Origin of the sequence: Dichelobacter nodosus (genome assembly GCF_001263335.1) — a bacterium.
GTDB classification, from domain to species: Bacteria; Pseudomonadota; Gammaproteobacteria; order Cardiobacteriales; family Cardiobacteriaceae; genus Dichelobacter; species Dichelobacter nodosus.
This window is the reverse complement of the sequence record NZ_LGVW01000028.1, coordinates 1-115343: the sequence shown is the minus strand read 5'-3', so window position 1 is coordinate 115343 and position 115343 is coordinate 1. Positions and strand designations below refer to the sequence as shown.

Here is a 115343-nt window from a genome sequence, read left to right as displayed (position 1 = left end):
GCGATAACTTTTTTCATCTGCGCTCTAATGAAACAAACTTTCATCTGCTCGATAAACCGCATCAAAACAGTCAACGCATTTTGTCGGTAAAAAAAAGTGTTTTTGTAACGCTGGCATTTTTACTGGTGATTATTTTGTCGGCATTTGAATTAGTGCCGCTGTTTAAAGGTTTGATTGTGTTATTGGGGGCATTGTTGGCAGGCGATTGTTTGCGTTTGTCGGATTTGCGCTGGCGGTTTCCGTTTGATTTGATTTTTGTGATTGGCTCGGCTTTGGTGTTGTCAATAGGACTGGAAAATAGCGGGGCGGCAGCGATGATTGGGCAGGCGATGATGCGCATTTTGCCAGAAAATAATGCTTATTTGTCTTTTGTGGTAATTTTTTTGATGACGGTGATGATGACCGAAATTATTACGAATAACGCGGCGGCGGCGTTAAGTATGCCTCTTGCTTTGCAAACTGCTGAGAGTTTACAGGTGAGTTATTTGCCGTTTGTAGTGGGGATATGTTTTGCGGCAAGTGCTTGTTTTATGATTCCTTTTGGTTATCAAACTCATTTAATGGTTTATACGCCGGGGCGTTATACCGTAAAAAATTATTTGCGCACGGGCTGGGCGGTGAGTTTAGCTTATATGCTTGCTGCGTTGGTTTTGATTCCAATTTTTTTCCCATTTCATTCTTAAAAAAATATCCTGATATGAAATCAGGATATTTTGAGATGAGGTTTTAATTTTCTTGAGTGTCGGATTTTGCAGGTTCTGATGTTTTTTCTTCAATTCCTGCAGATTTCGTGTTTTGATCTGCCAATTCTGGGTGTTCTGCTTCCCAGCGGTCAGCGGCGTGCAAAATCTTTTTAGTGAGAATTGATGAAGCAAAAGCAATCACCGTGAAAATAACCGCCCAAATGGTTAAGGTTAAATAATAACTACCATAACGCGCGATCACTAATTCTCGAGTCAATACTTCCCCTTTTTCCAGCGCAACGTTGGTGGAGAATACGGCGCCAATAATGCCGCTTAACGCAATTGAAATCATAAATAAACTAACGGCAAATGCTGAAATATTTTTGGGTGCTACTGACAAAATATAAGCAACAACCAAACTGGCAATAATCACTTCACCAAATGCTTGGAAAAAATGTACCACTAAAAATACTTCTGGACGGAGAACCAATTTATCGCCAATGGTGTAAATACAGAATGTAAAGAATCCGAAGGCGATTGATGTGCCGACAAATGCTAAACCGACTTTAGTTGCTGTTGATAAGAAGATTTTTTTTGATTCTAATTTACCAAAAAGAAGGGCGATCATTGGTCCGACGACAATACACCACGCTGAATTCATCACAGACGATCCTTCCGGACGAATGGGAATAAATCCTAATAAATCACCGCGCATGGTATTAATAGCAACGATGTTCATCGAAGTACTCATTTGTCCGTAATACACGAAGAAAGCGATGGTTAAAAAGATCATGAATAAAACGGTAAGCAAACGCAATTTAACGGCGTGATTAGACTTCATCATCAAATAAATAAAGTAGGCAATTGCTCCAAAGCTGATGGCATAGACGAGGTAAACCCCTGTATCTAAATCATTGAACATATAAAAGACAATGAGGATCATGGCTAAGCTGATCCAGCCAAATTTTTGCCAATTTTTCTTGGAAACCGTTTCCCGATCGATGGGTAAAGCGGTTGAACGTAAGGGTTTACGAATGATAAACAGCGATAAAACGCTCAAGCCACACAATGCCGCTGCTAAAGAAAAGTTTCCTTTATAACCAATTAATAACACTAAAAACGGAAAGCAATATTCACCTAAAAAAGACCCAACGTTGTTGATGGAGTAGTTGATGGGATAGCCTTTTTCAAAATCCTCAGGATTACTAAAAGTTGTTTTAAAAAGAGTTGGATAGTTCGGTGACATCAATCCGCGTCCGTAACATACGAGGGCGATGCCTAACAAGCTCAAAGAAACGGTGTTATTAACTGCGCTTAACAACAGCAAAAGATAACCGGTTGTAAAACAAACGTAACCAACGGTTAATGCACGAAATGATCCGAGTATTTTATCGCCGACCACGCCACCGGCAATGGCAAATAAAGTACCCACCGATGTAAATGCGCCGACAACCATCATTGTGCTGGCTTCATTGTAGTGTAATTCTTCCAAGAAAAACGGCATTAAAACGATAGCAACACCATAAAATGATAATCCATAGCTCATTTGACAAAACATCATTGTCAAATTTTTCTTATTAAATATGCTCCACATAAATATTTTCCTTTATCAAAATACTGATAGAAAGTTTTTTAAATTGATAAAAAATTATTTTAACAATATGATTTTTATAATTTTTGGGGGAGGTTAACCCTATAAAACCGATACCACCGCATTGATTTTGAACGGTTATCGCCGTTAATCCGTTTAACAGCAATATATCCGATTGATTTTACGATATCGAAAAAATCAATATCATCATCTTTTTGATAGAACTCAAAATAATTCCCTATTTTTTAGGAAAGTAGATGAGATTCTAAACCAACTTTAATAAAAAAGGGTTTTTTTCTTAAAAATTACGGAAAATAAAAAAGCCTGCTTGCGGCAGGCTTATCAAAAGTTTAAAAAATTATTCAATATAGTGAACGGCGATGATTTCCAAAGATTTTTGTCCACCGGGAACGTTAACGTCCACAATATCGCCTTCTTCTTTGCCAAACAAAGCGCGCGCAATCGGCGAACTATTGGAAATCATACCTTTTTTAATATCGGCCTCATCTTCGCCGACAATTTTATATTTCATGATTTCACCGCTGTTGGCATCTTCTAATTCGATAGTTGTGCCAAAAACTACTCTGCCATCTTGCGGAAGACGCGTCACATCAATGATATTGACGTTGCTCAATTTAAATTCGATTTCTTGGATACGACCTTCAATAAATCCTTGTTGCTCGCGCGCGGCGTGATACTCTGCGTTTTCTTTTAAATCACCATGTTCACGCGCTTCAGCAATCGCTTGAATAACGGCGGGACGGTCTTTTGATTTTAATTTTTCCAGCTCTGCTTGCAATGCTTCCGCGCCGGCTTTGGTCATGGGTATTTTTTGATTCATTCATGATTCCTTAAAAAATAAAATAGCGCCACGAATGGCAAAACAAATCATGGCAAGGAAATGCTTGCCATATTAGCCAAAAGATGAGGGTACATTTTATGGTTTTATTTTCCGAAATGGCGTTGATATTTCAGAATAAAAGAAGAAAGTCTTGTGCGCACAAGACTTTCGAGAATCGCCATTATAACGTATTTAAACGCGGCTTAGCCAAAACGACCAGTGATATAGTCTTCCGTTAAGCGGTGCTGCGGATTTTGGAAAATTTGATCAGTATCGCCAATTTCAACTAATTTTCCCAAATGAAAATACGCGGTACGTTGCGAAACGCGCGCGGCTTGTTGCATAGAATGCGTAACGATGGCAATGCAATAGTTTTCGCGCAATTCATCGATTAATTCTTCGATTTTGCCCGTTGCAATGGGATCGAGCGCCGAACATGGTTCGTCCATCAAAATTACTGACGGTTTAACGGCAATCGCGCGCGCAATGCATAAACGCTGCTGTTGTCCACCAGAAAGTCCCGTTCCAGATTTATCAAGACGATCTTTGACTTCATTCCAAATGCCAGATTTTCTTAAAGCCGTTTCAACGAGTTCATCTAATTCTGCTTTAGAATGCGTCAATCCGTGAATGCGCGGACCGTACGCCACATTATCGTAAACGGATTTAGGAAAGGGATTGGGACGTTGAAAAACCATGCCCACGCGCCGGCGCAAATTGACCACGTCTAATTTCGGGTCATACATATTGCAGCCGTCTAAAGAAATGGTGCCTTCCACGCGGCAGCCGTCAATCGTATCATTCATGCGGTTTAAACAGCGTAAAAAGGTAGATTTTCCGCAGCCTGAAGGTCCGATCATGGCTAAAACTTCATTACTGCCAATATCTAAATTGACATCAAAAATTGCCTGTTTATCACCATAAAAAACGTTGACATCGCGCGCGGTAATTTTGGGCGTATCGACAAAAGGCTGCCCCACTGTTTTTAATATAGAAAATTGAATTTCTTGAGGTTTTTTATTCACAACAGTTTCCTGATTTGAAAAATTTGTTTGACGAGTTTCAACGAACATAGTTTTCACCATTTGCGTTCAAATTTCTTACGTAAAATAACGGCTAACGCGTTCATTGCTATCAAAAAGAACAACAAAATAATAATGGCGAAAGAAGTGCGAGCAATAAAAGCGCGTTCCGGTAAATCAGACCATAAATAAATTTGTACGGGCATTACGGCAGCCGGATCGAGAATGCCGTTGGGCACATCGGAAATAAAAGCAACCATGCCAATCATCAAAAGCGGCGCGGTTTCTCCCAATGCTTGCGCCATGCCGATGATGGTTCCCGTTAACATTCCCGGCATTGCCAGCGGCAAAACGTGGTGAAAAGTAACTTGCATTTTCGATGCGCCCAATCCTAACGCGGCGGCGCGAATAGAAGGTGGAACGGCTTTCAGCGCGGCTCGTGAAGAAATAATAATGGTTGGTAACGTCATTAAGGTTAAAACCAGTCCGCCGACTAAAGGCGTTGACCGCGGCAGACCAAAAAAGTTAATAAAAACGGCTAATCCTAATAACCCGAAAATAATGGAAGGCACTGCCGCAAGATTATTGATATTGGCTTCTAAAAAATCCGTAAAACGGTTTTTGGGTGCGAATTCTTCCAAATAAATGGCAGCGAGCACGGCGATGGGAAACGACAAAGCCAAAGTAACGAGCAACGTATAAGCCGAACCAATAATTGCTCCGCGTACGCCCGCATCTTGAGGACTGCGTGAATCGGTGTGCGTGAAAATCGTGGTATTAAAACTGGTTCTTAGTAAACCTTGTTCGTGTAAACGTTGTGCCCATTTCACGGTTTGATCATCAACGGCGCGATTGGCTTCATCAATGCTGCTGTCAACGTATCCTTGATGGGCGCTGTCTATGCCGCCGCTTGCCGCTAACCAAAGCGTTTCTTGTTTACCAATCAAATCCGGATTCGCCCGCAGACGATTCATCAATTGATATTGCGCAGAACTGCTCAACAATTTTTGGCGCAATTGATTGGGATTTTCGCCTTGATAACCGGAAAGTTTCGCTAAAGCGCGTTCAATCAGTAAATTGTAATTGACTTTAAATAGCGCTTGCTCAACGGCATGTTCATCATTTTTATCAATATTTTTTAAATTGATAACATCAGTATCATAATTAACCGTCAGCTGGATTTCGGTTTGCGAAAAAGCAGGAGCGGCATCGTGCACAATGCTGATGATAAAAACGATTAAAAAAACCAAAGAAATCGTCAGCGAACAAATGCCCAATAAACGAAAGCGCCGCTCGGAGCGGTGACGTTTTTTTAAATGCTGTTCGGCGAAATGGGTTTCGGTTAAAAGAGAGGTATTTTTTTCTTCAGACATGATGCTTCCTAATCGTATTGTTCACGATATTTTTTCACGATGTGTAACGCGAAAAGATTCAAGGCAAAAGTGATCACAAATAAAGTGAGTCCGAGCGCAAACGCGGAAAGCGTTTTTTCCGAATCAAATTCCGTATCGCCCGTTAACAAAGTAACGATTTGCACGGTAACTGTGGTTACAGCTTCCAGCGGATTAAAGGTTAAATTTGCCGATTGTCCTGCTGCCATCACCACGATCATGGTTTCGCCAATCGCGCGCGAGGCGGCTAATAAAACTGCCGAAATAATGCCGGGTAACGCTGCCGGTAAAATAACTTTTTTAATGGTTTCCGATTTTGTGGCGCCTAAACCCAAAGAACCTTCGCGCAAACTTTGCGGTACGGCATTGATGACGTCGTCTGATAACGAGGAAATGAAGGGAATAATCATGATGCCCATCACCACGCCCGCAGCCAAAGCGCTTTCAGAAGAAACGCTTAAACCCATTTGTTCACCAATACGCCGAATAAAAGGCGCAACCGTCAACGCGGCAAAAAATCCGTATACCACGGTGGGGATACCTGCCAGCAGTTCTAGCATGGGTTTTGCCCAAGTGCGCACTTTGCTGTTGGCGTATTCAGAAAGGTAAATGGCAGAAAATAAACCGATGGGAACGGCAACCAATAACGCAATGATAGAAATTAACAAGGTTCCGAGTAATAGCGGAATTAAACCAAAAGAACCCGATGCACCGACTTGACCTTCGCGCAGGGCAATTTGTGGCGACCAATGCGTATTGAAAAAGAATTCTGTCCACGGAACTTTATTAAAAAAGCGCAGTGATTCCAAAAGCACGGAAAATAAAATGCCAAATGTTGTTAAAACAGCAATGCCGGCGCAAAAAATCATCAAAAAACGTAAATATTTTTCAACGTAATTGCGGGCGCGAAAATGCGGTTTGATGCGAAAAATGGCAATAAGACCCGTGGTAAAAAGAAGCAGCGTGACTAAAATGCTTCTTATGGTGAGCAGATTATTGCGTACGGCTAAATAGCCACTAGCAATGGGTTTCATTTTTTCCGGTAAAGTCGTGGTTAAGCCGTTGGTATAGTTTAAAACGGCGTTTGAAACCAGCGCGGTCATTTGCGGCGGATAATGTTCCTCTGCAACCAACACTTGGATTTTTTGACTCAAAATGGAAAGTGAAACCGGCGTCCACAATAGTAAAAATGCGAGCGCTGGTAAAAATACCCATAAAAAAACATAACCGCCGTGATAATACGGCAGTGAATGCATGTCAACGCGCTGGTGACGATAACGAGCAGCGATACGATATGCCCAAATATAAAATCCTATTCCAACGATTAAAGAAAGGAGAAATAGTTGTGATGTCGTAAGAGACATAATCATTCCTTAACAAAACTAAAATAGGTGTAAAAAGGTGCTTTGCGTAAAACGCTAATAGGGGAGCAATCCTTGCTCCCCTATTAATTATTATCTAAAACAAATAGATGCGGCAACCATCACAAGCTGTCAGCTTGAGCTTTAGCTTTTGCTAATTCGTCGCCAGAAAGTGGAATCAATCCGTTGTTTTTCAGATAACCATCTTGACCACTTGCTTCTTCAGATAAGAATGTTTGCACGAATTCTTTAATGCCAGGAATCACGCCAATGTGCATGTTTTTCACATAGATAAATAAAGGACGTGATAATGGATATTCGCCAGAAGCGATGTTATCAAAATTGGGTTGTTTACCGGCAATTGTTACTGCTTGGGCAATTGTTACTGCTTGGACTTTATCTGTATTTTCTTCTAAGAAACTGTAGCCGAAAATACCGACGGCAGCAGGGTTAGCGGTTAATTTATTGACAATTAAGTTGTCATTTTCGCCGGCTTCAATGTAAGCACCATCTTCACGAACGCCTTGGCAAGCTGCGGTTTTTTCTTCTTTTGATAACGCTTTGATTACTTCAAAATTTTTGCAACCGTTATCCAATGCCATTTCAGCAAATGCATCGCGGGTACCAGAAGTTGGAGGCGGTCCTAAAACTTCGATTTTGCTATCGGGCAAACTTTTATCGATGTCAGACCATTTTTTATAAGGGTTATCAACTAAAGATTTGCCATCTTTGCTGGGCACTTTTTTAGCCAAAGCTAAATAAATTTGTTCAGTGGTTAAACTCATTGGGGCAGCAGTTTTACTACTTGCCATAACGATGCCATCGTAACCGATTTTAAATTCGGTAAATTCTGCACCTTTTTCTTTACAATCTTTAACTTCGCTGTCTTTGATGGGACGAGAAGCGTTGGCAATATCGGCATGTTCTGGACCAACACCAGCGCAGAACAATTTAAAGCCACCGCCTGTGCCGGTAGATTCGATTTTCGGGGTTTTAAAGTTTGAAGTTTTTCCAAAATGTTCGGCAACTAAAGTCGAAAATGGATATACCGTCGATGAACCCACAATACTGATGTGATCGCGGCTACTTTGAGCAGCTACACTGCCGGTAGCAGCAACAATCATTGCGGCGAGAAGGTATTTTTGCATGAAGGTTTACTCCACTGGTTGTTGAATTTGGCGGTCAATCTATCAGTGAATTGTTTCCAATTTATGTCAGAACTTATTTTTATAAAGAGAAAAAATTATGTCGATTTATTTTATTATTCATCACGCCAAAATCATGCAAATTAATAACGGCGCGTTTTTCTAGCAAAGCTTTGCGGGCAGCGCGCTGCGGGCTTTGCATTGGGAAAAGCGGATTTTATAACGCAGTCTGATAAAATAGTGCCCCTTTTTTTGATAAGCAAGGTTTAGAAAAATTATGGCGGGTCATAGTAAATGGGCAAACATTAAACACAAAAAAGCCAAAGAAGATGCCAAACGCGGCAAAATTTTTACGCGTTTAATTCGTGAATTAACCGTTGCCGCGCGCCACGGCGGTTCTGATATTAACGCGAATCCGCGCCTGCGTTTAGCCGTTAGCAAAGCGCAAGCAGAAAATATGACAAAAGAAACCATGGAACGCGCAATTAAACGCGGCGCTGGTGAACTTGACGGCGTGCAAATGGAAGAAGTGCGTTTTGAAGGATACGGCCCTAGCGGCGTGGCAATTATTGTTGATTGTTTAACCGATAATAATAATCGCACGGTGGGCGAAGTGCGCCATGCATTTAGTAAATGCGGCGGTAATTTAGGCACTTCAGGATCAGTTGCTTTCCAATTTAAAGAACAAGGCGTTTTATTCTTTGAAAACGTTGACGATGAAGACGCTTTAATGGAAGCCGCATTAAATGCGGGCGCAGAAGATATTGAATTTGATGATAAAAGTGCCGAAATTTTAACCGCACCAGAAGAATATGCCAACGTTTATGAAGCGTTAGTTCAAGCGGGATTTACTGCTGACGAAAGCGAAGTAACATTGCGCGCGGAAAATTTATCCGCGGTTTCTTTGGAAGACGCCGAACAAGTAGCGCGTTTATTAGAAATGTTAGAAGAATTAGACGACGTGCAAAGCGTTGTAAGTAATGCGGATTTCCCAGAGGAATTCGAAGGCTAAAATGGCGATTTGTCGCATTTTAGGCATCGATCCGGGATCGCGCATTACGGGCTACGGCATTATTGATGTGCGTGGAACAGCGATCGATTATGTCGATTCGGGCTGCATTCGTTTGGCAACGCAATTAATGCCGCAAAGATTGATGACGATTCATCAAGGTATTTTCGAGTTGGTGCAACAATATCACCCACAACAATTTGCAATCGAGGCAATTTTTGTGCACAAAAACCCCAATTCTGCTTTGAAATTAGGACAAGCGCGCGGCGTTGCCATTTGTGCGGCGGTGCTTTCGGGATTATCGATAAATGAATATGCGGCAAAAAGCATTAAGCAGGCGGTTGTAGGCAAAGGCGGCGCCGATAAAATTCAGGTGCAACATATGGTTAAAATTTTACTTAATCGTCAGGGCGCCATTCAAAGCGATGCTGCCGATGCGTTAGCCGTTGCGATTACACATGCGCATCATCTGCAAACTTTGGCATGCCAGCGCCCGCGGCAAACTGATTATTGGGTCAACGGAAACGCGTCATGATCGGTTGGCTTCAGGGGCGCGTTTTATACAAACAAAACGATCAATTATTGATTAACGTTTGTGGTGTAGGTTATGAATTAACCGTACCGCAATCGGTGATGGCGTCTGCGCAAGTGGGCGAAGAATTAACGGTTTTTGTGCACCACGTTCAGCGAGAAGACGGTCAATTTCTCTATGGTTTTTCTTCTTTTTTGCAACGCCAACTATTCCGCGAATTAATTCGCGTGAGCGGTATTGGTCCGAAATTATCCATTGTGATTTTGTCGGGATTGACGCCAGAAGCTTTGATTGCCGCGGTGCGCGCGCAAGAAAGCGCGCCTTTTTTGCGTTTATCGGGCATCGGTAAAAAAACGGCAGAGCGCTTGTTAATCGAATTGCACGATCGCGTGGAAAAAAACGATTTATTTTTATGCGATGAAAGCGAATCGTCGCGCGCGCCCATAGCGCTTTCTGCTTCAGAAGAAGCCATTCAAGCGCTGATTGCTTTAGAACTCGCGCCGGCGGAAGCGGAATTGTGGGTTAAAAAAGCGCAAAAAACGCTCGCTGAAGATGCCGATAGTGCCGCGTTAATTAAAACGGCGTTTGCATTACGTTTACAGGGGGCAAAATGATTGAATCGGATCGTTTAGTCAGCGGAAAAGCGCGTTCAGAAGAACAAGTTATTGAGCGCGCCGTGCGCCCAAAGCGTTTAACCGATTACGTCGGGCAAGAATCGTTAAAAGCGCAATTAAGCATTTTTATTGAAGCCGCATTAAAACGACAAGAAGCGCTCGATCACGTTTTATTATTTGGTCCTCCCGGTTTGGGAAAAACTACGCTTGCCGCAATTATCGCGTTTGAATTAGGCGTGGGTTTGCGGCAAACGTCCGGCCCTATTTTGGATAAAGCTGGCGATTTAGCCGCGTTATTAACGAATTTGGAGCCGCACGATGTGTTATTTATTGATGAAATTCATCGATTGTCGCCGGCGGTAGAAGAAGTGCTTTATCCCGCGATGGAAGATTATCAAATCGATATTATGATCGGCGAAGGTCCTGCCGCGCGTTCGATTAAATTGGATTTACCGCCGTTTACTTTGATCGGCGCTACAACGCGTTCTGGATTATTAACGGCGCCTTTGCGCGATCGCTTTGGAATTAGTCATCATTTGCAGTATTACCATCATGATGAATTGACGCAAATCGTGATGCGGTCGGCGAAATTATTTGAGGTAGCAATTGATAAAGAGGGCGCCGAAGAAATTGGGCGGCGGTCACGCGGTACGCCGAGAATTGCTAATCGATTATTGCGCCGTGTGCGCGATTATGCGCAAGTGCGCGGCGATGGAATGATTACCAAAGCGCTGGCTGATGAAGCTTTAGAATTGTTGGCGGTGGATCATTTGGGTTTTGATGCTTTAGATAGACGTATGTTGCTGTGTTTGGTGGAATATTTTGGCGGCGGTCCAACAGGAATTGATACTTTAGCCGTGAGCGTGGGCGAGGAGCGCGGCACGTTAGAAGATGTGGTTGAGCCTTATCTCATTCAACAAGGATTTATTCAACGTACCCCACGCGGCAGAGTGGCAACCGAATTGGCTTATCAGTATTTGAACATAGAAGTTCCTGACGGCAGGAATAGTTAGGCATAAAATCGAGCGTTTTTTAAGGAGAATTTCTTTGCATACAGAACTTTCAGTTGGGCATTTAATTTTTAATGCGAGCGTGATCGTACAAGCAATTATGCTGATTTTATTTATTATGTTGACGATTACGATCAAAATTTCTGTTAATCGTTGGGTACATTTCAAGCGGATTGAATATAAAACCAAGCAGTTCAATCAAACTTTTTGGGATCACGCAACCGATTTACAAATGTTGTATGAATATTATAAAAACCGCAGCAGCGAAGGCATCGAGCGCATTTTTATGAAAGGTTTTGATGAATTTATTCATTCGCACGCCAGCGGTATCACCAACCCAGATGTGATTGTGCAAAATTGCCGCCGTGCCATCGAAGCCGAAATTATGTTGATAGGCGATGAACACGAAAAAAATTTGAGCGTTTTGGCAACTTTTGCTTCATCGGCGCCGTATATCGGTTTATTGGGAACGGTTTACGGCATTATGACTTCTTTCATCGCTTTAGGCGGCGTGCAACAATCCAGTATTGCCAGCGTCGCGCCGGGAATTGCCGAAGCGTTAATTGCTACAGCAATTGGATTGTGCGCCGCGATTCCGTCTGTATTGTCTTATAACTTTTTTATTGCTAAATCAGAGCGTTTACAAATGGAATACGAAGCTTTTATTGAAAAGTTTTCGAATTTACTCCATCGGCAATTGACTTCTTTTTACCGAAAATAAGGCGGGGCGGAAATGAAAAGACGTCATGGCAGACGCATGAAAGCGGAAATGAATGTGGTTCCGTATATTGACGTGATGCTGGTTTTGGTGGTGATTTTTATGATTGCGGCGCCGTTGATTCAACAATCGGTGGAAGTTGATTTACCGAAAACGGGCGATGTGGCGCCGGCGGTTTCGGAAAGCGATGAAACGGATTTAACTTTGCCGTTAGTGTTAACGGTTGATAAAACGGGGCAGCTTTTTCTCAATGTGGCATCGTTACCAACGCAAGCGTTGAATCGTGAAGAAGTTGTTTTTGAAAGTCGTCAATATTTGCAAGAACACCCGCAAATTGATGTTTATGTGCGCGGCGATGCGGCGGTTAATTATGAACGGGTGATGGCTGGTTTGCAGTTGTTAAAAGAAGCCGGCGCGGAAAAAGTAAATCTCTCCATTGAAGCGCGAGAGGAATCGGCTGGAGTAGAACATGATTGAGCGCTTGAGTAAGCGTTGGGAAGATATTTTTTCGATAGTTGCCGTGGGGATTTTTTACGCGGTTTTAGGCGTGGGGATTTTTTTAAATTATCAGTGGGCAAAATCCCAAAATGCCACGTTTGTTGCGCCGCGCGCAGGGCAACCAATGGCGCAGTCTATCGAAACCACGGCGGTTTCCAGTCACGTTTTAGAACAACGTTTGGAAGCAATCGCCGCTAAAAAAGAAGCAATTGAGCAGGCGCGTTTGGCAAAAATTCGTGCGGAAGAGGAAGAAAAAAGATTAGCCGCGGAACGCGAACGTTTAGCAAAGGAAAAAGCGGAACAGGAACGGCGCGCGCGCTTGGAAGCGGAACGTTTAGCGAAAGAACGGGCAGAGCAAGAAGAAAAAGCAGCAGCGGAACAAGCAGCAAAAGAAAAGGCAGAAAAAGCGGCGGCAGAAAAAGAGAAAGCAGCAAAAGCAGCGGCAGCGAAAAAGAAGGCGGAGAAAGCGGCAGCAGCGAAAGAGAAAGCAGCAAAAGCAGCGGCAGCGAAAAAGAAGGCGGAGAAAGCGGCAGCAGCGAAAGAGAAAGCAGCAAAAGCAGCGGCAGCGAAAAAGAAGGCGGAGAAAGCGGCAGCAGCGAAAGAGAAAGCAGCAAAAGCAGCGGCAGCAAAAGAAAAAGCGGCAAAAGCGGCGACAGCGAAAAAGAAAGCGGCAGCAGCGAAAGAGAAAGCAGCAAAAGCGGCGGCAGCGAAAGAAAAAGCAGCAAAAGCAAAAGCGGCACGAGAAGCGCGTGAATTAGAAGCTAAATTAGCAGCGTTGGGTGCGCCGGAAGGATTGGGAAACGGTCTTGCGAGTTTTGATGAACAGGCTTTTGCCGCGGCAAAAAGTGAAGCCGTTGAATTGTTTGGCGATGCCGTTAAAGCAAGAATGAAACGTTTTTGGCAATTGCCGCCCAATATTCCCACTAATTTGAGCGCGCAATTACTCTTGAGGATTGATCAACACGGCAAAGTTGTGCACGTTGAAGTCAATCGCAGCAGCGGTTATCCCTTATTTGATACCGCGGCGATGTCGGCAGCTAAAGCGGCATCTCCTTTGCCTTTGCCGAATTTTGATGACTTAACCGCGGAGTTGGTGCGTGATGGAGTTTTAATTAATTTTAGTCCTTAATGATTTGCTATAATTTTTCGGTTTTTGAAGATTCACTAGTTTGGTGAAAATTGATTTGAAAGGAAAAATTCCTTTTATTGACGGTAAAGCCACATGTGATATGTGGCAATCAACATAACGCAAAGGCGAGGTATTTATGAAAGAAACGGTTCGTGCATTGATGCTGACGTGTTGTTTATCAGCGATTTCTGTGTGTGCACAAGTCGTTGTCGATGTCAGCGGCGCTATGCGGGCAGCGCAACCGATTGCAGTATTGCCCATTCAAGGCGATCCCGGGGTAAAAATGGAATTTATTATTGCCAGCGATTTACATAAAACGGGTTTATTTCAACCGGTTGCTCCTGAACAAATTCGCAATCGTCCGAATTCTCCTGCTGAAATCGATTATGCGGAATTTTCTGGATTAGGTGCGAGTTATGTTGCGCTGGGGCGTACTTTAGACGCAAACGGGAGTTCGGCGCAGTTCGTTTTAACGCAAGTTGCGAATAAAAAAGTGATTTTTAATGAACAAGTTTCATCAGTTGACGCGCGCGCCACGGCGCATTTGGCAGCGGATTTAATTTTGCAGCGCTTAACGGGCGTTCAAGGGGCTTTTTCAAGCAAAGTGGCTTATGTTTTAGAGCAAGCTAATGCAAAAGGGCGTTTGTATTCATTGATTATTTCTGATTTTGATGGCGCTAATCGGCAAGTGGTTTATTCCAGCGCGATGCCGATTGTTTCGCCGTCGTGGTCTCGCGATGGTCGGCAAATCGCTTTTATGACTTATGCCCGTAATCATGCGCAATTGGTCATTCAAGACGTTGCCAGCGGTAGTCGGAGAGTGGTGGCAGAATTTGAGGGAACAGCCAGTTCACCGTCGTGGTCGCCGGAAGGTCGGCAGTTGGCAATTTCGCGCGCAGACGAACAAGGCAATATGGATATTTATTTGCTCGATTTAGCCAGTGGCGCGCAACAACGGATTACTAATCACGCGGCAATTGATACGGAACCCGAATTTTCACCAGATGGTCGTTTTATTTACTTTACTTCTGACCGCGCTGGTAATCCGCAAATTTATCGCATGGATCGCAGCGGCGGCAATGTTAACCGCGCGGTGGTCGGCGGTAATTATAGTACGAGTAGCGAGCTTTCTCCGGACGGGCAATCAATGGTTTTAACGCGCCAAAGCGGTGGCGGATACCAAATTGGTTTATATCAATTGGGTAGCGGTAGTTTTCAAGCGTTGACTAATGGGCGTTTGGACGAGGGCGCCACTTTTTCTCCTAATGGTCAAATGATTATGTATACCGCAACAGAAGGCGGTCGGACGGTCATTAAAATGATTAACCTAAAAGGTGGGGTGACACAAACGTTATCTGATCCTTCCGGACGTTTGCGTGATCCAGCGTGGGGACCAAGTTTGGTTCGTTAATGATGATAAGTTGAGAGAATTCTATGAAATATAAAGGATTGGTTGGCGTTTTAGTTATTTTTGTTTTGTGTTTATCAGGCTGTTCCAAGCCTTATAACATGGCGCAAACCGAAACGGGGGAAAATGCGTACGGAAGTACTGATGCTACTTATAGTAGTGCAGGTTATGATTCTCCTTATGGAACAGGTGGTTATGGTAATCATAATGCTCGCGCCAGTGTCGGCGATTTTTATCAAGATCCGAGTTACGGCGTTAACGTGGTTGGTGGCCCGACTTCTGAAGCTAAAGATCGCGTGATTTATTTTTCTTACGATAGCGCACAATTGGATTCGCGTTCGATTGCCGTAATTACGGAACATGCGCGTTATTTACGTGATCACCCTGATACCCGAGTTGTTTTGGAAGGGCATACTGATGAACGCGGTTCCCGCGAATATAACATTGGTTTGGGAGAGCGCCGCGCTTATTCCGTAAAACGCATTTTTGAACAACAAGGCGTTGCACAAACGCAAATGCGGGTATTGAGTTACGGCGAAGAACGTCCGGCTTTATGGTGTTCTAATGAAAGTTGTTATGCGCGTAATCGGCGTGTGGTGATTATTTATTAGGAAGCCTGTTAACAGGGATAGTTTATGAAAAAAATGGTTATTTTTGCTGCTTTGTTGAGCGGCTGTATGCAAAATCAGCAATTATCTGAAAATGCGGTGACTATTCAAACGCTTAAAAATCAAATTGTTGACTTGAAAAATGAAAATAAGGCGTTGAAAGAAAAAATTGAAGAGGGACGCATTCCTTCTGGCGTGGTTGCGGTGCGTACGGCGCGCGGTGTTGATGCTGAAGTTGCCGCGGGAACAGTCGTTGATTCCAATGCCGCGCGTGGTTATGAAGATGCCTTGAATTTGTATCGTGCGGGCGATGTTGAGGCGGCGGTGAAAGCATTTCGTGCTTATTTAGATGGCGGCGCGCGCGATGAAAAAGCCGTGATGGCGCAATATTGGTTGGGCGATGCTTATTATTCACAGCGGAATTTTAAAGAAGCGGTGCGTTATTTGGGCACTTTTTTGAAAAATAAACCGCAGAGTGAAAAAACGGCGCCGGCATTAAAGAAACTGATTTATGCTTTGCGCGCTGTGGGGCGAGAAAGTGAAGCAAACATTTTGGAAAAAGAAGGCGCAAAAGCGATCCAATAAATGTTGCAAACACGTTTTAAAAAGCTGGCGCATTGTCGCCAGTTTTTTTTTGAGAAAAAACGGCGCAAAGATATTGCTTTTTATTCATTTATAAAAACCGCATCATGAAGTTATTTCATGATGCGGTTTATTTTGAACTTGTGAAATTCGTTAAATTATGATAAGCGAAGATATGATTTTTATCTTTGATTTATCAAGGAAATAGATAAATCAGTGTGCGAGTGCTTTTTAAAGGCTTTACCGCGCCAGTTGTGCGTTTTATTTGGGCTGAGCGTTGTGCGGCAGACGCGGTTATTTTTGATAAAAAATAAGCTAATTGACTGTTTATCCATTAGTTAAATTTTAAAAAATATCCCTGATTCATAGTTTTTTTCATTAAAAAATTAATTATATTTAGCAAGTAATAATTTATTTTTGTGATAAATCACTTGTACTTTGAAAAAAGCATCGGTATGATGGGCAGCTGCAGAATGAATGAGATGTAATGTTTCAATTTATTCAGCAATACCTTCTTTAGAATTTTTAGGTGATACAACATCATGAAACGATTCATTATGAACAAAATGGCTTTAGTGGTTTGTGCCGCTTTAGTCGGTCAAGTAGCTTCCGCTGAAACTATGGTCAACTATGCTTCAGCAAAAGCAATTGGTAAGCAACCTGCAGGAAGTGTGCGCTTTATCGTCAAATACAAAGATAACAGCCAATCAAGCAAAGATTTAAAAAATCGTAGCACAACCAAAGTAATGGCAAATGGCATGCAAGTTGCTGGTTTTAATGCACAATTCGTGCGTATGACCGGTGCTGGTGCAGGAATTTTCTCTGTTCCAGATTTAAAAACCACCAAAGAAGCTCATTTGGTAATGGATACTATCGCTTCTAATCCTGATGTGGAATTCGTAGAAGTAGACCGTATTGCTCGTCCAACCGCTGCTCCAAATGATCAACACTACCGCGAACAATGGCACTATTTCGATCGTTATGGCGTTAAAGCCGATAAAGTTTGGGATATGGGCTTTACTGGTCAAAACGTTGTTGTTGCCGTTGTTGATACAGGTATTCTGCACCACCGAGATTTAAACGCTAACATTTTACCAGGTTATGACTTTATTAGCAATAGCCAAATTTCTTTAGATGGTGATGGTCGCGATGCTGATCCTTTTGACGAAGGCGACTGGTTTGATAACTGGGCATGCGGTGGTTATCCTGATCCACGCAAAGAAAGAAGCGACAGCTCTTGGCACGGTTCACACGTTGCTGGCACAATCGCTGCGGTAACCAATAACCGTATCGGTGTTGCTGGTGTTGCTTATGGCGCTAAAGTTGTTCCAGTACGGGCATTGGGTCGTTGCGGTGGTTACGATTCTGATATTTCTGATGGTTTATATTGGGCAGCTGGTGGTCGTATTGCCGGCATTCCTGAAAACCGTAATCCTGCAAAAGTTATCAACATGAGCTTGGGCAGCGATGGTCAATGTTCTTATAACGCGCAAACTATGATTGATCGCGCAACTCGTTTGGGTGCTTTGGTTGTGGTTGCTGCTGGTAACGAAAACCAAAACGCAAGCAACACATGGCCAACCAGCTGTAATAACGTATTAAGCGTTGGTGCGACAACTTCTCGTGGTATTCGCGCATCATTCTCTAACTACGGCGTTGACGTTGACTTAGCCGCTCCAGGACAAGATATTTTGTCAACCGTTGACTCTGGCACAAGAAGACCTGTTAGCGATGCTTACAGCTTCATGGCAGGAACCTCAATGGCAACACCGCACGTATCAGGGGTTGCAGCGTTGGTAATTTCTGCTGCCAATAGCGTGAATAAAAACTTAACACCTGCTGAATTAAAAGACGTTTTAGTCAGCACAACCAGCCCATTCAATGGTCGTTTAGATCGCGCTTTGGGTTCTGGTATCGTTGATGCTGAAGCTGCTGTAAATAGCGTATTGGGCAACGAAGGCAATAATGGTCGTGATGATCGCCGTGATAACGTTGCTCCAGTAGAAAATGCACGTAATTACGCTAATAACAGCATTAAATTTATCCGCGATTATCGTTTAACTTCAAGCGTTATCGAAGTTGAAGGACGCTCTGGAGCAGCTAACGGTAAAATCAATTTAGCACTCGACATTCGTCATGGAAACCGTTCTCAATTGTCAATTCAATTGACCTCTCCAGCCGGACACGTCTACCACATCAACCACGATGGCGCAAGACGTCCTAACTTATCAGGAACCGTTGAAATCCCCGTTCAAAATGAACAAATTAACGGCGCTTGGGTATTGCAAGTAGGCGACCACGGTCGTGGCGCAACTGGCTATATTAAGAGCTGGAGTTTAACTTTGTAAAAACCGCACGCGGTGTTTATAAAAACAAAAGCCTCTCTTTGCGAGAGGCTTTTTATATTTTAAGCGTAATTCGTTCAAATTTTTAGCATTTTTTGATAAACGCTATTCATTATCTGCAGAAAAAATTTACCGTTTATGATGATTTTTTTGTAGAAAATAATACGAAAAAACAAACATATTTTTTCTATTCTTGCTATAGTAGCCACTGCGTTTATTAAACGTTTTTTTTTGGATTATTTACCACCTCATTAATAAGGAAATACTATGGCTAAATTAGATCTTTCTGCCTTAACCGAAATTGAAGGTTTTATTGCCAGCTGCTTGGTGGATTCTGAAAGTGGTTTGGCACTTGCCACCGAAGGTTCAGGTTTAGACCTTGAATTAGCAGCAGCAGGTAATACGGAAGTTTTAAATGCAAAACGTCGCGTTGCTCAAGGTTTGGGATTAAATGACGATATCGAAGATATTTTAATCACCTTAGGAAAAGGCTATCACTTAATTCGTCCTTTGGAACGGAATACTAAATTATTCTTATACGTTGTATTAGATCGCAAACGCGCAAACCTCGCGATGGCACGGCATATGTTGCGTAACTTCGAAAAAGAACTCGATTTTTCATAATATCCTGTTTTTTTCAATGAAAACTGGCGTACACCGCCAGTTTTTTAATGTCCGGATAAAATCGCGTCAAACTCCAAAACCAAATCGAGCGGCAAATCCACAGGAAAATGCCCGAGCGTTTGTTCTTCCGCATCAACGCCTCTAATAAAAAAATATTCCGGATAACCTAAATGCAACGCCGGCTGATAATTTTTTAAACGCGTTTGCAAAAAACGATGCAGCGCCGTTTGATAAATCAACGCCTGCAACCAATAATGATGCTCATTCATCGCTTTTTTCATCGCCGAAACATGATATTCCTGCGGCGCGGTTCCCAAATAATTTGATTTATAATCAATGAAATAATATTTATCGTCCTGTTGATAGCAAAAATCGATTTCACCGCATAAAAAGCGAATAGACGCTTGTTTTTGATGCAACGTTAACGGCTTTTCCCAACGTTCGAATAAACGATTGACCGCAGAAATATTGAACGATTTTCCTGCCACATGAAGAATAAATTTCATTTCATCGACTTTTTGCGCCGGCGACAATGCCGCTAAAGTTGTTTGCGAAACCAGCGGTGATGCCATAATCGCTTGAAACCACGCTTCATACTGCGCGTAATCATCTAATGCCGCCGTGCGTTCAAGCAAACGATATTGCTTTGCTAAACGTTCAATATGACCGCGCCAAAATTGCGCCGGCGTCTCGGGCAAATCCTTCAATAATTGATGCAAAAAGCTTCCCGCCTTTGTGCCGCGCGCAAATCGCGCTGGTAACGCCAAGTCCGGATCCGCGATCGTTTCGCTTTCCGCTTCTTCTTCCGCATAATCCGGCAAAGAAATATCCACCGTATTTTCATCAACATAACGCGTCAAAGCCGTAAAACTGCTTTTACTCCAGCCGTAAAAACGTTGACGCGGATAAGTCGGATCTTGCTCAATTGTCGCAATCGTTTCGGACGCGGAAGATAACGTGTACTGCGGTTGCGTTAAACGTTGGGCAAGCTCTTCCGGATTAACGCTTAAAAAACCATGATTTACTGCCGTATTTTTAAAACGAACGGGATCAAGACGTTTCATGCCGGCATGAGCGTCGGCAAAAAAATCTCCATCTTTCTTGCGTAATGATTGCAACGCAACAAAAAGCAAATCTTCCGCCCGCGTTAATCCTACATACAATAACCGCGCTTTTTCGTCATCGTCTTCTTGCTGATTTTCTTCAACTTTTTCTGTAGCAATACGAAAATCGCCGGTTGCCGTATGATAAGGATAAAAAAGCGCGTCATGCTTACGATGTTTTCCCAAACCGCTGATAATAACGACGGGCGCTTGTAAACCTTTAGCGCTGTGAATCGTCATCAAACGCAACGCGTCCTGACTGGGCAACGGCATCATTTTTGCCCAATCAGCAGTTGGCAACGTTGTCAGCATGAATTTCCACCAGCGCAAAAATTGATCCAGCGTATCGAGGCGCCCGCGGTCGGCAATAATTTGTTGCAATTGCCGCAAATCCAGCAAAGCGCGTTCATTTTCCGGATAAGGCAATCTCGCCAAACGCTCCCAAATCGTCAAACCGGCAAAATCAGTGGTTAAAAATAATTGCAAGGCGGATAACAACTTTTTCTGTTGCCACAATTGCTCCGCCTCCGTCAAAACCGCGCTCAATTGCGCATAATTTAAAGCAGATGACGGCTGCGATAATGCCGTCAGTTCTGCCAAAGATAAACGAAAAAAAGGACTGATAAACAAGCGATTTAACTGTTCCTGCTGCTGCGGTGCTAACATCGCCGCTAAAAAAGTGGCAATCGCGGCAGCCAAATCGCTGGCAAAAATACTTTTTTCCGCTGAATAATCAACGTTAATACCGTGTTGTTGCAGCAAAATTTGCAATTCTTCGAGCTTGCTCCTGCTGGTTCCTAATACCAAAATATCGCTGTAGCGCAACGGGCGGCGATTTTGTTTATCGTGATAAGCATAAATGCTGTTTTTTGCGGTTAAATTTTGAATCAGATGCACGATAGCAAGGTGTTCGTTATCGTTTTTGGTTTCTAACCAATAAAGGGGGGGGGTGATTGCTGCGCCGTCAACGCTTTGCAGCGCGCGCTGCGTGACCGCCGCCGTCATCGGTTCATAATCAATACCGCCGCCAAAAGCTGCGCGATCTTGATAAAGCTTATTTAAAGCCGCGATTAATGCCGGACTCGAACGATAGTTTTTCGTTAAGGAATAGCATTCTTGCTGCGAAAACGCCGCTTTTAACCGTAAATAATTCGCCACATCGCCGCCGCGAAAACGATAAATTGCTTGTTTAGGATCGCCGACCAATAATAAAAAATGCCGATCGGCTTCTAAATTTTTGAGGTAAATCCGCTCGATAAATTGTGCTTGCTGCGCATTTAAATCCTGCGATTCGTCCACCAATAAAACTGGATAACGATGCGCAATATAACGCGCCAGCGCCGCGCCACTTTCGCCGGCTAACGCTTGATTAAGGCGCGCGGTGTAATGATTAAATGTGGCTTTTCCTTGCATTTCCAATTGTGCCGGCAATTGCGAGCGCACCGCCAATAAAGTTTCTTTTGCCGCGCAGGCAGCGAGCGTTTTATTTAAATTTTTTTGCGCTAAAAAGGCTGAAGTGACGGCTAAAAAAATGGGCGCGCAATCATGCTGGCAAATGGTTTCGATCTGTTCTGATTTTGCCGCTTTTAAGAAGCCTTCCCCCGTTTTTACCGCGTTATGCCATGTTTCAATAATTTTAATATTTTCTTCATCGATTGGCGTTTGCGTTAATAACGCTTGCCATAAAAGCTCGGGATCCGTCAATTTAGAAACGATTTTTTGGGAAGCAAATAACGCTAAAAAATCGTCCATTTTTGTGTTTTTTGTCTGTTCTAAAAGCGCGGCAAAGTTTTCATCGCTCGGAACATCAATTTCATCAACGGCAGCATCAGCATAATTGAGTTGACCGCTGATGGCTTTGGCATAATGTGCTGGCGGGTTGATTGAGGATAAATATTCATGATAATCAGAATATTGCCAATAAAATTGGCGCAATTGTTGATGAACGATTTCCGTAATTTCTTCGTGCCCGTCAACCAGTTTTGTGGATTGCGCGGTACCCGTTTCCAAAGAAAACATGCGCAACCAATGTTGGCATAAAGAATCCAGCGTGCCGATAAACAACCGATCGAGCGTGGCAATAACGCTGTTGCAGCGCTGACATAAATCAGTAAAACCATCGATACCGTTTTCTTGCACTGCTTCTAAAATCAAAGCGTGATTGAGCGATTCTTGCGCCGCTTTTTCCGCTGGCGTTTGCGCATTTTCTGCCCACAAAGTCAACAAATGCGCGATGTGCGCGTAATAATCCGTTTCTTCTTCATCGGATTGCAATAAAGTTTGCGCGAGCGCTTGCAGTAAATGATGCATGGCGTTTAACCGCATTTTTAACCGCATTCTCATTTCTGCCGCGGCTTTACGGGTAAACGTAGTGGCAATAATTGCCTCCGGCGCGCGCGCAAAAATTCCTTTTGAAGGCACTTCCGAAAGCAATAAACGCAGCAAAATACCGGTTAAGGTATACGTTTTTCCGGTGCCGGCGGAAGCTTCAATGAGTACTTTTCCAGAAAGCGGAAAATCCATAATTTCGGGGGACATTATTCATTCCTGTTTCATAAAAACCAATGGCATCATCTTAATGACATTTCAGCATCATCATGGTACTTTTCGTCTTTTTTTCACGATCGAGCATTATGCGTAAAATTCTGTTTCTTCTTTTTTTAATTGGCTGCCACGACGCGCCGCATTTTTCTTTGATTCCACCGACGGTTCAAGAAAATGCGGATATTTCCGTAGCGCACGCCAGCGAATTTGATTTATTAACGCTTGCCGGATTTCATTATCAACCGGCGCAAAAATGTTTTATGAAAAGCGCGCAGTGGGGCAGTTATTGTTTAAAAATCATCGCCGATCAAGAAGTTTCCACTCATCAAGGCGCCCAACGCTTTTTTTATCTTGAAGGCGCGCCTTTTATCAATACGGCAACCGCTGCCGGCGATTTACCGCGGGCGGTAAGTTTAGTGAGTTTTCGGCAAGTTGACGGCAAACGTTGGCAAACCGCTTACTCTGATTTCGGTTTATTCACTTTAAGCGCGCCCCAACAAATGGGTATTCCGAAATTTCACGATTTTGGCGGCGGACATTATGGTTTCATTCAACATTTATCTTTTTTAGATGCGCGCGGCGTTTATCGAGAAAAAATATTAATCAGTTACACCGATGCGCAAGAAACCGATTATCTCGTCAGCGATACCGCGATTAATACCGCAAAAGCTACGCAAAAAGCCGTCTGCGATCCCTATCAAGAAGCTTATAACATGCAAAAATGCGAACGCGAAGCAACCGTTATGCTGTCAACCATCGATTTTGCGCCTCACACCGTTGCTAATTTTTATCCGATTAACGTCAATTGTCACGGCAGCCATTTAGGGCAACCGATTAATTGCAGTTATCAATTGCAATATATGCCGGAAAGTAACGGCTACCGCAGCAATCGAGATATTTCCTTTTTTCAACAGCCTTAAATAATGACGATGTCCAATTATCAACGGCAACTTTTTGCCAAACATCAACAATTGCACGCTTTATTGCGTCCTTTTTCCGCGCCTAAAATCCGCATTTATCCCTCGCCTGAAAAACATTACCGCATGCGTGCCGAATTTCGTATTTGGCGTGACGATGAACAATTGTTTTACGCGATGAGTCGCGGCGGCGCGTTAACCGCGCAAAATATCGTGCGGTTACACAATTTTCCGCCGGCGTACATCACGATTGATCGCTGCATGCCGCTTCTTTTGGACGCGTTGCGCGCCGATCCCGTTTTGCATCACAAACTTTATGAAGTGCATTTTTTAGCCAGTTTGCGTGGAGAATTATTAGTCAGCCTGATTTATCACCGCGCGCTCACTGATGAATGGACGGCGGCAGCAAAAGCGCTGGCAAAACGTTTTCATATTTTGCTTATCGGACGCAGCCGTAAACAAAAAATTACGCTCGAGCGCGATTTCATTTTAGAAACGCTCAACGTTGACGGGCGCGCTTTTCATTATCATCAATATGAGCAAAGTTTTTCACAACCCAATGCTTATGTTTGCCAGAAAATGTTGCGCTGGGCGTGCGCGCAGGCGGGCGAGAATGCCGGTGATTTATTGGAATTATATTGTGGTAACGGCAATTTTACGTTGCCGCTCGCATCGCATTTTCGCCGCGTGTTGGCGACGGAAATTAGCAAAAGCAGTATTACGGCGTTACAAGAAAATATTTTTTTAAATCAAACGAATAATATTGCCGTTGCGCGATTATCCGCCGAAGAATTTACCCAAGCTTGGCAAAAAGAGCGCGATTTTTATCGTTTAAAACAAGCGGGAATTGAATTGGCGGATTATCAATTTGAAACGGTTTTTGTTGATCCGCCGCGCGCTGGAATTGATGATAATACGTTATTTTTATTGCAGAAATTTCCGAAAATTATTTATATTTCTTGTAATCCGCATACTTTAGCCGCCAATTTGCAGACGTTAACTCAAACGCATGAACTTTGCGCCGCGGCGTTGTTCGATCAATTTCCTGACACACCGCATATTGAATGCGGCGTAGTTTTGCGTAAAAAATAAAAAAGACCCCGAACGGGGTCTTTCGTGGGCAGAAATTTTATAGTTTTTGGAAGAATTTATAAGTCGGCACCACGCTGATGCTGGCAACCAACGCTTTAATCATGCCGCCGATAATAAAAGGATAAAAACCGTAAGCGAGCACTTTATCCGCCGGCACAAAAAAGGACAATTGCGCTAGTCCGCAAGCGAAAGTAGCGATAGCCGATAAAATTGCGGCAGCAAAACTCAACCAAAATGAATCCAAACATTTTTTATCGCTGGCATAACCTAAAATCCACGCGGCAGGAATAAATCCCCATAAATAACCGCCTGATGCGCCGAAAAACGCTTGCACGCCGCCAGAACCGCCGGCAAAAACGGGCAATCCCAAAGCGCCTTCTAATAAATAACCTAAAACAGCAGCGGTAGCGCCGCGCGCGCCTAAAGCAAAACCAATTAAGGTGACGCCCAGCGTTTGTCCAGTAATCGGCACGGGTTGCAAAGGAATCGATATTTGGGCGCATAAAGCAATGATATTAGCGCCTAAAAAAGTTTTAACGAGAAATGAATACCAAGAATCGGCTAAAAACCATTTTTTGCTGATAAGTAATGCGCGTTGCATAACAATCCTTTTGTTTGAACAATAAAAAACTCAAGTCACCGAAACGATTTCTTGAGCACGTGAGCGCCGATTTTAACAGCTTTTTACCTCGCCGCACGGATAAAATCGCGCGGCAATTAGGATTATTTTTAAAACGAGGAAATTATGGGCATGAAAAAAATGATGATTTATCACGATATTGGCGTGAGTGAAAAAAGTTTTTCGTGGTTAATCAAAAATATCCCGCCGATTTTTTCGTCGAAAATCGTCAACGCGTGCGACATTCAAAACGGTATTTTGGCAACGGCAGATATTTTTTTAATCGGTGGCGGCGCGGATTTGCCATATTGCGAACGATTAAACGGGCGCGGCAATGCGCTGATTCGTCATTTTGTGGCGACGGGCGGCGTTTATGTGGGCATTTGCGCTGGTGCTTATTACGGCAGCAGTTGGGTTGATTTTATCGGTGAAGGTGAGCGCATTTGCGGCGCGCGGGAATTGGCTTTTTTTGCCGGCACGGCGCGCGGTTGTTTGCCGGAACTGACGCAAAATCATCTTTACGCGCCTGAACATGAACAAAGCCAAGCGTGGTTACGGCTACCGGAATTTCCAGAAGAATTATTTTATTACCACGGCGGCTGCACGTTTGAACCCGTTTCTCGCGCGGAAAACGTTTTAGCGCATTATCCCACGGGCGCGCCAGCGGTGATTAGCGGTCATTTTGGCGCGGGAAACTATTTATTGTCGGGCGTTCATTTTGAAGCGCGACCGCATTTTGCACTTTGGGCGGAAATTGCCGCATTATGCGGTTAAAACGCGGCATTTTCGTTGTAAATAGCCAATAATTCTTTTACTTTTTTACGGCAATTGCCCTGCGCGGCAATAGAACGGCGTACGGAAAAACAGTTAAAGCGCGCGCCATGATAAAGCGTTCGGGTAAAATCGGTGTCGTGATTGGAAATCAGGATACTTTTGACGCGGGGCGCGGTTTGTTGCGCCATCTGCGCGAGTTGGCGCTGTTCGTTTAGCGTAAAACCTTTTTGTGCGTACGCAGTAAATGACGCCGTGGCGCTTAAAGGCACGTAAGGCGGATCGCAATAAATAATGTCATCGCGGTTTGCCTGATGAAATGCCGTTTGAAAATCGCCGCATAATAAAGTGAAACGTTCGGATTTTTCGATGAAATGCCGCATTTCGGCTTCGGGAAAATAGGGCGCGCGATAACGCCCAAACGGTACATTAAACTGCCCCGCGCGATTATAACGGCATAACCCGTTAAAACCATGACGATTTAAATATAAAAATAATGCACTGCGTTCGAAAATATCGTCGCTGTCGTTAAATTGCGCGCGCAAATCGTAAAAACGGTTTTCTTGATTATGTTCCGCGGTGAAAAATGAGCGCGCGTAATCGATAAAAGCGGTTTTTTCTATTTTTAACGTTTGATAAAGATGGATTAAATCGCGGTTGATATCGTTTAAAACGTACGCTTCAAAATCGAGCGCCAAAGATAGCGCGGCAGAACCGGCAAATGGCTCGATGAGGCGGCGGGCGGTTTGGGGAATCGCGCGCGCAATCCACGGGATTAATTTGCTTTTGCTGCCTGCCCATTTTAAAAACGGTCGCCGGTGGTTCATTTTTTCATGTTTTTAAATGCGGCTGCCAGCGCGGTTTGCGGTTTTATGGATTTTTTTGCGGGTTTGTCGTCCAAACGCATTGTTAGCGCGATTCTTTTGCGCGCAACGTCAACGCTGACGACTTTCACTTTAACCACATCACCGGCTTTAACGATCGTGCGCGGATCGGTAACAAATTGATGCGATAATTCGGAAATATGCACCAAACCATCTTGATGAACGCCGATATTAACAAATGCGCCAAAATTCGCCACATTAGAAACCACGCCTTCTAAAATCATGCCGCTTTTTAAATCGCTTATTTCTTGAATTTCTTCAGCAAAATGCGCAAATTGAAAATCGCCGCGCGGATCGCGATTGGGTTTTTCTAATTCTGACAAAATATCTAAAATCGTTGGCAATCCAAATTGATCGGTGATGTAACGCTGCGGTTGAATGCGGGCAATGGCGGTTTTGTTGCCAATGCAATCGCGGGCGGTTAAATCGCAATCGGTTAACATTTTTTTCACCACGGAATAAGTTTCTGGGTGAACGGCGGAAGCATCGAGCGCTTCATCGCCGCCATGAATCCGCAAAAATCCTGCCGCTTGTTCAAATGTTTTCGCGCCCAAACGCGGCACTTTTAATAAAAGTTTGCGATTAGAAAAGGCGCCGTGTTCATCGCGAAAAGCAACGATATTGCGCGCCAGCGTTTGATTGAGCCCTGAAATGCGCGCTAATAATGAAACCGACGCCGTATTAACATCAACGCCTACGGCATTGACGCAATCTTCCACCACCGCATCTAAAGCTTGCGCTAATTGCGCTTGATTGACGTCGTGTTGATATTGTCCCACGCCGATGGCTTTTGGCTCGATTTTCACCAATTCCGCTAACGGATCTTGCGCGCGGCGGGCAATGGAAACGGCACCGCGTAAAGAAACATCTAATTCTGGGAATTCTTGCGCGGCGAGTTCTGATGCCGAATAAACGGAAGCGCCGGCTTCGGAAACAATCGTGTGGCGCACGGCGTGCTCGGGAATTTCTTTGAGTAATTGCGTAATGATGCTTGTAGTTTCGCGGCTCGCGGTACCGTTGCCGATGGCGATTAAAGAAACGCGATGATCGATAATCATTTTTTTGAGTTGCGCGCGCAACGCATTTTCTTGATGTAAATAAACGATAGTCGTTGCCAATAATTTGCCGGTATCGTCAACAACGGCGCATTTAATGCCGTGACGATAACCAGGATCGAGTCCTAAAGTGACGGTTCGCCCCGCCGGCGGTGATAATAATAAGTCTTTGAGATTATGCGCAAAAACTTCAATCGCGGCGCGTTCGGCGTGTTCTTTTAAACGATTGAGAAGTTCTAATTCGAGCGAAAGCACGATTTTTGCCCGCCACGCCAGCCGTACGCAATCATTGAGCCAAACATGATCGGGCGCGATGGCAAAATGTTCGGCAATCATGGTTTCATAAGGACTGTGCGCAGTTGATGGCGTTTCTTCATCTTGATAAAGCAAAGAAAGCTGCAAAATGTCTTCATTGCGTCCGCGTAAAACGGCTAAAGCGCGGTGGCTGGGAATGTTTTGGATTTTTTCTTGATAGTGAAAATAATCTTTGAATTTTTCGCCGATGGTTTCTTTTTCGGCAATAACTTGTGTTTTTAAAACGCCTTCGCGCCATAAACGCTCACGCAACGCGCCGATGAGCGCGGCATTTTCGGCAAAATGTTCCATTAAAATGGCGCGGGCGCCATCTAATGCGGCTTGAATATCGGCAACGTGTTCATTACAAAATGCGGCGGCAAGCGTTTCAATGTGTTCGGGTTGTTCGTTTAATAATTGTTCTGCTAACGGTTCTAAACCGTGTTCGCGAGCAATTTGTGCTTTGGTGCGCCGTTTGGGTTTATAAGGCAGATAAAGATCTTCTAATGCGGTTTTTTGGGTGCATTCGGCAATTGCGTTTGCTAATTCGGGCGTGAGTTTTCCTTGTGCGGTGATGCTTTCGAGCACAGTTTCTTTACGCGCGGCAAGTTCGCGTAAATATTGCAAACGTTCGGCGAGCGTTCGCAATTGTTGATCATCTAAGCCGCCGGTGCGTTCTTTACGGTAGCGCGCAATAAAAGGAATGGTGGCGCCGCCGTCGAGCAGTTCAACGGTGGCTTCAATAAAATGGGGCGCCGCGTTTAATTCCGCAGCGATGATGTGCGTAATATTCATAAATAATAATGGGTTGGTTATTTTTTAAAAGCAAAATAAACGGCTAATAAAATGCAGCCAAAACTGATCACGTAATTGAGTTTAAAACCTTCTTTTAAATAGAAAATCGCAAATAAACTAAAAACCATTAGCGTGATGACTTCTTGCATGATTTTGAGTTGAAACGGTTTAATTTGCCACGCCGCGCCCAAATGATTCGCCGGCACCGCAAAACAATATTCAAAAAAAGCAATGCCCCAACTGATGAGCGCAATTTGCCACAACGCAAAATGCGCGGAATCGGGCTTAATATGCCAATACCACGCAAAAGTCATTAACGTATTAGAAATACAAAGCAGCATCACAACGATCAACCAATGCATAAAAATTCCTCATGAAAAAGGCGGCACATTTTAGTCTATTTTTATTGCCGTTGGCGCAATTAGGCGGCGCTGTTATTGACCGCGGGTAATGGTTCTGATGATTTTTGATGGGCTTGCGTATCGAGTTTTAAACCAATGGCGGAGATTTGCCCGTGTTGATCGGTTTCGCGCACGGTTAAAAACCAACGATCGCCTAATTCAATATGATCGCCCACGACGATATTTTCGCCCAAACGCCGATGAAAGAGTTCGGAAGCCGTTAATTTGCGCTCTTCTTCTGGCAAATCCACTTCTTCTAATAAACTTAAATCCGCGATCACAACTTGCGATGAAATTACCCATTCACCAAAGAATTCATTGCGTTGCTGACGAGTAACGTAAGTATCATTTAAAACTACTGCCAGCGCGTGCGCGTGATCGCCGTTGACGGCATACCACAAACGATCGCCCACGCGAATTTTCGTTTGCGGCGTTACCGCTTCCACTTTATCTTGCCGCACCAGCGCAAAAAGTCGGATTTCTTCTTCACCGAGGCGGCGCGAAATGGCATCGGGGTGTTGATTGATGCCAAAAGCGCCTTTTTTCACGTTAAATTCGTAAATACGAATGCTGGCGCGGTCGCCCACCCAAATTTCGTGTTCATTACTGGGGTGCGCTGACGGCGGAATTTTCACTTTAAACAGTTCGGCAGCAAACGGCAGCGTCATACCTTGCAAAACCAGCGAGATGATGACGACGCCAAAAGTTAAATCAAATAAAAAGCGCGCGTTGGGCACGTTTTCCATAATCGGAATGATGGCGAGCGTAATCGGCACCGCACCGCGCAATCCCACCCACGAAATAAAACCAATTTCCCGCGGATTAAATCGGCAAAAAATTAAAACGGATATTACTGCCAGCGGTCGCGCGATGAAAATTAAAAATAAACTGATGACGGCAACCAGCGGCAGAATTTTGACGACTTGAGAGGGCGTAATGAGTAATCCCAACATCACGAATAACACCGCTTGCGATAACCATGCCATGCCGTCCATAACGCGCAGCACGTGTTCCGTTGCGCGCACGTGGTGGTTGCCGATGACGATGCCGGCGATAAATACCGCTAAAAAGCCGCTGCCGCCTAATAAATTGGTCATTGAAAACGTTAAAATGCCGGCGGAAAAAATTAAAATGGCATACATGCCTTCGGGTAAATGCAGCCGTTGCAATAAACGCGCTAACAAATAGCCGGAAGTTAATCCGATTAAAATGCCGAGGGCGAATTGAGTAATCAGTAGCGTGCTAAAACTGAGTAGATTTTGTTCTTCGGGGTGCAGATTAAGGCTGATGAATGCGGTCACCAATAAAATTGCCATCGGGTCGTTGGCACCTGATTCTACTTCTAAAGTGGATTGTACGCGGGCATTTAAGCGCACGCCGCCATTACGTAATAAAGAAAATACGGCAGCGGCATCAGTAGATCCGACAATTGATGCCATCAACATGCCGTAGCGCCAATTGCCTTTTTCAATGTAACCGTATTTTGCCAAAATCCATGTGATGAATAGTCCGCTGATGACCGCCGTTGCAATCACGCCCCACGTTGCCAGCGGTAACGCCGGTTTATAAGCAATGCGGATATTGGTTAACGAGGTGCGCAGTCCACCGTCTAACAAAATCACGGCGAGCGCAGCTTGTCCGAGTAAATTGGCAAAAAAGAATTGGTTAAAACGAATGCCAATAATGCCTTCTTCGCCGGCAAGCATGCCGATGACTAAAAATAATACTAATAACGGAATGCCGCTGCGCGCAGAAAGCGTGGAGCCAATAACGCTGATAAACAGCAACATGGAAAAAACAAGATAAAGAATATTGAGATTAGTCATGAGCGCGTTTGGGATAAATGTGATAAGAGGGCGGTCATCATAACATGATGCCGAGCGAGACTGGGGGCAGTTTTGATGAAAAAAATAGCGCAAAAATTGGATCAACAATTATTAATATTAATGAAGAAAAAATGAGCAATGATTGGCTTCAATTGGTAGTTTAACTGCGGTTGTGATAATTTCACAAAGCTAGTATCAATGATTTTGCTAGTGCACTTTTGCCATTTTATTTTGGGAGCGATGATGAAAAAAACACTATTATGTTTGGCGTTACTTGCCGTTTTAAACGCCTGTGATAACAAAAAAGAATCTCAAGAAACTGCGGCTCAACCCGAGCAGTCTCAAGCGCAACTTGTTCATAACGAAAATACTGCCGAACAAGTTGAGCAACGTTTCCGCGATTTATATTCACGAAAAAATCAATTATTAAATGTGATCGCAGCGCATTCTGCGGGCGCTGATGCTTTTCAATTAAGCGTTCAGGATTATCAACGTGGCGCAGAAAGTTCAACGGCAACGCTGCAATTGACGCTCAATTTAGAGCAATATTTAAAGAATGTAGATAAAACATTATCATCAGAGCCCGTTACTTTGAAATTTACCAGCAAAATTGACCACAGCGCCGCGTTAGCAAAAGAAGGCATTGTTGCTAAAGCGGTATCAAATGTGGTGGTTGATGATGCTTTGAAAGCGCGTTTTGAATTAGATGAAGAACAACAAAAAGTTTTAACGCAAACGCTTTCCTATTTGCAATTAAATGTGGATTTTCTTGCCGATGATCGGGTAAAAGAAGAAATATTAGTGTTGCCGATTCACCGCAGCGAAGAAGGAAAATCATTTGATTATGAAGGATTTTCCTTAACCAGCGCCTTCAAACAAAGCGATATTAAAGACAGCCCTTTTTATCCGGCAACGATTGCCCTTAAATCCGGCGATATCAAATCGGTAAACGGCGAAGATGCGTTTATCATTGATGCTTTTGAAGGTAACGGCGAAACCAAAGCTAACGGCGATTGGTTCATAAAAACAACGCCGATTAATTTCCATAATGACAAACAAAAACAACAAATCCGCATTGAAGAAATCGTTTTCCAAGGCGAAAAACAACGTTATGAAAACGATACCGGCATCATGCTTGGCAACCAACGTTATCTCGCAAATAATATTTCCGTAAAAGATGCGGAAGGATTGAATTTCCTGCTGAAAAGTTTTGAAATTAAAAGCGGTGTGCAAAAAACCAATGATTTATACGACATGAGTTTTGCTTCCACCGCTCAATTCGGTGATTATACTTTGCCGATGAATGTTATTCCTTTTAAATTCAAACAAATAAAATTGGATACAGCGTTAAATCGTACCAATCCGAAACTCGCGCAACAAGCAATGCAAGAAATGCAAGCCGGCAATACGAATCAAGAAAAAGTTGTGTCCGATTTGGTTGCCAATGCTGCGCAAAATCGCAGTACTTTGGATTTAGCTTTTGATGTGGATACGCAAGAAGGCAAAGCCAATGCCAAAATGAATGCGCGTTTTGCTGATGATGTTAAAGACGTGACTTTGGAAAAAATTGAGCAGTATTTAATCGCTGATGCCAAAGTTGTGATTGATGAAAGTTTGGTGAAAGCAACGGGCATGGAACAACTTTTTGAAGCGCAATTGGGCCCATTTATTAAAAAAGAAAATGGAAAATATCTCTTTGATTTTTCATTAAAAGATGGAAAGGCAACGATCAATGGTCAACCTGCGCCAATTCCGATGAAGTAATGAAATGTTAAACTGTATCCGTATAGAACAACTCATTAAGGAATCAGAATGAAAAACAATCCTTTTGATTTTCTGCGCGACCAGCTCGAATCTCATTTACCGCCGGCAGCTCAACCGCTGCACGATAAAATCCGCGGATTTTCAAAACGTTTTGCCGGCAATTATGGCGAATCAGATTGGGTGCCGCGCGCGGTTTTTGATGAACAAGCCGCCGCTTTATCGGAAGCGCAGGAGCGTTTGCGACAATTGGAAATGCGGATCAATCAATTAGAACGCAATGCGAAATAGTCGCACGTTCTAAAAACAGTTTGAAAACACCGCTTCGGCGGTGTTTTTTATGGCCAGAAAAAGCGATGTTTTAGTCGCGCGTGAGTAAAAATAAAGGCGGCAGCGCAAAAATCAAAATCGGCAGCAGCGCGCTCAATGCAGTTGACCAATGCAACAGTAATCCGAGTTTAGTCACAATACCTTGCACGACGTAATAAGAAGCGCCCAGCAAAATGCCGATAACCAACCGCGCACCGTTACCATCGCGACGCGTATTAAAAACGCAAGGCAACGCCAAAATCACCATCGTGATGGTGGTAATTGGTAAAAAAATCCGCTGCCACAATTTGAGGCTCATTTGTTGGTCATTGAGTTGATGCGCGCGCAAAAATCCCGTGATGGTATAAAGTTCGCGCAAGGTATAAGCGTTTTTCAATTGCATTAATTGCGCAATCGTTGCCGGCAAAATGCGGTTTTGCCAATGCGTCGTTGGGGCAATAGGCATGCTGGATTGGCTGCCGATGCGTAACGCGCGGTTATCATCGAGTTGCCAATGCGTTTGCATAAAAGTTGCGCGCTGGCTTTCTTGAATTTCAATATCGTGCTCGTGTGGACGGTAAAAACGGATTTTTTCTAAACTACCGTTTGCCTGAAAAGCGCCGATATAAACGATATTATCGCCATCGCGCAGCCAAATGCCGTGATCTGTTTGCGGTGCCGTGGTGTTTAACGCGTGATGATGTAACCATTGTGCGCGATTTTGCGCCGGCGCTACGCCGTATTCTGCCAACACGATAAGCGCGCAGCCTAAAAAAAAGGCGATCATTAATCCTGATAACGATAAACGTAAACGCGAAATGCCGCTCGTGCGAATCACGGTTAATTCTTGTTGCTTATTTAATTGCCCAAGCGCCGTTATCGTGCCGACTAAAACCGCGGCAGGCATAAATTCGACGATGCGCGCCGGAACGTTGAGCAATAATATCGATAACATCAGCCAAAAATGATAATTTCCGCGACCGATATTGTCGCTTTCTTCCGCACTTTGTACTAAAAAATCAATGCCTAATAAAAAAATTAAAACGATAATGATATGTGCGGTAATGATGCGCGCAATATGGCGATCGTAAAGCGTAATCATGGTTTCCTCGCGCGTTGCCAGTAAATAGCGATGATAAATGCCGCCGCAAAATGAATACCCCAGCCGCCGATTAAAAAAGGAATTTGTCCGCGGCTAAACATTTTGAGCGCAATATCAAGCAAATTAATGTAAATACCAAACAAAATAAAAGCCGGCAATAAACGTTGATAACGACCTTGCCGCGGGCGCGTGTGGGCGAGCAGCGGCACGGCAAAACTGAAAATAACCACGGCTAACGCGGGATTGAGGCGTTTTTGGAATTCCGCGCGATGCGCCAAACTTTGATTGAGCGCGCCGGTGGCAATACTGCGTAAACGTTGTTGAGCAGACGGCGGCGATTGAGAAAGATGCAATGAACCGTGAGCAAATTGGCTAAACAGGCAATTTTGCGGTTGAAAATCATCACGCCACGCGGCGCGGTTACCTTGCGTTAAATGGAGAAAATGTTCGGGTTGATTTTTTTGAATCTCACCGCGTTTTGACCATAACATACTGTATTCATTGTTATCATTTTGAATGATAATAAACGGTTGAAAGCCGTTATTGATTTTATCGCCGGTATAAAGCGTGTTGTGCGCGTTTAAATGTTGGAATTGATTGGGCGTGAAAAAACTATACAACGCTTCTTGGCGCGATTGCGCCATGAGTTGATCCCAGCGTTCAAAAACATGCGGCAAGAGGTATAACGTATTGATCACCAAAATAACGGCAAGCGGTAAAACGAGATACAAAATCGGTTGCATCAGATGTTTTTTGCTGCAGCCGCCGGCAAATAATGCGTTGATTTCGCAGTCGCCGTATAAACGCGATAAAGTCATGACGCTGGCGAGAACAAAAGCAACGGGAAGCAAGATAACGACAATATTTGCCGTTTGAAAAATGAGCAATTGCCCAATGGCTGCCAGCGAAACGCTGCCGTCGAGCGCGCGGGATAACAGCGACGAAAAGCGAAAACTGATGATAATCGTGAGTAAAATCATCGTAATAGCGAGAAATAACGCGCTGATTTCGCGCATCATATAGCGGTAAAAAATGGGAAATGGCATCGTCGTCCATCTTGTTTTTGCGGTGTGCTATTCTACCTAAATCAGCACCTAAAACGAGCGCCGAGCATAAAGCGTGATCCTCATTTCTTAATATAACAACGCTTATTAACCACTTAAGGAGTACATAATGAAATTAATGATGAGTACTGAAAAATGGTACGAAATCGCAGCTGATGCCGTATTTTTGCCATTTGATGAACATAGTGATTGGACGCTATTTGATAATGAAATCGACGGCTGGTTAACGCATATTCGCGCCAGCGGCGATTTGCCGGCGGTGGGACAAATCAGCGCGTTTTATCGCACTGCCGGCGTGCGCGCAAAATGGTTGTTATTCGTCCATTTGCCAACTGATGAGAGAAAATTGCGGGCGATGGTTCAAGCGATGGGCGCGTGGATCAAAAATCATCGTTGGGAACAAGTGGCTTTAGATTTTTCGGCAACTGCTGCAAGTACGCACGAATCGTTGCAGAAAACGGTGTTAACGTCATTTGCCGCTGATTTTTATACGTTTTCCGGCTACAAAAAAATCAGCGATGCCGATAAACAACAGGAAAAATGGCGCAAAAAATTGACGGTAACGTGGTTATGTAGCAAAAAAGAAAAAAATGTTGCCAAAGCGATTAACGCGGAAGTAGAAGCGTGGCAAATAGGCAACGCCACCGCGCGCGATTTAGCAAATTTGCCGGCAAATATTTGTACGCCTGATTTTTTAGCTAAAGAAGCGTTGGCTTTAGCAAAAGCGTATCCCTGTATTAAAACGACCGTTCTAAAACAAAAAGAAATCGCGGATTTGAAAATGGGCGGCGTGTTAGCAGTGGCGCAAGGTTCGGCGCAGGCGCCGCAGTTTATCGTGATGGAATATAAAGCCAGCGCCGCGTCACAAAAACCCATTGTACTCGTGGGCAAAGGCGTGACTTTTGATGCCGGCGGTATTTCTTTAAAACCTGCCGCCGAAATGGATTTGATGAAATACGATATGTCGGGTGCGGCGGTGATTTTTGGCGCGCTCAAAGCTGTTGCGATGCAAAAATTGGCGATTAATGTGGTGGCGCTGATTCCCGCGGTAGAAAATATGCCGTCTGGAAGCGCGTTAAAACCCGGTGATATCGTTACCACTATGTCGGGAACTACGGTTGAAGTATTAAATACTGATGCCGAAGGACGATTGATTTTAGCGGACGCGTTAACTTATGCCGAACGTTATCAACCGCAGGCGGTTATTGATATTGCCACGTTAACGGGTGCGTGCGTGATTGCATTGGGCACGGTGCGCGCGGGATTATTGGGTAATGATTCCGAATTAATCGAGCAATTAAAGGCGGCGGGCGAACGCGCCGATGATCGCGTTTGGCAGTTGCCGTTAGATGAAGAATATACGCAAATGATGAATAGTCCTTTTGCAGATTTGGCAAATATTTCCGGCAAAAGGGAAGCGGGCGCGAGCACGGCAGCGGCTTTTTTGAGCACGTTTGCACATCATTATCCTTGGGCACATTTAGACATTGCCGGCGTTGCTTGGCAAAAAGGCGAAAATAAAGGCAGCACGGGGCGTCCGATCGGATTACTATTAGATTTTTTGGCACAAAAGGCAGCCTTACATGAATGATGATTTTATTGCCGCTGAAGAATTATTGCAGCGCGGCGCGGCGGCATTATCGTTTCCCGTCAATCAGGAAGTCATTGAAAAGTTGATGCATTATTTGCAGTTATTGGCGAAATGGAATCGGGTGCATAATTTAACCGCCATTCGAGAACCGCAACAACAAGTGATTGTGCATTTGCTGGATTCGTTAGTAGTTGCGCCTTTTTTGCCGCCGGCGCAAACGATTGCCGATATTGGCAGCGGCGCGGGTTTGCCGGGGATTGTGTTGGCGATTGTTTGTCCGCAACAGCAGTTTTTTTTGGTGGAATCGAATACGAAGAAAAGCGTTTTTTTGCGGGAAGCCGTGCGGCAATTGGCGTTGGAGAATGTGAAAGTTGTGGCGATGCGCGCGGAACAATGGCGTCCGGAGGCGAAGTTGAACGTTTTAATCAGTCGTGCCGTCAGCGATATCAATTCTTTTTTGATGTGGACGGCAGCTTTGGGTGATGAAAATAGCCGTTGGTTATTGATGAAAGCACATGATGATGAAGTTTGCACGCAAAAGGATTTTTATGTGGAAAACGTGTTGCCGTTGACGGTGCCGCTTTTAGATGCTGCGCGCGTGTTATTTGTGGTGAAAAAGAAAAGTTAACGCGCTGTTTTTGTGGAAAATATTGGGAGAAATTGTGGTTAAAGAACCGCGTGAACACAGTCTAGAGCATTTATTGGGTGATTTTGCGCAACTCGATTGTTCTCATCACCGCGTTGAGGAAATTCCGCTCGTTCAATTGCAAGCAGGCGCATTTCAACCGCGCAAACATTTTTCCGCGCAGTCTTTGCAGGCGTTGATTGAATCGATTAAAAATTGCGGTATTTTGCACCCTTTAATTGTGCGAAAAACGCCGGCGGCACGTTATGAATTAATCGCTGGCGAACGGCGCGCGCGGGCGGCTAAAGCATTGGGTTGGGAAAAAGTGCCGTGCATTGTGCGAAATTATTCGGATCGCGAGGTGTTGTTGATTGCTTTGATCGAAAATGTTCAGCGCGCGGATTTGAATGTTTTAGAAACGGCGCAAGGTTTGCAGCGTTTGGTGGAAGAATGTCAACTGACGCATGAGCAGGTGGCGCGATCGATTGGCTGGCAACGTTCATCGGTGAGTAATATGTTGCGTTTGTTGGATTGTTGTGCCGCGGTGAAACAGGCTTTATGCGCGGAAGAAATTGAAATGGGACACGCGCGGGCTTTGTTGTCGTTATCAGAAATTGAGCAACGGCAAGCGCTTGAAAAAATTATCACTGGCGCGCTTAATGTGCGGCAGACGGAGCAATTGGTGCGGCGAATGAAGGCAAAAAATGCGGCGCATTGTGTAGAAAAGTCTCGTCAAAAAGAAGTGGAAATCGTTGATTTAGAAGAAAAATTAAGTCAATTTATGGGTTATCGTGTATCGATAAATGCGCAGAAAGGGGGAAAAGGTTCGCTGGTTTTGCATTACCAAAATCTCGATGAGTTAGAAGGAATTTTAGATAAATGGGGTTATCAGAGATTTTCTAATTAACTAATTATATTGATTAGTTCTGATTTTTATAATTTTTAAGCTATAAAAGTGAAGCATTTATTGATAAAATTAGCCGCCTTGCAGGCAGTAATTGGTGTTTTTTTAGTTTTTATTGCATTGATAACGCCGTTGCGTACCCAATGGGATAGTTTGGCAGTAGGGAGCGGAGTTGCTCTACTTTCAACGTGTTCCATGTGGTTTGTTTTTTGGCGCCTGCCGGAAGTGATGTCTGCAAAACAGTTGTATAAAACTTTTTGGGGATGCGAAATCATAAAGTGGGGGACAATGATAACTGCATTGGTGGTTTTTATGCCGCATCATGCAGCGCTAGCAGTAGCGGTTGGTTTTTCAATAACGTACGTTTCCTCTTACATATTGATGATTTTAATGGAGTAAGAATATGGCTACTGGCGGCGAAATGACGAGTGCTGAAATTATTCATCATCACATGGTTAATTTGACTGTGGGCGAGGGATTTTGGGCGCTTCATCTCGATACGTTGTTTTTTTCAATTTTATTAGGCTGCTCTTTTTGTTGGCTTTTTTACTCAATTGGAAAAAAGGCAGAAAGCGGTGTTCCCGGATTTGCGCAGAATGTTGCCGAAATGGTTTTTGATTTTATCGATAACACCGTGAAGGGATTTTTTGGCGAATCGCGTAGTGATATTGGTTCGTTGGCGTTGACGCTTTTTTGCTGGATTTTCTTTTGGAACGTCATGGATTTAATTCCCGTGGATTTGTTGCCCAGCATGGCAAAATTGATTGGGATTCCTTATTTAAAAATTGTTCCTTCTACCGATCCTAATGCCACTTTTGCATTGTCGATTTCAGTGGTCTTAATCACTTTAGTTTATACCTTTAGGAATAATCACGGCCTTTTGGGAATGCTGCGGGCGATGGGTACTCACCCTTTTGAGTCGTCTGGTTTAATTGGCAAAATTCTTTTATTTCCAGCAAATTTTGCTTTGAGAATTGTTGAAGATATGGCAAAAATCGTGTCCTTATCTTTGCGGTTATTCGGTAATTTGTTCGCTGGAGAGATTGTCTTTATTTTGATTACTTTTTTACCTTTTTGGAGCCAGTGGGTTCCGGGCGGCGCGTGGGCAATTTTCCATATTCTTGTGGTAACTTTACAAGCTTATGTTTTTATGATTTTAACGATTGTCTATATGTCAATGGTTGAAAAGCACTGATTTTATTCCATTTATTAAATTTAAAGGAGCTTACAATGGAAAATTTAACAGCAATTGCTGATGTTCAGATAGCAAGTATTTTCGCTGTAACTGTGATTTTATGTGTTGCAGCAGTCAGTACTGCGGTAGGTTTTGCGGTTTTAGGGGGGAAATTTATTGAAAGCGTTGCTCGTCAACCAGAAATGATGAATAGCTTACAAGTTAAATTTTTCATTATTGCCGGATTGCTTGATGCGATTTCTATGATTGCAGTTGTTGTTGCCTTGATTATGGTCTTTGGTAATCCCATGCTTGGAGCCGTGTTATCAGCAATATCAGGTTAGTTTATTCCCTTTTCTACTCAAAGGAGTTGGCATCATATGAATATCAATGTGACGCTGATTGGTCAGATGGGGACTTTTTTAGTCTTTTGGTGGTTTGTTAATAAAGTGATTTGGCCGATGTTTGCAAACATTGCGACAGAAAGACAGCGCAAAATTGCAGATGGTTTAAATATGGCAGATAAAGCAAAATTTGCCGTACAAGAAGCAGAACACCAATCTCAGGAAATTTTGAGTAAAGCAAAGATGCAAGCCGCAGAAATTGTGTCGCGGGCAAATAAAGAAGCCAGTGAGATGATTGCACAAGCCAAGGAACAAGCGCAACGCAGTAGCGAAGCCGAAGTTTTGCAAGCTCATGTTCAAATTGAGCAGGAAAAACGTCAAGTACGAGACGAATTGCGTGCGCAATTGTCGCATTTGGTCATCGCGGGTGCGGAAAAAGTGCTGGGACGCGAAGTCAATGATCGTGATCACGAGCGTTTATTACATGAATTAACAGAGAAGTTCTAATATGTCGCAAACTGAAACCATTGCCAGACCTTACGCTAAAGCCGTTTTTGAGCAAGCGGTGGAAACGGAGTCTGTTGCTAACTGGATTGATTTTCTTGAAATTGCGAGCGCTTTTGTAAGCAATGAAGCGGTGAAGGAGCATTTGGCTTCGGCATCGTTTATGGAAAATTTTTTAGTTTGGTTTGAGCAATTTTTGGTTGAATCTCGTGGTGAAGCGCTATCCGAGCAAGAGCGAAATTTTCTAAACGTATTAAATCAGCAAGGTCGAATGGCGATTGTGCCTGAAATCGCAACGCAATTTAAGCAACTTTATTATTCTGCGCAGAACGTTTGTAAAGCAACCGTTTATACCGCGCTGGCTTTAGATGAAAAGCAGAAAAAGGAGCTTCAAGCGACGATTGAGAGAAACGTTCATCGCGAAGTAGTTTTAGACGTTCGCGAAGAACCGGCGCTGATTGCTGGTGTTCGGATTGAATACGACGGTATGGTGATTGACCAATCCGCGCGCGGTAGACTGGAACGGTTTGCTCGAATGCTTGATGAATCAAGGAATTAATATGCAATTAAATGCTTCAGAAATCAGTAGTTTTATCAAGGATAAAATTGCTGATTACGATAACAAGGTTGAAAATAAAGCCGAGGGAACGATTGTTAACGTTTCCGATGGTATCGTTCAAATACAAGGTCTTAGCCAAGCGATGCTTGGGGAAATGATTGAGTTACCCAATGGCAATTTTGCACTGGCGATGAACTTGGAACGCGATAGTGTTGGCGCCGTGGTTTTGGGGGCATACGAGCATTTACGCGAAGGTGATAAAGTTCATTGCACGGGGCGTATTTTAGAAGTGCCTGTGGGACGTGGTTTATTGGGGCGCGTTGTTGATGCTTTGGGGAATCCCATTGATGGTAAAGGAAAAATTGACGCTGAAGGCAGTTCACCGGTAGAAAAAATTGCACCGGGTGTTATTGAACGTCAATCCGTTGATCAACCGCTGCAAACAGGTTTGAAAGCCATCGATTCCATGGTTCCATTGGGTCGCGGACAACGTGAATTAATTATCGGCGACCGGCAAACGGGTAAAACGGCGATTGCTATTGATGCCATCATCAATCAGAAAAATACGGGCGTTATTTGTATTTATGTTGCAATTGGGCAAAAAGCCTCTTCCATCGCTTCTGTTGTGCGTAAATTGGAAGAAGCCGATGCATTAAAACATACGATCGTGGTTGCCGCTTCCGCTTCAACTTCTGCTGCAATGCAATATATCGCTCCTTATTCTGGTTGTGCGATGGGTGAGTTCTTCCGCGATCGTGGGGAAGATGCACTGATTATTTATGACGATTTAACTAAACAAGCATGGGCATACCGTCAGGTTTCTTTATTGTTACGTCGTCCGCCAGGTCGAGAAGCTTATCCGGGCGATGTTTTTTATTTGCACTCTCGTTTGCTTGAACGGGCAGCGCGTATCAACGCTAAAGAAGTGGAACGTTTAACAGCTGGAAAAGTCAAAGGAAAAACAGGTTCATTGACGGCGTTGCCGATTATTGAAACGCAAGCGGGCGACGTTTCCGCGTTCGTGCCGACAAACGTAATTTCCATTACTGACGGTCAAATTTTCTTGGAAACGGATTTATTTAACTCTGGTATTCGTCCGGCAATTAATGCGGGATTGTCCGTTTCTCGTGTTGGCGGTGCAGCTCAAACCCAGATTATTAAAAAATTAGGCGGCGGTATCCGTTTAGCGTTGGCGCAATATCGTGAACTGGCAGCTTTTGCTCAATTTGCTTCTGATTTAGATGAAGCTACTCGTAAACAATTGGAACACGGTCAACGAGTAACGGAATTAATGAAGCAAAAACAATATGCTCCGTTGAGTGTTGCGGAAATGGCAATATCTTTGTTTGCTGCGGATAAAGGTTATTTAGATACCGTTGCCGTTGAAGATATTATGGCTTACGAAACCGCGCTTTTATCGTTTATGCGGGAAAATCATGCCGATTTAATGAATACCATTAATACCACTGGCAAATATGATGAAGCCGTACAAACGGGCTTGAAAGAAGCGCTCGATGCTTTCGTTGAAAAGCGCTCTTTATAAGGATTTGTTATGTCAAATGCCAAAGAAATCCGCAGTCAGATAAAAAGCGTTAAAAGTACGCAAAAAATAACAAAAGCGATGGAAATGGTTGCCGCATCAAAAGTGCGGCGCGTGCAAAATTATATGCGCGGCGGTAGACCTTATGCCGAACATATTCAACGCGTTATCGCACACTTGGTGCGTGCTTCTTCGAGTACGCTGCACCCTTTTTTGGTTAAACCAGAAAAGGTGGAGACGGTTGGTTATATTGTTATTTCCACCGATCGGGGATTATGCGGTGGATTAAATATTAATTTGTTTAAAACGCTTTGGCAGCATATATGCGGCGAGCAAAAAAAAGGTCACAAGATTGTGGCAACCGTGTTTGGGCGCAAAGGTGTGGCTTTTTTAAATCGTGCACAAGTACCGTTGTTATCAACCATTGAAAATTATCCTGAAGAACCGCAAACACACGAACTCATCGGCGCAATTTATCCGATGATTGAAGGCTTTAATCGTGGGGAAATTCAAAAAATTTACATTGTTGGCAATGTGTTTGAAAACGCGATGACGCAAAAACCAACAATTACCCAATTATTGCCTGCATCGGTGCAATTTGCCGATGGTATGACCGCAAAACATGCTTGGGATTATATTTATGAACCCAATGCAGAAAGTATTTTGGACACTCTATTGAAAAGATACTTAGAATTTACGGTAAAACAAGCGGTTGCGGAAAATATTGCTTGTGAAATGTCGGCACGCATGTTGGCGATGAAAAGCGCTTCTGACAATGCCGGCGCGTTAATTAAAGAATTGCAGTTGAAATACAATAAAGCACGACAAACAGCGATTACCCAAGAATTAACTGAAATTGTCGCCGGCGCAGATGCGGTTTAATACATTGAAAGAGGTTTTATAAATGAGCACTGGAAAGATTGTTCAAATCATTGGCGCGGTTGTCGATATTGAATTTCCGGCAGCGGAAATGCCAAATATTAATGATGCTTTAGTTTCTCAAGAAGCAAATGTTACATTTGAAGTGCAACAACTTTTGGGCGATGGCGTCGTGCGTACCATTGCGATGGGATCTTCTGATGGATTAAGACGCGGTATGGTGATCGAAAATACGGGTGACGCGATTAAAGTCCCTGTTGGCAAGGCAACTTTAGGGCGGATTATGAACGTTTTAGGGGAACCCGTTGATCACGGCGGCGCAATCAACGCTGAAGATAAATGGTCAATTCACCGCGCGGCTCCTGCTTACGATGAATTATCCAACTCAACTGAATTACTGGAAACCGGTATTAAAGTGATTGATTTACTGTGTCCTTTTGCTAAAGGCGGTAAAGTGGGATTATTCGGCGGCGCGGGCGTGGGCAAAACCGTCAATATGATGGAATTGATTCGCAATATTGCCGTTGAACATAGCGGTTATTCTGTTTTTGCTGGCGTCGGTGAACGTACCCGTGAAGGTAACGACTTCTACTACGAAATGAAAGAATCAGACGTGCTCGATAAAGTTTCTTTGGTATACGGACAAATGAACGAGCCGGCTGGTAACCGTTTCCGCGTCGCTTTAACTGGTTTAACAATGGCAGAGTATTTCCGCGAAGAAGGGCGTGACGTTTTATTTTTCGTGGATAATATTTACCGCTACACTTTGGCTGGAACGGAAGTTTCTGCGCTATTGGGACGAATGCCGTCCGCGGTGGGTTATCAACCAACGCTCGCCGAAGAAATGGGTAAATTACAAGAACGAATTGCCTCAACTAAGAAAGGCTCAATTACTTCAATTCAAGCTGTTTACGTGCCCGCGGACGACTTAACCGACCCTTCACCAGCAACAACTTTTGCGCATTTGGACTCTACCGTTGTTTTGTCGCGGCAAATTGCTGAATTGGGTATTTATCCGGCGGTTGATCCGTTGGATTCCACTTCTCGTCAGCTCGATCCACTGGTTGTTGGCGAAGAACATTATTCCACCGCGCGCCGTGTGCAAGGTGTTTTGCAACGCTATAAAGAATTGCGCGATATTATTGCTATTTTGGGTATGGACGAATTATCCGAAGACGATAAAGCCGTGGTTACACGGGCGCGTAAAGTGCAACGGTTTTTGTCACAACCCTTTTTCGTTGCTGAAGTATTTACCGGCGCGCCGGGAAAATATGTGCCGCTCAAAGATACCATTCGCGATTTTAAAGCGATTGTTGATGGCGAATATGATCATTTGCCGGAACAAGCGTTTTATATGGTGGGATCGATGGAAGAAGCCGTGGCTAAAGCAGAAAAAATGCAAGCAGAACATAAATAAAGGCGGCGATGATGAGTACTCCTTTTCAAGTTTATATCGTCAGTCCGGATCGCGCTTTATTTAGTGGTGAAGTGGTGCAAATTGTTGCGCCGGCGGAGTATGGCGAATTGGGAATTTTGTCTAATCATATTCCGTTGATAGCAACGTTGAAACCAGGACAAGTGCGCCTGACCAAAAGCGATGGTGAAGAAGAAGTGTTGTATGTTTCGGGGGGATTTATCGAAGTTCAATCTAAACAAACAATTATTCTTGCTGACGAAGCCGCGCGCGCCGCGGAACTTGATGAAGAGAAAATTAAGGAAGCCAAAGCCCGCGCTGAAAAACTCATTAAATCTCCAGATGGTGAGATTAATTATGAGAGAATGAAAAATTATGAAAAAATGCAAATTGAACTCGTGCAATTGACCGCTCAATTGGCGGCAATTCGGCGGCATCGTCAATAACGCATTAAGGGTAAATGAAACGCCGACAAAGCCGTCGGCGTTTTTATTTGTTTGATTTTTATAGAAAAATACTTTTTTGCATCTCGTGGTAAAATACCGCGCCTAAAAAGTATTGGGATAAAATTATGCTTCATAAATCCGTATTAGGTTTGGTTTTAGCGGCTGGAATGGGAACAAGAATGCGTTCAAACCAATCGAAAGCATTACAAATGATCGGTGGTAAACCGATGATTGCGCATTTACTTGCATCGATGCAAGAAACGAATCTGTTAACGCATCAAGCGATTGTTTATGGTTATCGCGGTGAAGCATTGCAGGCGGCGTTAAAAGCTGATTTTCCTAATGTTTTTTGGGTAAAACAAGAGCAACAATTGGGAACGGGGGACGCCGTAAAAAGCGCCACCGCGTTAATCGAACAGCATGATTTAACGTTAATTGCGTTTGCTGATATTCCCTTAATTCGTCCGCACACTTTGCAACAATTGCTTCATTCGGCGGCTCAACATGGTTTTGCAATTCTCACCGCACAAATGGAAAATCCTTTTGGTTATGGACGCATCATTCATGATGAAACGGGCGGCGTGTGCGCGATTGTCGAAGAAAAAGATGCTAATCGTGAACAAAAAAATATTCGTGAAATTAACGTTGGCGTGATGGCGGTTAAACAAGAATGGTTGTTAACTTATTTGCCGCGTTTGGAAAATCATAACGCTCAAGGTGAATTTTATTTATCCGATTTGGTGGAACTGATTGCGCGGGACGGTCATTTTATCGAGAGTTTTTGTTTGGAATCCGCTGATGAAGCAATGGGCGCCAATGATCGCGCGCAATTAGCGGCGCTCGAAGCAGTGTATCGTCAACGAAAAGTGCAGGAATTATTTGCTCAAGGCGTAACGCTAATTGATCCCAATCGGATTGATATTCATGGCACGGTTATTGCGGGCGCTGATGTTGTTATTGAACCGAACGTTTTTTTAAAAGGAACGGTTGTGATTGGTGACGGTGTAACGATTGAAAGCGGTTGTTGTTTAAAAGATTGCGAAATTGGTCGCAACACCATTATTCGCAGTCATAGCGTGATTGATACGGCAACTATTGGCGCGCAAGCTGATATTGGACCTTTTGCGCGCATTCGTCCGCAAACTGTAATTGCTGACGGCGGAAAAATCGGCAATTTTGTTGAAATTAAAGCGGCAAAAATTGGTCAAGAAAGTAAAGTGAACCATTTGAGTTACATCGGCGATGCGCATATTGGCGCAAAAGTTAATGTGGGCGCGGGCACGATTACGTGCAATTATGATGGCGCGGCAAAACACCCAACTTTTATTGGCGATCACGTTTTTATCGGTTCAAATACGGCATTAGTGGCGCCGGTTACCATTAAAAATGGCGCAACTATTGGCGCGGGATCGGTGATTACGCGTGATGTTGCCGCGGATACTTTAGCGCTGACGCGTCCAAAATTAACCCAAATTGAACATTGGCGCCGTCCCCAAAAAAAGAAAGAGCATAAAAATGACGCATAAATCAGCGTTCATTTTGCATCTATAATCCATTGTAAATAAGGAGCAGGTTATGAAAAAAATGTTTTTCACAGCAATGATGATGGTAACGGTGTGCGCGGGTGCACAAAGTGTGACTGATTCTGCCGAACCGCGTCCTCATTCAAAAGTAACCGTGGAAACGGTAACCAAAAAAACGGTGACGTTAACCGAAGTTAAAGATGGCACGGCAACGTTAATTGGCACTACAACCAGCGTTGAACCTAGCGTTGAGCAAACGGTAATTGAAGCGCCTTCTCGCGCGTTATCTGAAGCGGTTGTGGTAAATCCTGATATGGATATTGCGCAAACGGTTGCGGCAATTAAAAAGCAAGTTCATGTTTTAGAAACGTCGGAAGATTTTTCTCAACAGCTTTCCGCGGCGCAGGAATTGTCACAATGGTTGGGGCAAGCGCAAGCATTAATCGCTGCAAACGATCAATTCGCTACAAATGAAAAAACGCGTTTAACCGCTACTTTGGAACAATTGCGCAAATATTCCGCCGATATTGAATCGCAAATTCAAGCGCAAGATGATTTGGAAATACAATCGGCTTTGGCATCGATCGTTGATGTGATGTCTAAAGAATCTTTGTTTTCTAAATGAAAATAATGCTTGCGATATCATGGCGTAAGGATAAATCATTTTCATTTTGACATAGCCGCAGATTCTCAAATCGTGCTATGCTAGAAACGAGCGCTGCGTAAGCGTTATGTTTATTTTAAAAAAAGGATCAGCCATCATGAAAAGAACTCTAGTTGCTGCTGTTTTGTTTATGGGCATGATGCTCACGCCTGTATGGGCTCAAAGTGTTCCTTCTCACTTGCAAAACAGAGATGATGTTGTTTATAAATGGACGGAGGGCGGTAAAGTTCACTACGGCAAACGTCCACCGCGCGGCATTGAAGCTTATATCGTATTGAATAAGCAAGGCATGGAATTATCGCAAGAACGCATCGGTGAGCACAATATTATTCGTCCGTTGCGTAGTTTTGAAAGTAGTGACCCTAACGTCGAAATCAGCAGCGATTCAAGCAATAACGGCAAAATGTCTGCGGAAGAAAAAGCGTGGAGAAAAAAGAATTGCGATCAAGCGCGGCATTATTTAGCAATATTGCAAGGCAAACAAACCGTTTATGAAGATGACGGCAACGGCAATGCTGTTCCATTATCACCCGAGATGATCGCGCAACGCCTAGAACAAACACAATCTGAAATAGAAACTTATTGTAGTCAACAGTAATTGAATTGGGTGCATATGTTGCAGCGTTAAAAGACGGGATCTTAATTTCAAACTTCCTCGATTTTGCTGTGCGTTTCGCCGTAGAAATTTAAATCATAAAACAAATAGAGACTGTGCGTGATGTACGGTCTTTATTGCATTGGCTTATAACCTATTTTTAAGGACAAAAATGAGATTATCGCAATTTTGGTTAGTAACAAAAAAAGAAAGTCCAGCAGAAGCGGAAGTGATCAGTCATCAATTAATGCTGCGCGCCGGCATGATTCGTCAAACTGCGGTCGGCATTTATTCATGGCTGCCGTTGGGATTACGGGTATTAAATAAAGTAAGCGCCATTATTCGTGAAGAAATGGATCGCGCGGGCGCTTTAGAAGTAGTGATGCCGGCAGCGCAACCGGCGGAATTATGGCAAGAATCCGGACGTTGGCATGCTTATGGTCCTGAATTACAGCGTTTTATTGATCGGCATCAGCGCGATTATTGCATCGGACCGACGCATGAAGAAGTCGTTACCGATTTAGTGCGTCGGGATTTGAGCAGTTATAAACAATTGCCCGTTAATCTCTATCAAATTCAAACCAAATTTCGCGATGAAATCCGTCCGCGATTTGGCGTCATGCGCGGGCGAGAATTCGTGATGAAAGACGGCTACTCTTTCGATTTAGACGTTGCCGGCATGAAGAATTCTTATCAAAAAATGTACGACGCCTATTGTCGGATTTTTGATCGTTTGGGATTAAATTATCGACCGGTGATTGCTGATAACGGCGCCATCGGTGGTACCGGTTCCCATGAATTTCACGTGCTCGCTGAAACCGGAGAAGACAGCATCGCCTTTTCCAATGCCAGTGATTACGCCGCCAACATTGAAAAAGCAGAAGCATTGCCGCCGACCAAACCGCGTCCGGCGCCCAGTTTGGAGATGGAGAAACGCGCAACGCCAGATTGCAAAACAATTGCGCAATTAGTTGAACGCTATCAATTGCCGATTGAAAAAACTTTAAAAACTTTACTGGTTGAAGGCGCTGACGGCGGCATCGTGGCGCTGGTTTTGCGCGGCGATCACGAATTAAATACGATTAAAGCCGAACAATTGCCGGAAGTGGCAAAACCTTTCTCGCTTGCTGAAGAAAGCAAAGTGCGCGGATTAATGGGCGCTGGTTTTGGTTCTTTAGGACCAGTCGGTTTAAAAGCCTTATCCGTGCCCGTTATTGTGGATCACAGCGCCGCGATTTGTGCTGATTTTGTGGTCGGTGCGAATGAAGACGGTTATCACTATTTCAACGTCAACTGGGAGCGCGATGCTGAAATCACGCGCACTGCCGATATTCGTAACGTTGTTGAAGGCGATCCTTCTCCTGACGGTCAGGGCACTTTATTAATTCGTCGTGGCATTGAAGTGGGGCACGTGTTCCAATTAGGCGAAAAATATTCCAAAGCGATGAATCTTACCGTGCCGCTCGAAGATGGAACTTTATGCACGCCGCTGATGGGCTGCTACGGCATTGGCGTAACGCGCGTTATTGCTGCTGCGATTGAACAAAATCATGATGAAAACGGCATTATTTGGTCAAAAGAATTGGCGCCGTTTAGCGTTGCGATTTTGCCGATTAATGCTGATAAATCCGAAGCCGTGCGCGATGCTGCCGAAGCGTTATATCAAAAATTTTTGCAAGCTGGCGTGGACGTGGTTTTAGATGACCGCAATCGCCGCGCGGGCGTAATGTTTGCAGATATTGATTTAATCGGCATTCCAGCGCGGATTGTGATTTCGGATAAAACGTTGGCAACGGGCAGCGTTGAATTTAAACGCCGTAACGAGCAAGAAACCTTCCATATTTCTCTTGAAGAAATTGTTGCCCAATTTTGTGCAGAAGAAAAACACTAAACGCAATTTTTGCGGTTCAGCGTTGGGTCGGTTGCTTGAATTTAAAGGATTTCTTGAATGAGTTATCAGCTTTCCGATAAATTCTATACGCAACCGGCAATTTTGGGCGCAACCGAACAAGGCGCATTGATTGCGGCATTGTTTGCCAATATTGGGTTGCGCGTCAAAATCTACGATCGACCGCAGGAAGGTGAAAATCCCGAAAAAGATATTGAGCTGGCAATTGATCATTTATTGCAACTTTTCCCGCAACCTTTTTCGGGACAAGAAGCGGTAACTTTAATTGAAGCGCGCAACGTTCGCGATCATCAACACGAATTGCGCGACCACGATTTAATCATCGAATGTTACAACGGCGATATTCGAGAAAAACAAGCGTGGTTTTCGCGGTTGGCGCCGGCTTTTGCTAAGAATGCGGCGATTTTATCGTTAAGCATGGGGGATTGCGTTGAAGAAGTGGCGCAAGCTTTGCCGGCGGGATTGCGTCCGCGCTTTATTGGCGCGCATTTTTTCTTTCAACCGCGCCTGCATCGTTTAATTGAACTCATTCCCACGCCGCGCACGGAACAACGGTTACTCGCAGAAATCACGCATTTTTTGCAAAATATTTTGGGATCCATTCCCATCGTCGTTGCCGATAACGCGAATTTTGTTGCCAAACGCATGTTAACGTTTGCCATTTGTAGCGCTTTTTTTCATGCGCGCCAATTGCGTTTGGACGCTACCACTTTAGAACGCATTACCGCTTATTTAACGGGTAAACAGCAGGGGTTTTGTAATCAATTGCACGTAATGGGGCGCGATGCTTTTATGGCGCTATATCAACGCATTTCCGCTTCCGATCACGAGCGTTTCGGTCATTTATTAGAAATGCCGGAAGAAACGTTGTTTCAACCGCATAAAATTCTGCGCGGTACGATTAACGAAGAATTATTTATCATTTTAGAAACCCGCAATTGGACGGCGTTGCGTCAATTAAATACCACAGAAGCGCAATTTATCGCCAATTATTTGCGCGATTGGTGGCAGTTTTTAATGCATATTGCTGAACAAGAACGCATCAGCGGCGAGCAAATTGATATGATTCTGCAACATGCTTTTGGCTGGATGTTGCCGCAATACCAATTATTACAAGATTTTTCACCGGCACAAGTCTACAGCAGCACAAAATACGACCGCGATCAGGAAAAAGTTCATTATCCGTTATCTCATTTATGGCGCCGGCGCGTGCGCAAAGAAACGCTTTCCGAGCAAGAAGATGATTTTACGGAGCAATGTCAACCGTTTTATCAAGGGCAATATAGCCGCACTTTGTGTTATCAAGAGCGTTTATTGGTTTGGCAACCGCTGGAGCCAGTTTTTGGATTTTTGCCGCCGGTTTTATCGGAACTTTATACAACGATTAACGATGCCCGCTGTAACCGTTATGCTTTGATGATTTATCACCACGGTAAACAATTCGGCGGCATGCGGCAGTGGGGCAAAATTGTTGACGATCAAGCTGATTTTCTCTCCGAGCAAGCATTATTACGCGATACTTTAGTGGCGCTGCGTATGTTGCCGCAACCGGTCGTATTATCGATTAGCGGCGCGTTAATTGATCACGGTTGCGCGATTATGATGCAGGCGGATCGCATTATTTGTGATGTGGATTTATCTTGGCGTTTGAAAGCGTTGGATTACGATTTGCCACCGTTAGGAGGCATGTGGTTTGAATGGCTGCATCGTTTGCCGACTTTATCCACCGAATTACGTTTATTACAAATTCATACCGTTTTATTGTGTTTATTTGGCAGCGGCGGCATTAATAGCGTACACGCAGCGCGGGATTTTGGCATTTTGCGTAGCCACGATCGTATGGTGATGAATCCTTCGCAATTGCCACATATTACGCAATCCGTTGCCGATGCTTGGATGGATATGCCACAAGCGCGCCCGATGCGTTATCCCATTCATAAATTGAATAAAAACGAAATGAATTATTTATTTAAACGCAGTCACGAATGTGCGCAGCAAGCGTTATATTGCGATTGTGTGCGTTTATTGGGTTCGCCGAAACAAAAATCGATTTTGTCTTTTCGGCAATTTTTAGAAGAAGAAGCAGCGATGTTTAACCGTCATTTGGTAACACCGGTTAAATTTTTGCGTAAACGTAAATACGCGCACCGCGTGCAATAAAAAAATCATGGCTAACGCAATTAAAACGATTCCCGAAGATTTTCAAGTTGAAGAACGCATGCCTTTTGAACTCACGGGGCAGGGCGAACATTTATGGTGTTGGGTGGAAAAGCGCGGTATGAATACTGCTTTCGTCGAACAACAATGGGCAAAATTAACCGGAGCGCGCAGAAGCGAAATCAGCCACAGCGGTTTAAAAGATCGTCATGCGGTGACGCGCCAATGGCTTTGTTTACCGGCGAAATACGGCGAACGGCTACCAGATCGCAGCGAATATGGCGCGGAATACTGGCAAATCATGAAACGCGTGCATCATCAAAGAAAATTGCGCATCGGAACGCACAACGCCAATTATTTTCATATTATCGTGCGTTCGGTGACGGTGCCGCCGGAAATCATTGCCGAGCAGTTGCAACGTATCCGTCAGCACGGCATGCCCAATTATTTTATGGAGCAACGTTTTGGACGGGATAATTTAGAACGCGCGTTAACGTGGGTAGCGCAAAATCGTTTGCCGGCAAAAGCCGCAGAACGCAGTATGACGTTGTCTACTTTGCGGGCGCATTTATTTAATCTCGAACTCGATGCGCGCCGCAGTGCAGAATGTTGGCAGCAATTAATTTCCGGCGATCGGGCGCTGTTAAGCGGTTCGCACAGTCATTTTGCCGTTGAAGAAATTGATGAAACGTTGCGCGCGCGGTGCGCTGCAGGCGATATTGCGCCGGCGGGTTGGTTAGCGGGCGCGGCAAAAAGCGCGGCGACTGGAAAAGCAGGCGCTATTCGTCAGCAAGTATTAGGCGCGTGGACGGAAGTGGTGGCGTATTTACAGCAATTCGCGCAAGAAGATTGGCGCGCGTTATGCGTTTTTCCGCAAGAATTAACGGCGCAGTGGCTCGATGATGCCACATTAAAACTGACTTTTACTTTGCCGCGCGGCAGTTATGCCACGGCTTTGCTCGCAGAACTTTTGCCGGTAACAGACGTTAGCGTTGACAATGGGGACAATAAACCGTTCCGCGGTTGCTGATTTTGAGATCTTCTAAAATGTTGCCGCATTTGGGGCAATGTTGACCGCTTTTTCCGTAAACGTGTAATTGTTGTTGAAAATAACCGGCGTGACCGTCGGGCGCGGAAAAATCGCGTAACGTGGTGCCGCCGCGCGCGATGGCAGCGGTCAATAAAGTTTTAATTTGTGCCATTAATGAAGCGCATTCCGCGGCGCTAAGCGTTTGCGCGGGACGATCGGGACGGATTCCGCTTAAAAATAATGCTTCCGTAGCATAAATATTGCCGATCCCAACGATGATATTTTGATTCATAATCAATGATTTAATCTTTATTTTTCGCTTTTGGCAATGCTGATGCAATACGTCACCGGTGCAGGAATCGTCAAGCGGTTCTATGCCGAGATGTTGCAATAATCGATGCGGTTTTTGCGCATGAAATACGGTAAATAAACCGAATCGGCGCGGATCGTGATAACGCAAACTGTAGCCGTCGTTTAAAGTGATGATGATGTGATCGTGTTTTTTGATGGGTTCGGTTTGCGGTAAAACGCGCAAACTGCCGCTCATACCTAAATGAACTAAAACGGCAATATCTTCACGATTTATATTGATAATCAAATATTTAGCGCGGCGCGTAATTTCGGTAATTTGGCAATGAATTAATTGCGATAAAGCGATGGCGTCTAAAGGTTCTCGTAATCGTGCGGCGCGAACGTCAACCGCGGTAATGGTTTTTTGACATAAAAGCGGGCGCAAACCTTTTTTGCAGGTTTCTACTTCAGGCAGTTCAGGCATCGGGATTGCTCCAATAAAGCGCCGGAAGATTCAGGCGCGGCTTCATGCGTTCATCACACAGATAACTATTTTTTCCGTGATGCAGATAATGCGCTTTGGCATAACGATTATGCGCGGCAAATTGCCAGCGATCGTTATCCAAAATCAGCGTGATCGGATTGGCAAACGCTTCCGGCGGTAATTCTGATTGGGGAATTTCGGCAAAACAGGCAAAACGCAGTTGTTCGAGCCACGGTTGAAAATGAATGGCGTTTTGACCGTTGATTTGCCATTGATTATTTTTTTGCGTCAAAGTCAACGTATTTTGTAGGCGAATGATTTGCACGCGCTGGATTTTTTGCGGCAACGGCAGGCGGAGCGGTTGATTTTGTTGATGCCGTACAAATGCGAGCAATAAACAAACCACCGCGAGCAAAAACCACGTTTGCCAAAGTTGTTTCATTTTTGAATTTCCGGTTGATAATGGCGCTGGAACGTTCGGCGTTGCCAATAAGCGGCGGCAAATGCGAGCGACGGAAACACAAAAAGCAATAATAATCCAAGGTTTAATAATGATGATTCGCTGATGGATAACCATTGATCGCGACGCGTAGCAATGCTTAATGCGTTTTGACCGGTGGCGCCGGAAAGAAGACTAAATACGTTGCGCGCAAAATCGCGGTTACCGCCTAAACCTAAAGCATTTCCGCTTAAAAAATCGCTGTCGCCGATGACGAGAATCCATTGTTGCCGATTGTGAAACGGGCGACTCAATAACCACGCCGGCGTTAAAACGCCTCGCGTTTCATCAGCATCAGCAGAAATGGTGCCGCTGATGGCGCCGCGTTCTACCCAACTTTGGGGCGATGTTTGTAATACGGGTTCGCGTTTCCAATTTTGCGGCGTTTTATCTGCGCGAAAGGCGGCGGTGCCGAGTAAAATGGGCGCCGTTTTGAGATCGTGGCTGAGCGGCGTTTTCGTGATGTGCGGTTGTAGTAAACGCGGATCGGAAAATCCAGCCGTTTTGTTGGTTAAATCGATGATAACGCCAGAATCGAGCTGTAACCCCGTCCAGCGCGCCAGTGACGGCGGCAAATGAAGGCGATGCGTGTCGGTCGTAAACAGTAAATTACCGCCGCGTTCGAGATGTTGGGCGATTTTATCCCAATCTTGTTCTAGCTTTTCGGGATCAGGATCGGCGAGTACGACGAGATCAGCGTTGTGCGGAATGCCGTGTTTTTCTAAATTAACGCTTGCCAGCGATAATGACGGCGATTGTAAAGCGCGGTATAAACTTTGCCACGAGCCGCCCGTATCAGCGAGAAAATCGCGTTCATTATGTCCTACAATGTGCACAATGACGCGTTCATTGCTGTTTTCCTCTTCCAAAATCGCTTCAACGATGAGCGCTTCTGAAGGATATTCAATGCGGCGAATGTGGTTTTTGGTGTGGAGCAATAATTGTCCAGAGCGCGTGATGTTGTATTGATTGACTTTGTGCGGCGCCATGTTGGGATCGACAAAATGCAGGGATAAAGTGGGCATGTTTTTTTGTAACCGCGTGATTAATTGTCGAATTTCACGACGCAGGCGCAAATTGCCGCTGACAAAAGCTTCTATTTCTAAAGGGTATTGAATGTGGCGCAAGCTGTTTTTTTGAGCGGCGGTTAAAGGGAGCGACGGTTGCTCGCGCCAAATATAACCCGCTTGACTGTATAACGATAACCAACCGGCGCCGCATAATACGGTGGTGATAAATAGGGGAAATAGGCGGTGAAAAAATCGGTTCATGAATGTGGTTGAACAGTGAGAAAAACCGTTGCATTGTAACGAGTTTTACGCCACGACATAAAAAAGTAAGAAAAAATGGATACGAAATTAACACAAGATATTGAATTGTTTATTGATTATTTATGGACGCAAGTTGGTTTGTCTGATGCGACTTTATCGGCTTACCGCGGCGATTTGCAACAAGTGCAAAAAATATTGGCAGATGTGCCGTTAAAATCGGCAACGATTGAGCAAATGATGCAGGTGTTGGCGCAGTTTCATGATCGCGGATACAGTCATACCAGCATGGCGCGAATGCGCAGTTCGTTAAACCGTTTTTTTTCTTATCAAATCGAGCAAAAAGAGCGGACAGAAAATCCAATGCATTTTTTAGGACGCACAAAAATTCGGCGGCATTTACCGCAAACGATGAGTGAAAGCGATGTTGAAGCATTGCTTTCCGCGCCAGATGTGCAAACCATTTTAGGATTGCGCGATCGGGCGATGTTGGAATTGTTATATGCTTGCGGTTTGCGGGTGAGCGAATTGGTGGGATTGACGCTGCATCAAATTGCTTTAGATGTAGGGTATGTGCAGATTTTAGGAAAAGGCGATAAAGAGCGTTTAGTGCCGTTTGGCGAAATTGCACACGAATGGTTGCAACGCTATATTCAAGAAGCGCGACCGCAATTGTTGGGGCAAAAAATGAGCGATTATGTTTTTGTTTCGCAGCGCGGCGCGGCTTTGAGTCGGCAAGCTTTTTGGTATCGTTTAAAAGTTTATGTGTGCGCGGTTGGGCTCGATAGTAATAAAATTTCACCGCACACGTTGCGTCATGCTTTTGCGAGCCATTTACTCGCGCACGGCGCCGATTTGCGCAGTATTCAAATGTTACTGGGACACAGCGATCTTTCTACCACTCAAATTTATACGCATATTGCCGATCAGCGGTTGAAAAGCTTATTTATGAAACATCACCCAAGAGCTTGATTACATTGAATATTACTAACACAAAAAACCGACCATAAAGGTCGGTTTGTGTTCGGATCGCAGAAAAATTAACGTTTTGAAAATTGTGCGGCGCGACGGGCTTTGTGCAAACCGACTTTTTTCCGTTCTACTTCACGCGCATCGCGGGTTAAGAATCCAGCGCGGCGCAAAGGATCGCGCAATTCGCTGTTATAAATTTGTAATGCACGAGCGATTCCGTGGCGAATAGCGCCTGCTTGACCGCTGGAGCCGCCGCCAACAACTGTAATATAAAAATCAAAATGATCCTTCATATCAGTGAGTTCGAGCGGTTGACGGACGATCATGCGTGATGTTTCGCGACCAAAATATTCGTCTAATGGTTTTTGATTAACGATAATATTGCCGCTGCCTCGACGCAAAAAAACGCGCGCCGATGATGTTTTGCGGCGACCGGTTGCATAGTATTGTTCTGTCATATTGCTTCCTTAGATTTCCAAAGCTGTCGGCTGTTGCGCACTGTGTTCATGTTCGCTGCCGGCGTAGATTTTGAGTTTTTTCAATTGGGCACGTCCCAAAGGACCTTTAGGCAGCATTCCTTTGACAGCAATTTCTAATACTCTGCCGGGATTGCGTTGCTGCATTTGGCTGAAGTTGGCGCTTTTCATGCTGCCGACATAACCAGTGTGGTGATAGTAAATTTTATCTTGTTCTTTACGACCGGTAACGCCAATTTTATCGGCATTAATCACGATGACGTAATCGCCGGTATCAATATTGGGCGTAAATTCTGGTTTGTGTTTACCACGCAAACGGCGGGCTACTTCTGTTGCCAAACGTCCTAAAGTTTTGCCATCAGCATCAATGACATACCATTCTCGCTCTACGCTCGCCGGCGCAGCGGTATAAGTTTTAAACATATCAATATCTCTCCGAACACGGGAAAATTAAGGGCGCAGATGGTACACAATATTTGCACTAATAGCAAGATTTTAGCCAATTTATTGATGTTATTCATGTTGTGCGGACGGTGATTTGCGGACGTGAAGTCAATTATTTTGTGATGTGCGGTGCCATTATTAATGAATAATTCGCTGATTTTGGCAAAAAGTGCGCAATTTATCGTTTTGAATTCATGATTTTTATGTATTTTTGATTGTCGTCGGATTTTGACTCAGCAGTTTCTTTAATGATCGGGCAATGTTGGCGCTGTGCATTTTTCGGGGCATATGTTGATGCAAGATGCTTTGTAGCAAATGTTGTAGTTGAGGGTGCGAAAATATTGGTTGATTTTGTGCTAAAGAATCAATGAGTTCAGCGGAATATCCGCAATTTGCTGCGGTGAAATACGGGGGATTACTGATGCAAAGTTGATAAAACGCGCCCGTTTGTTTTATTTCGGGGAAAAGTCCTAATTCTTCAATGAAATACCATTCTAGTTGCCGCAAATTTTCAGCGCGTAAATGAATCAGCTGGGTTTTGTAGTGTTCATAAAGTGTTTGCGGACGGGAAATGCTGTGTGAAAAATAAAGCATTAGTTCATTTAGATAATGAGCGGCAAGAATATTTTTACCTTTGGGCGCGTAATGATGTCGCAATTCGCTGTTCCAAATGGTGGCGAGTTCGTTTTTAATTTTGCCGTTTATCACGATTTCTTGAAAGGGGGCAAATGATTGTGTGTCACGATAATTTTTGTAACGAGAAACGCTTCCGACGGCGCGGATTAAGCCTAGATTTTGGCAAAATAAATCAAGAAGGTATTTGTTGTCTTGGTAGGGGGTGCGTTTTAGAATAAACGCCATTTCGCAGTTAAAATGGTTGGTATCGCTCATCTCAATATGGGAAAGGTTATGTTATGATTCGGTGTCCTTTTTCCGCACTATCGTGGGTAAAACGGTGTTGTTAATAATAGATAATTATGACTCCTTTACTTATAATCTGGCGCAATATTTTATGGAGCTGGGTGAGCAAATTTTGGTTGAAAAAAATGATGCGATAACGCCGGTGGATATTGAAAATTTGGCGCCAACCGCAATTGTGATTTCTCCAGGACCGTGTTCGCCTAAGGAAGCCGGTATTTCTAATGCCGTGATTGCGCATTTTGCTGGCGTTATTCCGATTTTTGGTGTGTGTTTGGGGCATCAATGTATTGCGGAGGTTTTTGGCGGAAAAGTTGTTGGTGCGCATCAGGTGTGTCATGGAAAAGTCTCTCCAGTTTGTCATCATCATGGCGGGGTTTTTCGACATTTGCCTAATCCGTTGACCGTTGCTCGATATCATTCTTTAGTGGTTGATAAGGACAGTTTACCCAAAGCTTTTGAAATTACAGCATGGATAGAAGATGACCGAGAAAATGTCATTATGGGGATACGGCATAAAACATTGCCGATTGAAGGCGTTCAATTTCATCCTGAATCTTTTTTAAGCGAAGCAGGACATGATTTGCTGAAAAATTTTCTGATGGATGTACAGGTGTTCAATAGGGAAAACGTATGAGTGAGTATGATGAACTGATTGCCTATATGGTAAAAAATAAGGTGGCAACGCCTGAGCAGCTGAAGGAAGTACAAATCAGCGTGCAGAAAAAACGGGGCAATTTTTTGCAACAGTTATTAAGCGATGGTTTGCTTGATGCCAGTAAATTGTCAAAAATTAATCGGGAAGTTTATAACTTGCCGATCGTTGCTTTGCGTGAATTAAATATTCGTCGGGAATTAACAGCGCAGTTTAAAGAAGCGGTGGTGCGCAAACATACCGCAATGCCGGTTTATGCCAACGGCGGACGTTTATTTATCGCTACCATCGATCCCAATAACCGCAGCATGCTGGAAGAGTTTAAATATCAAGGTAAATTTACTTCCGTTGAGCCGATTATCGCTAATCTTGACGCCATCGAAGCCTTGATTGAAGAGCACTATGCAGGGCTCGGCGGCATGGACGATTTGTTTGATGATGAAACGGAAGAAAAAGATTTAGATGCAATCAGTAATGCGTTAGGTGGGCTGGACGCAAACGAAGAAGAAGCGCCGGTGGTGCGTTTTGTAACGGGAATGCTGTTAGATGCTATTCGAACTGGTGCTTCCGACTTGCACTTTGAACCTTATGAAACCACTTATCGCGTACGTTTTCGCCGTGACGGTGTATTGCAAGAAGTAGCAGCGCCGCCACCAAGCATCGCAACGCGTATTACCGCGCGTTTAAAAGTTATGGCGGATTTGGATATTGCCGAAAAACGGGTACCGCAGGACGGACGGATTAAGCTTTACGTATCCGATACAAAAGCCATCGACTTCCGGGTGAACTCGTTACCAACTTTGTGGGGTGAGAAAATTGTTCTGCGGATTTTGGACAGTTCCGCTGCCAAATTGAATATTGAAATTCTTGGTTTTGAGCCTGATCAAAAACAACAATATTTAGATGCCATTTCTAAACCGCAGGGTTTGGTTTTGGTAACGGGACCGACGGGATCCGGTAAAACCGTTTCTTTATACACCGGATTAAATATCCTCAATAAACCAACGGTTAATATTTCTACCGCTGAAGACCCTGTGGAAATTAACTTACCAGGAATTAATCAGGTTAACGTAAACCCGAAAACCGGTTTGGACTTCTCTGCCGCCTTGAAAGCGTTCTTACGGCAAGACCCTGACATCATCATGGTTGGGGAAATTCGGGATATCACTACTGCTGAAATCGCGGTTAAAGCAGCACAAACAGGGCACTTGGTGTTATCAACTTTGCACACCAACGACGTGCCGCAAACCATTGCGCGTTTAGTTAATATCGGAATTGAACCTTACAACATTGCCGCTTCCGTAAACTTGATTATGGCGCAGCGGTTGGCAAGGCGTTTGTGCAATAACTGCAAAATTAGGGATCGTAAACACCACACTGAAGAATTGCTTGCTTTAGGTTTCCATGAAGAAGATTTGGACGATTTGAAAATTTATGCTCCTAAAGGGTGTGAACGCTGCAGTTATCAAGGTTATCGCGGTCGGGCGGGGATTTACCAAGTGGTTCCCATTTCGGAGGCGATTGCGGAATTGATTTTGAAAAATGCTTCCGCTGCCGAAATTGCAGAGCAATGTTTAAAAGAAGGCTATCTTGATTTGCGCCAAGCAGCGTTGAATAAAGTCAAGCAAGGGCTGACCAGTATCGAAGAAGTGTTACGTGTAACGAGCGAATAATATTTAAGGAGTGTGAGTGATGGCAGATTCAAAAAGAGATATGAAAACATATCGATGGACGGCGAAGAATAAGAAAGGTGAACAAGTTTCGGGCGAGTTGCCGGCACCAAGCGATATTGTGTTAAAAGCTTATTTGGGCAAACAGGGTTTAGCCAATATTTCGGTGAGTGAAAAACCAAAGCCGCTTTTTGGTGAAAACAAAGGGCGGATTAAAAGTAAAGATATTGTGTTTTTCACCCGACAAATGTCGACCATGTTACGGGCAGGTATGCCAGTATTGAGGGCTTTGGATTTGGTGGGGCAAAGTATTGAAAAACCCAAAGCAATGCAAGAAATGGTGTTTGATGTTCATGAAAAGATTCAAAACGGTGCCACTTTTGCAGAAGCTTTAAGCAGTCATCCTTTGCATTTTGATAGTTTGTACGTCAGTTTAGTTGCCGCGGGTGAAGAAGCCGGTATGTTGGATAAAACGATGGACGATATTGCAGTTAACCTTGAAAAAGGTGAAGCGGTTAAGAAAAAGATTAAAAAAGCTTTGCAGTATCCGGCAATCGTTATGTTATTTGCGATTGTGGTAACCGCAGTTTTGATGATTAAGGTAGTGCCTGTTTTTGCAGAGTTCTTTGAATCAAACGGAGGAACTTTGCCGGCACCAACACAAATGGTAGTGAAAATTTCCCATTTCTTTGTGAATAAAGGAATATACTTTTTGATGCTTATCGTTTTATCTTTTATGGGATTTTCCTATATTAAAAGACGCAATAAAAAAGTTCAGGAAGGAACAACTCGCGTTTTATTTAGAGCGCCATTGATTGGGGGCATTTTAAGATGCGGTTCTAATGCCCGCTTTTCACGTACAATGGCAACATTGTTTGATGCTGGGGTGCCGTTGATGAAAGGGTTGGAAGCCACCGCGCCAGCAACGGGTAATATTATTTATGAAGAAGCGGTATATAACATTCGCGATGACGTTCAAAACGGACAACAAATGAGTTTTGCGATGAAAAATACAGGACTTTTCCCAACCATCGCTGTTCAAATGACGGCAATCGGGGAAGAATCCGGTAACTTAGGGGAAATGTTAGGACGCGTTGCTTCGTTTTATGAAGAAGAATTGGATTGGCGGATTGAAGGGCTTACCGCGATGATTGAACCTCTGATTATGGCGTTTTTGGCGGTTGTGGTTGGGGGCTTATTGATCGCGATGTACTTGCCGATCTTTACTATGGGTAACTTGTTCTAATGCTTATCAGCGAATTATTACAAACGCCATTGGGTATTTTTTTCGTCGGACTGTTTAGTTTGATGGTGGGCAGTTTTCTCAATGTTGTTATCTATCGCGTTCCGGTCATGATGGATCGCGAGGAAAAGCAATATGCATGGCAAGTTTTTCATGGCGAAGATAGCGTTTGCCCCGAAATACCCAAACAACGTTTTAATTTATTGGTGCCTGCTTCTCGATGCCCTCATTGTGGGCATCGTATTCGGGCAATTGAAAATATTCCCGTGATTAGTTGGTTGTTTTTGAAGGGAAAATGTTCTGGGTGCGGCGCGGCGATTTCAGCTCGCTATTTGTTGGTTGAATTGTTGACCGCTGCCTTAAGCGTTATTGTTGCTTTCCATTATCACGATCCGCTCTCTCTGGGATTTGCTTTGGTTTTTACTTGGACGTTGATCGCTTTATGTTTTATTGACGCCGAACACCAATTACTTCCCGATCGCCTGACATTACCGCTCTTATGGTTGGGGATTTTAGCTGCTTTATTTAATGTTTTCATAAACTTAGAAAGTAGCGTTATTGGTGCCATGATTGGTTATTTATCTTTATGGTCGGTTTATTGGCTTTTTAAATTAATCACCGGTCGCGAGGGTATGGGCTACGGCGATTTCAAATTGCTGGCGTGTTTATGCGCGTGGCAGGGTGCATGGATGTTGCCGATTATCCTATTTTCTGCGGCGATCTTGGGCATGATTTACGCACTTGGCATTGGTTTACGAATGGGAAAACCTATGCCGTTTGGTCCTTTTTTAGCCATTGCTGGCTGGCTTACGTTTTTATACGGCGCCCAAATTGGGCAATTGTTCGGATATTTTCCCGCATGATTGTTGGACTTACTGGCGGCATCGCCAGCGGTAAAACCTTGTGTTGCAACTGGTTTGCAGCGCAGGGTTGTTACATTATCGATGCTGATTTAATTGCTAAAGAACTGGTTACTGTAGGCGGCGTTGTTTGGTTGCAATTGCGCGCTCATTTTGGCGAGACGATTTTTTATGCGGACGGCAACCTTAATCGTGCTTTACTCCGTGAAAAAATGTTTCACAATCAAGAAATTAAAGAAAAAGTAAACCAAATTTTTCATCCGGCAGTTCGTGCAGAAATAGAAAAACGTATTCATTTATATCCGCACGCATTCACTCTTTTAGATGTTCCGCTGCTGTTTGAAACGCAATTGCATAAAATCTGCCATATGGTAATCGTGGTTGATATTCCCGTTTCTTTGCAAATTGCGCGCGGCGTGTGTCGAGATGGCGTTAATTCCGCACAAATGCAGCGCATTATTGCCAGCCAAATCAGTCGTGAAAAGCGGTTGAGTCTTGCCAATTTTATTATTGATAATAGCAACAGCATTGCTCAAACTTATCAGCAATGCCAACAAATTTATCAACAAATTCTGTCACTTAACGCAGCTTAAATTCAGCAAAAATCGCTTGCCGCCACCCGTGATTCAGCGCACTTTTTTCCTGATTTAAAATCCACGACCGCAGTTGATTAGGCGTTGCCAGCGTTTCGGCGTGAATATTGAGCGCATTGGCGACGTCGTCCGTGAATTGCATCAATTGAGTAAGGATATTGCGTTGGCGTTTGTTTAAACGGGCGGCGCGCGGTTGCGCGGGCGGCGTTTGCGTACGTATTTGTTCAAAATGTTCAGCGATATTTTCTTCCGCTAAAAAATAATGTTCCGCTGGTAACAATGCCAAACAATCATCGAATTTTTGCGGTTGCGCCAAAGCAATTTCGATAATTTTTTCATCAGATAATATTTTTCGCCGCGGTAAATCATATTTTTCGGCGACCGTTTCACGTAATTGCACCAAAGCTTCTGCCGTATTTTGATGAATTTTCCGGATTTTTTGCGGTGCGCCGCGCAATTTAAACCAATGATACGGTTCTTTGTGATGATATTGTTCGTGCAACAAATTTTGACATTCTTCTTGCCACCAATGCATGCGATTGAGGCGCTGCAAATCCGCGCATAATAACGGATAAGCCTGCAACAATAAGCCAACATCATTTGCCGCATATTGACATTGTTCATTAGTTAACGGGCGAGCAAGCCAATCGCTGCGCGTTTCGCTTTTATCCAAATCGATGCCAAGATAATGTTGCACAAATCCCAGATAACTGATGGCTTTATGCGGCGAAATTAAAGAAAAACCGATCTGCGTATCGCGAAACATATTTGGCAATAATTGCCCGTGCAAATGCATCAATTCTAAATCTTGACTGGCGGCGTGAATCACAACGGGAGCGCGCTGTTGCGCCAATTGTTGCCAAACGCTGCAGCAAAGTTCACTTTGCATATCAATTAATTGCGCTTTTTGCCAAGCCGGCTGCATGATTTGTACCAAAGAAAGCTTGGGATAATAATGCCGTTCGCGCACAAATTCGCTGTCGTAAACCACGATGCGTTCGGGATCTAATTGTTCAAGATGATCCGTAAGTTGCCATTTTGTTTGATAAGTCATCACCTATTTCCTAGAAAGTCAAAAAGTTGCGTTTATCAGTGCGCAACTCATTTAACACATATTTTTTTATTAAAAATAAATTGTACCAGCATTCATTACTACTTGTTTTTTATGCCTAAATCACATAGGATCCGCACCCTTATCCGTTTGTGGTAACGGATATTCTCCTTGCTGCTTTAAGCAGCTATTTTTTATCCATAAGGAGTCCGTATGAGACATTATGAAATCGTGTTTTTGGTGCATCCAGACCAAAGTGAACAAGTCAGCGCAATGGTTGAACGCTACCGCGCGCAAATCGAAGCCGCTCAAGGCAAAGTGCATCGTTTAGAAGATTGGGGACGACGCGTACTCGCTTATCCCATTCAAAAATTGGTTAAAGCCCACTATATATTGATGAATATCGAATGTGACCGCCAAACTTTAGCAGAATTAGAAAGCAATTTCCGTTTCAATGATGCTATTTTGCGCCATATGATCATTCGCCGCGATGAGGCAGTCACTGAAGCCTCAATGATGATGCAAGAAGTTAAGAAATAAGGAGCACATAATGGCACGTCGTAAAAGAATTTGTCGTTTTACCGCTGAAGGCGTTAAAGAAATCGATTATAAAGATTTGGAAACGTTAAAAGCCTATATTACTGAAGTTGGCAAAATTGTTCCGGCTCGCATTACAGGAACCAACGTATTTTATCAACGCCAATTAGCAACCGCCGTCAAACGCGCGCGCTTTTTAGCTTTACTTCCTTACACAGATCAACACTAAAAGGGAGCAATCATGGAAATTATTTTGTTAGATCGCGTTCACGGTTTGGGAAGTTTGGGCGATAAAGTGCGCGTTAAATCAGGTTATGCGCGTAACTATTTGATTCCAAATGGAAAAGCAACGGAAGCCATTCCGTCAAAAATTGCTGAATTTGAAGCGCGCCGCAAAGAATTAGAAGAAAAGCAAGCACAACGCTTAGCTGCTTCTGCACAACGCGCAGAATCATTAAACGGCAAAATTTTAACCGTATTTGCCAAAGCCGGCGATGAAGGAAAATTGTTTGGTTCTGTAGGAACACAACAAATCGTTGCCGCTGCTGAACAACAAGGCTTACAACTCGAACGCCAAGAAGTGATGATGCCGCACGGCACCATTCGCGAATTAGGCGAATACGTCGTTGATTTAAAATTGTACGGCGATATTGAAGCGCAAGTGACTGTTCGAGTCGTTGTTGCAGAATAATCGTTTAATTTCAATACGAAAAAAGCCAGATTTTTATCTGGCTTTTTTTGATCTCGCTTTGAATACTTTTTACAGCGATTCCGGCAAATACTTGCGAATATGCAATTCTTTAAATTGCGCATCGCTCGCTTCGGAAGGCGCATCAGTGAGCAAACAATAAGCGGTTTGTGTTTTAGGAAACGCCATCACGTCGCGAATTGATTTTGCCCCCGCCATAATCATAATTAACCGATCAAGACCAAAAGCAATACCGCCATGAGGAGGCGCGCCGTATTTTAATGCATTGAGCAAAAAGCCAAATTTTTCTTGCGCTTGTTCGGCATCGATGCCCAAACTTTTCAATACTTGAGTTTGTACGTCTTCGCGGTGAATGCGAATTGAACCGCCGCCAATTTCCGTACCATTTAAAACCATATCGTAAGCGCGAGAAACCACCGCCGCCGGATTATTTTCGAGTTCGGATAAATCATCGGTTTTCGGCGCGGTAAACGGGTGATGCACGGAAGTCCAACGGTGTTCTTTTTCATCAAATTCAAACATCGGGAAATCAACCACCCACATCGGCGCCCACGGGCAAGTGAGTAAATCGAGATCGTGACCGAGTTTGATGCGTAACGCGCCCATCGCATCGTTTACAATGCGCGCTTTATCAGCGCCAAAGAATACGATATCGCCGGCTTGCGCTTGTACGCGTTTAATAATAGCGAGCGCAACGTTTTCGCCTAAAAATTTAACGATAGGCGATTGCAAACCATCGATTTTGCTGGGATCGTTCACCTTAATATAAGCCAAACCTTTAGCGCCGTAGCGTGCAACGTATGCGGTGTAATCATCAATTTCTTTGCGTGTTAACCGTTCGCCGCCGTTTGGCAATTTTAAAGCGACCACGCGACCATTTTCTTGTTTAGCAACGTTTGCAAAAACTTTAAAATCGCAATCGGCAACCAAATCTTCAACATCAATCAATTCCAAAGGAATCCGTAAATCTGGTTTATCAGAAGCATAACGGCGCATTGCTTCGGCATACGTCATGCGTGGGAACGGATCAATTAAATCCACATCGAGATGTTCTTTGAAAATGCCGCGAATCATCGTTTCCATCAACTGCATAATGTCTTCTTCTTCTAAAAAAGAAGTTTCAATATCGAGCTGCGTAAATTCGGGTTGACGGTCGGCGCGCAAATCTTCATCGCGGAAACAGCGCACAATTTGATAATAACGATCAAAACCGCTCATCATTAACATTTGTTTGAATAATTGCGGCGATTGCGGCAGTGCAAAAACTTTGCCTGGGTGCGTTCTTGAGGGAACCAAATAATCGCGTGCACCTTCTGGCGTTGCTTTGGTCAGCATCGGCGTTTCAATATCCATAAAACCGTGCTCGTTTAAATAACGGCGCAAACTGGCGGCAACTTTACTGCGCAAAATTAAATTTTTTTGCATTTGTGGACGACGTAAATCGATCGTGCGGTATTTGAGGCGTACTTCTTCGGAAACGTCGGTTAAATCGTCTAATTGGAAAGGCGGCGTTGGCGATTGTGACAAAATATTTAAATCGTGCGCCAATATTTCGATTTTACCGCTGATTAAATCGGGATTTACCGTTCCTTCTGGACGCGGACGAACGCGTCCTTCAATAGAAAGACAATATTCGTTGCGCACTTGTTCGGCTTTAGCAAAAGTTTCTTGATTTGCTGGATCAAAAACGACTTGTACTAAACCGCTTCTATCGCGTAAATCAATGAAAATAATGCCACCGTGGTCGCGGCGGCGATGAACCCAACCGGCAACGCGGACGGTTTGAGTTTCCAGTGTTTCAGTAACCTCACTGGCGTAATGTGTACGAAATTTAGACATAATTATTATTTCCTGTTGCGTGTTTTATCGTAGCTATAAAGCGTGAGTAATATCATGGTGATCATTGCTGCAAATCGACAATAAATAACCGTTTTGAGGATACGATTGGAAATGGGATCACTTGTTAAGAGATTTGCCGGCAATTTTTGCAGATATTCCCCCCAGCTTAAATGCAGCCGCATGATGGAATCAACGAACCAATAGCTGATGAAATCGCCCAACCACCACCCCAAAAAAGCGGCAATGATTAAAGCAAAACACAGTATTAAAAATCGGGACATCATTTGGCGGAAAGGTCAAGGATTATAGCAGGGTGTTTTAAAGATGTGTGGCTTGTATGAAGTCGGTAATTCATAAAAACGTTCCTTCATTATGTTTACAAAATTGCGCTACTTGTTGAAAAACGCGGTTTGGCGTTTCCGCTTGATACGGATCGTAAAAATGCATTGATAATACCGTCTTTAAGCGATTGTTCAGCCAAGTAATTTGTCTTTTTGCCAATTGCCGCGTTGCGATAATCGATAATTCCACTGCCGTTTCCAAATCAATTTCGCCGTCGAGATGGCGCCATAATTGCCGATAACCCACGCTGCGCATAGAACTATGTTCTGCGGTTAATTTTGGACGCATTTTTAAGCGTGCAACTTCTTCTAAAAAACCCGCTGCCATCATCGTTTGAAAACGTTGTGCGATGGCTTGATGCAATAAATGCCGTTCGGGCAATAACGCCAAATGCAAACTATTCCACGTCGGCGCGGCTTGCTTTTGTTGAGCAAATAATGCGCTCGGCGGTTGCCCCGTTTGGCGGAATAATTCGGTAAAACGAATAATGCGTTGCGTATCGTTTGCGGCAATTTTATTAGCTTGTTCGGGATCATATGCCAACAAATCCGCGTATAAAGCCGGCAAACCGCGCGTGTGCATTTCTGCCATAATTTCCGCGCGCAATTGTGCATCTGCAGGCGGCAAATCGGAAAGCCCCGAAAAAAGCGCGTGGTAATACAACATCGTGCCGCCGACCAGCAGCGGAATTTTTCCATCGGCATGCGCTTTAGCAATCGCTTGATGCGCATCTTGACAAAAACGTGCGGCAGAATAATGTTCTTCCGGTTCGCAGCAATCGATTAAATCATGTGGATACTGTTTTAAAAACGCGGCGCTGGGTTTTGCGGTACCAATATCCATACCGCGGTAAATTTGCGCCGAATCAACGCTGATTAAACGCAGCGGAAAACGTTGATACAGCGCGCAGGCGAGATCCGTTTTTCCGCTGGCGGTGGCGCCGATTAACGTGATAACTGCTGCCATTACTGCCCCCGTAAAAATAACGCATCAAGCTGCGTTGCATCGAGTTGAATCCAAGTTGGGCGCCCGTGATTACATTGTCCGGCGGCGGGCGTTGTTTCTAAATCGCGCAATAATTGATTCATTTCGCTGATGGAAAGCAAATCGTGGGCGCGCACCGCTTGATGACAACACATATTGGCAATTATTTGTTCCTGCGCGCGTTGTAATTGCGTACTTTTCGGAAACTCGCTTAATTCCTGCAAAACATCGCCGATAATTGAAATACAATCACTATTTTTTAATCGCGCCGGCACCGTTAATAATATGAATTCTTTATCGTTTATCGTCCAATCAAACCCCAACGTTTTTAACCACGCGCCGTGTTGCGCCAAACTGTCCTGTTGCACGGGCGTTAACGTTAGCGGCAATGGCAACAATAAACGTTGAACGGGGATTTGTTTTTGCGTTTTTAAAACACTTTTAAATTGTTCATACAAAATGCGCTCGTGAGCCGCATGCATATCAACAACCACTAATCCCTGCGCATTCTCTGCCACGATAAATGTGCCGTGAATTTGTCCCAAAGCCTGCCCCAACGGCAAATTGATTTTTTTTATTTCGGGTTGCGGCGCAGGCGTAACGGCAGGCGGTGGAGTTTGTGCCCATTGATAATAAGCTTTGGTTTCTTGCAGCCGCGGCGGTCGAGCAAAAGTATGCGGTATCATTTTATGATGCGGTTGTGCGGTTGCCGTGGTGGATTCTGGAAGTTTTGGCGACGCACTCGATAGCGGCGTTAATTGCGCGGCGCGCGGTTGTATATTTCTTAACGCGCGATGCAAACTGCTAAACATAAAATCATGCGTCAATTGCGCTTGCCGAAAACGTACTTCGCGTTTACTCGGGTGTGCATTCACATCAACCAGCGCCGGATCAAGCGTTAAAAACAGCACAAAAATCGGGTGGCGCTGACGATGAATCATGTCTTCATAGGCTTGTTTAATGGCGTGCGCGACCAATTTATCGGATACCAACCGCTGATTGACGAAAAAATATTGTTTATCCGTTTGCTGATGAGTATAAGTTGGCAGACCGACCCAGCCGTGCAAATGCATTCCTTCGTGTTCTGCTTGAATTTCAATTGATTGCGCTAAAAATTCGTCGCCCATCACGCTTTTTAAACTTTCTTTAAGCGTTTTGCCGCCGTATTCCAAAATCTTGCGATCCTGTTCATGCAATGTAATCACAAATGGCGCGCGCGATAAAGCAATGCCGGCTAATAATTGCGTGATGTGATAACGCTCGGTGCGGTCGCTTCTAAGAAATTTTTTCCGCGCCGGCGTGTTATAAAACAAATCGCGAATTTCAATGGTGGTTCCTTGTGGGTGCGCAGCAGGCGTAATATTTTCATTGAGATGAGGGCTGATTTTCCAAGCGTGATCAGATGATTGCGTGCAGCTGGTGAGCGTCGTTTTGGAAATAGAGGCAATACTTGCCAACGCTTCACCGCGAAATCCCAAACTCGATACTTGCTCCAAATCTTCCAGCGTTCGAATTTTACTGGTGGCGTGCGTGGTGAAAGCCAGCGCCAAATCCTCTTTTTCGATGCCGCTGCCGTTATCCGATAAACGGATCAATTTGCTGCCTGCTGCTTCAATTTCGAGTGCGAGCCGCGTGGCGCCGGCGTCGATGGCGTTTTCCACAATTTCTTTTACCACCGATGCGGGTCGTTCAATCACTTCACCGGCGGCAATTTGATTAATTAATGCTGGCGGTAGCAGTAGAATTTTTGCCATCGTTTTTTACAAACGGGTTTTTAAACGCGTCAATACGGTTTGCGCTTTTGCCGCAGAAAGAGCGCCGCCGTCACGATTTTGCACGATCACCAGCGATTTTTCGCCTTGATCGGATAAACGCAGCGTATACGATTCCGCCGCGGATTTTTTCGAACGCGAAAACAACGGATGAGCGGCAGCAGGTGAATAGTGCACGCGAAAACGTCCTTCCTGATAATTTTCTTGCACGACCGCAAAACCCGTTTTCTCCAAAGCCGTTTCCAAAAGTTGCCACGCTTGAGCATACGGCGCTTGAATCCACAACGCCGGTTGACCATCAGCTAATGGTTGTAAAAAACTATTTGCCGGCGCGGCAGAAATTTGCGCGTTATTAGGCGCTAAATGTTGTGCAATAAATAACGCGATGCGGCGCGTCATTTCTAATTGCAAAGCGGGATTTTCCGTATCGCTTAGTTGCCAATGAAAACCGCTGGGCGTTTTATGCGTTGGGAAATCGTAATCAGCGACTTGTTCGCTGGCGCGGTAAATAATTTGAATCAGCGTTTGATTTTGTTGGCGTGAAAAATGGAGGCGATAATGATCGCGGCGGTCGGTATCGTGCACAAAACCAAGCAATTTATTAATAAAATTTTGCGGACGATCATTGAGATTTTCTAACCAATCCGTTTCCATAATGCCCAAAGTCGGCTCATCTACTTTCAGCGTAATTCCTTGATTTTGCCAATATTTTTCAACTAATCGCCAAGCGGTTGTGGCATCGGCATCAACGCGTATATACGGCAATTCTCCTTTTTGTTCCACCACTTCCACGCCTTTCAACGCGGGCAACACATCGATGAAATCGCGTTGACTGCGTTCCAAAGCAGTTTTTTCATAAGCGCTATAAGTCGTTGGCGGATTAATATCAGGATTTTGCGTTTGCAGCCGCGACAAATCCGGCGGCAGCTCGATTTTTCGGCGCGTATTGCTTTGACGATAATCCGGTCGGCGATCGGGGAGTTGTTCTAATAATGAACCGGTCGTGCAAGCACTGACTGTAAAAAATGTAATCACTAATAATATGATTTTATTCATGAAAACTCCTCAATCGATTAATGCGTTTGAATCGTGATGCCGGCGGCAACTAATGCGGCGGTTAATGATTCGTGCCAACGTTCATCTAACGGCATCAGCGGTAAACGAATGCCGGCGGCGATTTTTCCCATACGTTGCAATGCCCACTTCACGGCAATGGGATTGGTTTCACAAAATAAGGATTCATGCAGCGCGGCGAGGCGTTGGTTGATAGCTTGCGCTTGTTTTAAATCGCCGTTTAACGCGCAATGCATCATGTTTTGCATCGCTTCTGGCGCCACGTTTGCCGTCACTGAAATCACGCCATCAATTAATCCTTCGCAAGCTGCTTGTGCACATAAGGCATCTTCGCCGCCGTATATTTTAAAACTTTGATTTTTAGGAAATAATTGACGAATTTGTGCTAAACGCGCGTGCGGCGTAGCCTCTTTAATGCCAATGATATGAGTTATTTTTGCGAGCGCGGTAACGGTTTCTAAAGCAATATCGCAGGCGGTGCGCGTGGGAACGTTATATAAAATCATGGGTAACGGCGCCGCGGCAGCGATTTTGGCAAAATGCGCGTATAAACCGCGTTGCGGCGGACGATTGTAATAAGGGGTGACTTGCAAACTCGCCGCGCAACCGCAGTGATAAGCTGCTAACGTGAGTTCAATCGCGCGCGCGGTGGCGTTTGCGCCTGCGCCGGCAATAATAGGAATGCGATCGTTGGCAATGTCAACGCAAAAACGCATGATAGCTTTGTGCTCATCGAGCGTTAACGTTGCGGCTTCGCCCGTTGTTCCCGCGACGACGATGGCTTGAGTTTGCGATGCAATATGCCAGTTGATTAAGGCTTCGAGCGCTTGCCAGTCGATGCTGCCGTCAATATGCATGGGCGTAACCAATGCCACCAGTGAACCTGTAAACATAATCGTCCTGAATGTTAAAAAGAAGAACGCATACTATGCGGATATAGTTATGAAAATCAAGGCACCCGATGCGTTGCCGCATCGGGATTTTTTAGATAAAACGCAACGGTTCTTCGCCCGTTGCCATAGTGCCGATAATGCGCGCATTTTCTTGCTGCGCGTGTAATGTTTTTAACACGGCATCAGCTTCATCGGGCGGCACGATCAACACAAAACCAATGCCCATATTGAATGTGCCCAAACATTCTTCATAAGAAACGTGTTGGGTGACTAATTCCATCAACGGCAAAGTCGGCAAGGTTTTAGTATCAATAACTGCAGTCAAACCAGCAGCATACGCCCGCGGAATATTTTCAATTAATCCGCCGCCGGTAATATGTGCCATGCCGCAAACTGCGTGTTTTTCTAAAACGGAAAGCACGGGGCGCACGTAAATCCGCGTTGGCGTGAGCAATTGCGCGCCGATCGTTGTTTCTTGATAGGGTTTTGAAAAATCAGTGAAAATCTTGCGCAATAAAGAATAACCATTACTGTGGAAACCGGAAGACGGTAAACCGATTAACACATCGTCCGCGCGCACTTTGCTGCCGTCAATCAACGCTGATTTTTCTACAACGCCCACGGCAAATCCCGCGATATCGTATTCACCTAAAGCATAAAAATCGGGCATTTCTGCCGTTTCGCCGCCGATTAATGCGGCGCCGGCTTGTTGGCAACCGTGCGCTACGCCTTTGACAATTTCGGCGGCAACTTGCGAATCGAGTTTACCGCAGGCGAGATAATCCAGAAAAAATTGGGGACGCGCGCCGTGGCATAAAATATCGTTGACGCACATCGCTACCGCATCAATGCCGATGGTGTCGTATTTTTCCAAGGAGAATGCAATTTTGAGTTTGGTGCCCACGCCGTCGGTTCCAGAAACTAAAACCGGTTCGCGATAACCGCTTAAATCATAAAAAGCACCAAATGCGCCGATTTGACTTAATACGCGCGCGTTATGCGTTGCCGCGGCATAATCTTTAATGCGGCGCACGGTATCATAACCGGCTTCTTTATCAACGCCCGCGGATTTGTAATCTAAACTCATTATTCCAGCTCCAATTGCTGTAAACGGCGAAGCACTTCACGATAAGCATCGGTTAATCCGCCTAAATCGCGGCGAAAACGGTCTTTATCTAATTTATTGTTGGTTTGCATATCCCACAGCCGGCAAGTATCGGGACTGATTTCGTCGGCGAGCACAATTTCGCCGGCGGCAGTGCGTCCAAATTCGATTTTAAAATCCACCAAATTAATTTGGCAGGCGGCAAAAAGGGCGCTTAATGATTGGTTGATTTTGTCGGTTAATTCGTAAATGGTATCTAAATCTTCATAACTGGCGGCGCCGAGCGCAACGGCATGATCATCGTTGATTAAAGGATCGTTGAGTTTGTCGTTTTTATAACAAATTTCAAAAACCACATTATCCAGTTCGGTACCTTCTTCCATGCCCAAACGTTTTGCCATTGAACCGGCAACGGTATTGCGCACGATAACTTCCAGCGGGAAAATCGTCACCTTTTGGCAAAGTTGTTCGCGATCGTTGAGCGTTTCAATATGATGCGTTGGAATATCAGCGGCTTTTAATACTTTAAAAATCAAGGTAGTAATTTGATTATTGAGAATACCTTTATCGGCGATGACGGCATGTTTGGCGCCGTTTCCTGCGGTGGCATCGTCGTTATAATGCATGATGATTTGGGTGGGATTATCGGTGGCATAGACGGATTTGGCTTTGCCAGAGTAAAGTAGATCGTGTTTTTGCATAAAATTATCCTTTTAAGAAGACGGACAAAACAAGAGAAGCAGTATAAAGCAAATAAATAATAAGTAAGATTAATCCGTGCGCGAGTTTGAGTTCGGCATTATGATCGCGGCGGCGAATGAGTCCCATCACAAATAATACGGCGGTAACGATCGTCATAACGACTAAATCGCGCGTTAATATTTCGGGTTCGGCGGCAAAAGGCGTAATCAATCCGGAAAGTCCCACAACGGCTAACGCGTTGAAAATATTAGAACCCACGATATTGCCCAATGCCATATCAGTTTGATTTTTGCGCACGGCAACAATTGAAGAAGCCAGTTCCGGCAAAGACGTTCCCACGGCGATAATCGTTAAACCAATAATTAAATCGCTGATATTTAGCGCTTGTGCAATGCTGACCGCGCCCCAAACCATAATCCGTGAAGCAATAATTAACAAAACCAAACCGCCCACGCTATAAACGAGCGCTTTTTTCACCGGCATAACCAAAGGATTGGCTTCGGAAATGACGACATTTTTCGGGATATTTTTGCGCGACCGGATAATCGTGCCGCCGGTAATGATGAAAAATAAAACTAACATCACCAGCGCTTCGCTGCGGCTGATGTAATCATCTTGCAGCCATAAAAAACAGAGCAACGTAATCAGCAGCAAAATAAACAGTTCGCCGGAAACCAATTTTTTGGGCATCGGAATGGGCGCAATCAAGGCGCTGATGCCTAAAATTAAACCGATATTGACGATATTTGAACCGTAGGCATTTCCTAATGCAATGCCGCTGTTATGATTAAGCGCTGCGGTTACGGATACGATCATCTCCGGCGCGGACGTGCCAAAACCGATGATTACAATGCCGATAACCAACGGCGATAATCCAGCAATTTTTGCCAACGCGGCGGCGCCGTCAACAAACCAATCCGCGCTTTTTACTAAAAGAATCAATCCAATAATGATTGCACCAATCGCCCAAATGATGGACACAATTTTCTCCTTATTTACTGCAAAAATAATGCAGCCACAAGCGGAAATGCTCGTGACTGCTGTAATTTTATTTTATTTTTCAAATTAATGAAAAATATCATACCGTTAAGAAAAAGCCTTAATGCCGGCGGCAAAAATATTTTGAGGACGGAAATTGGGGTGATTGCGATAAATACCCGCTTGATAGCGTTCGCTGTGTCCCATTTTTCCTAAAATACGTCCGCACGGGCTGGTAATGGCTTCAATTGCCCAATGTGAGCCATTAGGATTATAAATCGGCAGCAATGAAGCTTTACCGGTATCAGGATTAGCGTATTGCGTAGCGATTTGCCCGTTCGCGCTTAATGTTTGCAATACAGACGATTCCGCCCAAAACAATCCTTCACCATGCGAAATTGCAATATCGTGACAACTGCCGACTTTAAAATCTTGCAACCACGGGCTGTGATTATTACTGATTACCGTGGTGACGATGCGCGCGATATGCCGCTGAATATGATTATGCGTTAACGTCGGATCATTGGGCGCGCGTTGCTGCAGTTTTCCGTACGGCAACAAACCGCATTTAATCAGCGCCTGAAAACCGTTACAAATGCCCAAAATCAAACCATCGCGTTGCAAAAATGCTTCGATGGCATCGGCAATTTGCGGTTGACGCAACGTATTAGCAATAAATTTTCCGGAACCATCGGGTTCATCGCCCACAGAAAAGCCGCCGGATAACGCTAAAATTTGACTGTTTTCTAAAGTACGAACAAAACGTTGCACGCTGTCATCAATATCTTTTTGGTGACGATTACAAATCACTACTTCGCTTACGCTGCCACCGACGCGCACAAAAGCCCGTCCCGTATCCAATTCGCTATTTGTGCCGTAAAACGCCGGCAAACACACGCGCGGTTGCGCACAGCGTTGTTTTAAAACCACCGGCGCTTTTTGCACGCTGACCGCAGGAATCGGCGCATCATTTTGCGGCTCTTTGCTGTTTAACGGATAAATGGCAGATAACGACTGTTGTTTTTGTTGCAATTCATCTAATGAAAGCAATTCATGATTGATTGATAAATGCGCTTCCGCCAGCGTCATGCCGAGATAATGAAGATGCAGACGGTCAGGCAACGGTTGTTGACTGGTTAATAAAAAGCTGCCGTATTCCGCTTCAAACGCATCTTGAGGCAGCGCCGCCATGCCGCAACCGATTCGATTACCCAACATAGCTTCATAAATTGCTTGTAAAACGCCGCCGTGCCGCACACTGCGCAGCGCGGTTAATAAACCGGCATGATTGAGTTCATTAATAAAATCATTATGTTCGAGCAACAGCGCACAATTGGGGCGTCCCAATTCATCGGCGGGGCAGCGCAGCCAGTAAACATATTCTTCCGCGGCTTTAAATTCGGGACTCAAAATTTGTTGCGCGCTGATGGCATTGACGGCAAACGCGATTAACGTTGGCGGAACGTCTAACGATTGGAAACTGCCGCTCATGCTGTCTTTACCGCCAATTGCCGCGCGGTTAAGCGCTGATAACGCATGATGCGCGCCCAATAATGCGGCAAAAGGAGCGCCCCAACGTGTGCCATCGTTGCCTAATTTGGGGAAATATTCTTGTAAAGAAAAATGCGTTTGCCGAATATTACCGCCGCAGGCGATGATTTTTGCCGATGCTTCCATCACCGCCGCCATGCCGCCCAAATAAGGGTGATGACTGCTTAATTCGGGATTAAAACCGTAAGCGAGTAAAGACGTGGTATCCGTTGGCGTTTCCGTTGGCAATAAATAAGCCGATGCTTCTGCTGGCGTGGCGTGATATTTTCCGCCGTACGGCAATAATACGCAGCTGGCGCCCACGCTAAAATCAAAACGATCGCCGAGTCCGCGCAAATCGCTGTGTGCCAAAGTCGTTAATTGATTTTGAAAACGATTTTTCCATGAATAATGTTCTTTTTTCGGTGAACATTTCGCATCGGTTAAAACCACGCTGTTTTGTTGATTGACGGCGCCGTTACTGTCTAAAAATGCGCGATCGAGTTCAACAACCACTTCTCCGCGGTAACGCATAATCATTTTGCCTGAATCGGTGACTTGCGCGATTTTGCAAGCGGATAAATTTTCTTTTGCCGCTAAATCAGAAATTGCCGCAAAATCTTCCGCCGCGATGACAATTGCCATGCGTTCTTGCGATTCAGAAATGGCTAATTCTGTGGCGGATAATCCTTGATATTTGACGGGAACGGCGTCCAAATTAATATCCAAACTTGAAGCAATTTCACCAACTGCCACGCACACGCCGCCCGCGCCAAAATCGTTACAACGTTTTACTTTTTGCGCAAAAGCCGCCTGCCGGAATAAACGTTGCAATTTGCGTTCTTCGGGCGCATTACCTTTTTGCACTTCTGCCGCGCTTTGCGTTAATGAATCGCGGTTATGTTCGCGAGAAGAACCCGTGGCGCCGCCGCAGCCATCGCGACCGGTTGCCCCGCCTAATAACACCACAATATCGCCGGCTTTTGGCGTTTCGCGCCGCACGTGTTCTGCTGGCGCTGCTGCCACCACGGCGCCGACTTCTAAATGTTTGGCTTTATAACCGGCATGATAAATTTCTACGACTTGCCCCGTGGCGAGTCCGATTTGGTTGCCGTATGAAGAAGCACCGGCGGCAGCGCGTTGAGCGATGACGATTTGCGGCAGTTTTCCGGTTAATGTATCAGCGATGGCTTCGCGCGGATCGGCGCAGCCAGATAAACGCAGCGCTTGATAAACGTAGGCGCGTCCTGATAACGGATCGCGAATGGCGCCGCCGATGCAGGTTGACGCGCCGCCGAATGGTTCAATTTCTGTGGGGTGATTGTGGGTTTCATTTTTGAATTGCAATAACCACGGGCGGCGTTGATTATTTTCGTAGACGTCAACAAAAACGCTGCAGGCATTTACTTCTGCCGATACTTCTACATCAACCAAATTGCCTTGTTTGCGTTGATATTTGGCATCGATCGTGGCGAGATCCATTAAAGTCATTGGACGTTTTTCGGCGTCAGCACCATAAACCACGCGCCGTTTTGCCAAAACGTCTTCATAATCTTGTTGCATGGCTTTGCCAAACGCGGAACTGGGAAATTGAATATTGGTTAATTCGGTAGTGAAGGTGGTGTGGCGGCAGTGATCCGACCAATAAGTATCTAAAACGCGGATTTCTGTTTCGCTGGGCACGCGTTTTTTTTGTTGGAAATAATGTTGAACGAGCTGCAAATCTGCCAAACTCATCGCGAGCCCCTGACTGTGTCGCCACGCATCAAGCGCTGCGGTGCCCATTTGGCTGAAGGTTTTATAACGGGGGACGGGCGGCGGCAATTGAATTTCGGGCAACGCGGTGATTTTGAGATCTTTTTCCCGCGATTCAATGGGATTGAGCAAATAGTTTTTTAAACGATCGCGCGCGGCGGCATCGAGCGTTCCGCTGATGAGCCAAGCGGTTGCGGTGCATACTTTGGTGGCAGCAAATGCGCTGTTAAGCAATCGTAAACATTGTTCGGCGGCATCGGCGCGTTGATCGAATTGTCCGGGCAAAGGTTCGATAACCAAAATATCGTCCGATGAAGGCAGTTCTTCGATAACTTCATCGCTGACGGGATCAGAAAAAACATCGGTAATGGCTTGTGGTAAAGCGTGTTCTGGGCAACCGTATAAATCATATATTGCAATGGTTTCCAGTTGTTTGAGCGCGGGCAAATTGAGTTGGGCGCAGAGTTCGGAAAGTGAAAATGGAAGATGACGAAAAGCGGGGCGTTTTCGAATATAAATGCGGTGAAACATGGGTGACCTTATCCAGTGAATAAAAACGTTTATTTTAGCAAAAATCATGCATTGATTAACCGCCGAATCCCCATAAAAAAAGCCTGCACGAGGCAGGCAATGAACGTTTTTAATTTTATTCGCGGATAACGGCTGATAAAACGAGTTTGACGCCGTTTGCTAAACAATCGCCCACCGGACACGTTTTTTCCACAAAATGAGCGAATTGTTCGGTTTTTTCCTGTGATTCTTGCGTTTTAAAATGCATTCTAAAACGGATTTCTTGAAAACCATTGCGCACGTCGGCAAGTCCCATAAATCCGTCCGGATCCAAATCGCCTTCTAGTTCGACGCGAAAAGATTCGTAGTGAAAATTTTGTGATTGCGCAAATGCCGCCACCACAATCGTTTGACAAGCGCCGAGCGCGCATAAAACGGCTTCCACCGGATTCATGCCGGTATCAGTGCCGCCGAGCGCGGGTGGTTCGTCCATCGTGATGGTGAAATTGCGCGCCCGCGTCATCACAGATAATCCTTTACTTTGCTTTTCGGCAACGGCTTTAAAAGTAGTTAACATAAAAAGCTCCTTTGGTGGTTGATTAAATTGTTTATAAACAATGAATTATTTTATTTCCAGCCATCGCGTAGTGTGACCGTTAAATTTAAAACCAAATGATCAGCGCAACTATCGGGATCGATGGCGTAATAACCTTGGCGTTCGAGTTGGTAAACGGTGCCGGCAGCGGCTTTAATGGCGGGTTCTGCTTGCGCGTTGTGCAAAATTTTTAAAGAATCGGGGTTAATGGTATCGAGAAAATGTTCGGCTGCCATCGGATTTTTTTCTTGGAATAACAATCCATATTGACGAATTTCCGTAGTCAGCGCGTCAGCAGCAGAAACCCAATGAATCACGCCGTTTGCTTTATATCCTTGTGGATTTTTGCCCAAAGTTTCGGGATCGTGGTGGCATTTGAGTTCAATTACATTGCCATTTTCATCTTTGATAACCTCATCGCAAATAACCACGTAAGAACCGCGCAACCGCACGGCAGCATTTGGCGCCAATCGTTTCCAGCCTTTTGGTGGATTTTCGCTAAAATCATCACGTTCAATATATAACGTATTGGAAAACGGAACTTTTCTCGTTCCCATTTCCGGATTTTGCGGGTGATTGGGTAAATCGTAAACCGCGCGAAAATCATCGCTCAAACTGGTAATCGTTAATTTGATCGGATCGAGCACGACCATACGGCGCAGCGCTTCTTGATTGAGGCGGTCACGAATAACGCTTTCAAAATAACTCATTTCAATGGTGCCGTCGGCTTTACTGATACCGATGCGTTCGCAGAAATCGCGCAAACCGCTCGCTGGAATACCGCGGCGGCGCAATCCGGCAATAGTAGGCATGCGCGGATCGTCCCAACCGTTAACGTGTTTTTCTTGAACTAATTGAATCAAGCGGCGTTTAGATAAAACGGTATATTCCAAATTAAGCCGTGAAAATTCAATTTGTTGTGGGTGGCAGGGCGTTTGTAATTTATCTAAAACCCAATCATATAACGGGCGGTGATCTTCAAATTCCAGCGTGCATAGACTATGCGTAATGCCTTCGATCATGTCGGAAAGGCAATGAGTGTAGTCGTACATTGGATAAACTTTCCATTCGTCGCCGGCGTGAAAATGATCGGTATGCCGAATGCGATAAATGACTGGATCGCGCATATTAATGTTCGGACTCGCCATATCGATTTTGGCGCGCAAAACGAGGCTGCCGTCAGGGTGTTTTCCTGCGACCATTTCATCAAAAAGCCGTTTATTTTCTTCGGGACTACGATCGCGATAAGGACTATTTTTGCCGGCTTCGGTTAATGTGCCGCGGGTGTCGCGAATTTCGTCGGCGGTTTGCGAATCAACGTAAGCATCGCCTTGTTCAATTAATTGATATGCATAAGCAAGAAGTTGTGGAAAATAATCGGAAGCGTGGCGCAAAACGTGCCATTTAAAGCCCAACCATGTCACGTCTTCTTTGATTGACGACATATATTCTTCATTTTCTTTTTCGGGATTGGTGTCGTCAAAACGCAAATTGCATAATCCATTGAATTCTTTCGCCATACCGAAATTTAAACAAATGGATTTAACGTGCCCTAAATGCAAATAACCGTTTGGTTCGGGTGGAAAACGCGTATGCACGCGCGCGTCATTTTTGCCGTTTTCCACATCGGAAACAATGATATTGCGGATAAAATTCGCCGCGGGAGTGATAGGTTCAGTCATGATAGATGCCTCATAATTACTAAAATGTCCCAATTCTAGCAGATTGTTAATGTTGTGCGTCAAAATGACCGGCGTTTTTCCAAGGAATAAATAATTTTTCTATCCGATTTTTACAACGGGCGACGCATTTTCATCTGATAATAAAACAGTCATCATGTTACTGATTAATCTGGCTTTTTCGGTTTCGGTGAGGTTAACAATTTTGCGACTTTCCAATTCTTTAATGGTACCTTCAACCATGGAAATTGCGCCGCGGACTAGAGTGCGTCTTGCCATCATAATGGCTTCAGCTTGTTGTTTTTTCAGCATCATTTGCGCAATTTCTGGTGCGTACGAAAGATGCGTAAAACGCGCTTCATCAATTGAAATGCCCGCTTTTTCTACCTGCTTTTGAATCATCTCTTTCAGATTTTCAAAAATCGCTTCCGAATGTTCGCTTAATCCTTCGTTTTTATTACGGCTGGAATAAGGGTGATGACTGGCAATTGCGCGCAGCGCACCTTCACTTTGTACTTTTAAAAACAAAACCGGATCTTCAACGTCTAATACCGCGGCGGCAGGGTTTTCGATGTGATAAACGATAGAAGCGGCGATTTCAATGGGCGTACCCGATGAATCGTTTACTTTGAGCGTTTCTGTAATATAGTTATCCGTTTTTAAAGAAATGCTTTTAATGGAATAGAGCGGATTGGTATAGAAAAAACCTGGTTCCATCAAAACGCCAGCATATTTACCAAAAAGCGTGGCAACGAGCGCTGTATTAGGTTGTACCACCTTAAAACCGGAAAGAAAAAAAACAAGAACGAAAGCAACAACAACCAAATTGTCAAAAAAATAAAAAATACAAAAACCAGCGAGTCCGAATAAAATGAGCGCGATCCAGCCGCTTATATATTTCATAAATTGATATTGTCCCATTTCTATGCTCCTTAGTGATTTATTTGATTGATTTTGTTTTACGGTGTCTTAAGCGAGAAGCGTTTTTATAACGTTGCGTTGCTTCTTGCATAAATTGCTCTTGTGAACCTATTTTCCGGTGCGGATTTACACACCGTTTATAACTGCCATCGTTGCACATTTTCCATGCATTTTCGCGATCGTTAAGCTGCGTTTCGAGGAAATGTTGCAACATATCGCGCATTTTTTGATTTTCTATGGGCACGATAACTTCCACGCGACTTTCTAAATTGCGGTGCATTAAATCTGCAGAACCAATGAAATACTCCTCGTCGCCGCCGTTATAAAAATAGTAAACACGAGCGTGCTCTAAAAAGCGTCCAACGATGCTGGTAATCGTAATATTTTCAGATAATCCGGCAACGCCAGCGATAATGCAGCAGCTGTCGCGCACGAGCAATTCGATTTTAACGCCGGCTTGCGAGGCTTGATATAAAGAATAAGCAATATCTTTATCTTCTAACGCATTGGTTTTTAAAATAATAAGCGATTTTTTACCGGCTTTTGCGTGTTTTATTTCGCGGTGAATGCGATCGAGCAATCCCGATTTCATATGTTTGGGCGCCGGCAATAATTTTTGATAAAAACGGCTTGGCGTGTAACCCGTTGTTAAATAATTAAATAATTCGGTTAAATCGGCGCCGATAGCGGGATCTGCCGTCAATAAACCAAAATCGCTGTATTGTCTGGCGGTGCCGCTGTGATAATTTCCGGTGCCGATGTGTGCGTAACGGCGCAAACCGTCATAATCTTGCCGAATTACATAAATGAGTTTGGCGTGCGTTTTTAAGCCAACGATGCCGTAGGTAACGTGAATGCCGGCTTCTTCCAAATGATTTGCCCAACGAATATTGGCGGATTCATCAAAACGCGCTTTAACTTCTACCACCACGGTAACTTGTTTGCCGTTACGCGATGCTTCGATTAAATAATCAATGATTTTTGAATCGCTGGACGTGCGGTAAATCGTCATTTTAATCCCGAGCACTTTGGGATCGCGGCTGGCATCGCGAATAAAACGTTCCACGGAACTGGTAAACGATTCATAGGGCATTTGCAGCAAAAAATTGCCCGCGCGGCGAATCGCGTGGAAAATATTGTCTTCACCCACTAATCCTTCATGATCAACGGGGTGATAAGGTTTGAGTTTTAAATCTTCACGATCAATTGCGGTCAATTCGAATAAATCGCGCATTTGCATCAAATTGCGCACTTCAAAAGTATCTTTATCCTCTTCCAAATGCAGTTCGGAGGCGAGCATGCCTTTGTGTTTGGGATCGATGCCTTTTTTGTATTCCATGCGCACGATGGGCGCAAAACGCCGCTCGCGTAATTCCACCTCAATCAATTCCAATAAATCATCAGCTTTTTCTTCGTCTTTTTCGGTAACGGCATTACGCGTTACGCGGAAAATATCAATTTGATTGATCTCCATTTCGGGAAACAAAATATCAAGATTATTAATGATCAAATCTTCTAACGTGATAAACGTCAGCGTATTAGGAATTTGCACATTAATAAAACGTTTACTACCTTGCCCAACGGGAATTTTGACCCGCGCGGTGGAAGTTTTTTGCGTTTCCGGATAATTCATGCGAATCAATAAATTAAGCGATAAATTGGAAACAAATGGGAACGGGTGCGCGGGATCCATAGCTTGCGGCGTGAGCAGCGAATAAATATTGTCGAGGAAATAAGTGCGCATTTCTTGTTGTTTTTCGGCGGATAATTGTTTGAATTCAACAATTTCAATGTTTTCTTTTTTCAGCGCGCTTTCTAATTGTTTCCATGTATTTTCAATATCTTGCTGGATTTTATTGATTTTTTCATAACAATCATCAATTTGTTTTTGCGGCGTGCGTCCGTCCAAACTCAAATGATGCAGTCCCGCGCCAACTTGTTGCTTGAGTCCGCCGATGCGTTTCATGAAAAATTCATCAAGATTATTGTTGACGATGGCAAGGAATTTAACGCGTTCAAGCAGCGGCACATTTTTCCGCCGTGCTTCAAAAAGTACGCGTTCATTAAAAGCGAGCCAAGTAAGCTCACGGTTTAAATAAATATCTTTGGGATCGGCAGTATCAATATCAATGAACGGTGCTTTTTCTGTGGAAGTGTTTTTTGGAGAAGTTGGTAATTGTTCTGTCATAGTATTCTTTAGATTATTATTAAAATAAACACTATAAATTTGTTTTGTTGCGATAAGATTACGGGATAGAAAAGCCCGCTATAAAGCGGGCGAGAAGTCAATTATCTGCGTGTTCTTTTAAGATTTTGTAAATCTCATCTTTGAGTTGTAATTTTCGCCGTTTTTTCTGTTCAATTTCATCATGTTGAAGCGTCGCGGTCGAAGTATTAATCAAACGGGTAATTTCCGCATCAAGCGCGCTGTGTTCATTAAATAGACGGGCAAAGTGGTTGTCATTATTTTTCAATGTCTCGATGAGATCGCGATATTCATCAAACATAGTTTTCTCCTTTTGTTATGGGTTTTGGTTATCTTAACGCGTTTATTTTTCAAGATCACGCAAAAAAGCGCTTTCTGATTGCGGCAGGAATTGAAGAAAAATATTCATATTTAACGGTGAATCGGTTATTTTCCCAACAATCATTGATTGCAAAAATAAAGGTTCATCAACATGAAGCAAGAAATAACTTTATTAGCCGTGCCTGATAAACGCCCGATTTCCGAAGTAAAAGAATGGTTTTTTGATGGTTATGCGTTGATTATGCGGGAAAAAATATTTTGGTTGCGGTTTTTTGGCATCAGTTTTTTTCTGTTTTTAATGACGGCATTTTTGGGCAATTTATGTGCCGCGGCGCTTTCTGTTACGGGCATTGTTTTTTTGCAACGTTTGGCAGCTACGATTTTATGGACGGCAACCACTCTTTTAACGCAAATTGCCGCCTGCCGCGCGATGGCAATAATTGCCTGCCGCGAACGCCCTCATTTAAACGTTTTTTTGTGGTGGAAAGAAGCGCGCGAACAACCCATTTTTGGGCATTATTTATTATTTTTGGTGTCATTAGAATTAATTTTTAGCGTTTTTCACCATTACTTTTTTACCGAATCGTTTTTTATTATCGAAAATAATCGCGTTGTTTTGGCGTCAGCAGAAACAGTATTGCCGCTTTTTTTATTCTATTTGGGCGCGCGCGGCATCGTAATGACGTTTACGTGGGCAATGATTCCCTTGTTATCTGATTGTTCTTCGGCGCAATTGCGCACTTTGTTGACACTTCATTGGCGTGGTACTTGGAAAAACGGCGTTAATTTAATGTTACTGATGCTGATAGTTTTAGTGATTATGTTCGTTTTATTGATATTTTTAGCGATAGTTTTTTCAATATTTAATTTTTTTAGCGTTTTTATCTTTTTATTTGCGTTAATTTGGTTTTTTCCGATGATGCTAGCGTGGAGTTTTAGCGCAAGTCGCCATATTTTTACTACTTGGTAGAGAAATAATCTTTTTTATAAAATTTTTATTTATAGTTTATTACCTTAAATATTGAGCGTTAAAAACTCATTTATTAAATTTTATTGGAGAATAAAATTAAACATTGCATTATTTTTAGAATTATATAAGATACGGTTGAATCTACAGTAAAGAGAGATTCACCATGAAAACATTTCAACATTCACCGCTGACGCGTTTATTCACCGTTGGCTTGATGCTTTTTTCCTTATTTTTTGGCGCCGGCAATTTGATTTTTCCTGCTCAATTAGGGCAAGAAGCCGGCAGCAGTTTATGGCTGGCAATGAGCGGATTTTTATTAACGGGCGTTGGTTTGCCTTTATTAGGCGTCATCGCAGTTGCCGTTGCCGGTGAACACAATATCCGCGGCGTCGCTGAAAAAGTACACCCGTTATTTGGTTTGATTTTTTCTTTGGCGTTGTATTTAACTTTAGGGCCATTATTTGCTACGCCGAGAACGGCAACCGTTGCATTTGAAATCGGCATCGCGCCGTTATTGCGCGGACAATCTGCCGCATGGATTTTGCCGGTATTTAGTTTGGGCTTTTTTGCGGTATCGGCTTATTTGGCATTATCACCGGGAAAATTGGTTGACCGCGTTGGCTGCGTTTTAACGCCCATCTTATTGTTTGCTATCACACTTTTGGCTTTATTCGGCATCGCTAAACCCATGGGCGCATTACAATCACCGCAAGAACCTTTTAATAACATTCCTATTATCAGTGGTTTTTTAGCCGGATATAGCACAATGGACGCTTTAGCTTCACTCGTTTTTGGCGGCATCGTGGTGCAATCCATCCGCGGACAAAGCGGACATGCATCAGAATCATCGGTCGTTAAAAATATTTTGATTGCCGGTGGCATTGCCGTTGGATTATTAGCGTTGGTCTACTTATTTATCGCTTATTTAGGTGCCGGCAGCGTCACGCAATTAGGACAATTACACAATGGCGCGGCAGTGCTCGCATTATCAGCGCATCATTATTTCGGTATCGCTGGTAACATCTTGATTGCTTTGATTGTATTGCTGGCTTGTTTGACAACGGCTATTGGTTTGATTTCTGCGTGCGCCGCGTTTTTCACTTCTTTATTGCCGCGGATTTCTTATTCATTTTTCGTTGTGATTTTTAGTGTAACTGGCGCCATTATTGCCAATTGTGGATTAGAAGCCATCGTGCATTATTCCATTCCGCTTTTAATGGTTTTATATCCGCCGACCGTCGCATTAATTTTATTAACCTTAGCAGCGCCTTTATTTGGACACGCGCAAGCCGTTTTCATTGCCACCATCAGCGCCATTATTCCTTTTGGTTTGTTGGACGGCTGGCGTGCGTTATTTGGTTTATCTGCTGGATTCAATCAATTTTTAAACCACTATTTGCCGTTTTACGGTTTAGGTTTGGGCTGGATCATGCCGGCGATTTTAGGATTATTCGTGGGATTATTGATTGAAAAAATGTTGGTACGGAAAATGGTATACAGCCAATAAATACGGTGGCGGTGGGTTTTAGGACGTTTTTTGCCGCAACGATTCAATGGCACGATTGGCAAGTTCATCAGCAATTTCATTACCTGGATTGCCAGCGTGTCCTTTAACCCAGCGCCATTCAATTTCATAACGTTGATTAAGTTGGTCGAGCGCTTGCCATAATTCAATGTTTTTAATTGGTTTTTTGGAAGCGTTCCGCCAATTATTTTTTTTCCAAACGGGTAGCCAGTGGGTGATCCCGTTTTTAACGTAAACAGAATCCGTGCTGATTAAAATAGGGCACGGTCGTTTAATCGCTTTTAAAGCTTCAATTGCCGCGGTTAATTCCATGCGGTTATTCGTTGTATGCCATTGTGCACCCATCAATACTTTTTCATGTTGACCGTAACGCATTAAAACGCCCCAGCCGCCGATGCCGGGGTTTCCTTTGCAAGCGCCGTCAACAAAAATATCAAGAATAGGTGCAGGCAATTTTTTCTCCCATCAAGATTTTGTCGCGATTATTGAGTTTTTCATTTTGCCAATCAATCTGTTGCGACTGAAAACATAAAATCACCGTAGAACCCAAATTAAATTGACCCAGTTCCGCGCCTTTCGCAAAAAATGGTTTTTCTGGATAAAAATAATGATTATCGGCGCCGTTATCGCTGACGATGCCATGCCAAACCGTTGAAATACTGCTTACGTTTAACGCGCCGACAAAAATCACGCTCATTTTTCCCAATTCGGTTTCAAAATGGCAAACCAAACGTTCATTACCAGCAAAAAGCAACGGAATTTTTTCTAATAAATCCAAAGCAACGCTATGTTTATCGCCAGGGCAAAAAGTCATGCTGACCAAATGACCGTCACACGGCATATGCACGCGATGATAATCATCTGGAGCAAGATAAAGCGTAATTGCCGTTCCCGATTCATATGCTTGCGCCAATTCATAACTATTAAGCAAAGCGGCAAGAGAATAACGTTGGCTTTTTGCTTGAATCATTAAACCATTTTCGATGGTGTGGTAATACGCACAGCGACCGTCAACAGGACTGATGATGGATTCTGGCGCGGCATCGATGGGACGTGCATCAGCGGCTAACGTGCGGGTGAAAAACGCGTTTAACGTGGGATAAGCAAAAGGATCTTTTTCGGCAGCAAAATCAGTATTTGCTTTGGTGACAAAACAAAAACCGCGGATCAGTACATTTTTGATCCATACGATTTTAATGCGCGCGAGCCAATAAAATAATCGGCTTAATAATTTGCGCGGCAAAAGACGGTAGTAATAATAAAACATCTCAAATCCTTAAAAAAACGCCGAATTATCAGCGCATAAAAAAGCGCTGCTAAGCTCGTGCCTAGCAGCGTTGAGTGAGGTTGATTAACGTTTCTTTTGCGGTGGTAAATCCGTGCAAGAACCTTCAAATACTTCAGCAGCTAAACCAATGGTTTCGCCTAATGTTGGGTGCGGGTGAATGGTTAAAGCGATATCAGCCGGCACCGCATTCATTTCAATTGCTAAAGCGATTTCGCCGATCATATCGCCGGCATTAGGACCAACAATGGCGCCGCCGATGACGCGTTGAGACGCTTTATCAACAATCAGTTTCACAAAACCTTCATCGCAACCGTTTGCAATAGCGCGACCAGAAGCAGCCCACGGGAAAACGGCTTTTTCAACGGCAATATTTTCTTTAGCGGCTTGTGATTCTGTAACGCCCACCCAAGCAACTTCAGGAGAAGTATAAGCAACGCCTGGAATTACGCGCGCATCGAAAAAGGCTTGATGTCCTGCGGCATTTTCGGCGGCAACGTGCGCTTCGTGTACGGCTTTATGCGCTAACATGGGTTGTCCCACAATATCGCCGATGGCAAAAATATGGGCTTGATTGGTGCGCATTTGTTTATCAACAGGGATAAATCCGCGTTCGTCAACAGTGACGCCGCAAGCTTCCACATTTAAAGTTTTGCCGTTTGGACGGCGTCCTACTGCCATTAAAACACGGTCGTAACGTTGCGCTTCTTTTGGCGCTTTGTCGCCGGCGAAAGTAACGTGAATACCATCATCTTTGGCTTCGGCGGCAACGGTTTTGGTATTTAAATAAATGTGTTCAAAAAGATCGGGATTGCGTCTTTGCCATACTTTTACTAAATCTTTATCCGCGCCTGCCATTAAACCGTCCATCATTTCGACGATGTCAATTTTGCTGCCTAATGCGTGATAAACGGTTGCCATTTCCAAGCCGATGATGCCGCCGCCGATAACGAGTAATCGTTCTGGAATATCTTGCAATTGCAAAGCGCCGGTGGAATCGATAACGCGCGGATCGGTTGGCATGAAAGGTAATTTCACGCTTTCAGAACCGGCGGCGATGATGCAGTTTTTGAAATTGAGATTTTGTTCGCCGTCAACGGTTTTAATATGAATACTGTGGCTGCCGGTAAATTGCGCAACACCTTGAATAACGGTTACTTTTCTTGCTTTTGCCATGCCAGCAAGACCGGTGGTTAATTTTTTAATCACACCTTCTTTATGTGTGCGCAAAGCGTCTAAATCTACGCTGGGTTTGGCAAATGTGACGCCGGCTTTTTTTGCCCATTCGGCTTCTTCCATAATTTCTGCAACGTGTAACAACGCTTTGGAAGGAATACAGCCAACGTTTAAGCAAACGCCGCCTAAAGTAGCGTAACGTTCGATCAAAGTTACTTTTAATCCCAAATCCGCCGCACGGAACGCCGCCGAATAACCGCCAGGACCAGCGCCGATTACAACTAAATCAACGGCATCATCGGGTACCGCGGTTTTTTCTGCGGGTGTTGCCGCCGCTGCTGGTTTTTCCGCGGTTTTTTCTGCAGGTTTTTCTTCAGTTTTTGCAGCACTTGCGCCGTTTGCCACTTCAATTTCGCCGATAACACTGCCTTCAGAGACTTTATCGCCGACTTTTACTGTTAAAGAAGTGATGGTTCCAGCAATGCTAGCGGGAACTTCCATTGATGCTTTATCTGATTCTAAAACCACCAAAGATTGGTCAACGGCGATTTTGTCGCCAACTTTGACGAGAACTTCAATAACATCAACATCAGCAAAATCGCCAATATCGGGAATGGTAAGGGCTTGTTTATTTGCCATGGTAGAGAACTCCTAATTTCATTGAGTTAATTTTTGAGTGTTGCTAAATAGCGCTCGGCATCTAAAGCTGCCATACAGCCAGAAGCTGCCGAGGTGATTGCTTGGCGGTATACAGGATCGGCAACATCTCCAGCGGCAAAAACGCCGTCAATACTGGTTTGAGTGGCGTTACCGTTGCTGCCGCTGTGTACGGATAAATAATGATGTGCGTCAGTTGCTAATTGATTTTTAAATAGTTCAGTATTGGGTTGATGACCGATGGCAATAAAAATACCATCGACGGCGAGTTGTTCGATTTGTCCGTTATTAAAACGAATGATCGCGCCGGTGACGCCGTTATCATCGCCTAAAACTTCTTGCAGTTGTGCACTGTATTTCACAACAATTTTTCCCGCGTTCACTTTTTCCATTAGACGATCAACCATGATTTTTTCCGCGCGGAATGCATCGCGGCGGTGCACAAGTGTTACAGAACTGGCAATATTGGATAAATAAAGCGCTTCTTCCAGCGCCGTATTGCCGCCGCCAATGACCATGACGGGTTTATTGCGGTAAAAAAAACCATCGCAGGTGGCGCAGGCAGACACGCCGTATCCCAAATATTGGGTTTCGCTGGGGAGCCCTAAATATTTTGCGCGGGCGCCCGTTGCAATGATGAGAGCATCGCAGCTGTAGGTTTCTTTTTCTGTTTTTAAGGTAAAAGGGCGGTGCTGTAAATTAACTTCGGTAACGTGATCGTAAATGATTTGGGTTTGGAAACGTTGCGCGTGTTGGCACATATTCGTCATGAGTTCCGACCCAAGTATTCCTTCAAATGCGCTTGGCCAATTGTCAACATGAGTGGTAGTCATGAGCTGTCCACCGGGTTCGAGCCCCGTAATTAACGCGGGTTCGAGTCCTGCTCGTGCGGCGTAAATGGCAGCAGTATAACCAGCAGGCCCGGCACCGAGGATAATAAGGCGGTGATGTATCATGAGTTTTCCTGTTTGAAAATGGATTCTTATTGTACTTGATTGAATCAATGCTACGCGGCATTATAACCATACATCTCGTTGAGGAGGTAGCCGATGGTGCAGTGGGTATTAGGGATTGATGTAGGAACATATCATACTGGGGTTGCAATTGGGCAGTCGGTGACGGGTTTGGCAAAACCATTGCAAAGATTTAACCTCCCGCTGAAACAGGTTCACGCTGATACTTTTTCGGCGTTGGTGCAGCAGTGGAAAGTCAATTGTATCGTGATAGGATTACCTTCCTTGGCAGATGGAAAGAAGCATCCGTTGTCAGATGAAATTCATCGTTTGGCAGATGAATGTATTAAACTGTACGGCGTTCCCGTACATTTTATTGATGAGACGTTAACTTCTCATGCTGCACAAATGCGTTTTCCAAAAACAATTGATAAGGATAGCGCGGCGGCGGCGGTCATTGTTGAGGATTTTTTGTCCTCACATTAAAAAATGGATTATTGTCGCCTCGATGAAATAAATACGCTATCCTATCGCTGGTTTAAGAGGATAGTTCGTTCGGTTTTGATTTGAATTATTAAGGAGTTGTTGTGGCTGAAGCAAGTCAATCAGTAAAGATACTCATCGTAGATGATAGTGGTACGATCAGGAAAACCGCCGAAGCAATCTTGGGGAAAGAGGGTTTTCAAGTTGCAACGGCAGAAGACGGGTTTGCGGCGTTTTCAAAAATTATTGAGTTTTCTCCGAGCATCATTTTCCTCGATATTATGATGCCGCGACTTGATGGGTACCAAGTGTGCTCCGTGATTAAAAGTAATCCAGAGTATAAAAATATTCCGGTGATTATGTTATCAAGTAAGGATAGTGTGTTCGATAAAGCGCGTGGAAAAATCGCAGGTTCGGAACATTTCATGACAAAACCTTTTTCTCGCGACGAATTATTAAAAGCAATTCAGGTTCATGCTACACACTAGAGGTATAGAAGGTATAGAAAGGTATAGGTACAGGAAATGACGACCATTCTTATTGTTGATGATTCACCCACTGAAGCCAATGTTGTAAAATCGATGTTGGTTGAAGCTGGGTATGAAGTTTTATGGGCAGAAGCTGCCGATAAAGGCATTGCGGTGGCAATGAATAGGCATCCTGATTTGATTCTGATGGATGTTGTTATGCCGGGAATGAGTGGTTTCCAAGCAACGAGAAAGCTTAGCCGCACACCAGAAACCAAAGATATTCCTATTCTGATGTTAACAACAAAAGACCAAGATTCAGATAGAGTATGGGGTATGCGCAATGGCGCTAAAAAATATATGGTAAAACCGCCCGAAAAAGAAGCGTTGTTACGTGAAATCCGCGAGTTACTGGCATGAGTACTTTAGCAAATTCTTCACCTTTTGAGATTTTAGTAGGATACGTGCGGCAATTTCAGCAAAGGGGCACGATTAGCGTTGCTGCGGTGCAGCAGCATGCCAGCTATTTGGCGTGTTCTGCGGGGGCTGAAAACTATCTCATTGGTATGGGTTCTGTACTAGAAGTAACACAAGATTTACCAACCATTACTCCTTTGCCATTTTGTCCTTTTTGGTTATTAGGTTTAACGAGCCATCGGGGAGATGTTTGTTCTGTAACAGATTTTAAGTATTTTGTTGAACCAAAGGCAAAATATGCCACGCAAAAGAAATCTCATTATATTGTGTTACGCGATGCGGGTCAGGGATATATTTTAAAAGTAGACAGTATCAGCGGTATCCGACAAGTAGAAGTTAACGCTTTAGATTCGAAAAGAATCTGGGTTGATGGTCATATTTTTATGGAAGATAAGGACTGGTTTAGAATTAATATCGGGCATCTGATTAACGATGCTGTATTTAGCCAACAAATGCAATGAAGCGCAGGTGACACATGAAAGGTAGTAGAAGATCTCAACAAGACGATAATCATCAAGACAAGCAAAACGTTTTTGGGTGGGTGGCAATAGGGTTTGGGGCATTGTCGCTCATTTTAATTGTGTTAATTATTATTGGGTTGTTTACGGGAACAGAGGAACAACCGCTGTCACTAGGAATAGCAGATGTCAATCATGCAGGATTGCGTTTTCTACTACCGATTTTATTACTGTTTGTAGTGTTGGCAGCTATTTTTTGGTACTTATTTATTTCTAGCCAGTCTTCAGAAATTCAAGATATTGCGATTCGTCAACAAATGAAAGAGCGGCAAAATCAAGACGCCATTTTGCGGTTAATGGACGAATTGACAGACTTGTCAAATGGAGATTTGACGGTTGAAGCGCAAGTTACCGAAGATTTTACCGGCGCAATTGCTGACTCCGTTAACTACGCGATTGAATCAATGAGGGAATTGGTCGGAACGATTAATAGAACTTCTAGCCGCGTTTCTGATGCCGCTAATATCACCCGATTTATTGCATCGGATATGCAAAAATCTTCTATTGAGCAAGCGGAAAAAATTCACTCGATTACTCAAACAATCGGCAACATGGTGGGCTCTTTGGACCGCGTTGCTGCAAGTACGACTGATTCCGCAGAAATTGCCCGCAATTCGGTAACCATCGCGCAAGAAGGTGCCAAACGGGTAAATGATACCATCGGCGGCATGAATAATATTCGTGAAAATATTCAAGAAACTTCTAAACGAATCAAACGATTAGGGGAAAGTTCTCAAGAAATCGGTAACATTGTTGAAATCATTAAAGGTATTACCGATCAAACCAACATTTTGGCGTTAAACGCCGCTATTCAAGCAACTTCTGCTGGTGAAGCGGGACGCGGTTTTGCGGTGGTCGCCGATGAAATTCAACGTTTGGCGGAACGCTCTTCAAACGCGACCCGACGAATTGAATCTTTGGTAAAAACAATTCAAACGGATACAAACGAAGCCATTGCTTCAATGGAAAAATCCACGCGTGAAGTGGTTACCGGCGCCAATATTGCGGAAGAAGCGGGAATGTCGTTGACGCGGATTCAAGAAGTATCAACTTCTCTGGCGTTATTGATTGAAAAAGTTTCGGATTCAACGCGAAAAGTTTCTTCTATGGCAATTAATATTTCTCAAGATATGTCCCGAATTAACGATATGGCGACAACGACTTCTGAGAACGTTATTAAAACTTCTGACTCAATTGCAAACTTGAGTCAATTGTCATCGGAATTGAATGACTCTGTTTCCGGATTTAAATTACCGGAAGGATACTAATTTAAGCGAATGGTAATTAAACGGAATGGATATCGGGATAATTTGTGTAAGGGGAATACATGAGTAGTGAATTAGCCAGTCAGTTATTGCTTCGCGTACAAGCAGAAATGGCAAAAAATATTGCTGACGTGAAAAAACATTTGGTTGAATGGCTTGATCGTCCTGAGTCCGGCGGGGTGGAAGCTTTTTGTAATCAGCTTACCGAAGTCAGCGGTGGTCTATTTTTACTCAATAAAAAACCAGCAGCGGAATTATCTGATAAAGTTCAAAAAGTTATCAAACTTCTGGATAACAAATTTAAAGAAAATGCGGTTGATAATAAATCTTTTTCAGATGTCGGGAGCGAGGTTGCCGCTGGGATTTTGTTATTAAGCGACTATATCAATCGATTAAATACGCCTCATGCTGATAATACGCAGGAAATAAACGCTATTTCCCAATCGTTATCGTCAGTATTTACCGATGGTTGGAAGAAAACGCCTGCCAGTACTCATCCTCAAATTGATCTGGAAACTTACCAAGTTTTGGCTGAACGCGTAAATGAACTTATCGAAGTGAACCGCAACCAAATTGAGCAATTTGCTGCAAGTGGCGGTCAATCGTTAGACGTTAATCAACTGATCACCTATAACCAAGAGCTGATTAATTTATTTACTTTATTGAACTTAAAAGCGCCGCAATTTTTGCTGAAGTACTCCAATCAGATGTTGAAAGGAGATTTGGCGAAAGTGAATTGGGTTGAAATTGCTCAATCCATGTTGCTTGTTGAAGAAGCTTTACAAAATATTAGTAAACATTCCTGTGATAATGCCAAAGTTACCGACATTAAAACCGCGTTTTTACAACAAAGAAGCCATTCCCAATACATTGGTTTTTATCGCTTAATTACGAATACGGGCGCAGTTGCTCGGCAATATTTTGAATCATTGAGAAAAATTGTTGTTGGTGAAGAACGCGTCTCAAGCGAAGCTGACTGGACAGAAGCCGCGCGGCGCACCGCGTATTACGGCACTGTCTGCCAATTTTTTGGACAAAAAAGTTTATCGGTTGAAATGCGCCGCTTAGCGCACATTTTTGCCATTTTTTCGGCGCAAAAAGAATTTAAAGAAACCGTCTACCCGCCAGTAGTTCACGCATTAGTTGCTACCGAATATATTTTCACCGATTTAGAAGACGCGGCAACACTCGTTGAAAGCGATGTGGATTTCTTAAAAAATGCCGTTGATCAATTAGCTGCTATCTACCCGATTACACAAGATGCACAACGTCTTTTAGCCTCTTCAATGCAAACGGTAGCGCCGAAGAAAGAAAAACCAGCACAAGAACAACAAAGCTTTGATGATTTGTTGGGCGATTTAGATGCGTTGGATAGCTTTATCGATGTTGGAGAAACTACGGTAGCGGCGGTGAAAATAACGGCAACGGTTGATTTTGATTCTGCCACGCCTGCACCCACGCCCGCTTCTGCTTCAACAAATACTTCATCGGCAGCGGTTGAAAGTGGTTTGGGCTTCGATGACATTGCGCCAGTTGCAGAAAAAGAAACCGCAGCGCCTAAAGCTTCCACAGAAGCAGTTGAAGACTTAGGATTTGGCTTCGATGACATTACGCCAGTTGCAGAAAAAGAAACCGCAGCGCCTAAAGCTGCCACAGAAGCAGTTGAAGACTTAGGATTTGGCTTCGATGACATTGCGCCAGTTGCAGAAAAAGAAACCGCAGTGCCTAAAGCTGCCACAGAAGCAGTTGAAGATTTAGGATTTGGTTTTGATGATATTGCACCAGTTGCAGAAAAAGAAATCGCAGCACCTAAAGCTGCCGCAGAAGCAGTTGAAGCGGTGAACTTTGATGATGTATTGGAATTGGATTCAGCGGTAGAAACAGAAATCCAAGAACCCGTTTCTCAAGCCAGTGGTTCTGTTGATGTTGATTTCTTTGAACATACGGGATTGACAGATTGGGAACAATTATCCGTACCGGAATCTAAAGTATCATTTACCGAAAGCCATGAATCAGCGGTGATTGATGATGAAATTAGAGAATTCTTTTTGGAAGAATTTGATGAAAAAATCGTTGAATTATCGGATTCTTATGATATTTGGACGGATCCCGCTCAAGCAGATGAAAGCACTGGAGTGATTCGACGGGCTTTTCATACTTTGAAAGGTTCGGGACGGACTGTGGGCTATGAAGCATTAGGCGAATGCGCGTGGCAACACGAACAAATGCTTAACCGTGTGTTAGATAAGCATTATTCGGTTAACCGCATCGTATTGCACAATGTTAAAGAAGCTATTTGTTTGCTGAAAAAATTGCGTAATGAAGAAACTTTTGTTGAGCATCACCCAGCATTATTAACGCAAGCGTTGATCGCTGAAAAGTCAACTTCTTATTTGCAAAATGAAAATTCAAAACCCAGCGACGCAGAAGTCGATGCGTTTTTACAAAAAGTTTATGCAGAATGTCTGCCCTTTGCTGCTGCCGCGGAAGTTGATACAACTCCGGCGACGATGCCAGAAGTGGAAGCGGTTGACGTTCGCAAAGCAGATATTCCTGATGCCGTAGTTTCTAACGCGGATAAAATTGCCGCCGAGCAAAAAAGAAAATTTTTAGAAGAATTAAATGAAAATATTCGGAAAATGGACGACCATTTGCCGCGGTGGAGAAATGCACCGGATAATCTAGATTATCCAGGGAATATTAAGCAAGCATTTAGCGCAATTGGTAGCTCGAGCCAAAATTTAGGTTATGAATCTTTACAAGAACTTGCTTGGCAAAATGAGAATTTGTTAAACGATATTTTGGATAATCTTTACGATGCGAACCCGATTATTCAAGATTCCGTGGAAGATTCCGTTAATCTTTTGAAAACGATGCGCGGGGAGACTGAATTTATCGAGAATCCGCAAGCGTTACTTTCACAGGCAAAAGCGTTAAACATTGTCAGTCAAACGATGAGACAACGCTTTGTTTCCGCGCGTATTTCTTCTTCTGAAAAACCAGCAGAACCGGCGCCACAACATCAATCCGCCTACGAACAAGCGGCAAAAACCTTGATGCAAGGTTTGGCAATGGGGCAGCTGGATACTGAAGAAACTGAAGTTTTAGCAAATGTGGTTAAATCCCAATTTCAATCGGCAAATATTGATGCCAATACGATTGATGAATCAAAACTAAAACAAATGGTTTCTGATCAGTTGGCTGGCGCTGATCAAAATGTGATTGATCACCTTTTAAGTCATATCGTTACACATACCGCCGAGCAAAAAGCAACCAATAAAATTGCCGATACTTTGCGGCAAATGTTGCGCGCAGGCGATGTTGATGATACCGATGCGACTTTAGTTGCCGATCATTTAGCTAAAAATTTACAAAATGATAAAGAGCTCAATTTTAATGAGTTAATGCCTAATTTAGGTAATCAATTGCATCAATTGCTTGCTTCTGAAAATGGGGCGGAAGGTTTTGTTGACCGCATCGTGCAACGAATTGAGCAGAAATTAGCAATAGATTCGCCGGCAGTTGATGCGTTAGCGCCATCTGATCTTGATTCCAGTTTGGTATCTGTGACAGATGATTTGGGCTTTGGTATTGATGATGCTGTTGAGACGCCTGCGGTAGATGTAAATGAAAATGAGGCGGTGATTGTAGAGGCGCCGTCAGATGCGACAGGTTTATTTGATTTAGGCATTGATGATTTACCAGTTCAAAACAATGTTGCAGCTGATGAGCCCGATGTTGTGGTCGTAGAAAATGCGGTTTCTGACGTGGATAATTCGGGGGAAATCGGTGGTGATTCCGTATTTTTGGATACGGATTTAGTTTCTCCAGATGCCGATGCACCGCAAAATTTTGCAGATGAAACGCCAGAAGTGCAAGACGTTAACGACGTATTGCAAGATATTTATGACGATTTAAAAACAGAAGATGATTTAACGAAAAAAACCAGTCAACAAATCATCGATGCGATTTCGGTTCCAGAGTTGACAAAACCAGCGCCCGAAAAGAAACCGTCTACTCATAAAAAGCCGAATAGAAATATTGAAAAAGAGGCATCAAATGTTCGGTTTTCATCTTTTTCACCGTACATTATGCCGGCACCTTCTTCACGGTTAAGCGAGGAATTATCTAATATTACTAAAGTTCCTTCCGAATCCGCATCAGAAGGCAGTGTGTATTCATTTTCTTTTGATGGCGCAAGACCGCCGGTTCGAGATGCCAGCTTATTTTTAAGGGCTTTGGACGAATTTTCTGGACGTTTTCAATCACTCGAAGAAGATGCTTCCGAAGATAAAATTGAGGAATTATTAGATTCTGTCTACGAAATTGAAGATTCTCTCGATTTAAACGATGTTCCGGCGTGGATTTGGCGCTTGTTAGATGCGATGGAACAATTGTTGTTACAGTACCGGAAAGTCGGCGGTAAAGGTATCCGTCAATCTACGCCGTTATTGAAGCAAAGCTTGGATTTAATTGAACATTATTCTGACGATAGTTCCGAAGAAGATGCAAAACGGACGATGAATTCATTGATGTCAACGCGTCAATGGTTGAGTTCGGAAATTCCACACAGCGATTATGAAATGTCGAAGCCAACGATGATTGCGCGTTCGGCAGCTGACATTCCTTTAGATATCAATGATGATGGTTCTATTGAAACGCCGTTGATTCCTGATCCGAATGTCAACCAAGAAATTGCCAAATTGTTCCATTCCGAAGCCTTGCATTTATTGGGCGATAGTCAATTAGAAGCGGAACAATGGGACGAAAATCGCGAAGAATTAAATCATTTAGACGCTGTTCGTCGTTCTATGCATGCTTTAAAAACCAGTGCAACCAGTGCGGGTTATTCTGCGATTGCGGATTTAGCGCAAGGCGTTGAATTAATTACCAGCCAGATTTTAGATGGACAATTGCAGGGCAACGCGCGCGCCAGCTCTATTCTTGCGGGTGCGATTTGGCAAAGTATGGAAATGTTGGATTCTATTCGCGATGGATATTTACCGACACCAAATCCTTATATTCTCAATCATATCAATAGCTTTTTGGGAATGCCGTTGCCGTATCCTGCTGTGGCAGAAAACGAAAAACGCATTAAAGAAAGAGAAAGAAAACAAGCTGAAGATTTGTTGGCGGCGCAATTTGGTGATGATGACGCTGCTGGTGAGAATGCGCAATCAGATGCTGCGTCAGTAGAAAGTGCAGTTGAAGCAGAAACCGATGTTTCATCGGAAGTTGTTGATGAAGCAGATGCCGAAGAGGAAGTTATCCAAGGCGGCGTGCCGTTTGATGAAAGCATTGACCCTGTTTTGGTTGAGATTTTCACTGATGAAGCTTCTGAATTAATTGCTCAAGCCGAACAATTATTAGGTCAAGATTTAAAAGATCATACCGTTATCGAAGAACTGAAAAGAAATATGCACACCTTAAAAGGTGGCGCGCGTATGGTTGGTTTTACCGTCATCGGCGATACTTCGCATTTGATGGAATCTGTAATTGAAAAATTAGCGGATTATCCTGATGTAAAACATGAACAAGCGAAAACGTTAATCGGTTTAGGTCATGAATCGCTTTATAACATGCTTGATAGCGTGTTACGACATGAAATGCCTGAACCGGCGACGCAAGTTAACTGTTCTTTAGAGCTGTTTGCTAATCAAGGGCGTTTTGAAATGCCCGGAGCAGAACCGAAAGCCGCGGCGAAAAAAGAAAAACCTGTTGAGGAAGTTGCTAAAAAAGAGCCTAAAGCTGAAAAAGCACCGGTTAAAGAAAAAGCGCCGGAAGTTGCAGAAAAAACCAGCGATGTTGCTAAAAAAGCAGAATTACCGGCAGAAAAAAGCAGCAGTACTCCAGATGCGGAAAAACCTGCTGCTGCAGAAGTGCCCGAAAATAATAATAAAATCGGCAATGATGTACAGCGATTTGTTCGCGTCGATTCGGCTTTGTTAGACGATATGATTTCTATGACTGGGGAATATGCGATTGTTCGTTCTCGCATGGAAAACTTAACGTTGGCATCTGAATTTAACTTGAGCGAATTAACCCGCATTGCCACTCGGATCGATGAGCAAATGCGGCGCTTGGATAATGAAACAGAAGCGCAAATGTTATTCCGTCGGGAAAGTGATACGGAAGACGATGAGCATTTTGACCCGTTGGAAATGGACCGTTTCACCGAAGTTCAACAACTTTCGCGGCAATTGTCTGAAGCTATTGAAGACTTGAAAAACGTACAAGAAACGTTGACCGCTGAAAATGCGTTGATGCGCAATTTATCAACGCAACAAGGCGTTTTGCAGCGCGCGATTCAAGATCGTTTGATGGCAACCCAACTCGTTCGTTTTGATGTGAATGAATCTCGCTTGCGGCGTTTAGTGCGGCAAACCGCGAAATCGTTGGGTAAAGAGGTTGATTTGGTGCTGGAAGGCGGCGGCGTCGAATTGGAACGGCGTTTAGTTGAAGATATTTTGCCACCGCTGGAGCATATGATTCGTAATGCCGTGGGGCACGGAATCGAATTGCCACAACAACGTGTCGCCGCAGGAAAACCAGCAAGCGGTACGATTAAAATTAAAGTGACGGCGCAAGCTTCTAACGTACAAGTGCAAGTTATCGACGATGGTCGCGGTTTTGACTATGTTCGGATACGTGAAAAAGCGCGCAGCAAAGGTTGGTTGGATCCAGAGCGAGAAAATGACACCCAATATCTCAATACCATGTTATTGCGTTCGGGCTTTTCAACTGCTGAATCGTTAACGCAAATTTCGGGACGCGGCGTTGGTTTGGACGTAGTCAACGAAATGATCAAGCAACGGCGCGGACGTTTGAGCGTGGATTCTATTCCAGGAAAGGGAACGGAATTTGTTATCGTTTTACCGTTCTCCATGAGTATTGTTGAAGTATTGTTGGTTGATATCGGCGATCAACGTTATGCGGCGCCTATGAATGCAGTTGCAGCAATCAGCCATGTGAGCAAAGAGGAATTGCAACGCAGCTTTAACGGCGAGGTGGTTTATCACGAATATGATGGTATGGATTATCGTTTATTCGTGTTGGCATCTTATTTCCAATCAGCCAATTATGAATTTGATATGGATACGGATACGGCGCCCGTTTTATTTATTAACGGGGTTGGTGAGCCGGTTGCTTTCCACGTTGAACACATTGCAAATCGCCTTGAAATTATTGTGAAAAACGTGAATCGTCAGGTGCTGAATTTACCGGGTATTTCTGGTGCAACGATTTTAGGGGACGGTCGCGTTGTTCCAGTGTTGGATTTATTAGATTTATCAACACGAATTGCGGGATTGTCTCAATTAGAAAGTGTTCATGTGGTTGAAGAAGTTCGCGCCCGACAAGTATTGGTGGTTGACGACTCGGTCACAATGCGTAAAGTTTCTACGCGTTTATTGGAACGCAATGATTATGTTGTTCAAACGGCAAAAGATGGTTTAGATGCGATTGAAGTTTTAAACGAATTTATGCCTGATGTTATTTTGCTTGATATTGAAATGCCACGAATGGACGGCTTCGAATTTGCCGCTCATGTGCGCCAAAATGCAATGTATAACGATGTTCCCATCATTATGGTTACTTCGCGCACGGGTGATAAACACCGTGAACGGGCTGATAAGATTGGCGTGCAAGGATATTTGGGTAAACCTTATCGTGAAGATGTTTTGATTGAAACTATAGAATCTTTGATTGGAGGCAAATCTCATGGCTGATATAGATGTGGTATTGATCCCCAGCGGTGGCGCTGAATTGTTGATTTTTCCGCAAACTTTAGTCAGCCGAGTATTTCCTTATGCGCCGCCTTTATCTTCGGAGACGGAGACGCAATTCGTTGTTGGTAGTATGTTGGTTAATAACGAAAAAATGCCGGTGGTTGATTTTATTTTCACACCGCGCACGGAACCTTATGAGGGCAACCAGCGCATTGTTTTAGTTTCTACGATTAGCAGTGACGTTGGTTTTTTGCGCTATTCCATTGTTTCTTATGGGGAACCGATAACACAGACGATTAATGAATCGGGATTAGTGACAAAACAAATCGGCGGACATCGTTTTATTGCTCAATATGTCAATATTATTGGTTATGAACAAACGCCGGCGGTAATTTTGGATTTACCAAAATTTGAATCAGAATTAAAAATGAAATAATTATGAACCCAGAATACCTTGATTTTGAACAGCCTATTGCCGAACTCGAATATAAATTAAACGAATTAAAACAATTTAGCGAACAATCTAAAGTTGATATTAGCGATGAAGTTGAACGTTTAAAAACAAAATTGGAGCGTTTAACTGGTGATATTTATTCTGATTTAAGCGATTGGCAAATTGCGCAAGTGGCGCGTCACCCCAAACGTCCGTACACATTAGATTATATTCCGCACATTTTTACCGATTTTCGCGAATTGCACGGCGATCGGCATTATGCAGATGATATGGCGATTGTGGGCGGTTTGGCTCGTTTAGGTCAACGCAGCGTGATGGTGATTGGTCACGAAAAAGGGCGTGATACAAAAGCAAAAGTAAGCCGGAATTTCGGTATGCCGCGTCCAGAAGGTTACCGTAAAGCGCTGCGGCTTATGAAATTAGCGGAAAAATTTAAAATTCCCGTCATCACTTTTATTGATACACCAGGCGCGTATCCGGGCGTTGGCGCTGAAAAACGCGGTCAAAGTGAAGCGATTGCGCGAAATTTGTATGAAATGGCAGTTTTAAATACTCCGATAATTGCGTGTGTGATTGGAGAGGGCGGATCTGGCGGTGCGTTAGCGCTTGGTGTTGCAGATACTGTGATGATGTTGCAATACGGAATGTATTCCGTTATTTCTCCGGAAGGTTGCGCTTCGATTTTATGGAGAGATGCTGCGATGGCAGAAGAAGCGGTGACAATTTTGCAAGTAACTTCAACGCGTTTAAAAAAATTGAATTTAATTGATACCATTATTACCGAGCCTTCGGGCGGCGCTCATCGCGATGTTGCGGAAATGAGTAGAACTTTGCACGATGCTTTTTTATCTGAATTAGATCGTTTAGAAGCAATGGACGATGCGACGCGTATTCATCAAAGATTGCAAAAGTTGCGTGCATACGGAAACTTTCTTGGCGAGTAAAAAACTCGTCAAGGAAGATTGATAACTTAATTAACATTGTGAAGTCTATCTTTTACCGCGGTTCATGCGGGATCCGGTTAATCTGTATAAAAGATATGTGATAAATCTCCGCAACCGATAATCGCGTAAAAACTATTATAATTTGAAATTATGATGTGGGGCTTTTTTAAGAAATGGTGCCCAAAAAAAGACTCGAACTTTCACGACCTTGGGTCACTAGCACCTGAAGCTAGCGCGTCTACCAATTCCGCCATTTGGGCTAAAAAGATGGAGCCGGAAACAGGAATCGAACCCGTGACATCCTCATTACAAGTGAGGCGCTCTACCTGCTGAGCTATTCCGGCTTTAAAAGAGGTGCTCATTCTATCTATTTTAGTTTTTTTGTCAATACTCGTTGAGAAAAAAGTATCAGCGTTTTTCTTATCCTTGTTATCATGGAACTTTTGATGATTTCTTAGGATCACTTATGAGCGTTTCCCAGAATAAACTTTGCAAACGACTGCGCAGATTAGTAGGAAAAGCGATTGATGATTATCAAATGATTGCCGATGGTGATCGGATTATGGTTTGTTTATCGGGCGGCAAAGATTCGTATGCGCTACTGGATATATTGTTGGCTTTACAAAAAAGCGCGCCGATTCATTTTGAAATCATTGCGGTGAATTTAAACCAAAAATTTCCCAATTTTCCCGAGCGGGTTCTGCCAGATTATTTAGAAAAACTGGGTGTTAAATACGATATTATCGAGCACGATACCTATCAAGTCGTTATGGAGAAAATTCCCGCAGGAAAAACCATGTGTTCATTATGTTCACGTTTACGGCGTGGGATTTTATATCGTTACGCAGAAGAACACGGCATCACTAAAATCGCGTTAGGGCATCATAAAATCGACGTTATCGAAACCTTTTTCTTAAACTTGTTTTTCACTGGACGACTCAAAGCCATGCCGGCAAAATTATTGAGCGATAATAAAAAACAAATCGTCATTCGTCCGCTGGTTTATTGTGATGAAAAAGATATTGTAAAATACGCCAAATTAAAAGCTTTTCCCATTATTCCCAGTAATCTTTGCGGCGTTCAAAAAAATATGCAACGAACCATCATCAAAGAAATGTTGCTGGCGTGGGAAAAAGATTATCCGCAACGTATTGAACATATTTTTGCCGCATTAACAAAAACCGTGCCCTCGCATTTATTGGATACAGAATTGTTCAATTTTGCCGAGATTGAGCAAAAAGCCATTCGTTTTTGCGAAGAAAGCGACTAATATGAGAAAAAATAGATCGAAATTGTAGCATCTTTTTTGAATAAAAATCTTTTATTTTCATATTTTAATCAAAATAAATTGACATAATGATTGACGAACAGCAGCAAAATAAGCATAATGCACCTCACTGAAGACGACGCGCCCGTAGCTCAGTTGGATAGAGTACTTGGCTACGAACCAAGCGGTCGGAGGTTCGAATCCTTCCGGGCGCGCCAACAGAATTTTAAACCATCGAATCTTCGATGGTTTTTTTATTGCCTTTTTTAAAGAAAGATTTTTAAAATCGCCACTATCAGCAAATTAAGATCGCCATCGCGCCCTTTGTATTAAAATGAACCAGATTTTCATCGTGTTTAAAAAACGAATACAAAAGGAAAAATAATGCGATTATCTGTTACTTTACAAAGCCTTGTAGCATTATTTGCGGTATTATCTTTACCCAGTTGCACCACAAGCAAACCTTATGAATTTTCAAAAGATCCCGTTGAGTTGGCGCCACCATCGCCAACCGTCGTCTCAAAACCAAGCAGTTTTACCGCATGGAAAACTGATTTTATAGAACGGGCGAAAGCGGCAGGCATTGCCGCAACCGATGTCGAACGGCTCATTCTTCCCGTTGAACTTCATCAAAAAACGATTTCTCGCGACCGCCAGCAAGCAGAATTTATGAAAATGCCGTGGGAATATATTGATAATGCGGTGGCGCAAGAACGCATACGGCAAGGACAACAAAATTTTCAACGGCATACCGATTTTCTCCGCACATTGGAAAAACAATACGGCGTTCCCGCGGAAATCATTACCGCCATTTGGGGGCTGGAAAGTTCATACGGCAAAAACACCGGACAATCTGATTTAGCACAATCATTGGCTACTTTGGCGTACGAAGGGCGGCGCCGCGAATTTGCGGAACAACAATTATTGGCATTATTGCAATTGCTCGCGCGCGGCGACGTGCAATGGACGCAATTACGCGGTTCATGGGCAGGCGGAATGGGGGAAACCCAATTTATCCCGAGCACTTGGCTGGAACAAGGTATTGACGGCGATCGCGACGGACAACGCAATCCTTGGGCAACTGCCGATGCTTTAGCGTCAACCGCTCATTATCTCAACCGTTCTGGTTGGCAATCAGGAATCAAACCGTTTTATGAAGTGCGCTTGCCGGCAGGATTTGATTACCGCGCGCTCGACAGCAAACAAACATTATCGCAATGGGGACAATTGGGATTGACCGATCAAAATGGTAAACGTTTAATTGGCGCCGCCAGTGCACAATTATGGTTGCCGGCAGGCGTACAAGGTCCCGCATTATTGTTAACGAAAAATTTTGAAACCATCAAAGTTTATAACAATTCGTCTAATTATGCTTTAGGAATCAGTTTATTAGCCGAACGCATTGCCGGAAAATCTGATTTGGTGCGCGCGTGGCCACGGCACGAACGCCCGCTTTCTACCGAACAAGTAAAACGCCTCCAACAATATTTAACCGTAAACGGCTACGATACGCACGGCAGCGACGGTATTTTAGGCACAAACAGTCGCCGCGCTTTTGCGCGTTGGCAAGCCGATCACGGGCAAGTTCCCGATGGTTTCGTTTCTCAAAGTACCACCGCTACAATTTTGAACTGATCATGCCAGAACTTTATCAGCAATTATTGCAACGTAATCGCGCGTGGGTGGCGCAAAAATTGGGCGAAAATCGTCATTATTTTGACCGCCTTCTTTCGGGACAATCGCCGCAAATTTTTTGGATTGGTTGCGCGGATAGTCGCGTTCCAGAAAATCATATTGTGGGCGCGCAATTGGGGGAAATTTTTGTGCATCGCAATATTGCCAACGTGGTTGTCCACAGCGATGCTAATTTATTAAGCGTGCTTGATTATGCGGTTAATGTGCTGGCGGTGCGGCATATCATTATTTGCGGGCATTACGGTTGCGGCGGTGTTTATGCGGCAATGAAACGGCAATCGGTGGGCTTTTTGGATAATTGGTTGCGTCACATTCAAGATGTTTACGATCGCTATCAATTGGATTTAAATGACATTATCGATGAAGAATCGCGTTGGCGGCGTTTAGTTGAACTTAACGTTATCGAGCAAACTCATTCCGTTGCTTTAACCTCCATCGTGCAACGCACTTGGCATCAGCAAAAAAAACTTGCCGTGCACGGTTGGATATTTGATTTGCGTACGGGATTGATTAACGACAGCGGTTGCCATTTTGATGGTTTGGGGCAAGTGCGCCCCGCCTACCGCATGAATTTTTCCGCGGAATAATATGAAACGGCTAACGGTTCATACTGCGGAAAAGGCGCAGCAATATCCCATTTTGATCGCGCCCGATCTCATTAAAAACGCGTCATTATGGCATCTTTATTGTTCAGCGCCGCACATTGCCATTATCACTAATGAAACTGTCGCACCGCTTTATTTATCGTCATTAAAAGCGGCGTTAACGGATAAAAAAGTGATAGATATCATTTTATTAGATGGTGAATGTCATAAAAATTTAGCTACTTATCAGCATATTTTGACCACTTTATTGGAAGCGCATTTGGGGCGCGATGGTTTATTAATCGCTTTAGGCGGTGGCGTAATCAACGATATTACAGGATTTGTGGCAGCGACTTATCAGCGTGGAATTTGTTGGATAACGTTTCCTACAACATTATTGGCGCAAGTTGATGCTGCTGTTGGCGGTAAAACCGGCGTTAATCATGCTTGCGGAAAAAATATGATCGGTGCTTTTTATCCCCCGCAAGCGGTTTTGATGGATACGGCAACATTATCTACGCTTCCGCCGCGCGAATTTTCGGCAGGACTGGCGGAAGTGATTAAATACGCGCTCATTTATGATATTTCTTTTTTGTCGTGGCTCGAACAACATATGGACGCCGTTTTACGAAAAGAAAAAATATCTTTAGAAAACATGATTATGAATTGTTGCCGTTATAAATCTGAAATCGTTTGCGCTGATGAACGCGAACAAGGAATGCGCGCTTTGCTGAATTTTGGGCATACGTTTGGACATGCGTTGGAAACGATCACCGCTTATCGCCATTGGTTGCACGGCGAAGCGGTGGCAATCGGCATGCGTATGGCAGCGGAATTATCAGAAATGCGCGGTTTGATTTCGGCTGATGAAAAAGCGCGCGTGATTAGTTTATTGCAGCGCGCTCATTTGCCAACGGCAATCGATATCCAATTGAATTGTGAGGATATTTATCAAACATTATTTTTGGATAAAAAAGTGCGCGCGGGGCAATTGCGTTTTGTGCTGTTATCGGGTTTGGGGCAAGCGCACGTGGTTGATGATGTTACCGAAACGGAAATTTTTGCAGTGATTGCGGCGAGTCGATCTGAAAATGAATCATTTGCGCGTTTTTAAACGGTAATTTTTGGGATAACGCATTCATGTTGGTGTTTTCAAAAACGATTCATGTTCGGCAAAATTTCTAAAAGAATACTTGAAAACAAAGTCATAAGCGTTGATAATGCGCGACCAATTTCGAAACAATTAAGCTTGTTTCGAGTGGTGAACTATTTCGATGGGAGTATTTATGAAAGTCATATCTTCACTGAAGAGTGCTAAAACGCGCGACCGCAACTGCCAAATCGTAAAACGTCGCGGCAAATTGTATGTTATTTGCAAAACAAATCCGCGCTGCAAAGCTCGTCAACGTTAGTTAAACTGTTTTCGTTGTAAACCGCCTTTAGGGCGGTTTTTTTATGTTGTTTTATGGAGAAATAGGGTGGAAAAATTTCCGGCGGTAACGGTTTTTGACTTGGATTATCAGGGACGCGGCGTGGCGAAAATCGATGGGCAAGTGGTTTTTATTGAAGGTGCTTTGCCCGATGAAACGGTTACTTTTTGCAAAACGAGCGCGAAAAAGCAGTTTATTGAGGCGGTGGTTGATGAAATTATTGAGCCGTCGCCGCAACGCGTGGCGCCGCGTTGTCCTTTTTATGACCGCTGCGGCGGTTGTGCGTTGCAACATTGGCACAGTCAGGAGCAATTATTGGGCAAACAAAAATTATGGTTAACGCAATTGCAACGTTTAGGCGGCGCGCAACCAGAACACGTTTTGCTGCCGCTAGCAGGAAAAGAATGGCGCTATCGTCGCCGCGCGCGGTTGGCAGTTCATTATGAAAATGATGTTATTGCGGTTGGTTTTAAAGCAAAACGTTCTCATGATGTGGTGGCTGTTAACGATTGTTTGATTTTGCAGGAACATTTAGCCGCCGCATTGCCGTTATTACCCGATTTTTTGCGCGCATTATTACCAGTGAAAGTTGATGAGATTTTATTGACAGCGGGCGAGAAAGTCGCGGCGTTAACGTTGCGGACAAAAAAACGGGCATTGTCGCCGGCGTGGGGCGAAAAATGGGCAAATTTAGCCGGCGCTCATTGGCAATTATGGGAAAATGATCGTTGTCTTTTCGGTGAACCTAATGATTTGTATTATCAGCCAATTTCTGGGGTAACTCTTCATTTTACGCCCGATGATTTTATTCAAGTTAATGCGTCAGTTAATGAGGCGTTGATTCAAACGGTGCTCGCGTGGCTTGCGCCTTTGGAAAAATCAGAAGTGCTTGATTTATTTTCTGGTTTAGGAAATTTTTCTTTACCACTGGCTTATAAGGGCGCGCGGGTGACGGCGGTTGAAGGTGTGCGGGCGATGGTGCAGCGCGGTGCAAAAATGGCAGCAGAACAACAATTATCATCGCGGCTGGAAATGCAATGTATGGATTTATTTTCTGTTTCCGCGGCGCAAATGAAATCGTGGCAGTCGGCAAAATCGTGGTTATTGGATCCGCCGCGTGCGGGTGCGCACGCCGTTGTTCAAGCGTTGCCTAAAAAATTTCCAGAAAAAATTGTTTATGTTTCTTGTAATCCAGCAACTTTGGCGCGTGATGTGGCGATTTTGCAAAGTAAAGGTTTTCATTTAGAACGCGGTCAAGTTGTCAATATGTTTGCGCACAGTGCGCATATTGAGTCTGTCATTTTGATGACAAGAACAATTTAAAATCAATGAGTTGAAACAAGAATTATAGAAGGGCGGTTTAAACGATGAATATCACGGTATTTTGCGGCGCAAGTTTGGGAATGAATAAACTATATCAAGAAAAAACAATCGAGTTGGGAAAATGGATTGCGCAAAATCATCATCAATTGATTTATGGCGGCGGAAAAGTGGGATTGATGGGGTTAATTGCTGATACGGTTTTGGAAAATGGCGGTCGCGTGATTGGCGTGATGCCGCGCTTTTTAGTGGAAAGAGAAATCAGTCATACAAAATTAAATGAGTTAATCGTGGTTGATAATTTGTCGGACAGAAAGGCGCGCATGATTGAGCGCGGAGACGTTTTTATGGCTTTATCGGGCGGACTGGGAACGCTGGAAGAAATTGCTCAAGTGATTTCATGGGCGAGAGTGGGGCAAAATGATAAACCGTGCATTTTGATAAACGTTAACGGTTATTATGATTATTTAGCAAAGTTTTTCGATCATATGATGGAAGAAGGATTTTTATCGCGCGCCGATAGAGAAAAAACGTTGTTTTCGGATAATCTTGAAGAAATCGCACGTTTTATAAAAAATTACCAAAAACCGGAAGTAAGAAAATATCAGTAAATTGAGAAAAAATTGCAGGCAAAATTATTGCGGATAAATCGCGGTTTACCGCACGATTTTTGCGCTTTGATTATCGAAAATGGGGTTTAAGTGTTTCTTTCTGCAATGATGTTTGATTTTCGTTTGGGCGGCGCGTACAATACGCGCTTCTTTATTTTCTGGACAAAAGGATATTGAATGCCAAGTGTGAAAGTACGGGATAACGAGCCGTTTGATGTTGCCATGCGTCGTTTTAAGCGTTCTTGCGAAAAAGCAGGCGTTTTGGCGGAAGTTCGTAGTCGTGAATTTTATGAAAAACCAACCCAAGAGCGTAAACGTAAGTTAGCCGCGGCGGTAAAACGTAATTCTCGGCGTTTGAAAAAAGAACGTAGTCGGTTTGAACGCTTGTATTAATCATGCTTATTCAAGAACAGCTGAAAAGTGCAATTAAAGAGGCGATGCTTGCTAAGGATAAAGCCGTTTTGCAAACATTGCGCATGATGAGTGCTGCTTTTAAGCAAATCGAAATTGATCAGAAAATTGAAATTACTGATGAAGTGGCGATTAACGAATTAGTGCGGCAAATTAAGCAACGTCAAGATGCAATGCAGCAATACCGCCAAGCTGATCGCGAGGATCTTGCGCAACAAGAAGAGGCGGAAATTGCCATTATTCAGCGTTTTTTACCTGCCCAATTGAGTGTTGAAGAAATGCAAGCGCATGTAGATAAAGTGATTGCAGATTCTCAAATGCCTTTGGCTATTTCTTCAATGGGCGCGTTGATGGGAATTTTGAAAAAAGATTTGCAAGGTAAAGCGGATATGGCAGCGGTAAGCGCCTATTTGCGGCAAAAATTGCAAGCTTCTTAATATCGCTCAACGTGGGTAAACGGATCCCAAAATCTTTTATTGATGACCTGATCAACCGCACGAATATCGTGAGTTTGATCGGGTCGCGTCTTTCTTATGCGAAAAAAATGGGCGCCAATTATGTCGCCTGTTGTCCGTTTCATCAGGAAAAAACGCCTTCATTTACCGTTAGCGAAGTCAAACAGTTTTATTATTGTTTTGGTTGTCAGGCAGGGGGCGATGCGCTGCGCTTTTTAATGGATTATGAACATTTATCATTCGTGGAAGCGGTTGAATCTTTGGCGCATTTTCACGGTTTGACGATTCCTTATGAAGAAACCGAATCCTATAATCCTGAAGAAAAATCACGAATCGAATTGGGATTGTTGTGTTTGGCTGATGCCGCGCAATTTTTTCAGCGGTGTTTTTATACGGAAGAGGCGGTTTCCGCGCGAGAATATTTGCGCGCGCGCGGCATTAAGAAACATCTTGTTGATGATTTTTTGTTGGGATATGCGCCGGCGGGTAATCAATTATTGGCGTTTTTGCGTGATAAATATGAACTTCCTTTATTGCAAGCGGTTGGTTTAATTGGTGAAAAAGATGGTCGTTATTACGATTGGTTTCGTCAGCGTTTGATGTTTCCGATTCGCAATATCCGCGGACAAATTATTGCTTTTGGTGCGCGCACCATTGCCAATGAACAGCCCAAATATCTCAATTCTGCGGAATCGCCTTGGTTTAATAAACGCAATGAACTTTATGGTTTTGATACGGCAGCGCGCAGCAAACAAACCTCGTTAATTGTTACCGAAGGTTATGTAGATGTTATTAAAATGGCGCAATTTGGACTGGATAATGCGGTGGCGACTTTGGGCACGGCATTTGGTGATACGCATCTTCAGCAATTAAAAAAGCGCAGTAAAAAAGTCTATTTTTGTTTTGATGGTGATGCAGCGGGCAAACATGCGGCGGAAAAAGCGTTGCATATTATTTTTACGCATTATGAAGAAGGCTACGATTGGCGTTTTGTTTTTTTGCCGGCGGGTGAGGATCCTGATTCTTTTTTAACGCAACACGGCAGCGCCGCGTTTTTGCAATTGTTGGACGCCAGCGAACCGCCATCATTGTTTTTGCAACGTTTGTTAAATATTGATCAGCGGGCAACGTGGACGGCGGAAGAATATGCTGCCGTCGTGGAAAAAGCTGCGCAGTGGTTGGGTTTGTTGCCGCAAGGACATTATCGGCAAATGATGCAAAAACAATTACAAAAACAATTAAATACATCGGTAGCAATTATTGATTCTTCTGAAAAATCAATTGAATATCATGCCGCTGGCGGCAGTTTGGCAGCGGCGCCCACAAAATTGGAAGCGCGTATGGCTGCCGTTTTGCTGCAACAACCAAGTTGGTATTTAAAAATTGATATGAATCAATACGCTTCTTTATTGGCAAAAGAAGTGCCGTTTTTTTATCGATTGTTATATTTATTGCGTTGTGGTGCTGATAAAGCGGTTTTAGAGGCAGAAATCCGTGCCATGCATTTGGAGGTGGATTTGATGCGATCGCGGCAGTTGTTTTCGCTTTTAGATGAAAAATTATTGACGGTTGAATTTGAGGGCATGATGCAGGAATTATTGCGGCAACATCTTAAAAAACAAGCAAGACTTGAAAAATTGGGCAATTAACCCAATTTCGGTAAGAAACTTGATGCCGTTAAAAATGAGGGTAGTGGCGTTTTGGTAGCGCAAATGCGTGATTTGGTTATTGTTTTTGAAAGGATATTTTATGACTGATTTTGAGCGCAATCCGGAAGATGATGATGTTCATGAAGAATACAAAGAATTATTTGAACAAGGACGTGAGCAGGGTTTTTTAACCTACGAAGAAATCAACGAAACATTGCCAGAAAGTGCGGTAGAAGGCGAAAAATTTGATGAATTAATCGCTTTTTTAAACGAAAACGGTATTGATGTTGTTGAAACGCCACCGGAAGAAGAGGAAGCGGTTACCGATGATGAAGAATCGCTTGCTAATAATGTTTTGTCGAGCGCTGATGCAGAAGTCGGTAGAACAACGGATCCGGTAAGAATGTATATGCGCGAAATGGGAGCGGTGGATTTATTAACGCGGGAAGGAGAAATCGCCATCGCAAAACGCATTGAAAGCGGTTTGGATTTAGTGCAACAAACTTTAGCAGAATTTCCTTTAGCAATTGCCGCTTTGGTTGCGGAATTTGAACGCGTTGAAGCGGGGGAAGGTCGTCTAAGTGATTTGGTCAACGGTTACGGCGATCCGTTTGCACAAAAAACGGAAGAAGCAACCGATGACGAAGAAACAGAAAGCGCAGTTTCATCAGAAGATGAAGACGATGAACTTTTAACGCAAGCAGGCGATGATGACGACGAAGACGGCGACGAAAGCACGGAAGCAGAAATTACCGTCAACGATAGTTTGGAAGAAGCGCGGGAGAAATTATTAGAACTTTCGCAAGTTTTTAAAAAATTAAAAACGGCTTTGGATAAAGGGCAAAGTTTAGCGACAAAGAAAAATCAGAAGTTGCATGACGAAGTAAAACAATATTTTGTGGCTTTTTCTTTTCCGCAAAAAACAATGGATTTGATGGAAGCGCAATTAGAAGAGCCGATGGAAATGATTCATGCCATTGAGCGGCGATTAATGCGTTTGGTGATTGAAAAATCCGGCATGCCGCGCAAGAGTTTTATCAGCGATTTTCCAGGGCATGAAACGGATTTGGAATGGGTGGTTAAACAATCAACATTGCGGCGTAAATATGCCGAAAAATTGAAATTAATGATTGAAGACGTGCAAGCCGAGCAGCAAAAATTTTTAGAAGTAGAAAAAACTTACGGCATGTCCATTCAACAAATCAAGGATATTTATCGCCAATTGGCAGTGGGTAAAGAACGCGCCAAACGGGCAAAAGAAGAAATGGTTGAGGCGAATTTGCGCTTGGTGATTTCAATTGCGAAAAAATACACCAACCGCGGCTTGCAATTTTTGGATTTAATTCAAGAAGGTAATATTGGTTTGATGAAAGCGGTGGATAAATTTGAATATCGCCGCGGTTTTAAGTTTTCAACGTATGCCACTTGGTGGATTCGGCAGGCGATTACGCGTTCTATCGCCGATCAGGCGAGAACTATTCGGATTCCTGTGCATATGATTGAGATAATTAATAAATTGAACCGAATTTCGCGTATGTTGCAACAAAAAAATGGACGCGATCCAACGCCAGAAGAGTTATCAGTTGCCATGGATATGCCTGAAGATAAAATTCGGAAAGTGTGGAAAATTGCCAAAGA

General features: G+C 43.8%; 106 protein-coding genes and 3 tRNA genes (1 of these 109 running past the window's edge). 67 read left to right on the top strand and 42 right to left on the bottom strand.

Annotated features, from left to right (window positions below; all coding sequences use genetic code 11):
- A protein-coding gene (locus tag AKG33_RS05040) for an SLC13 family permease (protein WP_228369807.1) crosses the window boundary here: on the top strand, nt 1-683 show its end. It extends 1081 nt beyond the left edge of the window; the window shows 683 of its 1764 coding nt (coding positions 1082-1764); its start codon lies off the left edge, out of view; it ends in the stop codon at nt 681-683.
- Between the two features lie 43 nt (nt 684-726).
- On the opposite strand, the gene AKG33_RS05035 is transcribed toward AKG33_RS05040, so the two are convergent.
- The 6 genes from AKG33_RS05035 to AKG33_RS05005 form a co-directional block, all read right to left on the bottom strand.
- The gene (locus AKG33_RS05035; protein ID WP_407635240.1) at nt 727-2268 is read right to left on the bottom strand and encodes a peptide MFS transporter; all 1542 of its coding nucleotides are present in this window, start codon (nt 2266-2268) and stop codon (nt 727-729) included.
- Nucleotides 2269-2632: 364 nt separating this feature from the next.
- Nucleotides 2633-3115, bottom strand: a complete 483-nt coding sequence (greA, locus tag AKG33_RS05025) for a transcription elongation factor GreA (protein WP_012031488.1) — start codon at nt 3113-3115, stop codon at nt 2633-2635.
- A gap of 203 nt (nt 3116-3318) precedes the next feature.
- Nucleotides 3319-4188 (bottom strand): phosphate ABC transporter ATP-binding protein PstB, encoded by an 870-nt coding sequence (gene pstB / locus AKG33_RS05020; protein ID WP_012031487.1) that lies wholly within the window; start codon nt 4186-4188, stop codon nt 3319-3321.
- A gap of 5 nt (nt 4189-4193) precedes the next feature.
- Nucleotides 4194-5510 carry a phosphate ABC transporter permease PstA gene (pstA, locus tag AKG33_RS05015; protein ID WP_050708010.1) on the bottom strand — a complete coding sequence of 439 codons (1317 nt, stop codon included), beginning with the start codon at nt 5508-5510 and terminating at the stop codon, nt 4194-4196.
- An 8-nt stretch (nt 5511-5518) separates the two neighbouring features.
- A complete protein-coding gene (gene pstC, locus AKG33_RS05010; protein WP_012031485.1) occupies nt 5519-6892 on the bottom strand; it encodes a phosphate ABC transporter permease subunit PstC in 1374 nt (457 codons plus the stop codon).
- Between the two features lie 119 nt (nt 6893-7011).
- Complete coding sequence (locus tag AKG33_RS05005) at nt 7012-8037, bottom strand: PstS family phosphate ABC transporter substrate-binding protein (RefSeq protein ID WP_050708009.1); 1026 nt, start codon at nt 8035-8037, stop codon at nt 7012-7014.
- 274 nt (nt 8038-8311) lie between these two features.
- On the opposite strand from AKG33_RS05005, the gene AKG33_RS05000 reads away from it, so the two are divergent.
- The 12 genes from AKG33_RS05000 (at nt 8312) to AKG33_RS04945 (ending at nt 19111) form a co-directional block, all read left to right on the top strand.
- Entirely contained in the window at nt 8312-9046 is a 735-nt protein-coding gene (locus AKG33_RS05000; RefSeq protein WP_012031483.1) for a YebC/PmpR family DNA-binding transcriptional regulator, read from the top strand.
- A 1-nt stretch (nt 9047) separates the two neighbouring features.
- A complete protein-coding gene (gene ruvC, locus AKG33_RS04995) occupies nt 9048-9578 on the top strand; it encodes a crossover junction endodeoxyribonuclease RuvC (protein ID WP_012031482.1) in 531 nt (176 codons plus the stop codon).
- Nucleotides 9575-10189, top strand: coding sequence for a Holliday junction branch migration protein RuvA (gene ruvA / locus AKG33_RS04990; protein WP_012031481.1), 615 nt, complete (start codon nt 9575-9577; stop codon nt 10187-10189). The genes ruvC and ruvA overlap by 4 nt, the downstream gene beginning before the upstream one ends.
- Nucleotides 10186-11202: a Holliday junction branch migration DNA helicase RuvB gene (gene ruvB / locus AKG33_RS04985; RefSeq protein WP_012031480.1), complete on the top strand. Its 1017-nt coding sequence runs from the start codon at nt 10186-10188 to the stop codon at nt 11200-11202. The genes ruvA and ruvB overlap by 4 nt, the downstream gene beginning before the upstream one ends.
- Nucleotides 11203-11236: 34 nt before the next feature.
- Nucleotides 11237-11920 (top strand): MotA/TolQ/ExbB proton channel family protein, encoded by a 684-nt coding sequence (locus AKG33_RS04980; RefSeq protein WP_012031479.1) that lies wholly within the window; start codon nt 11237-11239, stop codon nt 11918-11920.
- 12 nt (nt 11921-11932) lie between these two features.
- Complete coding sequence (locus AKG33_RS04975; protein ID WP_012031478.1) at nt 11933-12394, top strand: ExbD/TolR family protein; 462 nt, start codon at nt 11933-11935, stop codon at nt 12392-12394.
- Complete coding sequence (locus AKG33_RS04970) at nt 12387-13544, top strand: TonB family protein (protein WP_050708008.1); 1158 nt, start codon at nt 12387-12389, stop codon at nt 13542-13544. The genes AKG33_RS04975 and AKG33_RS04970 overlap by 8 nt, the downstream gene beginning before the upstream one ends.
- Before the next feature lie 136 nt (nt 13545-13680).
- Complete coding sequence (gene tolB, locus AKG33_RS04965) at nt 13681-14955, top strand: Tol-Pal system beta propeller repeat protein TolB (RefSeq protein WP_012031476.1); 1275 nt, start codon at nt 13681-13683, stop codon at nt 14953-14955.
- A 23-nt stretch (nt 14956-14978) separates the two neighbouring features.
- Complete coding sequence (gene pal, locus AKG33_RS04960) at nt 14979-15563, top strand: peptidoglycan-associated lipoprotein Pal (RefSeq protein WP_012031475.1); 585 nt, start codon at nt 14979-14981, stop codon at nt 15561-15563.
- A 24-nt stretch (nt 15564-15587) separates the two neighbouring features.
- Nucleotides 15588-16145: a tetratricopeptide repeat protein gene (locus AKG33_RS04955; RefSeq protein WP_012031474.1), complete on the top strand. Its 558-nt coding sequence runs from the start codon at nt 15588-15590 to the stop codon at nt 16143-16145.
- 539 nt (nt 16146-16684) lie between these two features.
- Nucleotides 16685-18490, top strand: a complete 1806-nt coding sequence (locus AKG33_RS04950) for a S8 family serine peptidase (protein WP_050708007.1) — start codon at nt 16685-16687, stop codon at nt 18488-18490.
- A gap of 264 nt (nt 18491-18754) precedes the next feature.
- Entirely contained in the window at nt 18755-19111 is a 357-nt protein-coding gene (locus AKG33_RS04945; RefSeq protein ID WP_012031470.1) for a roadblock/LC7 domain-containing protein, read from the top strand.
- Nucleotides 19112-19155: 44 nt separating this feature from the next.
- Here AKG33_RS04945 and AKG33_RS04940 read toward each other — a convergent pair whose 3' ends face one another.
- Nucleotides 19156-22752 carry a UvrD-helicase domain-containing protein gene (locus tag AKG33_RS04940; RefSeq protein ID WP_012031469.1) on the bottom strand — a complete coding sequence of 1199 codons (3597 nt, stop codon included), beginning with the start codon at nt 22750-22752 and terminating at the stop codon, nt 19156-19158.
- A gap of 95 nt (nt 22753-22847) precedes the next feature.
- Between AKG33_RS04940 and AKG33_RS04935 the strand changes: the two genes are divergently transcribed.
- Both AKG33_RS04935 and trmA read left to right on the top strand, forming a co-directional pair.
- Nucleotides 22848-23678, top strand: coding sequence for a hypothetical protein (locus AKG33_RS04935; RefSeq protein ID WP_041729610.1), 831 nt, complete (start codon nt 22848-22850; stop codon nt 23676-23678).
- A 3-nt stretch (nt 23679-23681) separates the two neighbouring features.
- Nucleotides 23682-24767, top strand: a complete 1086-nt coding sequence (gene trmA, locus AKG33_RS04930) for a tRNA (uridine(54)-C5)-methyltransferase TrmA (RefSeq protein ID WP_012031467.1) — start codon at nt 23682-23684, stop codon at nt 24765-24767.
- Between the two features lie 37 nt (nt 24768-24804).
- On the opposite strand, the gene AKG33_RS04925 is transcribed toward trmA, so the two are convergent.
- On the bottom strand, nt 24805-25368 hold the full coding sequence (locus AKG33_RS04925) for a biotin transporter BioY (protein ID WP_012031466.1): 564 nt from the start codon (nt 25366-25368) through the stop codon (nt 24805-24807).
- 150 nt (nt 25369-25518) lie between these two features.
- Between AKG33_RS04925 and AKG33_RS04920 the strand changes: the two genes are divergently transcribed.
- Nucleotides 25519-26160 (top strand): BPL-N domain-containing protein, encoded by a 642-nt coding sequence (locus AKG33_RS04920; RefSeq protein WP_161802465.1) that lies wholly within the window; start codon nt 25519-25521, stop codon nt 26158-26160.
- Here the strand turns inward: AKG33_RS04920 and AKG33_RS04915 are convergent.
- Genes AKG33_RS04915 through AKG33_RS04900 form a run of 4 tightly spaced genes read right to left on the bottom strand, consistent with a single transcriptional unit; the run spans nt 26157 to nt 31412 of the window.
- Entirely contained in the window at nt 26157-26984 is an 828-nt protein-coding gene (locus AKG33_RS04915) for a Dam family site-specific DNA-(adenine-N6)-methyltransferase (RefSeq protein ID WP_012031464.1), read from the bottom strand. The two genes, AKG33_RS04920 and AKG33_RS04915, sit on opposite strands and share 4 nt — an antisense overlap.
- A complete protein-coding gene (locus AKG33_RS04910; protein WP_012031463.1) occupies nt 26981-29185 on the bottom strand; it encodes a Tex family protein in 2205 nt (734 codons plus the stop codon). The genes AKG33_RS04915 and AKG33_RS04910 overlap by 4 nt, the downstream gene beginning before the upstream one ends.
- A gap of 17 nt (nt 29186-29202) precedes the next feature.
- Complete coding sequence (locus AKG33_RS04905) at nt 29203-29547, bottom strand: DMT family protein (protein ID WP_012031462.1); 345 nt, start codon at nt 29545-29547, stop codon at nt 29203-29205.
- 59 nt (nt 29548-29606) lie between these two features.
- Complete coding sequence (locus AKG33_RS04900; protein ID WP_012031461.1) at nt 29607-31412, bottom strand: potassium/proton antiporter; 1806 nt, start codon at nt 31410-31412, stop codon at nt 29607-29609.
- A gap of 243 nt (nt 31413-31655) precedes the next feature.
- Between AKG33_RS04900 and AKG33_RS04895 the strand changes: the two genes are divergently transcribed.
- Complete coding sequence (locus tag AKG33_RS04895) at nt 31656-33176, top strand: DUF945 family protein (RefSeq protein ID WP_012031459.1); 1521 nt, start codon at nt 31656-31658, stop codon at nt 33174-33176.
- A gap of 48 nt (nt 33177-33224) precedes the next feature.
- Nucleotides 33225-33464, top strand: a complete 240-nt coding sequence (locus AKG33_RS04890) for an accessory factor UbiK family protein (protein WP_012031458.1) — start codon at nt 33225-33227, stop codon at nt 33462-33464.
- 70 nt (nt 33465-33534) lie between these two features.
- Here AKG33_RS04890 and lptG read toward each other — a convergent pair whose 3' ends face one another.
- Together lptG and lptF are read right to left on the bottom strand one after the other, a co-directional pair.
- Nucleotides 33535-34584, bottom strand: coding sequence for an LPS export ABC transporter permease LptG (lptG, locus tag AKG33_RS04885; RefSeq protein ID WP_050708005.1), 1050 nt, complete (start codon nt 34582-34584; stop codon nt 33535-33537).
- Complete coding sequence (lptF, locus tag AKG33_RS04880; protein ID WP_050708004.1) at nt 34581-35630, bottom strand: LPS export ABC transporter permease LptF; 1050 nt, start codon at nt 35628-35630, stop codon at nt 34581-34583. Before lptF ends, lptG begins: the two co-directional genes overlap by 4 nt.
- A gap of 127 nt (nt 35631-35757) precedes the next feature.
- Here lptF and AKG33_RS04875 point away from each other — a divergent pair, with 127 nt between their 5' ends.
- From AKG33_RS04875 to truD, 18 genes are all read left to right on the top strand, one after another.
- Nucleotides 35758-37239: a leucyl aminopeptidase gene (locus tag AKG33_RS04875; RefSeq protein ID WP_050708003.1), complete on the top strand. Its 1482-nt coding sequence runs from the start codon at nt 35758-35760 to the stop codon at nt 37237-37239.
- Nucleotides 37232-37867: a 16S rRNA (guanine(527)-N(7))-methyltransferase RsmG gene (gene rsmG, locus AKG33_RS04870; protein WP_012031454.1), complete on the top strand. Its 636-nt coding sequence runs from the start codon at nt 37232-37234 to the stop codon at nt 37865-37867. The genes AKG33_RS04875 and rsmG overlap by 8 nt, the downstream gene beginning before the upstream one ends.
- Nucleotides 37868-37901: 34 nt before the next feature.
- Nucleotides 37902-38771 (top strand): ParB/RepB/Spo0J family partition protein, encoded by an 870-nt coding sequence (locus AKG33_RS04865; protein WP_012031453.1) that lies wholly within the window; start codon nt 37902-37904, stop codon nt 38769-38771.
- A gap of 48 nt (nt 38772-38819) precedes the next feature.
- Nucleotides 38820-39167 (top strand): hypothetical protein, encoded by a 348-nt coding sequence (locus tag AKG33_RS07280; protein WP_123962261.1) that lies wholly within the window; start codon nt 38820-38822, stop codon nt 39165-39167.
- A gap of 4 nt (nt 39168-39171) precedes the next feature.
- Nucleotides 39172-39963, top strand: a complete 792-nt coding sequence (gene atpB, locus AKG33_RS04855; RefSeq protein ID WP_012031452.1) for a F0F1 ATP synthase subunit A — start codon at nt 39172-39174, stop codon at nt 39961-39963.
- A 35-nt stretch (nt 39964-39998) separates the two neighbouring features.
- On the top strand, nt 39999-40286 hold the full coding sequence (gene atpE / locus AKG33_RS04850; protein WP_012031451.1) for a F0F1 ATP synthase subunit C: 288 nt from the start codon (nt 39999-40001) through the stop codon (nt 40284-40286).
- A 36-nt stretch (nt 40287-40322) separates the two neighbouring features.
- Nucleotides 40323-40793: a F0F1 ATP synthase subunit B gene (locus AKG33_RS04845; RefSeq protein WP_012031450.1), complete on the top strand. Its 471-nt coding sequence runs from the start codon at nt 40323-40325 to the stop codon at nt 40791-40793.
- A 1-nt stretch (nt 40794) separates the two neighbouring features.
- The gene (locus AKG33_RS04840; RefSeq protein ID WP_050708002.1) at nt 40795-41349 is read left to right on the top strand and encodes a F0F1 ATP synthase subunit delta; all 555 of its coding nucleotides are present in this window, start codon (nt 40795-40797) and stop codon (nt 41347-41349) included.
- Nucleotide 41350: 1 nt separating this feature from the next.
- Entirely contained in the window at nt 41351-42892 is a 1542-nt protein-coding gene (atpA, locus tag AKG33_RS04835; RefSeq protein ID WP_012031448.1) for a F0F1 ATP synthase subunit alpha, read from the top strand.
- 9 nt (nt 42893-42901) lie between these two features.
- Nucleotides 42902-43771, top strand: a complete 870-nt coding sequence (gene atpG / locus AKG33_RS04830; protein WP_012031447.1) for a F0F1 ATP synthase subunit gamma — start codon at nt 42902-42904, stop codon at nt 43769-43771.
- A 22-nt stretch (nt 43772-43793) separates the two neighbouring features.
- Nucleotides 43794-45185, top strand: a complete 1392-nt coding sequence (gene atpD, locus AKG33_RS04825) for a F0F1 ATP synthase subunit beta (protein ID WP_012031446.1) — start codon at nt 43794-43796, stop codon at nt 45183-45185.
- An 11-nt stretch (nt 45186-45196) separates the two neighbouring features.
- A complete protein-coding gene (locus AKG33_RS04820) occupies nt 45197-45628 on the top strand; it encodes a F0F1 ATP synthase subunit epsilon (RefSeq protein ID WP_012031445.1) in 432 nt (143 codons plus the stop codon).
- Nucleotides 45629-45753: 125 nt separating this feature from the next.
- Nucleotides 45754-47154 carry a bifunctional UDP-N-acetylglucosamine diphosphorylase/glucosamine-1-phosphate N-acetyltransferase GlmU gene (gene glmU, locus AKG33_RS04815; protein ID WP_012031444.1) on the top strand — a complete coding sequence of 467 codons (1401 nt, stop codon included), beginning with the start codon at nt 45754-45756 and terminating at the stop codon, nt 47152-47154.
- 49 nt (nt 47155-47203) lie between these two features.
- Complete coding sequence (locus AKG33_RS04810) at nt 47204-47776, top strand: hypothetical protein (RefSeq protein ID WP_012031443.1); 573 nt, start codon at nt 47204-47206, stop codon at nt 47774-47776.
- Nucleotides 47777-47912: 136 nt separating this feature from the next.
- The gene (locus AKG33_RS04805) at nt 47913-48413 is read left to right on the top strand and encodes a hypothetical protein (RefSeq protein WP_012031442.1); all 501 of its coding nucleotides are present in this window, start codon (nt 47913-47915) and stop codon (nt 48411-48413) included.
- A gap of 169 nt (nt 48414-48582) precedes the next feature.
- A complete protein-coding gene (locus AKG33_RS04800) occupies nt 48583-50301 on the top strand; it encodes a proline--tRNA ligase (RefSeq protein WP_012031441.1) in 1719 nt (572 codons plus the stop codon).
- Nucleotides 50302-50358: 57 nt separating this feature from the next.
- Complete coding sequence (locus tag AKG33_RS04795) at nt 50359-52479, top strand: 3-hydroxyacyl-CoA dehydrogenase family protein (RefSeq protein WP_012031440.1); 2121 nt, start codon at nt 50359-50361, stop codon at nt 52477-52479.
- A 7-nt stretch (nt 52480-52486) separates the two neighbouring features.
- A complete protein-coding gene (gene truD / locus AKG33_RS04790) occupies nt 52487-53506 on the top strand; it encodes a tRNA pseudouridine(13) synthase TruD (RefSeq protein ID WP_050708001.1) in 1020 nt (339 codons plus the stop codon).
- On the opposite strand, the gene mutM is transcribed toward truD, so the two are convergent.
- Genes mutM through AKG33_RS04775 form a run of 3 tightly spaced genes read right to left on the bottom strand, consistent with a single transcriptional unit; the run spans nt 53463 to nt 56051 of the window.
- The gene (gene mutM / locus AKG33_RS04785) at nt 53463-54281 is read right to left on the bottom strand and encodes a bifunctional DNA-formamidopyrimidine glycosylase/DNA-(apurinic or apyrimidinic site) lyase (protein WP_050708000.1); all 819 of its coding nucleotides are present in this window, start codon (nt 54279-54281) and stop codon (nt 53463-53465) included. The genes truD and mutM overlap by 44 nt on opposite strands.
- Complete coding sequence (locus tag AKG33_RS04780) at nt 54274-54723, bottom strand: hypothetical protein (protein WP_012031437.1); 450 nt, start codon at nt 54721-54723, stop codon at nt 54274-54276. Before AKG33_RS04780 ends, mutM begins: the two co-directional genes overlap by 8 nt.
- A complete protein-coding gene (locus AKG33_RS04775) occupies nt 54720-56051 on the bottom strand; it encodes a Gldg family protein (RefSeq protein ID WP_012031436.1) in 1332 nt (443 codons plus the stop codon). The genes AKG33_RS04780 and AKG33_RS04775 overlap by 4 nt, the downstream gene beginning before the upstream one ends.
- Nucleotides 56052-56126: 75 nt before the next feature.
- Between AKG33_RS04775 and xerD the strand changes: the two genes are divergently transcribed.
- Entirely contained in the window at nt 56127-57020 is an 894-nt protein-coding gene (xerD, locus tag AKG33_RS04770; RefSeq protein ID WP_012031435.1) for a site-specific tyrosine recombinase XerD, read from the top strand.
- A 68-nt stretch (nt 57021-57088) separates the two neighbouring features.
- On the opposite strand, the gene rpsI is transcribed toward xerD, so the two are convergent.
- From rpsI to AKG33_RS04755, 3 genes are all read right to left on the bottom strand, one after another.
- Nucleotides 57089-57478, bottom strand: a complete 390-nt coding sequence (gene rpsI, locus AKG33_RS04765; protein ID WP_012031434.1) for a 30S ribosomal protein S9 — start codon at nt 57476-57478, stop codon at nt 57089-57091.
- A 9-nt stretch (nt 57479-57487) separates the two neighbouring features.
- Nucleotides 57488-57919, bottom strand: coding sequence for a 50S ribosomal protein L13 (gene rplM / locus AKG33_RS04760; RefSeq protein WP_012031433.1), 432 nt, complete (start codon nt 57917-57919; stop codon nt 57488-57490).
- Nucleotides 57920-58141: 222 nt separating this feature from the next.
- Nucleotides 58142-58831: a recombination protein O N-terminal domain-containing protein gene (locus AKG33_RS04755; RefSeq protein ID WP_012031432.1), complete on the bottom strand. Its 690-nt coding sequence runs from the start codon at nt 58829-58831 to the stop codon at nt 58142-58144.
- Between the two features lie 64 nt (nt 58832-58895).
- Between AKG33_RS04755 and AKG33_RS04750 the strand changes: the two genes are divergently transcribed.
- From AKG33_RS04750 to coaE, 5 genes are read left to right on the top strand one after another with little or no spacing between them, the layout of a single operon-like run.
- The gene (locus AKG33_RS04750) at nt 58896-59495 is read left to right on the top strand and encodes an anthranilate synthase component II (protein WP_187145767.1); all 600 of its coding nucleotides are present in this window, start codon (nt 58896-58898) and stop codon (nt 59493-59495) included.
- Entirely contained in the window at nt 59492-61186 is a 1695-nt protein-coding gene (gene pilB / locus AKG33_RS04745; RefSeq protein ID WP_012031430.1) for a type IV-A pilus assembly ATPase PilB, read from the top strand. Before AKG33_RS04750 ends, pilB begins: the two co-directional genes overlap by 4 nt.
- Nucleotides 61187-61205: 19 nt before the next feature.
- Nucleotides 61206-62429 (top strand): type II secretion system F family protein, encoded by a 1224-nt coding sequence (locus AKG33_RS04740; protein ID WP_012031429.1) that lies wholly within the window; start codon nt 61206-61208, stop codon nt 62427-62429.
- Entirely contained in the window at nt 62429-63289 is an 861-nt protein-coding gene (locus AKG33_RS04735; RefSeq protein WP_012031428.1) for a prepilin peptidase, read from the top strand. The genes AKG33_RS04740 and AKG33_RS04735 overlap by 1 nt, the downstream gene beginning before the upstream one ends.
- The gene (coaE, locus tag AKG33_RS04730; RefSeq protein ID WP_012031427.1) at nt 63286-63879 is read left to right on the top strand and encodes a dephospho-CoA kinase; all 594 of its coding nucleotides are present in this window, start codon (nt 63286-63288) and stop codon (nt 63877-63879) included. Before AKG33_RS04735 ends, coaE begins: the two co-directional genes overlap by 4 nt.
- Here coaE and AKG33_RS04725 read toward each other — a convergent pair.
- A complete protein-coding gene (locus tag AKG33_RS04725) occupies nt 63866-64933 on the bottom strand; it encodes a ribonuclease D (protein ID WP_012031426.1) in 1068 nt (355 codons plus the stop codon). The genes coaE and AKG33_RS04725 overlap by 14 nt on opposite strands.
- Before the next feature lie 210 nt (nt 64934-65143).
- Here AKG33_RS04725 and rpsF point away from each other — a divergent pair, with 210 nt between their 5' ends.
- The 3 genes from rpsF to rplI are packed head-to-tail and all read left to right on the top strand — an operon-like array spanning nt 65144 to nt 66158.
- A complete protein-coding gene (gene rpsF / locus AKG33_RS04720) occupies nt 65144-65470 on the top strand; it encodes a 30S ribosomal protein S6 (RefSeq protein WP_012031425.1) in 327 nt (108 codons plus the stop codon).
- Between the two features lie 10 nt (nt 65471-65480).
- On the top strand, nt 65481-65696 hold the full coding sequence (rpsR, locus tag AKG33_RS04715; RefSeq protein WP_012031424.1) for a 30S ribosomal protein S18: 216 nt from the start codon (nt 65481-65483) through the stop codon (nt 65694-65696).
- Between the two features lie 12 nt (nt 65697-65708).
- Nucleotides 65709-66158 carry a 50S ribosomal protein L9 gene (rplI, locus tag AKG33_RS04710; RefSeq protein WP_012031423.1) on the top strand — a complete coding sequence of 150 codons (450 nt, stop codon included), beginning with the start codon at nt 65709-65711 and terminating at the stop codon, nt 66156-66158.
- Between the two features lie 69 nt (nt 66159-66227).
- Here the strand turns inward: rplI and aspS are convergent, their stop codons facing one another.
- From aspS to AKG33_RS04640, 15 genes are all read right to left on the bottom strand, one after another.
- Nucleotides 66228-68015, bottom strand: a complete 1788-nt coding sequence (aspS, locus tag AKG33_RS04705) for an aspartate--tRNA ligase (protein WP_012031422.1) — start codon at nt 68013-68015, stop codon at nt 66228-66230.
- 5 nt (nt 68016-68020) lie between these two features.
- Nucleotides 68021-68299, bottom strand: a complete 279-nt coding sequence (locus AKG33_RS07275) for a hypothetical protein (protein ID WP_123962260.1) — start codon at nt 68297-68299, stop codon at nt 68021-68023.
- 67 nt (nt 68300-68366) lie between these two features.
- Nucleotides 68367-69323, bottom strand: a complete 957-nt coding sequence (miaA, locus tag AKG33_RS04700) for a tRNA (adenosine(37)-N6)-dimethylallyltransferase MiaA (protein ID WP_012031421.1) — start codon at nt 69321-69323, stop codon at nt 68367-68369.
- The gene (gene mutL, locus AKG33_RS04695) at nt 69323-71095 is read right to left on the bottom strand and encodes a DNA mismatch repair endonuclease MutL (protein ID WP_012031420.1); all 1773 of its coding nucleotides are present in this window, start codon (nt 71093-71095) and stop codon (nt 69323-69325) included. The genes miaA and mutL overlap by 1 nt, the downstream gene beginning before the upstream one ends.
- Before the next feature lie 6 nt (nt 71096-71101).
- Complete coding sequence (gene bamC / locus AKG33_RS04690) at nt 71102-72169, bottom strand: outer membrane protein assembly factor BamC (RefSeq protein ID WP_012031419.1); 1068 nt, start codon at nt 72167-72169, stop codon at nt 71102-71104.
- 17 nt (nt 72170-72186) lie between these two features.
- On the bottom strand, nt 72187-73080 hold the full coding sequence (dapA, locus tag AKG33_RS04685; RefSeq protein WP_012031418.1) for a 4-hydroxy-tetrahydrodipicolinate synthase: 894 nt from the start codon (nt 73078-73080) through the stop codon (nt 72187-72189).
- Between the two features lie 91 nt (nt 73081-73171).
- On the bottom strand, nt 73172-74167 hold the full coding sequence (gene purM, locus AKG33_RS04680) for a phosphoribosylformylglycinamidine cyclo-ligase (protein ID WP_012031417.1): 996 nt from the start codon (nt 74165-74167) through the stop codon (nt 73172-73174).
- Nucleotides 74167-74886 (bottom strand): phosphoribosylaminoimidazolesuccinocarboxamide synthase, encoded by a 720-nt coding sequence (gene purC, locus AKG33_RS04675; protein ID WP_012031416.1) that lies wholly within the window; start codon nt 74884-74886, stop codon nt 74167-74169. The genes purM and purC overlap by 1 nt, the downstream gene beginning before the upstream one ends.
- A gap of 4 nt (nt 74887-74890) precedes the next feature.
- Entirely contained in the window at nt 74891-75868 is a 978-nt protein-coding gene (locus AKG33_RS04670; RefSeq protein WP_012031415.1) for a calcium/sodium antiporter, read from the bottom strand.
- Nucleotides 75869-75973: 105 nt separating this feature from the next.
- Nucleotides 75974-79681 carry a phosphoribosylformylglycinamidine synthase gene (locus tag AKG33_RS04665; protein ID WP_012031414.1) on the bottom strand — a complete coding sequence of 1236 codons (3708 nt, stop codon included), beginning with the start codon at nt 79679-79681 and terminating at the stop codon, nt 75974-75976.
- Between the two features lie 115 nt (nt 79682-79796).
- Entirely contained in the window at nt 79797-80237 is a 441-nt protein-coding gene (locus AKG33_RS04660; RefSeq protein ID WP_012031413.1) for an OsmC family protein, read from the bottom strand.
- A gap of 50 nt (nt 80238-80287) precedes the next feature.
- Nucleotides 80288-81937 carry a glutamine--tRNA ligase/YqeY domain fusion protein gene (locus AKG33_RS04655; protein ID WP_012031412.1) on the bottom strand — a complete coding sequence of 550 codons (1650 nt, stop codon included), beginning with the start codon at nt 81935-81937 and terminating at the stop codon, nt 80288-80290.
- Nucleotides 81938-82036: 99 nt separating this feature from the next.
- On the bottom strand, nt 82037-82855 hold the full coding sequence (locus tag AKG33_RS04650) for an SPFH domain-containing protein (RefSeq protein WP_012031411.1): 819 nt from the start codon (nt 82853-82855) through the stop codon (nt 82037-82039).
- Between the two features lie 19 nt (nt 82856-82874).
- Nucleotides 82875-85043, bottom strand: a complete 2169-nt coding sequence (ppk1, locus tag AKG33_RS04645) for a polyphosphate kinase 1 (RefSeq protein ID WP_012031410.1) — start codon at nt 85041-85043, stop codon at nt 82875-82877.
- Nucleotides 85044-85140: 97 nt separating this feature from the next.
- Nucleotides 85141-85362 carry a YdcH family protein gene (locus AKG33_RS04640; RefSeq protein WP_012031409.1) on the bottom strand — a complete coding sequence of 74 codons (222 nt, stop codon included), beginning with the start codon at nt 85360-85362 and terminating at the stop codon, nt 85141-85143.
- Nucleotides 85363-85533: 171 nt separating this feature from the next.
- Here AKG33_RS04640 and AKG33_RS04630 point away from each other — a divergent pair, with 171 nt between their 5' ends.
- Nucleotides 85534-86352, top strand: a complete 819-nt coding sequence (locus AKG33_RS04630) for a hypothetical protein (protein ID WP_012031408.1) — start codon at nt 85534-85536, stop codon at nt 86350-86352.
- A 163-nt stretch (nt 86353-86515) separates the two neighbouring features.
- Nucleotides 86516-87859, top strand: coding sequence for a branched-chain amino acid transport system II carrier protein (gene brnQ, locus AKG33_RS04625; protein WP_012031407.1), 1344 nt, complete (start codon nt 86516-86518; stop codon nt 87857-87859).
- Nucleotides 87860-87877: 18 nt separating this feature from the next.
- Here brnQ and rnhA read toward each other — a convergent pair whose 3' ends face one another.
- From rnhA to trxB, 4 genes are all read right to left on the bottom strand, one after another.
- Nucleotides 87878-88330, bottom strand: a complete 453-nt coding sequence (gene rnhA / locus AKG33_RS04620; RefSeq protein ID WP_012031406.1) for a ribonuclease HI — start codon at nt 88328-88330, stop codon at nt 87878-87880.
- Nucleotides 88311-89144 carry an archaetidylserine decarboxylase gene (gene asd / locus AKG33_RS04615; protein ID WP_012031405.1) on the bottom strand — a complete coding sequence of 278 codons (834 nt, stop codon included), beginning with the start codon at nt 89142-89144 and terminating at the stop codon, nt 88311-88313. Before asd ends, rnhA begins: the two co-directional genes overlap by 20 nt.
- An 84-nt stretch (nt 89145-89228) precedes the next feature.
- The gene (gene lpdA, locus AKG33_RS04610) at nt 89229-90977 is read right to left on the bottom strand and encodes a dihydrolipoyl dehydrogenase (RefSeq protein WP_012031404.1); all 1749 of its coding nucleotides are present in this window, start codon (nt 90975-90977) and stop codon (nt 89229-89231) included.
- Nucleotides 90978-91003: 26 nt separating this feature from the next.
- A complete protein-coding gene (gene trxB / locus AKG33_RS04605; RefSeq protein ID WP_012031403.1) occupies nt 91004-91951 on the bottom strand; it encodes a thioredoxin-disulfide reductase in 948 nt (315 codons plus the stop codon).
- Between the two features lie 93 nt (nt 91952-92044).
- On the opposite strand from trxB, the gene ruvX reads away from it, so the two are divergent.
- From ruvX to AKG33_RS04565, 8 genes are all read left to right on the top strand, one after another.
- Nucleotides 92045-92434: a Holliday junction resolvase RuvX gene (ruvX, locus tag AKG33_RS04600; RefSeq protein WP_012031402.1), complete on the top strand. Its 390-nt coding sequence runs from the start codon at nt 92045-92047 to the stop codon at nt 92432-92434.
- Nucleotides 92435-92535: 101 nt separating this feature from the next.
- The gene (locus AKG33_RS04595; RefSeq protein WP_012031401.1) at nt 92536-92919 is read left to right on the top strand and encodes a response regulator; all 384 of its coding nucleotides are present in this window, start codon (nt 92536-92538) and stop codon (nt 92917-92919) included.
- A gap of 36 nt (nt 92920-92955) precedes the next feature.
- The gene (locus AKG33_RS04590) at nt 92956-93318 is read left to right on the top strand and encodes a response regulator (protein ID WP_012031400.1); all 363 of its coding nucleotides are present in this window, start codon (nt 92956-92958) and stop codon (nt 93316-93318) included.
- On the top strand, nt 93315-93836 hold the full coding sequence (locus AKG33_RS04585; RefSeq protein WP_012031399.1) for a chemotaxis protein CheW: 522 nt from the start codon (nt 93315-93317) through the stop codon (nt 93834-93836). The genes AKG33_RS04590 and AKG33_RS04585 overlap by 4 nt, the downstream gene beginning before the upstream one ends.
- A 14-nt stretch (nt 93837-93850) precedes the next feature.
- Complete coding sequence (locus AKG33_RS04580; protein ID WP_012031398.1) at nt 93851-95161, top strand: methyl-accepting chemotaxis protein; 1311 nt, start codon at nt 93851-93853, stop codon at nt 95159-95161.
- Between the two features lie 59 nt (nt 95162-95220).
- Nucleotides 95221-102885 (top strand): hybrid sensor histidine kinase/response regulator, encoded by a 7665-nt coding sequence (locus AKG33_RS04575; protein ID WP_050707999.1) that lies wholly within the window; start codon nt 95221-95223, stop codon nt 102883-102885.
- The gene (locus AKG33_RS04570; protein WP_012031396.1) at nt 102878-103321 is read left to right on the top strand and encodes a hypothetical protein; all 444 of its coding nucleotides are present in this window, start codon (nt 102878-102880) and stop codon (nt 103319-103321) included. The genes AKG33_RS04575 and AKG33_RS04570 overlap by 8 nt, the downstream gene beginning before the upstream one ends.
- A 2-nt stretch (nt 103322-103323) precedes the next feature.
- Nucleotides 103324-104283, top strand: a complete 960-nt coding sequence (locus tag AKG33_RS04565; protein ID WP_012031395.1) for an acetyl-CoA carboxylase carboxyltransferase subunit alpha — start codon at nt 103324-103326, stop codon at nt 104281-104283.
- A 174-nt stretch (nt 104284-104457) separates the two neighbouring features.
- Here the strand turns inward: AKG33_RS04565 and AKG33_RS04560 are convergent.
- Nucleotides 104458-104543: transfer RNA gene (locus AKG33_RS04560), tRNA-Leu, on the bottom strand.
- Between the two features lie 8 nt (nt 104544-104551).
- A tRNA-Thr gene (locus AKG33_RS04555) sits at nt 104552-104627 on the bottom strand.
- Between the two features lie 122 nt (nt 104628-104749).
- On the opposite strand from AKG33_RS04555, the gene ttcA reads away from it, so the two are divergent.
- The 12 genes from ttcA to rpoD form a co-directional block, all read left to right on the top strand.
- Nucleotides 104750-105553 carry a tRNA 2-thiocytidine(32) synthetase TtcA gene (gene ttcA / locus AKG33_RS04550; protein WP_012031394.1) on the top strand — a complete coding sequence of 268 codons (804 nt, stop codon included), beginning with the start codon at nt 104750-104752 and terminating at the stop codon, nt 105551-105553.
- A gap of 138 nt (nt 105554-105691) precedes the next feature.
- Nucleotides 105692-105768, top strand: a tRNA-Arg gene (locus AKG33_RS04545).
- 166 nt (nt 105769-105934) lie between these two features.
- Nucleotides 105935-107185 (top strand): lytic murein transglycosylase, encoded by a 1251-nt coding sequence (locus AKG33_RS04540; protein ID WP_012031393.1) that lies wholly within the window; start codon nt 105935-105937, stop codon nt 107183-107185.
- 2 nt (nt 107186-107187) lie between these two features.
- Complete coding sequence (locus tag AKG33_RS04535; protein ID WP_012031392.1) at nt 107188-107832, top strand: carbonic anhydrase; 645 nt, start codon at nt 107188-107190, stop codon at nt 107830-107832.
- Between the two features lies 1 nt (nt 107833).
- The gene (gene aroB, locus AKG33_RS04530) at nt 107834-108943 is read left to right on the top strand and encodes a 3-dehydroquinate synthase (protein WP_012031391.1); all 1110 of its coding nucleotides are present in this window, start codon (nt 107834-107836) and stop codon (nt 108941-108943) included.
- A gap of 172 nt (nt 108944-109115) precedes the next feature.
- Nucleotides 109116-109241 carry a type B 50S ribosomal protein L36 gene (ykgO, locus tag AKG33_RS07195; protein ID WP_041729592.1) on the top strand — a complete coding sequence of 42 codons (126 nt, stop codon included), beginning with the start codon at nt 109116-109118 and terminating at the stop codon, nt 109239-109241.
- Nucleotides 109242-109307: 66 nt separating this feature from the next.
- On the top strand, nt 109308-110582 hold the full coding sequence (locus AKG33_RS04525) for a TRAM domain-containing protein (RefSeq protein WP_012031390.1): 1275 nt from the start codon (nt 109308-109310) through the stop codon (nt 110580-110582).
- 44 nt (nt 110583-110626) lie between these two features.
- Entirely contained in the window at nt 110627-111190 is a 564-nt protein-coding gene (locus tag AKG33_RS04520; RefSeq protein WP_012031389.1) for an LOG family protein, read from the top strand.
- Nucleotides 111191-111367: 177 nt separating this feature from the next.
- On the top strand, nt 111368-111583 hold the full coding sequence (gene rpsU / locus AKG33_RS04515; protein WP_012031388.1) for a 30S ribosomal protein S21: 216 nt from the start codon (nt 111368-111370) through the stop codon (nt 111581-111583).
- A gap of 2 nt (nt 111584-111585) precedes the next feature.
- Nucleotides 111586-112038, top strand: coding sequence for a GatB/YqeY domain-containing protein (locus AKG33_RS04510; RefSeq protein WP_012031387.1), 453 nt, complete (start codon nt 111586-111588; stop codon nt 112036-112038).
- Nucleotides 112039-112049: 11 nt separating this feature from the next.
- On the top strand, nt 112050-113705 hold the full coding sequence (gene dnaG / locus AKG33_RS04505; protein ID WP_012031386.1) for a DNA primase: 1656 nt from the start codon (nt 112050-112052) through the stop codon (nt 113703-113705).
- Between the two features lie 100 nt (nt 113706-113805).
- A partial coding sequence (gene rpoD, locus AKG33_RS04500; protein ID WP_050707998.1) for an RNA polymerase sigma factor RpoD occupies nt 113806-115343 on the top strand: 1538 nt, incomplete at its 3' end.

What these genes read in the sequence shown, in the direction of transcription:
- greA (WP_012031488.1), bottom strand. Translation starts at nt 3,115, where the DNA reads ATGAATCAAAAAATACCCATGACCAAAGCCGGCGCGGAAGCATTGCAA.
- pstB (WP_012031487.1), bottom strand. Translation starts at nt 4,188, where the DNA reads ATGTTCGTTGAAACTCGTCAAACAAATTTTTCAAATCAGGAAACTGTT.
- pstA (WP_050708010.1), bottom strand. Translation starts at nt 5,510, where the DNA reads ATGTCTGAAGAAAAAAATACCTCTCTTTTAACCGAAACCCATTTCGCC.
- pstC (WP_012031485.1), bottom strand. Translation starts at nt 6,892, where the DNA reads ATGTCTCTTACGACATCACAACTATTTCTCCTTTCTTTAATCGTTGGA.
- AKG33_RS05005 (WP_050708009.1), bottom strand. Translation starts at nt 8,037, where the DNA reads ATGCAAAAATACCTTCTCGCCGCAATGATTGTTGCTGCTACCGGCAGT.
- AKG33_RS05000 (WP_012031483.1), top strand. Translation starts at nt 8,312, where the DNA reads ATGGCGGGTCATAGTAAATGGGCAAACATTAAACACAAAAAAGCCAAA.
- ruvC (WP_012031482.1), top strand. Translation starts at nt 9,048, where the DNA reads ATGGCGATTTGTCGCATTTTAGGCATCGATCCGGGATCGCGCATTACG.
- ruvA (WP_012031481.1), top strand. Translation starts at nt 9,575, where the DNA reads ATGATCGGTTGGCTTCAGGGGCGCGTTTTATACAAACAAAACGATCAA.
- ruvB (WP_012031480.1), top strand. Translation starts at nt 10,186, where the DNA reads ATGATTGAATCGGATCGTTTAGTCAGCGGAAAAGCGCGTTCAGAAGAA.
- AKG33_RS04975 (WP_012031478.1), top strand. Translation starts at nt 11,933, where the DNA reads ATGAAAAGACGTCATGGCAGACGCATGAAAGCGGAAATGAATGTGGTT.
- AKG33_RS04970 (WP_050708008.1), top strand. Translation starts at nt 12,387, where the DNA reads ATGATTGAGCGCTTGAGTAAGCGTTGGGAAGATATTTTTTCGATAGTT.
- tolB (WP_012031476.1), top strand. Translation starts at nt 13,681, where the DNA reads ATGAAAGAAACGGTTCGTGCATTGATGCTGACGTGTTGTTTATCAGCG.
- pal (WP_012031475.1), top strand. Translation starts at nt 14,979, where the DNA reads ATGAAATATAAAGGATTGGTTGGCGTTTTAGTTATTTTTGTTTTGTGT.
- AKG33_RS04955 (WP_012031474.1), top strand. Translation starts at nt 15,588, where the DNA reads ATGAAAAAAATGGTTATTTTTGCTGCTTTGTTGAGCGGCTGTATGCAA.
- AKG33_RS04950 (WP_050708007.1), top strand. Translation starts at nt 16,685, where the DNA reads ATGAAACGATTCATTATGAACAAAATGGCTTTAGTGGTTTGTGCCGCT.
- AKG33_RS04945 (WP_012031470.1), top strand. Translation starts at nt 18,755, where the DNA reads ATGGCTAAATTAGATCTTTCTGCCTTAACCGAAATTGAAGGTTTTATT.
- AKG33_RS04940 (WP_012031469.1), bottom strand. Translation starts at nt 22,752, where the DNA reads ATGTCCCCCGAAATTATGGATTTTCCGCTTTCTGGAAAAGTACTCATT.
- AKG33_RS04935 (WP_041729610.1), top strand. Translation starts at nt 22,848, where the DNA reads ATGCGTAAAATTCTGTTTCTTCTTTTTTTAATTGGCTGCCACGACGCG.
- trmA (WP_012031467.1), top strand. Translation starts at nt 23,682, where the DNA reads ATGACGATGTCCAATTATCAACGGCAACTTTTTGCCAAACATCAACAA.
- AKG33_RS04925 (WP_012031466.1), bottom strand. Translation starts at nt 25,368, where the DNA reads ATGCAACGCGCATTACTTATCAGCAAAAAATGGTTTTTAGCCGATTCT.
- AKG33_RS04920 (WP_161802465.1), top strand. Translation starts at nt 25,519, where the DNA reads ATGAAAAAAATGATGATTTATCACGATATTGGCGTGAGTGAAAAAAGT.
- AKG33_RS04915 (WP_012031464.1), bottom strand. Translation starts at nt 26,984, where the DNA reads ATGAACCACCGGCGACCGTTTTTAAAATGGGCAGGCAGCAAAAGCAAA.
- AKG33_RS04910 (WP_012031463.1), bottom strand. Translation starts at nt 29,185, where the DNA reads ATGAATATTACGCACATCATCGCTGCGGAATTAAACGCGGCGCCCCAT.
- AKG33_RS04905 (WP_012031462.1), bottom strand. Translation starts at nt 29,547, where the DNA reads ATGCATTGGTTGATCGTTGTGATGCTGCTTTGTATTTCTAATACGTTA.
- AKG33_RS04900 (WP_012031461.1), bottom strand. Translation starts at nt 31,412, where the DNA reads ATGACTAATCTCAATATTCTTTATCTTGTTTTTTCCATGTTGCTGTTT.
- AKG33_RS04895 (WP_012031459.1), top strand. Translation starts at nt 31,656, where the DNA reads ATGAAAAAAACACTATTATGTTTGGCGTTACTTGCCGTTTTAAACGCC.
- AKG33_RS04890 (WP_012031458.1), top strand. Translation starts at nt 33,225, where the DNA reads ATGAAAAACAATCCTTTTGATTTTCTGCGCGACCAGCTCGAATCTCAT.
- lptG (WP_050708005.1), bottom strand. Translation starts at nt 34,584, where the DNA reads ATGATTACGCTTTACGATCGCCATATTGCGCGCATCATTACCGCACAT.
- lptF (WP_050708004.1), bottom strand. Translation starts at nt 35,630, where the DNA reads ATGCCATTTCCCATTTTTTACCGCTATATGATGCGCGAAATCAGCGCG.
- AKG33_RS04875 (WP_050708003.1), top strand. Translation starts at nt 35,758, where the DNA reads ATGAAATTAATGATGAGTACTGAAAAATGGTACGAAATCGCAGCTGAT.
- rsmG (WP_012031454.1), top strand. Translation starts at nt 37,232, where the DNA reads ATGAATGATGATTTTATTGCCGCTGAAGAATTATTGCAGCGCGGCGCG.
- atpB (WP_012031452.1), top strand. Translation starts at nt 39,172, where the DNA reads ATGGCTACTGGCGGCGAAATGACGAGTGCTGAAATTATTCATCATCAC.
- atpE (WP_012031451.1), top strand. Translation starts at nt 39,999, where the DNA reads ATGGAAAATTTAACAGCAATTGCTGATGTTCAGATAGCAAGTATTTTC.
- AKG33_RS04845 (WP_012031450.1), top strand. Translation starts at nt 40,323, where the DNA reads ATGAATATCAATGTGACGCTGATTGGTCAGATGGGGACTTTTTTAGTC.
- AKG33_RS04840 (WP_050708002.1), top strand. Translation starts at nt 40,795, where the DNA reads ATGTCGCAAACTGAAACCATTGCCAGACCTTACGCTAAAGCCGTTTTT.
- atpA (WP_012031448.1), top strand. Translation starts at nt 41,351, where the DNA reads ATGCAATTAAATGCTTCAGAAATCAGTAGTTTTATCAAGGATAAAATT.
- atpG (WP_012031447.1), top strand. Translation starts at nt 42,902, where the DNA reads ATGTCAAATGCCAAAGAAATCCGCAGTCAGATAAAAAGCGTTAAAAGT.
- atpD (WP_012031446.1), top strand. Translation starts at nt 43,794, where the DNA reads ATGAGCACTGGAAAGATTGTTCAAATCATTGGCGCGGTTGTCGATATT.
- AKG33_RS04820 (WP_012031445.1), top strand. Translation starts at nt 45,197, where the DNA reads ATGAGTACTCCTTTTCAAGTTTATATCGTCAGTCCGGATCGCGCTTTA.
- glmU (WP_012031444.1), top strand. Translation starts at nt 45,754, where the DNA reads ATGCTTCATAAATCCGTATTAGGTTTGGTTTTAGCGGCTGGAATGGGA.
- AKG33_RS04810 (WP_012031443.1), top strand. Translation starts at nt 47,204, where the DNA reads ATGAAAAAAATGTTTTTCACAGCAATGATGATGGTAACGGTGTGCGCG.
- AKG33_RS04805 (WP_012031442.1), top strand. Translation starts at nt 47,913, where the DNA reads ATGAAAAGAACTCTAGTTGCTGCTGTTTTGTTTATGGGCATGATGCTC.
- AKG33_RS04800 (WP_012031441.1), top strand. Translation starts at nt 48,583, where the DNA reads ATGAGATTATCGCAATTTTGGTTAGTAACAAAAAAAGAAAGTCCAGCA.
- AKG33_RS04795 (WP_012031440.1), top strand. Translation starts at nt 50,359, where the DNA reads ATGAGTTATCAGCTTTCCGATAAATTCTATACGCAACCGGCAATTTTG.
- truD (WP_050708001.1), top strand. Translation starts at nt 52,487, where the DNA reads ATGGCTAACGCAATTAAAACGATTCCCGAAGATTTTCAAGTTGAAGAA.
- mutM (WP_050708000.1), bottom strand. Translation starts at nt 54,281, where the DNA reads ATGCCTGAACTGCCTGAAGTAGAAACCTGCAAAAAAGGTTTGCGCCCG.
- AKG33_RS04780 (WP_012031437.1), bottom strand. Translation starts at nt 54,723, where the DNA reads ATGAAACAACTTTGGCAAACGTGGTTTTTGCTCGCGGTGGTTTGTTTA.
- AKG33_RS04775 (WP_012031436.1), bottom strand. Translation starts at nt 56,051, where the DNA reads ATGAACCGATTTTTTCACCGCCTATTTCCCCTATTTATCACCACCGTA.
- xerD (WP_012031435.1), top strand. Translation starts at nt 56,127, where the DNA reads ATGGATACGAAATTAACACAAGATATTGAATTGTTTATTGATTATTTA.
- rpsI (WP_012031434.1), bottom strand. Translation starts at nt 57,478, where the DNA reads ATGACAGAACAATACTATGCAACCGGTCGCCGCAAAACATCATCGGCG.
- rplM (WP_012031433.1), bottom strand. Translation starts at nt 57,919, where the DNA reads ATGTTTAAAACTTATACCGCTGCGCCGGCGAGCGTAGAGCGAGAATGG.
- AKG33_RS04755 (WP_012031432.1), bottom strand. Translation starts at nt 58,831, where the DNA reads ATGAGCGATACCAACCATTTTAACTGCGAAATGGCGTTTATTCTAAAA.
- pilB (WP_012031430.1), top strand. Translation starts at nt 59,492, where the DNA reads ATGAGTGAGTATGATGAACTGATTGCCTATATGGTAAAAAATAAGGTG.
- AKG33_RS04740 (WP_012031429.1), top strand. Translation starts at nt 61,206, where the DNA reads ATGGCAGATTCAAAAAGAGATATGAAAACATATCGATGGACGGCGAAG.
- AKG33_RS04735 (WP_012031428.1), top strand. Translation starts at nt 62,429, where the DNA reads ATGCTTATCAGCGAATTATTACAAACGCCATTGGGTATTTTTTTCGTC.
- coaE (WP_012031427.1), top strand. Translation starts at nt 63,286, where the DNA reads ATGATTGTTGGACTTACTGGCGGCATCGCCAGCGGTAAAACCTTGTGT.
- AKG33_RS04725 (WP_012031426.1), bottom strand. Translation starts at nt 64,933, where the DNA reads ATGACTTATCAAACAAAATGGCAACTTACGGATCATCTTGAACAATTA.
- rpsF (WP_012031425.1), top strand. Translation starts at nt 65,144, where the DNA reads ATGAGACATTATGAAATCGTGTTTTTGGTGCATCCAGACCAAAGTGAA.
- rpsR (WP_012031424.1), top strand. Translation starts at nt 65,481, where the DNA reads ATGGCACGTCGTAAAAGAATTTGTCGTTTTACCGCTGAAGGCGTTAAA.
- rplI (WP_012031423.1), top strand. Translation starts at nt 65,709, where the DNA reads ATGGAAATTATTTTGTTAGATCGCGTTCACGGTTTGGGAAGTTTGGGC.
- aspS (WP_012031422.1), bottom strand. Translation starts at nt 68,015, where the DNA reads ATGTCTAAATTTCGTACACATTACGCCAGTGAGGTTACTGAAACACTG.
- AKG33_RS07275 (WP_123962260.1), bottom strand. Translation starts at nt 68,299, where the DNA reads ATGATGTCCCGATTTTTAATACTGTGTTTTGCTTTAATCATTGCCGCT.
- miaA (WP_012031421.1), bottom strand. Translation starts at nt 69,323, where the DNA reads ATGGCAGCAGTTATCACGTTAATCGGCGCCACCGCCAGCGGAAAAACG.
- mutL (WP_012031420.1), bottom strand. Translation starts at nt 71,095, where the DNA reads ATGGCAAAAATTCTACTGCTACCGCCAGCATTAATTAATCAAATTGCC.
- bamC (WP_012031419.1), bottom strand. Translation starts at nt 72,169, where the DNA reads ATGAATAAAATCATATTATTAGTGATTACATTTTTTACAGTCAGTGCT.
- dapA (WP_012031418.1), bottom strand. Translation starts at nt 73,080, where the DNA reads ATGTTTACAGGTTCACTGGTGGCATTGGTTACGCCCATGCATATTGAC.
- purM (WP_012031417.1), bottom strand. Translation starts at nt 74,167, where the DNA reads ATGAGTTTAGATTACAAATCCGCGGGCGTTGATAAAGAAGCCGGTTAT.
- purC (WP_012031416.1), bottom strand. Translation starts at nt 74,886, where the DNA reads ATGCAAAAACACGATCTACTTTACTCTGGCAAAGCCAAATCCGTCTAT.
- AKG33_RS04665 (WP_012031414.1), bottom strand. Translation starts at nt 79,681, where the DNA reads ATGTTTCACCGCATTTATATTCGAAAACGCCCCGCTTTTCGTCATCTT.
- AKG33_RS04660 (WP_012031413.1), bottom strand. Translation starts at nt 80,237, where the DNA reads ATGTTAACTACTTTTAAAGCCGTTGCCGAAAAGCAAAGTAAAGGATTA.
- AKG33_RS04655 (WP_012031412.1), bottom strand. Translation starts at nt 81,937, where the DNA reads ATGACTGAACCTATCACTCCCGCGGCGAATTTTATCCGCAATATCATT.
- AKG33_RS04650 (WP_012031411.1), bottom strand. Translation starts at nt 82,855, where the DNA reads ATGGGACAATATCAATTTATGAAATATATAAGCGGCTGGATCGCGCTC.
- ppk1 (WP_012031410.1), bottom strand. Translation starts at nt 85,043, where the DNA reads ATGACAGAACAATTACCAACTTCTCCAAAAAACACTTCCACAGAAAAA.
- AKG33_RS04640 (WP_012031409.1), bottom strand. Translation starts at nt 85,362, where the DNA reads ATGTTTGATGAATATCGCGATCTCATCGAGACATTGAAAAATAATGAC.
- AKG33_RS04630 (WP_012031408.1), top strand. Translation starts at nt 85,534, where the DNA reads ATGAAGCAAGAAATAACTTTATTAGCCGTGCCTGATAAACGCCCGATT.
- brnQ (WP_012031407.1), top strand. Translation starts at nt 86,516, where the DNA reads ATGAAAACATTTCAACATTCACCGCTGACGCGTTTATTCACCGTTGGC.
- asd (WP_012031405.1), bottom strand. Translation starts at nt 89,144, where the DNA reads ATGTTTTATTATTACTACCGTCTTTTGCCGCGCAAATTATTAAGCCGA.
- lpdA (WP_012031404.1), bottom strand. Translation starts at nt 90,977, where the DNA reads ATGGCAAATAAACAAGCCCTTACCATTCCCGATATTGGCGATTTTGCT.
- trxB (WP_012031403.1), bottom strand. Translation starts at nt 91,951, where the DNA reads ATGATACATCACCGCCTTATTATCCTCGGTGCCGGGCCTGCTGGTTAT.
- ruvX (WP_012031402.1), top strand. Translation starts at nt 92,045, where the DNA reads ATGGTGCAGTGGGTATTAGGGATTGATGTAGGAACATATCATACTGGG.
- AKG33_RS04590 (WP_012031400.1), top strand. Translation starts at nt 92,956, where the DNA reads ATGACGACCATTCTTATTGTTGATGATTCACCCACTGAAGCCAATGTT.
- AKG33_RS04585 (WP_012031399.1), top strand. Translation starts at nt 93,315, where the DNA reads ATGAGTACTTTAGCAAATTCTTCACCTTTTGAGATTTTAGTAGGATAC.
- AKG33_RS04580 (WP_012031398.1), top strand. Translation starts at nt 93,851, where the DNA reads ATGAAAGGTAGTAGAAGATCTCAACAAGACGATAATCATCAAGACAAG.
- AKG33_RS04575 (WP_050707999.1), top strand. Translation starts at nt 95,221, where the DNA reads ATGAGTAGTGAATTAGCCAGTCAGTTATTGCTTCGCGTACAAGCAGAA.
- AKG33_RS04570 (WP_012031396.1), top strand. Translation starts at nt 102,878, where the DNA reads ATGGCTGATATAGATGTGGTATTGATCCCCAGCGGTGGCGCTGAATTG.
- AKG33_RS04565 (WP_012031395.1), top strand. Translation starts at nt 103,324, where the DNA reads ATGAACCCAGAATACCTTGATTTTGAACAGCCTATTGCCGAACTCGAA.
- ttcA (WP_012031394.1), top strand. Translation starts at nt 104,750, where the DNA reads ATGAGCGTTTCCCAGAATAAACTTTGCAAACGACTGCGCAGATTAGTA.
- AKG33_RS04540 (WP_012031393.1), top strand. Translation starts at nt 105,935, where the DNA reads ATGCGATTATCTGTTACTTTACAAAGCCTTGTAGCATTATTTGCGGTA.
- AKG33_RS04535 (WP_012031392.1), top strand. Translation starts at nt 107,188, where the DNA reads ATGCCAGAACTTTATCAGCAATTATTGCAACGTAATCGCGCGTGGGTG.
- aroB (WP_012031391.1), top strand. Translation starts at nt 107,834, where the DNA reads ATGAAACGGCTAACGGTTCATACTGCGGAAAAGGCGCAGCAATATCCC.
- ykgO (WP_041729592.1), top strand. Translation starts at nt 109,116, where the DNA reads ATGAAAGTCATATCTTCACTGAAGAGTGCTAAAACGCGCGACCGCAAC.
- AKG33_RS04520 (WP_012031389.1), top strand. Translation starts at nt 110,627, where the DNA reads ATGAATATCACGGTATTTTGCGGCGCAAGTTTGGGAATGAATAAACTA.
- rpsU (WP_012031388.1), top strand. Translation starts at nt 111,368, where the DNA reads ATGCCAAGTGTGAAAGTACGGGATAACGAGCCGTTTGATGTTGCCATG.
- AKG33_RS04510 (WP_012031387.1), top strand. Translation starts at nt 111,586, where the DNA reads ATGCTTATTCAAGAACAGCTGAAAAGTGCAATTAAAGAGGCGATGCTT.